Raw genomic sequence first — 94,918 nt, 5'->3', positions numbered from 1 at the left:
CCCGAGCAGTGCTCGGGCGGGGCCGCTGCCAGGCCCTGGTTCACCGGGCGGCCGGCGACCTCGTGCCGGTGCGGGGCGCGGCCGGCAGGCCGGCGGCGAAGAGCACCACCAGTTCGTGGAAACGGTAGAAGGGCCGCCCCATCAGATCGACGCCGCACAGGTCGAGCAGTGCACCGTCCACGAGCTGCTCCAGCCACTGTTCCGCGGTCGCCTCCGTCGTGCCCAGCACCCCGGCCGCCCGATGCGCGGGGAAGGGCTCGGCGCCCATGTCGGCCAGCCTCACCAGGACCGACCGCGCGGACGACGGCAGGGCGTACAGCGACGCCAGCAGGGCCGCGCCGACGTCCATGCCGCCGTAGGAGAGTTCCCGCAGCCGGTTCTCCGGGGCCGCCATGCGCTGGGCGAGGCGGGCCACGGGCCAGAACGGGCGGGCGAGGAGACGGCTCCCGGCGATGCGCAGCGCCAGCGGCAGTCCGCCGCAGTGGCCGAGCAGTTCCTGCGTGGCGTCGGGCTCCGCGGCCAGCCGGGCCCGGCCCGTGACGTCGGCCAGCAGGTCGAGGGAGGCGGAGGCGGCGAGCGGCGCGAGTGCCGTGGTGCGGGCGTCGATGACCTGGGTGAGTCTGGTCCGGCCGGTGATCAGCACCGCGACGCCCTGGAGGCCCGCCAGCAACGGGGCGAGCAGCCTGCCCTCGGCCGCGCCGTCCAGCACCACCAGCAGTTGACGGCCCGCGGTGCGGGCGCGGAGCAGCCGCACGAGGTCCTCGCACCGCCTGCTTCCGCCCGGCCCGCCCGGGTCCGGTGCCGGCGCGTCACTCTCCTCGAGCGGCTCCCCGAGGTCGCGCAGCAGCGCGGCGAGGACGTCATCCGGCCGGCGGGGACGGCCGTTCGCCTCCGACAGCTCGGCCAGGAGCCGGCCGTCGGGGAAGTCCCCGGCCGCCGCGTGCGCGACGTGCACGGCCAGGGCGGTCTTGCCGACGCCGGCCATGCCGGTGATCAGGAGGCGGCGCGGGCCCCGTCCGGCGACCGACTCCGCCAGCTGGGTGCGCAGCGTCCGGATCTCCGCGTCCCGGCCGGCGAGCTGCCCGGCCGACGGCGGCAGCGTGCAGGGGGCGACGGGATCGGCCGGCTCTTCCCGCGCGGGCCGGGTGTCGCCGCCGGGGCCCGGCCCCCGGGTGCCCTTGAGGACGGCCGCGTAGGTCGCGCCGAGCGCCTCGCCGGGGTCGATGCCGAGCTGGTCGGCGAGGAGGCCGCGGCCCTCGTAGTAGCTCTGCAGGGCGTCGCTCTGTCGGCCGCTGCGGTAGAGGGCGGTCATCAGCTGGGTCCGGAGCTTCTCGCGCAGCGGGTGCTGGGCGACGAGGCCGGTGAGTTCGGCGGTGAGCTGCTCGTGCCGGCCCAGCGCGAGGTCGGCCTCGATGCGGTTCTCCAGGGTGTGCATCCGGGCCTCCTCCAGCTGCGGCAGCTCCGCGTCGGCGAGGTGCTCGGTGACGTTGGCGAGGGCGGTGCCGCGCCAGTGCCCGAGGGCCTCGGCGAGCAACGCCCCCGCCTCCTGGTGGCGGCGCTGCGCCAGCGCCGCCCGACCGAGCCGGTCCAGCCGCTCGAACTCCAGCAGGTCCACGGCGCTGTTGGGGGCCTGGAGCCGATAGCCGGGCGGTCTGCGCTCGATGCGCACCTCGTCGCCGAGGAGCTTGCGCAGCCGCGACATGTACGTGTAGATCTGGGCGCCGGACGTGGCCGGCGGTTCCCAGCCCCACAGCAGGAAGTTGAGTCTGCTGTCCGACACGACACGGCCCTTTGCGAGCAGCAGGGCCGCCAGTACTGTGTGCACCTTGGATCCGGAGAGCGGAATGTGTAGTCCGCCCCTGTGTGCTTCCACTGGGCCGAGGACTCGGAAGTCCATGCGACATCCCCCGTCTTGCATGTGCGGTCGATGTATCGCCACGAAGCTATGCGGGAGCCCTATTCTCGTGTTATCCGTTCGGTAACACCACGGCACGCGACCGGAAAGTCCGGGAACGGACGGTCGCCACCGGTCAGTCGTCGTCGACCGTCAGCTCACGGCCCAGCGACGCGGCGACCGCCTTGTGCACGTGTTTGCCGCCCTCGCCGTTGGTCAGCACGACGCAGCCGCTGCCGGAGCGCAGCCGCAGCGAGACCAGCGCGCGGAACCCGGCGGTCTGCCCGCCGTGGCCGAACTCCGCCTCTCCCAGGGACCCGTCGACGACCGTGCCCAGGCCGTAGAAGCTGCCGGGGAACGCCTCGGTGAGCATCTGCGTGGCGAGCGCGGCCGGCAGCAGGTCGGAGCAGCCCAGGTGGGCCTGGCGGATCTCCGCGGCCAGCTGGGCGAGGTCGGCGGCGGTGGACCACAGCCCGCTGCCGGCCCGTACCGGCCGCACCCGGAAGCCGTCGAGCAGCGGCCGGCCGTGCTGGTCGTGCCCCGCCGCCCAGTCGTCCCGGGCGGAGAGCCCGTCGGCGGGCGGCGCGAAAGAGCTGTCCGCCATGGCGAGCGGTGCGAAGACCAGCTCCTCCGCCAGGTCGGCGAAGTCCTGCCCGGTGATGTCGGACAGGAGCCGTTCGGCCAGCGCCCAGTGGCTGCCGGCCTTGCGGAACAGCGTGCCCGGTTCGTGCTCGGCGCTCACCTCGTCGAGCACGGTGTCGAGCTTCGGCATCGGCTCGCCGGGCCGCCACCAGGTGGCCGCTGCGCTGGAGAAGCCCGCCGTGTTCGACAGCAGGTGGCGCAGGGTCACGGTGGCTCCGCCGACGGTGCGGGGCACTCGCCGCCCGCTCAGATACCGGTCCAGGTCCGTGTCGAGATCGAGTTCGCCGCGGGCGACGAGACGCAGGGCGGCGAACGCGGTGACCTGCTTGCTGACGGACCCTGCCTGGAAGCGGGTGCGCAGCGTCACCGGGAGCCCGGTCTCCGCGGACCGCTCCCCGTACACCTGCACACCCACCAGGTGCCCGTCCCGCAGCAGGGCCACAGCGGCGCCCGGCACCCGGTGCGCGGCCATGGTCCGGGTCAGGTCGACGGGCCCGCCCGCCGTGGCCGGCGACGTCATGGACGACTCCTCGCCTTCTCGTGTCTCGTCCGCCCCGGACCCCTCGGCCGGAGCGCCGTCCAGGGCCCGCGCCAGGTCCTCCACGGTCTCGCTGTCCAGCAGCATCCGCAGGGTCAGGCCGAGCCCGGCCCGCCGCGCGTCGGCCATCACGTGCACGATCCGCATGGAGTCGGCGCCCAGGTCCTGCAGCCGGTCCCGTACGCCGACGTCGGTCACGCCCAGCACCCGCGCGCAGATCTCCACCAGGTGCCGCTCGGTGGCGTTGCGGGGCGCCACGTAGGCGCGGTCCCCGGCGAGCGCGGCACGGCCGGGGACGGGCAGTGCTGCCCGGTCGACCTTGCCGGCCGGATTCAGCGGCAGCGCCGGCAGGGGGACCACGGCCGCGGGCACCATGTACGCGGGCAGGGCGGCGGCCAGCCGGTCCCGCAGCACCGCCGGGTCCGGCTCCGCGCCGTCCGTCCCGACCACGTACGCCGCCAGCCACTTCTCGCCCTGGTCGTCGTCGCGGGCCACCACGGCGGCGTCGTGTACGTCCGGTCCGTCGCGCAGCACCTCCTCGATCTCGCCGAGCTCGATGCGGAAACCACGGATCTTGACCTGGGTGTCGACGCGCCCGAGACACTCCAGTTGCCCGTCGGACCGGAACCTGGCCAGGTCCCCGGTGCGGTACATGCGGGAGCCGGGCGGACCGCCGTACGGCTCCGGCAGGAACCGTTCCGCCGTGAGTCCCGGTCGGCTCACGTAGCCGCGGGCCACCCCGGCGCCCGCGATGTACAGCTCGCCGGTCACCCCGATGGGCACCGGCCGCAGCCCCGAGTCGAGCACGTAGGCCCGGTAGTTGGGCAGCGGCCGGCCGATCGGAACCGACTCCGCGTCCGGCGCCAGGTCGGTGCCGGTGCACCAGACAGTGGCCTCCGTGGGCCCGTACAGGTTGCTCAGCCGGTCGACACGGCCCACGAGCTGCCGTGCAAGCCCGGGCGGGCACTCCTCTCCGGTGGTGACCGCGACGACCGGCAGCCGGTCCATCCCCGCGGCCAGCAGCAGTTTCCAGCCGGCCGGGGTGGCCTGCACATGGGTGATCCCCGCGCTCTCCACCAGCCGCAGCTGCGCCACCGGGTCGTGGGCCTGCGTGTCGTCGGCGAGCACCACCCGGCCGCCGGTGACCAGGGGGAGGTACAGCTCGGCGGTCGACACGTCGAAGGCGAGCGAGGTGATGGCCAGCCAGCGGTGCTCCGGCCCCGAACGGTGCCATCGCCGCATCGAGAACAACATGTTCAGCAGCGCGTACTGGCCGACCTGCACGCCCTTGGGGCGCCCCGTGGAGCCGGAGGTGAACAGGGTGTACGCCAGCCGGTGGGTGCGCGCGGGATCGTCCGGATCGCGGTCGGCGGACCGGTCGGGCGGCGTTGCGGGACAGGCCGCGATCCGCTCGCGCTCCGCGTCCAGGTCGACGGTCCCGCCCTCCTGCCCGGGGCCGAGCAGTGCGGCGCTCCCGCCGTGCGTCACCGTCAGCCGCGCTCCCGCCGTCTCGCGCATGTAGCGCAGCCGCTCGGCGGGGAGCGCGATGTCCAAAGGCAGATGCGATCCGCCCGCCTTCCAGATGCCGAGCAGTGCCGGCAGGGTGTCGGGGCTCCGCCGCAGCAGCACCCCGACCACCGACTCGGGTCCCACCCCGGCCTCCCGCAGCCGGTGGGCGATCCGGTTGGCCCGCTCGTCGAGCTGCCGGTAGGTGACGGTGTGCCCGCCCACCTGAACGGCGACGGCATCGGGGGTGGCCGTGGCCTGCTCCTCGATCACCTCGTGGACGTAGCGTCTCATCCCCACTCCACCTCGGTGTCGTTGAAGTCGTCCAGTACCTGGGCCAGTTCCGTGACGGACAGCAGCGAGGCGCGCACGTCGCCGTCCGGGTCGGTGGCCATGGCGTCCAGTACCGCCCGGTACATCCCCGCCACTCGCTCGGCGTTCGCCCGGTCGAGACCGGTGCTCACCGCGCGCAGCACCAGCCGGCCGGGCACATTGGCCACGGACAGCGTGAACTCGTTCGAGCTGTCGCCCGCGCCGGCCTGCACGTCGACCGCGCTGCCGGCGGTCTGGTGGAAGTCCTGGTAGCGGTACATCACGTCGAACAACCGCCTCCCGCCAGCCAGTTGCTGCACGGCGGGCAGCGGATACCGCCGGTGCGGATACACCTCGGCCTCCCGGTCGAAGACCTGGCGCACCAGCTCCCGCCAGGTGCGTGCGGACCGGTCGTGCGCGAAGGGCAGCGTGTTCAGGTACATGCCGAACACCCGTTCGCTGCCTGGCGCCTCGGGGCGGGCGCTGTAGACCACCCCGGTGTGGAAGGCGTCCTCGCCGGTGACGGTGGCGAGCACCCTCAGATGGGTGGCGAGCAGGACCGCCTTGAACGAGGTGTCGGTGGACCGGGCCAGCTCGCGCAGCGCCGGCTCGATGTCGCGGAAGTCCACGGACAGCTTGAAGTCCTCCCGCGCAGCGCCGTTCCCCGCGCCCCACTCCTGCGGCAGTCGGCACGGCGCGTACTCGTCGACCACGCCCTGCCAGTACGAGCGGTCCTCGTCGGAGGCGAGGGACCACTGCTCGGCGGCGACGAAGTCGGCGTAACGTACGGCCACCGGCTCCGGTTCACCGGGCGCTTCGCCGGCCGCGTACGCCTGGTACAGGTCGAGGACCTCCCGCAGCAGCGACTGCTGGCTCCAGCCCTCCGTGATGGCGTGGCAGTGGGTGAAGCCCAGGTGCCACGCCTCGTCCGACTCGACCAACGCGGCGAACCGCAGCAGTGGCGGCCGGTCCAGGTCGAACAGCGCGGCCCGCTCGGCGGCGATGTGCTCCTGCCGTGCCGCGGTGAACCCCTCGGCGTCCGTGCCGCGCAGGTCCCGCACCACGATCCGCGGTTCGGCGACCGGATGCACCAGCTGCAACGGCACCGAGAAGCCCTCCAGATCGAAGGAGGTCCGCAGCATCTCGTGCCGCTCCACAACGGTACGCGCCGCGTGACGCAGGGCCTCGGCGTCGAAGGGACGGCCGTCGTTGATCCGGAAGGTCGCCGTGTTGTGGTACTTGTGCAGGCCGTCGTCGGCGAGCATTTCGACCAGCATGCCGAGCTGCACCTTGGCGACCGGGTAGGCGTCGACGGTTCCGTCGGGGAGGCGTTCGCGGTCTTCGTCGGCGATGAGGGCGAACGGTTCTACCGGCTGGTGGGTGTCGGTGGTGTCGCCGTTGTTGGTGAGGGTGGCGGCGAGGTTGGCGACCGTGCGGTGTTGGAAGACGTCGCGTACGGCGGCTTCGAAGCCTTCGGTGCGTAGGGCGCCGACCAGGGCGATGGCCTTGATGGAGTGTCCGCCGAGGTCGAAGAAGTTGTCCTCGACACCGATCCGTTCGACGCCGAGTACCTTGCTCCAGATGGCGGCGATGCGTTCTTCGGCGGGGGTGCGGGGGGCGACGTAGGTGTCGGTCGTGGTGTCGTCGGGTTCGGGGAGGGCGCGGCGGTCGAGTTTGCCGTTGGGGGTGAGGGGGATCGCGTCCATCTGTATGTAGAGGGACGGGATCATGTATTCGGGGAGGGCGTCGGTCAGGTCGGGGGTTTCGCCGACGATGTAGGCGATCAGCTTCTGGTCGCCCTCGGAGACGGTGACTGCGGCGTCGGTGATGCCGGGCTGGGTGATGAGGGCGGCTCGTACTTCGCCGAGTTCGATGCGGTAGCCGCGTATTTTGACCTGGTCGTCGATGCGGCCGAGGAATTCGACGGCTCCATCCGTACGCCAGCGGGTGAGGTCTCCGGTGCGGTATATCCGGCTGCCTGCCGGGCCGTGCGGGTCGGGCAGGAAGCGGCTCGCGGTGCGGGCCGGGTCTCCGGCATAGCCGCGGGCCACGCCCTTGCCGCCTACGAACAGCTCGCCGACCGCGCCCACCGGCACTGGGCGGAGGTGGGTGTCCAGGATGTGCATGGTCATGTTGGGCAGGGGGCGGCCGATGGGTACGACGCCGTCGAAGGTGTCCGTGAGTGGGAAGACGCAGGTGCCGACGGTGGTTTCGGTGGGCCCGTATTCGTTGAGGACCTTGCCGTCGCCGAGGCTCTGGCGCCAGCGTTCGACGAGGGCGCCGGGGAGTGCTTCGCCGGCGACGACGATCTTGCCGGCGAGTGTGGTGATCTCGTCGTCCGTGAGTTGGCTCGAGAGGATTTCGAGGTGGCCGGGGGTGAGCTTGATGAAGGAGAAGGGTGCCGTCTTGGTCAAGGCTGAGCCGAGGTCGGTGAGTTCGCCGTTGTGGAGCCAGGTGCGTTGTCCGGTGGCGAGGGGTGCCCACAGGTTGGGGACGACGAGGTCGAAGGCGACGGACGAGAAGACGGGGGCGCCTCCGGTGCCGGCCGGGGTCAGTTCGCGTACGGCCCAGTCGATGTGGTTGAGCAGGTTGCGGTGGGTGACCTGGACGCCCTTGGGGCGGCCCGTCGAGCCGGAGGTGAACACGGTGTAGGCGACCGTGTCCAGGTCCATGGCGGTTGCGGGTGCGGTGTCCGGCAGGTGGGTCAGGTCCTCGTCCGCTCGTACGACGGGTACGTCGAAGCGGTCGGCGTAGGCGGCGGAGGTGACGGCCGTCTGCACGCCGGCGTCTGCGACCATGTCGGCGATCCGGCCGGTCGGGAGTACGGGGTCCATGGGGACGTAGCCGGCTCCCGCGCGCCAGACCGCCAGCAGTGCCACGATCAGGTCGGTCGACCGGTCCAGCAGGACCGCCACCGACGACTCGGGTCCCACGCCGGCTTCACGCAGCCGGTGGGCGAGACGATTCGCGCGGGCGTCCAGCTCCGCGTACGACACCGTCTCACCGTCCGACTCGACGGCCACCGCGTCCGGGTGCCGCTCGACCTGCTCGGCGATCAACTCCGGCACGGACCGCTGCGGTACCGGCAGCGTGGAGTCGTTCCAGGCGGTCAGTACTCGTTCGCGTTCGCCGGCCGGCAGGAAGGTCTCGCGGGCGTCGCCGTCCACGTCGGCGGCCATGGACTCCAGCACCGCCCGGTACATCGCCGCCAGCCGGTCCACCGCCGCCCGGCCGAGTACGGCCGGGTCCGCGGTGAGCAGCAGTCCGCTACCTCGGGCGGCGACGGCCAGGCCGAACTCGGTGGCGCCCTCGCCGTCTCCGGAGTCCGCGTCGACGAGCTCGCTGTCGGCCTGGGCGTCGGAGAGATCGAGGTAGCTGAAGCGGACGTCGAGAAGGCGCGTACCGTCGCCCAGCTCCCGCTGCATCACCGGCATGGGGAAGCGGCGGTGCGGCCACAGCTCGGTCTCCCGGTCGAAGACCTGGTGGATGAGTTCGGCCCAGGTGCGGGCACCGCGCCGGTGGGCGAAGGGCACCGTGTTGAGGTACATGCCGTAGACCCGCTCGGCGCCCTCGATCTCGGGCCGGCCGCTGGAGACGAGGCCGGTGCAGAAGGAGTCCTCGGCCGTGAGCTGGCTCATCACCTTGAGGTGCGCCGCGTGCAGGACCGCCTTGAGCGAGGTGCTCGTGGTACGTGCGGCGGACTGCAGCGCCGTGGTGAGGTCGGCGAGCGGCACCTTCACGGTCACCGCCCGGTCGGCGGGCTCGGCGTCGCCCCAGCCGGCCGGCAGCTCGAACTTGGCGTGGTCGGCGAGGAGGCCCCGCCAGTAGGAGCGGTCCTCCTCGGAGTCGAGGGACGCCTGCTCCGCCGCGACGAAGTCCGCGTACCGGACGCCGGGCACCGTGACCTCGCGCAATTCCTCGCCGACGCGCAGGCGCAGGTAGCCCTCGACGATGTCGCTGAGGAGGGTGCGGTGGCTCCAGCCCTCCGTGATCGGGTGGCAGACGCTGACCGACAGCCACCATGCCTCGTCGGACTCGACCAGTGCCGAGACGCGGAGCAGCGGGGCCCGGTCGAGCTGGAAGGCGGTGGCCCGCTCGGTGATTATGTGGGCCCGGCGCGCCTCGGCCTGCTGCTCGAAGCTCTTGCCACGTAGGTCGAGCACGGTGACGGGGAGTTCCGCCGTCGCATGGATCAGCTGCAGGGGAACCGAGAAAGCGTCGAGGTCGAAGGACGCCCTCAGCATCTCGTGCCGCTCCACAACGGAACGTCCGGCGCGGCGGAGGGCGTCCACGTCGAACGGACGGCCGTCCTTGATCCGGAACGTCGTCGTGTTGTGGTACTTGTTCCGCCCGTCGTCGGCGAGCATTTCGACCAGCATGCCGAGCTGCACCTGTGCCAACGGGTAGGCGTCGATGATTCCGTCGGGGAGGCGTTCGCGGTCTTCGTCGGCGATGAGGGCGAACGGTTCTACCGGCTGGTGGGTGTCGGTGGTGTCGCCGTTGTTGGTGAGGGTGGCGGCGAGGTTGGCGACCGTGCGGTGTTGGAAGACGTCGCGTACGGCGGCTTCGAAGCCTTCGGTGCGTAGGGCGCCGACCAGGGCGATGGCCTTGATGGAGTGTCCGCCGAGGTCGAAGAAGTTGTCCTCGACACCGATCCGTTCGACGCCGAGTACCTTGCTCCAGATGGCGGCGATGCGTTCTTCGGCGGGGGTGCGGGGGGCGACGTAGGTGTCGGTGGCGGTGTCGTCGGGGGTGGGCAGGGCGCGGCGGTCGAGTTTGCCGTTGGCGGTCAGCGGGATCGCGTCCATTTGTACGAAGACGGACGGGATCATGTACTCGGGCAGGGCGTCGGTCAGGTCGGGAACCTCGCCGACGATGTAGGCGATCAGCTTCTGGTCGGCCTCGGAGACGATGACTGCGGCGTCGGTGATGCCGGGCTGGGCGACGAGTGCGGCTCGTACTTCGCCGAGTTCGATGCGGTAGCCGCGGATCTTGACCTGGTCGTCGATGCGGCCGAGGAACTCGACGGCTCCGTCGTGGCGCCAGCGGGCGAGGTCTCCGGTGCGGTACATCCGGCTGCCCGCCGGACCGTAGACGTCCGGGACGAACTTGGCGGCGGTGCGAGCCGGGTCTCCCACGTAGCCGCGGGCCACGCCGGCCCCACCGACGAAGAGTTCGCCCACCGCGCCGACGGGGACGGGCTGGAGGTGGGCGTCCAGGACGCGCATAGTCATGTTGGGCAGCGGGCGGCCGATGGGTACGACGCCGTCGAATGCCTCTAGGAGTGGGTAGACGCAGGTGCCGACGGTGGTCTCGGTGGGCCCGTACTCGTTGAGGACCGCTCCGTCGCCGAGGCTCTGGCGCCAGCGTTCGACGAGGGCGCCGGGGAGTGCTTCACCGGCCACGACGACCTTGCCGGCCAGCGTGGAGATCTCGTCGTCACTGACCTGACCCGAGAGGACTTCGAGGTGGCCGGGCGTGAGCTTCATGAAGGAGAAGGGTCCGGCGCCCGTCAGTGCGGAGCCCAGTTCGGTGAGGTCGCCGTCGTAGAGCCAGGTGCGCTGTCCGGCTGCGAGGGGGGCCCACAGGTTGGGGACGACCAGGTCGAAGGCCACCGACGAGAAGACGGGGGCGCCGCCGGTGCCGGCCGAGGTCAGTTCGCGTACGGCCCAGTCGATGTGGTTGAGCAGGTTGCGGTGGGTGACCTGGACGCCCTTGGGGCGGCCTGTCGAGCCGGAGGTGAACACGGTGTAGGCGACCGTGTCCAGGTCCACCGGCACCTCGGGAGACGACTGGGGCAGATGCGAGTTGTCGTCCTCGACCCGCACCACCGGCACCTCGAAGCGGTCGGCGTAGGCGGCGGAGGTGACGGCCGTCTGCACGCCGGCGTCTGCGACCATGTCGGCGATCCGGCCGGTCGGGAGTACGGGGTCCATGGGGACGTAGCCGGCTCCCGCGCGCCAGACCGCCAGCAGTGCCACGATCAGGTCGGTCGACCGGTCCAGCAGGACCGCCACCGACGACTCGGGTCCCACGCCGGCTTCACGCAGCCGGTGGGCGAGACGATTCGCGCGGGCGTCCAGCTCCGCGTACGACATCGCCGTACCGTCCGACTCGACGGCCACCGCGTCCGGGTGCCGCTCGACCTGCTCGGCGATCAACTCCGGCACGGACCGCTGCGGTACCGGCAGCGTGGAGTCGTTCCAGGCGGTCAGTACTCGTTCGCGTTCGCCGGCCGGCAGGAAGGTCTCGCGGGCGTCGCCGTCCACGTCGGCGGCCATGGACTCCAGCACCGCCCGGTACATCGCCGCCAGCCGGTCCACCGCCGCCCGGCCGAAGTGGTGCCGGTGGCCGGTGATCACCATGAAGCCTGCGCGGGTGGAGACGCCGAGCGGGAACTCGGTGGGGCTGTCGTCGATCGTGGCCGGGTAGTCGACGAGGTCCTGGTCGACCTGGCGGAAGTTCTGGTAGCTGAAGCGGACGTTGACGAGACGTTCGCCGCCCGCGAGTTCGCGCTGCATGGCGCCGAGGGGGTAGCGGCGGTGCGGCCAGACCTCGATCTCCTGGTCGAAGACCTCACGCACCAGTTCCCGCCAGGTGCGGGCGCCGCGCCGGTGGGCGAACGGCAGCGGGTTGAGGTACACGCCGTAGACGCGTTCCGCGCCGGCCGCCTCCGGGCGGGCGTTGGTGACGAGGCCGGTGAAGAACGCCTCTTCGGGGGTGAGCTGGCTCATCACCTTGAGGTGCGCGGCGTGCAGGACGCTCTTGATCGGCACCTTGGCCTGCTTGGCGAGGGTGCGCAGGCCTGCCTCCAGGTCGTGGTAGGGGACCCAGGAGCGGTTGAGGCCGCGGGGTGTGGTGGCCGGATCGTCGCCGAGGCCGGAGGGGAGCTCGAAGGGCGTGTGCTCGTCGAGGATGCCCTTCCAGTAGGCGCGGTCCTCCTCGGCGGCGAGGGATTCCAGTTCGGCGGCGACGAAGTCCGCGTACCGGACGTCGGGGGTGTCCGGGTCCGGAACAGGCTCGTCGGCGCGCAGCGCGTGGTAGGTGGTGACGAGTTCCATCAGGAGGGAGTGGTGGCTCCATCCTTCGAGGACGGCGTGGCATTCGGTGAGGGTCAGCCACCAGGAGCCGTCGTCGCAGGCGTGCCCGGTGAAGCGGATCAGCGGGGCGCGGGTGAGGTCGAAGAGCTGGGTGCGCTCCTGGGCCATGTAGGCGCGCAGTGACGCTTCGACGGCGTCGGCGTCCAGTCCGGTGAGGTCCCGTGCGGCGACGGGGGAGGTCACGTCGGCGGCGGGGTGCACGAGCTGGAGCGGGACGGAGTAGCCCTCGACGGCGAAACTGGACCGGAGGATCTCGTGGCGGGCCAGGACGGTGTCGACGGTCCGCTGGAGGACGTCCGGGTCGAGGGGGCGTTCGTCGAGGATCCGGAAGCAGGTGGAATTGTGGTAGTGGTTGCGGCCGTCGTCGGCGAGCATCTCCACGACCATGCCGAGCTGCACCTGGGCCAGCGGGTAGGCGTCCACGAGACCCTCGGGGAGGCGGCCGAGGTCGTCCTCGCCGAGCAGGGCGAAGGGCGCGACGGGTTGCCGGGGGGCGGCGGGCGCGGGGCGGCCGGTGGCGAAGGCGACGAGTTCGCCGGGCGTACGGTGCTCGAAGACGTCGCGGACGGTGACGTCGTACTCGCTGCCCCGCAGGGCGCCGACCAGGGCGACGGCGCGCAGGGAGTCGCCGCCCAGGTCGAAGAAGTTGTCCTCGACGCCTACGGTCTCCACTCCGAGGACGTCACGCCAGACGGCGACCATCTCCTCCTCGGCGGGTGTGCGCGGCGCCACGTGCACGGCGTCGACGCCGAGGGCACTGCGCTCGGGGGCCGGCAGGGCGGCCTGGTCGAGCTTGCCGTTGACGGTGAGCGGGATGCGGCCGACGACGAGGAACGCGGCCGGGATCATGTAGTCGGGCAGCGTGCGGGCGAGCAGGGCGCGCAGCTCGCTGGGCGCGGCGACGGCGTCGCCGGTGGGCACGACGTAGGCGATGAGGCGGCGGTCGCCGGGGGTGTCCTCGCGGGCGACGACCACGGCGTCGCGGACCCGCGGATGCGTGGTGAGCGCGGCCTTGATCTCGCCGAGTTCGATGCGATGACCGCGGATCTTGACCTGGTGGTCGATGCGGCCCAGGTAGTCGAGGCTGCCGTCGGGACGCCGGGAGGCGAGGTCGCCGCTGCGGTAGAGGCGGGTGCCGGGGATGCCGTAGGGGTCGGGCACGAAACGTTCGGCGGTGAGGGCGGGGCGGCCGAGGTACATGAGGGCGACGCCGGGGCCGCCGACGTGGATCTCGCCGGGTACGCCGACGGGCACGAGTTCGCCGTGCGGGCCGAGCAGGTGGACCTGGAGGTCGCGCAGCGGCACGCCGACCGGGTTGCCGGTCTCGGCGTCCAGGTCGGCCTCGGTGACGAGGTGGAACGTGGTGTGGACGCAGGTCTCGGTGATGCCGTACAGGTTGGCGATGGCGGTGACGTCGAGGCCGCGGCGCTCCACCCAGGGGCGCAGGGCGGGGATGTCGAGCCGCTCGCCGCCGAACGAGACCACGCGGACGGCGAGTTCGCCGATCAGGGGGTGGTACTCGGCGGCCAGGGAGACCAGGCTGCGGAAGGCGGACGGGGTCTGGTTGAGGACGGTGACCTTCTGCTCGGCGAGCAGGCGCAGGAAGTCCTCCGGGGACCGGGAGACGTCCGGCGGTACGACGACGAGCCGGCCGCCGTGGGCGAGGGCGCCCCAGATCTCCCACACCGACATGTCGAAGGCGTACGAGTGGAACAGCGTCCACACGTCGTGCTCGTCGAAGCCGAAGTGTTCCTCGGTGGCGGTGAACAGGCGCAGCACGTTGGTGTGGCTGAGGCCGACGCCCTTGGGCCGGCCGGTGGAGCCGGAGGTGTAGATCGTGTAGATCAGGTCGCCGGGGGTGACGCCGGAGTCCGGGTCGTGGCCGGGGGCGGCGGCCAGCGCGGCGGCCTCGGCGGGGTCGTCGAGGACGACGAGCCGGCCCTCGGCGGCGTCGCGCAGGTGGGCGGTGTGCCCGGTGGAGGTGACGACGAGGTCGGCGCCCGCGTCGCGGAGGGTGTAGGCGATGCGGTCGGTGGGGTGCTCGGGGTCCAGCGGCAGGTAGCCGGCACCGGACTTGAGGACGCCGAGCAGGGCGGGCACCAGGTGCGGGCCGCGGTCGAGGGCGACGGCGACGAGGCGGCCGGGGGCGGCGCCGAGGGAGCGCAGGCGGTGGGCGACTCGGTTGGCGCGGGTGTTCAGCTCGGCGTAGGTGAGGCTTTCGGTGCCGCAGACCACGGCGACGGCGTCGGGGGTGGCGGCGGCGTGTTCCTCGACGAGCTGGTGGACGCAGCGGGTGGGCGCGTCGAAGGTGTGGACCTCGGGCAGCAGCACGGCGAGGTCGGCCTCGTCGAGCATGTCCAGGCGGGACAGGGGCCGGTCGGGGTCGGCCGCGGCGGACGACAGGAGCCGTCGCAGGTGCCGGGCGATGCGCTCGACGGTGGCCCGGTCGTAGAGGGCGGTGCTGTACTCCAGGGTGCCGGTGACGGAGCCGTCGTCGGCCTCGCGGAGCTGGAGGGTGAGGTCGAAGCGGGAGACCCGTGAGGTGGCGGTCAGGGGCTCGGTGTCGACGCCGGGCAGGGTGAAGCCGGTGGTGCGTTCGCGGTGCATGGTGAAAGCGACCTGGCACAGCGGGGTGCGGGACATGTCCCGTGCCGGGGCCAGCTCGTCGACGAGCCGGGCGAAGGGGTACTCCTGGTGGTCGAAGGCGTCCAGGACGGTCTCCCGGGCGCCGGTGAGGAGCTGCCGGAAGGTCGGGTCGCCCTGCCACCGGCCGCGCAGGACCAGGGTGTTGATCCCGTAGCCGATGAGCCCTTCCAGCTCGGGCCGGTCGCGGCCGGAGACCACGGTGCCCACGGCGATGTCGTCGCGGCCGGTGTAGCGGGAGAGCAGGCCCTGGTAGCCGGCGAGGAGGGTGTGGAAGAGGGTGGCTCCGTGCTCGGCGCCCAGGTCGCGCAGCGTGCCGGCCAGCGGGGCCGGGAGGTGGACGGGGACCGCGTCCCCGGCGTAGGACCGGGTGGAGGGCCGCCGGCGGTCGGTCGGCACCTCCAGCGGGGTGAGGCCGGCGAGCCGGTCCCGCCAGTGGTCGAGCTGCCGGTCGAGTTCCCCGGAGCCGAGGCGGCGGCGCTGCCAGGCCGCGTAGTCGGCGTACTGCACGGGCAGCGGGGCGAGAGGTGAGGGCTCGTCGCGGCCGAACGCCTCGTAGAGCGCGGCCAGTTCGCCGAGGAACAGCCCCACGGACCACTCGTCGCAGGCCACGTGGTGGAAGACGACGACCAGCAGATGGTCGTCCTCCGCGACGCGGATCAGCCGCGCCCGCAGCGGGGCGCCGTCGGCCAGGTCGAACGGGCGGCCCGGTTCGGCCTCGGCCAGCCGGCGGGCCCGCTCCTCGCGCTCGGCGGGGGTGCCGGTGCCGGTGAGGTCGTCGACGGGGAGGTCGAACCGGCCGGGAGGGTCGATCAGCTGGACCGGATCGGTGCCGTCGAGGGCGTAGCGGGTGCGCAGGATCTCGTGGCGGGCCACCAGCTCCTCGAAGCCCCGGCGCAGCGGCTCGGTGGAGAGCCGGCCGCGCAGCCGCAGCACCACGGGGACGCTGTACTCCCAGCTGTCCGGGTCGAGCCGGCTGAGGAACCACATCTGCTGCTGCCCGTGGGAGAGGGCGAGCGGGCCGTCACGGTCGACGGGGGTGACGGCGGCTCGCCGGCCGCCGCGGCCCCCGGCGAGCCTGGCCCGCACCAGCTCCTCACGCCTGCTGTCCACCGATCCGCCGCCTTCGACCGATCCGCCGCCGTCGGCCGTTCCTCTGCTGTCGACCTGTCCGCCCGTGCGGACTTCGCCCGTGGTCATGCTGAGCGCCCCTCCCGACCTTCGTTCCGTACGACGTGTCTCGTGTGGTGCCTGCGCGGTCAGGCGCCGGCCTGCTCCATGCGCCGGCGCAGACTGGCCGGGCGCAGGTCCGTCCAGACCTCCTCGATCCGCTCCAGGCAGTCCTGCCTGGAGCCCTCGGTGCCCTCGGCCTGCCAGCCGTCCGGCAGTTCCCGGCCCGCGTCCCAGATCGAGTACTGCTCCTCGTCGTTCAGGACGACCCGGTAGGTGCGGTGGTCGGTCTGCTCGTCAGCCATGACGGTGTCCCTTCGGTGGTCGGATGCTCGCCCAGCGTCCGACGCCGACCTATACCGGGGCTCTTATCGGCTCTCTTTTGTCCCGGCGGGCGGAACGGCCAGCCGCGGGAGACAGCACACGGCCCGGTCCCGACGGGGGTTCGGGACCGGGCCGCGTGGTCCGGGACGGTGCGGGGGGAGTACCCGTTCACACCGGCGTGCAAGGTGTGTGCCGGGACGTACGGGTGGCCTACTCGCGGGCCCCGATCAGCTGCACCGCGCGGGCCCGCAGCGCCGCACCGACCGGCAGGACGGTGCCGAGGAGCGCCAGCAGGGTGGAGACCACCGCGACGCCGGTGACGACTGCGTACGGAACGACTATCGGGGCGGTGCCGAAGAGCTGGAACAGGGCTCCCCACAGGCCGGCCAGGTTGACGACGGTCGCGGCCAGCGCCAGCACCACACCGATCGCCGACACGAGGAGGGACTCGGCGACGAAGAACCGCAGCACCTGCCTCGGCGTGGCGCCGGCGGTCCGCAGGACCGCGAGGTCGCGCCGACGGTCCGCGGTGGCCATCAGCAGCGTGTTGAGGATCGCGATGAAGCAGAACATCATGATGATCACCGCGGTGGAGCGCTGCCGGACCTCGTTCAGGTGCCGGGCGTAGGCGGCCTCGGAGGCGACCAGTTCGTCCCGCGTCATGAAGGTCGCGCCGCTGCCCTCGACCGCCTCGCGGACGGCGGCGGTCGCGGCCGCCCGGTCGGTGCCCTCGTCCAGCGTGATGTACGCCCGGCGGGCCAGGCCGTCGCGTGCGAACAGCGCGGTGTCGGCGAACCGTTGAGGCAGGTAGGCCACGTCCTCGCCGCGCAGCGCCTCGTACACGGCGGCCACCTTCAGCTTCTGGGTGCTGCCGTCGGCCATCAGCACGGTCTGGGTGGAGCCGACGTCCATGTGCCACAGGTCGGCGACGGCCATGCTGTTCTCGTCGAGGTCGTCGAGGGAGCCCTCGACGACCTTGAGGTCCATGGTCCGCTTCAGCGCCTCCGGGTCGACGACCAGGCCGTCGTTCTCGTCGTAGCGGTCCTCGTCCTTCCAGTAGACCGTGGTGAGCAGCGGCGCGGCGATCTTCACGCCGGGCACCTCGGCGACCCTGTCGACCACCTCGGTGCTGATGCCGGGGGTGTCGTCGGGGGCGAGGGCGTAGTCGGAGACGATCCGGTTCTGCAGGCCGCTGTCCCGGGCCGCGCCCAGCGAGTCGGTGGCGGCTAGCAGGGAGAACGCGAGTCCGACGGTGAGCAGCACCGGCGCGGCCGTCGCCGCGGTCCGGCGGCGGGCGGTCAGCGCGCTCTCCCGGACCAGCATCGCCGTGGGGCCGTTCGAGCGCCGCCACGGCCACATCAGCAGCCGGGCCAGTGGACCGACGGCGAGCGGGGCGAGGACGGCCGCCGCCAGTACCGGCACCATCAGCGAGACCACGTACACCGTGGGCGAGAGGACCGTCACCGGGGAGCCGGTGGCGATCCAGGCCGTCCAGCCGACGCCGCCGAGCAGGGCCACGGCACCGAGCAGGGCGCGGCCGGGGGTGACGCCCGTGTCGTCCACGGCGGCCTCCCGCAGCGCTTCGACGGGCTGGACGGAGCCGGCCCGGCGGGCCGCCGCGGCCGCACCGCCGACCGACACCAGCAGCCCCACCAGGAAGGCCGCGGTGAGCGGCGCGAGCACGGTCCAGTGCAGGGACGGGGTGACGGTGAACCAGTCCGGCGACACCCCCATGGAGATCAGCATGTCGGCGAGGAGCTGCGCCCCGAACAGGCCGAGGACCGTGCCCGCCGCGGCGGCGAGGCAGCCGATCAGGAGGGCTTCGTTGCGGACCATCTTCCGCACCTGCTTGGGGGTGGCGCCGACCGCGCGGAGCAGGGCGACCTCCCTGCGGCGCTGGACGACCGCGAAGGCGAAGGTGGACGCGACCACGAAGACGGCGGTGGTCCCGGCGACGCTCGCCATCACCGGCACCAGCGTGATCGTGTTGTCCAGGGTCTCGCGGTCCTCGGCCTCGCTGGCGTCTGCCTTGTGCCGGTCCTGGCCGGTGAGGACGTCGGCCCGCTCGCCGACGGCGTCCCGGACCGCGTCCGCGGGGCCGAGTGCCACCAGCGAGTCGATCCGCGGGGAGAGCCGCGCGGCCTCCGCCTCGGAGAAGAAGACGGCGTCCTCGTAGCCGACGGGGTCGACGGTGCCGCTGACGGTGTACGTCCGCACGGTGGACGCCGTCAGCACGGTCACCTCGTCGCCGGTGCGGGCCTGGTCGGAGGGGACCACGATCTGCCCGTCCGACGTCGGCGCGGCACCGTCGGTGAGGCGGTAGCCGCCGAAGCGGGCCACCGGCCAGGGGTGCCCGACCTGGTCCTCGGGGCCGCCGCGCAGCTGCGCGTAGAAGGCGCGGTCGACCACGGTTTCGCCGGTCGCGGCGACGCGGTCGAGCAGTTCGGCGCTCAGGCCGCGGGCCGCCTCGGGGGAGCGGACGCCCAGGTCGTGGTGGGCCGGGTTCCAGCCGTCCGACTGCGGGCGTACGACGGTGCCGGCGCCGGCGAAGCGCTCCACCGGACGGTCGGGCAGGTCGAACGCCGTCGTCACCAGCAGCCCCATGGCCGCGACCTGCGCCACGCCGAGGACCAGGGCGACCACCGTGCCGAGGAAGGAGACCCAGCGCGCCCGCAGGGTCTGGAAGGCCACCCGGATCACGACGACACCCCCAGGTGCGTCATGCGCGCGGCGACGTCCTCGGCGGTCGGCTGGAACAGCTCTCCGACGAGACCGCCGTCGGCGAGGAACAGCACGCGGTCCGCGTAGGCGGCGACGTTCGGGTCGTGGGTGACCATCACGATGGTGGTGGTCACCGGGTGCGCGGTGCCGGGGTCGCCGGGGATGCCCGGGATGCCGGGAGCGCCGTTGCTCGGCCCCGTCAGCGCGCGCAGCATGTCGAGGAGTTCACGTCCCGTGGTCAGGTCGAGGGCCCCGGTCGGTTCGTCCGCGAAGAGCACGGCGGGACGGGCCACCAGGGCGCGCGCGATGGCCACCCGCTGCTGCTGTCCGCCGGACATCTGGCTGGGCCGGCTGCCGGCCTTCTTCTCCAGGCCGACCTGGGCGAGCGCCTGCCGTACCGCGCCGCGCGGGGGCCTGCGTCCCGCCAGCCGCATCGGCAGCGCCACGTTCTGCTCGGCCGTCAGCGAGGGCAGCAGGTTGAAGGACTGGAAGATGAACCCGGTGGAGGCGCGGCGGAGTTCGGTGAGCCGGGTCTCGTTCAGACCCGAGGTGTCCTGCCCGTCGATGAACACCCGGCCCGAGGTGGGCCGGTCGAGCCCGGCCGCGCACTGGAGCAGGGTGGACTTGCCGGACCCCGAGGGCCCCATGATCGCGGTGAAGCTGCCCCGGGGGAAGGACAGACTGGTGTCGCGCAAGGCGCTCACGGCACTGTCGCCGGACCCGTAGGTCTTGGTGAGCGACTCCAGCCGCACTGCGTCATCCATCGGTTCTCCGCGCTTCGTGGTTGAGGGGGTCGGCCGGCGTCCCGTCCGGGACGGAGGCCGGCGCGGGCGCGTCCGGGGCCGGCAGCGCCGCCGGCTCCGGCGGGGAGTGGCCCGCGTCGAGTGGTTCCATGCTGTCCGCGCGGTCCTCGCGGGCCGCGCCGGCCCTGCTGAACACGACGGCGGCCACCAGGGCCAGCACCGCCATCACCGCCGACAGCGCCACGACGGTGTGTCGGCTGCCGACAGCCTCCAGCAGGTACCCCGTACCGAGCGCGCCGAGCGAACTCGCCCCGGACACCAGGAGCATGACGACACTGCCGACCCGCCCCTGCATGTCGTTGGGGGTGATGCGCACCTGGTAAGACATGCCGGAGACCGTAACAGTGGCTCCTATAAACGACGTTATGAAGAACAATGCGCCAAGTGCCGGTGCTTGCCGGAAAAACACCGCTGTGGGCATGACCACGGCCCAGGCGGTGTGCGCGAGGATCATGATCTGCCGCATGGCCAGGCGCCGGTTCAGCCAGCCGCCGGACAGCGCCCCGCACAGCCCGCCCATGCCGCCCGCCGCCATGATCAGGCCGATGGTGCCGGCGGCTCCGCCGTCCTCCCTGATCACCACGGCCACGGTCAGGATCAGCCCCTGGAACACCAGGTTGCTGACCGAGATGATCAACAGCGCGGTCCTGAAGTAGGCCCGCCCCCACACCCACTTGAGCCCTGCCGCGACCTCGGAACGCATCCGGCGCCCGGCACCCGGCCGGCGGGGCGGTTGCCGCTCGCCCCGCAGCTTCACCAGCGTCACCAGCGAACCCACGTAGAGCGCCACGCTGGTCAGGAACGGCACCCACGCCGACAGACCGAACATCGCCCCGCTCGTGGGGTGCCCGACGAAGTTTACGCCGCGGGAGCGGGCCTCGTTGGTGGCCATCGCCGCGCCCAGCTGCCGCGAGGGCACCACGTTGCGCACCATGGCCCGTTCCGACAGCTGGTAGAAGACGGTCATGCTGCTCTGTACGAACGCCACGAGGGCGATGTGCCACACCCACACCGTGTCCCCCAGCAGGGAGACGGCGACCGTCGCCACCGCGACCATCCGCACCACGACGCACGTCATCATGACGCGCCGCCGGTTCAGCCGGTCCACCAGGACCCCGGCCGGCAGCTGCACGAGCAGCGCCGGCAGGAGCCCCGCGAACCCGACGATGCCGGCGGCGCTCTCCGACCTGGTGTGCCAGAGCACCAGCAGCGTGAAGGCCATCCCGGAGCACCGCTCCGCCATCACCGACATCGCCGAGCCGGTCCACAGCAGCCGGAAGTCCCGGTAGCTGCGCAGCGACGGCAGCTTGTGCCTGCCCCCTCCGCCGGGGCGGGCTCCGCGCTTTCGTCTCATGAACGGACGGCCCGGCACCATTCGAGGACCGCCATGGCGCTGTGCAGCTTGTGCGTGGCCTGGGTGAACGCCAGGCTGGCCGGGCCGTCCAGCACCTCCGCGGTGACCTCCTCGCCCCGGTGCGCGGGCAGGTCGTGGAGGAACACCGCGTCCGGGCTGGTCTCCCACAGCGCCCCGGACACCTGGAACGGGGCGAACACGGTCCGCCAGTCCGCGTCCGGCTTGCTGGTGCCGGTGGTCTGCCAGCGGGTGGTGTACACGACGTCGAACCCGGTGGGCAGGGCCGTCATGTCGTGCTGCTCGGACAGTTTCGCCCCGCTGCGCGCCGCTTGCTCGCCGGCGGTGACCAGGACGTCCGCCGCCAGGCCGTACCCGGGCGGGGTGCGCAGTTCCAGCTCGGTGCCCGGGAAGCGGGTCAGGGCAAGCGCCAGCGCGGCGGCACTGTTGTTGCCCTCGCCCACGTACAGCACCCGCAGGCCCTCGACGCGGCCGAAGTGGCAGTGCAGGGTGGTGAGATCGGTGAGCCCCTGCGTCGGGTGCTCCTCCGCGGTCATCGCGTTCACCACCGACATCGGCCCGGCCGCGGCCCAGGAGCGCAGTTCCACCGTCGCGTCCGACGTCCGGGCCACCAGCATGTCCAGCATGCCGGAGAGCACCCGGCCGGTGTCCTCGGTGGTCTCCCCGGTGTTCAGCTGGAGGTCGTCGGGCCCGAAGGTCACCGTCTGCGCGCCGAGCCGCAGCGCCCCCGTGGTGAAGGCGGTACGGGTACGGGTCGAGGTGCGCCGGAAGTAGACGCCGACCACCTCGCCCCGCAGCGGTTCGGTGACCGCCCCGGCGGCGAACTCCGCCCCGCGGGCGACCAGCGTGCGCAGATCGTCGTCGGTCAGATCGGTCAGTGAGATGAGGTGACGCATGCGGACGTCCTTCGCTCTTCGGTCAGTGGGATTCGGCGAGCTGCGCGTCGATCTCGGCCCGGACGCGGTCCTCGATCTCCACGGCGATCTGCGCGATGGTGGGCCGCTCGAAGACGACCCGGATCGGCAGGTCGAGGTCGAAGTCCTGCTGCAACCGCGAGACCAGGCGTACGGCGAGGATGGAATGCCCGCCGATGTCGAAGAAGCCGTCGTGAACGCCGGCGCTCTTGCCGAGCAGATCGGTCCAGATGGCGGCGATGCGTTCTTCGGCGGGGGTGCGGGGGGCGACGTAGGTGTCGGTCGTGGTGTCGTCGGGGTCGGGCAGGGCTCGGCGGTCGAGTTTGCCGTTGGGGGTGAGGGGGATCGCGTCCATCTGTACGTAGAGGGACGGGATCATGTAGTCCGGCAGGGCGTCGGTAAGGTCGGGGGTTTCGCCGACGATGTAGGCGATCAGCTTCTGGTCGCCCTCGGAGACGGTGACTGCGGCGTCGGTGATGCCGGGCTGGGTGATGAGTGCGGCGCGTACTTCGCCGAGTTCGATGCGGTAGCCGCGAACCTTGACCTGGTCGTCGATGCGGCCGAGGAATTCGACGGCTCCATCCGTACGCCAGCGGGCGAGGTCTCCGGTGCGGTACATCCGGCTGCCCGCCGGACCGTACGGGTCGGGAAGGAAGCGGCTCGCGGTGCGGGCCGGGTCTCCGGCATAACCCCGGGCCACACCCGCGCCGCCCACGAAGAGTTCACCGACCGCGCCCACCGGCACCGGGCGGAGGTGGGTGTCCAGGATGTGCATGGTCATGTTGGGCAGGGGGCGGCCGATGGGTACTACGCCGTCGAAGGTGTCCGTGAGTGGGAAGACGCAGGTGCCGACGGTGGTCTCGGTGGGCCCGTATTCGTTGAGGACCGCTCCGTCGCCGAGGCTCTGGCGCCAGCGTTCGACGAGGGCGCCGGGGAGTGCTTCGCCGGCGACGACGATCTTGCCGGCGAGTGTGGTGATCTCGTCGTCCGTGAGTTGGCTCGAGAGGATTTCGAGGTGGCCGGGGGTGAGCTTGATGAAGGAGAAGGGTCCCGTCTTGGTCAAGGCTGAACCGAGGTCGGTGAGTTCGCCGTTGTGGAGCCAGGTGCGTTGTCCGGTGGCGAGGGGGGCCCACAGGTTGGGGACGACGAGGTCGAAGGCGACGGACGAGAAGACGGGTGCGCCGCCGGTGCCGGCCGGGGTCAGTTCGCGTACGGCCCAGTCGATGTGGTTGAGCAGGTTGCGGTGGGTGACCTGGACGCCCTTGGGGCGGCCCGTCGAGCCGGAGGTGAACACGGTGTAGGCGACCGTGTCCAGGTCGACCGGCACTTCGGGGGCCGACTGGGGCAGGTGCGAGTTGTCGTCCTCGACCCGCACCACCGGCACCTCGAAGCGGTCGGCGTAGGCGGCGGAGGTGACCGCCGTCTGCACCTGGGCGTCCGTGACCATGCCGGCGATCCGGCCGGCGGGCAGTACGGGGTCCATGGGGACGTAGCCGGCTCCCGCGCGCCAGACCGCCAGCAGTGCCACGATCAGGTCGGTCGACCGGTCCAGGAGCACCGCCACCGACGACTCGGGTCCCACGCCGGCTTCACGCAGCCGGTGGGCGAGACGATTGGCGCGGACGTCCAGCTCCGCGTACGACATCGCCGTACCGTCCGACTCGACGGCCACCGCGTCCGGGTGCCGCTCGACCTGCTCGGCGATCAACTCCGGCACGGACCGCTGCGCCACCGCCACCCCGGAGTCGTTCCAGAGGCGGAGCAGCCGGTGTTCGTGGACGGTGGTGAGGTCGATCGCGGAGAGCGGGGTGCCGGGGGCGTCGACGACGGCCTGGACGAGACGGACGAAGTGGTCGGCCATGCGCTCCACCGTCGTGTGCTCGAAGAGCGAGGTCGCGTACTCGAAGGCCCCGGTGAGGGACCCGTCCGCGTGTCGCCAGACGAACAGGGTGAGGTCGGTCTTGGCCACCCGCCAGGCTCCCTGGAAGGCGTCCATGAGGACACCGTCGGCGGCCACCATGGTCGCGCCCTCGTCCTGGAGGTCGAAGGCCACCTGGTAGAGCGGGGTGCGGGACAGGTCGCGGACCGGCTGGAGCTCGTCCACCAGCCGCTCGAAGGGCAGCTCCTGGTGGGCGAAGCCGGAGAGCACGGTGTCCTTGGTGCGGGCGAGCAGTTCGGCGAAGGTCGGGTCGCCGGTCAGGTCGCAGCGCAGCACGAGGGAGTTCAGGAAGAAGCCCACGGTGTCCTGGGTCTCCGGGCGCAGCCGGCCGGTCACCGGGCTGCCGACGCCGAAGTCCTCCTGACCGCTGTAGCGGGCGAGCAGCGCCGCGAAGGCGGTGAGCAGGGCGGCGTACGGTGTGGCCCCGTGCTGTCGGCCGATGCCGCTGAGGGCGTCCGCGAGACCGGCGGGCACGGAGAACCGTACGCCCTGGCCGTGTCCGTCGCGGTGGGCCGGGCGGGGCCGGTCCGTGCGCAGCTGGAGTTCGGGCATGCCGCGCAGCGCGGACTTCCAGTAGTCGAGCTCGCGGTCCAGGAGGGTGTCGTCGGAGCGGGCCGCCTGCCAGGCCGCGTAGTCGCCGTATTGCGCGACGGGCGCGGGCAGTTCGTGCGGGCGGTTCTCCGCGGCCGCCGCGCACAGCTCGCGGATCTCCCGCTCCAGTACGACCGTCGACCAGCCGTCGCTGGCGATGTGGTGGACGGTGACGAGCAGGACGGGGCCGCCGAGCGGGACCCGCACCAGCATGGCACGCCACAACGGGCCCCCGGTCAGGTCGAAACCGCGGCGGAACTGTTCGTCGAAGAGCCGTTCCAGCCGAGCCTCGCCGGCGTCCTCGACGCGGAGTTCGACGGGCTGTGCGTCGACGACGACCTGGCGAGGTTCCTCGCCCTGGAGGACGTAGCGGGTGCGCAGGGCCTCGTGGCGCTGCTCCAGGGTGTCGAGGACGGTGCGGACGGTGGCCTCGGTGGTTCCGGCGGGCAGCCGCAGGAACAGCGGCGCGACCCATTCGGGGCTGCCGGGGTGCATGCGGTCCAGGAACCACAGGCGGTGCTGGCCGAAGGAGAGAGGCAGCGGCACGCCGCGGTCGACCGGCACCACCTCGGGCACGGACGGCCGGGACTCCTCGATGAGCCGGGCCTGCGCCTCCACGGTGGACGCGCCGAACAGGCCGCGCAGCTGGACGTCGTCGCCGGACGCCTTGGTGAGGGCGACGGCCAGGCGGGTCAGGACGAGGGAGGATCCGCCCAGGGCGAAGAAGTCGTCGTGCACGCCGACGTTCTCCACTTGGAGGAGCTGCTCCCACACGTCGGCGACGAGCCGTTCCGCGGGGGTGCGGGGTGCCACCGACGCGGCCGTGTCACCGGGCGCGGCGCTCTCGCGGGCCGCCGGGTCGGGCAGGGCGGACCGGTCGACCTTGCCGTTGGCCGTCAGCGGGAAGGCGTCCATGGGCACGAACTGGGCGGGGATCATCGACTCGGGCAGCCGGCGCCGCAGGAAGCCGCGCAGTTCGTCGCGCGGGATGCGGCGGCCCGCCACCAGGTGGGCCACGAGCCGGGTGCCCGTGGCGGCGGTGTACGCCCCGACGACGGCCCCGCGCACGTCGGGGTGGGCGTGGAGGGCGGCCTCGACCTCGGCCGGTTCGATGCGGACGCCGTTGACCTTCACCTGGTGGTCGACGCGGCCCAGATAGGCGAGGCTGCCGTCGGAGCGCCAGCGGGCCAGGTCGCCGGTACGGTACATGCGGCCGCCGTCGCCGCTGTGCGGGTCGGGCAGGAAGCGCTCCGCGGTCTGTGCCGGGCGCCCGGCGTAGCCGCGGGCGAGGCCGGTGCCCGCGGCGTACACCTCGCCGACGACGCCGATGGGCACGGGGTCGAGCTCCTCGTCCAGCACGTAGACGCGCAGTCCGTCGAGGGGACGGCCGATGGGCACGGCCTCCGTGTGGAGCGCCGGGTCGAACTCCTGGGCGGTGACGTCGACGGAGCACTCGGTGGGCCCGTACGTGTTCCACACCGTGGCGCCGGTCGGTTCGCTCAGGCGGCGGCACAGCTCGGCGTCCAGGGCCTCGCCGGCCGAGAACACCATCCGCAGCCCGGTGCACTGGGCCCAGCCGGGTTCCCCGGTGAGCAGCCGCAGCACCGACGGGACGCCCTGCAGCACGGTGACCCGCTGCTCGGCGAGGGTGCGCACCAGCAGCGCCGGGTCGGACTCGGCACCCGGCGGCGCCATCACCACGGTGCCGCCCGCGACGAGCGGCGCGAACAGCTCCAGGGCGGCGGCGTCGAAGGTGAGGACCGTCTTCATGACCATCCGGTCGTCCGCTCCGAGGCCCTGCCGCGTCACCGTCCAGGACACCCGGTTGGCGATGCCGGCGTGCTCCACCAGCACCCCCTTGGGGCGGCCGGTGGAGCCGGACGTGTAGGCGAGGTAGGCGGCGTTCGCGGGGTCGGCGGCGGGCGGTTCGGGGGCGGTGTCCGGCTGGGCGTCGAGGCCGGTCTCCGGGGCGTCCAGGAGCAGTACGACACCTTCGTCCAGCCCTTCGGGTGCCGTGCCGCGTGCCGCCAGGACCAGCCGGGCGCCGCTGTCCTCGACCATCCACGCGGTCCGCTCCGCGGGGTGGGCGGCGTCCAGCGGGACGTACGCGGCGCCCGACTTCCACACACCGAGGAGCACGGCGGGCAGGTCCCGTCGGCGGGGAAGACTGACCGCGACCCGATCCTCCGGGGCGACGCCCCGGTCCCGGAGCAGCCGCGCGACGCGGTTCGCGTGCCGGTCCAGCTGCTCGTACGTCATCTTCCCCTGGGCGTCGTCGACCGCGATGGCGTGGGGGGTACGGGCGGCTTGACGGGAGATCAGTTCGTGCAGCGGGACAGACATCTCTTCTCCAGAGGTGTTGATCAGGTGCGGGTCTGCGGTGCGGGGACGGCCCCTCCGTCAGGACCGTCCCTACGGCGTACGGCGCCCTACGGCGTACGACCGGGCAGGAAGCCCTCGACGGAGGTGCCGATGCCGCGCGCGCGTGCCTCGTCGCGGACGAAGCGGGCCAGCGCCAGGTCCAGCACGCCCAGGCCGAACGGGGAGAACACCACCGGCCTGCCGTCCCGGGGCACGGGTGCGGCGGTGCCCTTCAGCAGCGCGCCGATGGAGGCGTGGATGAAGTCCCGGCCGCCGGTGTGCTCCTGCGCCAGGTGCGGTGAGGTCTTCTCGCGGCACACGTGGTCGGGATCGTCGACGACGTTGTGGGAGCCGAGGATCGCGGGCACGGTCAGGTCCCGCAGCGAGACGTGCAGGACGACGGTGCCGGGCGGGCAGGCGTCGAGGCCGGTGTGCGGGGTGGCGGCGGTGGTCGCGAAGGACACCAGGTCGTGTGCGGCGAGCGCCTCGTCGAGGCTGCCGCAGTGCCGTACCCGGGCGCCGGGCAGCAGCCGGGCGTGGTCGGCGGTGAAGCGGGCGGCGCGCTCCGGGTCCGTGTCGTACACGGCGAGCGAGTCGAGGTGCGGGTGGACGACCGCGAGGAAGCGCAGCACCTCGCGGTTGATGACGCCGGTGCCGACGAGGGTGACGCCGGTGGGCCGGCGCCCGTCGAGCAGGAGCCGGGAGGCGAGCGCGGCGGACGCGGCGGTGCGCCGGGCGGAGATGAGGGAACCCTCGACCAGGGCCTCGGGGTGCCCGGTCTCCAGGGAGTTCAGCAGGATCGCGGCGCTGGCGCGTTCGTGGCCGCCCGCGACGTTGCCCGGGAAGGAAGAGATCCACTTCATGCCGGCGACCTCACCGCCCGGTGCCCCGTCGCCGGCCGCCGTGCCGAGGTAGCCGGGGAGGCCGATGATGCGGTCGCGGGGCCGGTCGGGAAAGCGCAGGAAGACGGAGTGCGGCAGTACGGTGCGCCCCTCGTCGTGGCGCTCGTAGGCGTCGGCGACCAGGTCGACGATCTCCTTCTCGCGTCCGGTCAGGAGCCCGTCCACCTGTCCGTGTTTGATGATCAGCATGCGCCCACCGCCATGTAGAGATCGGGTTCCCGCCACAGATGGGAGACCTCTCCGAAGTGGGCGCGCACCCAGTCGTCGGAGTAGATCGAGTCGAGGTACCGGTCGCCCCGGTCGGGGAAGACCAGTACGACGTTGCGGCCGGCCGGGATGCGGGCCGCGAACTTGCCGAGCGCGGCGGTGACCGCGCCCGAGGAGCCGCCGGCGAGGATGGCCTCGCGGTCGGTGAGGGTGCGGCAGCCGACCACGCAGTCCAGGTCGGAGACGTGCACCACCTCGTCGGCCAGCGTCGGGTCGAAGAGGGCGGGCCGCACGGCCGCCCCGTGCCCGGGCAGCAGCCGCGGCCCGGACGCCCCGCCGAACAGCACGCTGCCCAGTGCGTCCACGCCCACCAGGGTGGTGGGCAGCCGGTGTTCGCGGATGTAGCGGGCGCAGCCGGTGAGGGTGCCGCCGGTGCCCGTGGAGCAGAAGAGGTAGTCGACGCGGCCGTCCAGGGCCTCGGCGATCTCCCGCATGGTCCGCTCGTGCGCCAGCGGGTTGAGCGGATTGGCGTACTGGTTGGGCCAGTAGGCGCCGGGGACGGTCGCGACGAGTTCGCGTACCCGCTTGATGCGCGTCGGCAGGTAGGCGCGCGTCTCGGGGTCGACCTCGGTGACCAGGTCGACGGTGACGCCGTAGGCCCGCAGGATCGCCAGGTTCTGTTCGGTGGTCTTCGGGTCGACGACGCAGATGAAGTCGATGCCGAAGTACCGGCAGATCTGCGCCATGCCGATGGCGAGGTTGCCGGAGCTGGACTCCACCACCGTGGAGCGGCCCGGCACCAGGTCACCGCCGCGGATGCGGCCCAGCAGCATGGAGAGCGCGGACCGGTCCTTGACGCTACCTCCCGGGTTGAACGCCTCCAGCTTGGCGAAGACGCGGGAGCCGAACCGGGGCAGCAGGCCGGTGAGTTCCACCAGCGGCGTGTCGCCGACACCGTCGAGGATGCCGTTGAGGACGGGAGCGCTCATGAGACGGCGCCGGGGTGTCCGCCGAGGGCGAGCAGGGCCCGCTTGTCGTCGCCGTCGGTGAGCCGGACGCGGCCCAGGGGGCGGTCCGCGTCGTCGACGGCGGCCGTGAGGAACCGCACGTACTGGTCGAACAGCCGCTCCATGGTGGTCCGTTCGAACAGTGCCGTGTCGTAGCGCAGGGCGATCGTGAGGCCCTGGGCGTCACGGGTGACCTCCAGGGACACGTCGCACTGGCCCTCCAAGTGCGGGATCTCCAGGTAGGTGGCGGTGAGGCCGCCCACCCGCATCGGCACCCCGGCGGCGGCGACCTCCATGCCGCCGTCGAAGCGCTCGGTGGAGACCATCGTCATGGCGATCCGGTACAGCGGCCCGCCGTCCCCCGCGTCCTGGGCGACCAGCGGGAACGGGTAGGAGGCGCGTGCGGTGGCCTGCCGGATCCGCTCCGCGGCACGGTCGACGACCTCGCCCAGCGTGGCGTCCCTGGTGATCTCCGCGCGCACCAGCACCGGGTTGACGTAGTAGCCGACGACCTCGCGGGCCGCGGAGCGGCGCACGGACGCCGGGCAGGCGACGAGGAAGTCCCGCATGCCCGTCCAGCGGTTCACCAGGCCCTGCAGCGCGCCGAGCGCCACCGCGAACTGGGAGACCTCACGGTCGGCCGCGGCGCGCCGGATGCCCTCCGAGAGCGCGTCGGGCAGCCTGCGTACCAGGCTCGTGCCCTTGCTCGCCGGTACGGCCGGACGGGGCCGGTCGGTGGGCAGTTCGGCGGCCTGCGAGCCGGCGCGCTGCGCCCGCCAGAAGTCGGCCTGGCGGGCGCCGCGCGAGGATTCCAGCAGGGTGCGCTCGGCCGCCACGAAGTGGTCGAAGTCGGTGGCCGGCGGCTCCAGTCGCGGCTCCCGGCCCTCGGCGAGGTCCGCGTAGGCGGCGAGCAGGTCGCGCCAGAGCAGCCACTGGGACAGGGCGTCGGTGGCGATGTGGTGGGTGACGACGAGGGCCACGGCATCCTCCGCACGCCGCAGCAGCACGGCCCGGAACGGGCCTTCGTCGGTCAGGCGGAACGGCGCGGCGACCTCCGCGTCCACCATCCGGCGCAGCTCCTCGTCGTCGGCTCCGCGCACCTCGCGGACCGTGAGGCGGCCGGTCTCGCCGGGCGGCAGAACCCGGCGGCGCGGGCCGTGCTCGGTGTCCGCGTACACCGAGCGGAGCATGGGGTGCCGCTCGGTGACCGCGTCGACGGCCCGTGCCAGGATCTCGGGGTCGGGCGCCGGCTCCATGCGGACACCGCCCGCGAGGTGGTAGGTGGAGCTGTCGGGGGCCAGGCTGTGCAGCAGCCAGAGTCCTTCCTGGCCCACCGAGAGGGGCAGCGTCCCGTCCCCGGGGTCCGTGTGGGTCATGGCTCAGACTCCCGCCTTGTGCGCCATGAGGAAGTCCGCGACGTCACTGACCCTCAGCAGGTCGCCGACCTTCTCGTCGGGGACCGACAGACCGAAGTTTTTTTCGACGGCCGCCAGTAGGTCGATGCGGGTCAGGGAGTCCAGGCCGAGGTTCTCGAAGCTGGCGTCGGCGGTGACCTCGCCCTCCAGGTCGGGGGCGGTGCGCAGGGTGAGGTTGATGATCTCGACGATGATTTCGTCTCTGGTCATGGTCGTTCCGTCTCTGTGTGGAGTGGGCTTGCGGAAGGGCGGGTCGCAGAACGCCGGGCGGGACGGCGTCGTGCGGGGCGGCGGGGCCGCCGTCAGGGCAGGTCGACGACCTGGCCGGCGTAGGTCAGGCCGGCGCCGAAACCGAGCAGCAGGACCTTGTCGCCGGGGGTGGCACGGCCGCTCTCCTTGAGGCGGCTGAGCGCCAGCGGCACGCTGGCCGCCGAGGTGTTGCCGGTGTCGACGACGTCGTTGACGACGCGGTCCTGTGGCAGGCCCAGGTTGGCCGTCAGGGTGCGGATGATCCGGTTGTTGGCCTGGTGCGGCACGAACCAGGCGATGTCCTCCAGGGCGACACCGGCCGCGGCGCACGCCCGGTGGGCCACGTCCGGCATGGTGGCCGTCGACCACTTGTAGACCAGGGGGCCGTTCATGGTGACGTACTCGCGGCCGTCGGCCTTCTCCGTGATGCCGAGCACCTCGTGCCGCGCCCCGTCGCTGCCCCACACCGCCGGGCCGATGCCGGCCGTCTCGGAGCGGGACACCACGGCCGCGCCGGCGCCGTCACCGAAGATGACGAAGGTGTCCGGGTCGTTCGGGTCGATCCACTCGCTGGTCCGCTCGGCGCCGATGACCAGCGCGTGCCGCGCCTCGCCGAGCCGCACCGCGTTGGAGGCCATGGCCAGGGAGTAGGTGAAGCCGGCGCAGACCGCGTTCAGGTCGTAGGCACCGGAGTTGGGCAGGCCGATGCGGCTGGCGACCTCGGGTGCCACGCCGGGCATGCGGACGCGGCGGGTGGCGCTGGCCACGATGGTGAGGTCCACCTCGGCCGGGTCGATGTCGGCCTCGACCACCGCCTTCTCCCCGGCCGCCGTGGCCATCGCGGCGATGGTCTCCTGCTCGTCCGCGTGGTGGCGGGTGCTGATGCCGGTGCGGCTCTCGATCCACTCCGGGGAGACGGTGGTCCGCCGCGACAGTTCCTCGTTGGACACGAGGCGGGCGGGCCGGTAGACCGCGAGGGCGGCTATGCGTGATCCGTGTGTGGTGAGCATCTCTCTTCCCAACTGCGGGTCAGATGGACGGACTTGTGCGATGCGGACCGCGACGTGCGTGCCTGCGTCAGGCCGCTCAGGTGTCGGACGGCTCCGCCATGGCCACGGCGATCCGCCGGGGTCCGGTGAACGGCTCGCGGGCGTGCGCGGCGAGCATGTTGTCGACGATCAGTACGTCGTCGCGCTGCCAGTCGAAGCGGACGGACGCCCCGCGGTAGCAGCCGCGCAGGTGGTCAAGGACGTCGTCGGGGATGGTGCCGCCGTCGCCGTAGAACGTGTGTGTCGGCAGGTCCTCGTCGTCGAAGATCGCGCGCAGTCCCGCACCGACCTCCTCGGGCAGCGTGCCGGTGTGGAAGAACGTGGCGTGGTTGAACCACACCTCCTCGCCGCTCGCCGGGTGCCGGTGCACCGCGCGGCGGACCGCCGTGGTGCGCAGCCCTCCGTCGGGCCGCCACTCGGCCCGGATGCGCCGCTCCGCGCAGTACGCGACCACCGCGTCCCTGTCGGACGTGGCGAAGGCCTCCTGCCAGGGCACGCCGAAGCCGGTGTGGAAGTTGCGCACCACCTGCCAGCCGCGCGCCTCGAACTCGGCCCGCACCTGCGGGTCGACCGCCGCGAGGACCCGCCGGATGTCGGCGATCGGCGTCGCGCCCATGGTGGTGGGCGGCTCCACGCAGTAGAAGTACAGCGTGCGCGGCCACACCGCCTGGTACGAGTTCTCGTTGTGCAGGAAGATCTCCTCCGCCGGCGGGTAGTCCGTCGACGTGTAGACCTGTCCCTTGATGGTGGAGCGGGGCGAGGAGCGTTCGGCGTAGGCCAGCGGGGGCGTGCCGGAGAAGGCGCGGACGGTCTGGTCGAAGCCGTCGACACCGCCCACGTCGAAGCCGCGCAGGAGCAGCGCCCCGCGCTGGGCGAGCAGTGCGCGCAGTTCGGCGCGGTGCTCGGTGAGGTAGGCGTGGATGCCGGTGCCGGGGGCGTCCGGTCGGCACAGGCCGGGCACGGTTCCGGTGCCCAGCCAGCCGGCAGGGGTCTCGTCCGAGGTGATGGTCATGGTCAACTCGCTTGGTCGTCGCGGAGTCCGGGACCGGGAGGCCCGGGATCGGGACCGTGGGCGGTCAGTCGGACATCGCGACCAGCACCCGGCGGTCGCCCGTGTAGGGGCGCCGGCCGTGCGCCAGCAGCAGGTTGTCGATGAGCAGCAGGTCGCCGGCGCGCCAGTCGACGTCGACCGCGTGGTCCAGGCCCCGGTCGCGGATCTGCGCCACGTACTCGGCGGGGATCGGGCTGCCGTCGGCGAAGGTCACCGACTGCGGCAGCTCGTCCTCGGGGAGGATCTGCGCGAGTTCCTTCGCGGTGTCGTCGCCGAGGCCGGCCGGGTGCCACTGGTCGGCCTGGTTGAACCACACCTCCGTGCCGGTCACCGGGTGGAAGGTGGTGGCGGGGCGCAGCGACTCGACGCGCAGGCTGCCGTCGCGCCGCCAGGTCCACTCGGCGCCCGCGCCCTTCAGGAACGCCTCCACCTCGGCCCGGTCGGACGTCTCGAAGGTGTCCTGCCAGCTCTTGCCGAGGCCGTAGCCGTCGTGCAGGTTCTGGAGGTAGCGCACCCCGCCCGCGAAGGCGTCCCGGACCTCCGCGTCCAGCGACCGGAGCCACAGCGCCGCGTCGAGCACGGGGGTGGCGCCGCCCGAACCGGGGGTGATCTGGCAGAAGAACGCAAGCCGGGCGGGCCAGGCGTGCGCGTAGCTCATCTCGTTGTGCATCGAGATGGTGTACTCCTGCGGGTACTCCGTCGAGGTGTACACGTTGCCCCCGACCTTGGTGCGCGGAGAGTTGCCGTGCACGTAGGCCAGCCGGTTCGGCAGCAGCCGGTCCAGCACCGGGTCCAGAGTGTCGGGCGTGATGCCGAAGCCGCGGAACACCAGCGCCTTCTCCCGCGTCAGCGCACCGGTCAGCCCCCCTTCCAGGGCGTCCACCCGCCGCAGCAGCTCCTCGGGGCCGCCGCCCTCGGCCGCTTTGATCTCCGTTGGTGCCCAGGCCGCGGTACTCGCCATGTCACCTCTCCTCTCACTGTCGTGTCGGTGCGGTGTGTACGGGCGCCGGCTCAGGCCGGCCGGGCCACCGGGAGACGGGCCAGCCGCTCCGCGATGTCCGCGGTCAGCTCCGCCTCCCGGGGCGCGAGGTAGAAGTGGTCGCCGGGGAAGGAGCGCACGGTGAAGTCGCCGCCGGTCAGCTCCGACCAGGCCTCCACGCCGTGCCGGGTGACCCCCGGGTCGCGGTCGCCGAGGTAGGCCACCATCGGGGCCCGCAGCACGGGCGGCCGCTTCCTGTCGTACGTCTCGATGAGCCGGTAGTCCGCCCGCAGCACCGGCAGCAGCAGCTCCCGCAGCTCGGGTACGGCGTAGGCGTCACCGCCGAGGGTGCCCAGCCGGGTCACCCCGGCCACCAGTACGTCGTCCGCCGCCCGGTGCAGCGCGGTGGACCTGGTGACGTGCGGTGCGGCCCGGCCGGAGAGCAGCAACAGGGCCGGGCCCGGGCCGTCGGCCGCGGGGCCTTCCAGGCGTACCGCGACCTCGTAGGCCACCGCCGCGCCCATGCTGTGGCCGAAGAGGGCCAGCGGCAGGTCGCGGTCGGGGGCGAGCGCCTCGGAGATCCGGTCGGCCAGTTCGTCCATCGTCTCGACGCAGGGCTCGTCCATCCGCTCCTGGCGGCCCGGGTAGCGCACCGCGAGGAGTTCGACGTCGGCGGGCAGCCGGGACGCCCAGCCGTGGAAGAGCCGGGCGTTGCCCCCGGCGTGCGGCAAGCACACCAGGCGCACACGCGGCGCGAGAGCCCCCCGGTAGCGGCGGAACCAGATCTCCGGCCCGGTCACAGCGCCATGCCGCCGTCGATCCGCACCACCTGGCCGGTGATGTACGCGGCCTGCGGCGAGACCAGGTAGGAGACGAGGGAGGCGACCTCGTCGGGGGTGCCGAAGCGGGCCAGCGGGATGCGGCCCATGGCGTCCTTGGCGACCGACTCGGGGACCCCGGCGACCATCTCGGTGTCGATGAATCCCGGGGCGACCGCGTTCGCCCGGACGCCGTACCGGCCGAACTCCTTGGCCAGCGCCTGGGTGAGGCCGATGATGCCGGCCTTCGACGCCGAGTAGTTGGTCTGCCCGGCATTGCCGACCACGCCGGCCACCGAGGACAGCGTGACCACGGTCCCCTCGCGGCGGCGGATCATCGACCTGACCACGGAGCGCAGCAGGTTGTAGGTTCCGTCGAGGTTGGTGCGCAGCACGGAGTCCCACTCGTCGTCCTGCATCAGCGCCAGCGGACGGTCGCGGGTGATGCCGGCGGACGTCACGACGGCCGTCACCGGGCCGAGGCCCGACTCGACGTCGGCGACGAAGGCCCGCACCCCGACCCGGTCGGCGACGTCCACGCGGCGGGTCAGCACGCGGCGGCCCGCGGCGCGGATCTCCTTGGCGACCTGCTCGGCCGCGCTCTCGTCGGACCGGTAGCAGATCGCGACGTCGAAACCGTCGTTCGCGAGCCGGGTGGCCACCGCCCGCCCGATCCCCCGCGATCCTCCGGTCACCAGCGCGATCTGCCCGGACTGCTCCGGCATCTGTTCCCCAAGCTCCGGCATCTTTCCCCCATCCGTTCGGATGTGTCGAGCGTGTGTTCGCGGGCTATATCTGGCCTATACGGCACCCTGCATCCGGCGCCCCGCCCCACGCCCCGCGTACGCCGGCCGCTCTCCGGCGAGCGCACGCGCCCCGCACTCGACGGCGACGCGGTCGACGGCGACCTCTCATCCCGGACCGGTGCCGGGTGAGAGCAACGTTCCCTTCCGGTCATCCACAGCCCCACCGGCCCGAAACGCGTTCTCCCTACCTTCGGTGCGACCGAGATGTGGAGCACCGTGGAGGCGTCATGAGAGTCCCTGGCGGCCGCTGGATCCAGCACTGGGATCCGGAGGACGAGACCTTCTGGAAGGAGACGGGGGAGCGGGTCGCGCGGCGGAACCTGTTCTTCTCCGTCCTCTCCGAGCACATCGGGTTCTCGGTCTGGACGCTGTGGTCCGTGCTGGTGCTCTTCATGGGGCCGGAGTACGGGCTGACACCGGCCGACAAGTTCCTGCTGACGTCCGTGGTGACGCTGGTCGGGGCCGTCGTGCGGGTGCCCTACACCTTTGCCGTCGCGATCTTCGGCGGGCGGAACTGGACGATCGTCTCCGCCGGGCTGCTGCTCGTGCCGACCGTGGCGGCGTTCACGGTCATGGAACCCGGCACGTCCTTCTCGACCTTCCTCCTCGTCGGGCTGCTGGCAGGCATCGGCGGCGGCAACTTCGCCTCCTCCATGACCAACATCAACGCCTTCTTCCCGCTCAGGAAGAAGGGCTGGGCGCTCGGCCTCAACGCCGGGGGCGGGAACATCGGCGTGCCGGTCATCCAGCTCACCGCGCTCGCGATCATCGGGGCGAGCGGCGGGCCGCGGGTGCTGCTCGGCATCTACATCCCGCTGATCCTGGTGGCCGCCGTCCTCGCCGCCTGCTTCATGGACAACCTCGCCTCGGTGAAGAACGACACCGGGGCCGCCAAGGACGCCGCCCGTGAGGCCCACACCTGGATCATGGCCGTGCTGTACATCGGGACGTTCGGGTCGTTCATCGGGTACAGCTTCGCCTTCGGGCAGGTGCTGCAGACCCAGTTCGGGCGGAGCCCGCTGCAGGCGGCGTACCTCACCTTCATCGGCCCGCTGCTCGGTTCCCTGATCCGGCCGCTGGGCGGCAGGCTCGCCGACCGGTACGGCGGCGCGCGGATCACGCTGTGGAACTTCGTCGCGATGGCCGCCGCCACCGCCGTACTCGTCGCGGCCAGCATGGCGAAGTCGCTCGGGCTGTTCGTCGCCGTGTTCGTGGTGTTGTTCGTGCTCAGCGGGCTCGGCAACGGCTCGACGTTCAAGATGATCCCCGGCATCTTCCAGAACCAGGCCCTCGCCGAGGGACTGAGGGGGGAGGAGGCCGTGGCGTACGGGCGGCGGCTCTCCGGTGCCTCCATGGGGCTGATCGGCGCGGTGGGCGCGCTCGGCGGCGTCGCCATCAACCTCGCCTTCCGGCAGTCCTTCCTCTCCCTCGGCTCGGGCACCGGCGCCTTCGTGGCCTTCCTCGCCTTCTACGCCGTCTGCTTCGCCGTCACGTGGGCGGTATACCTTCGCCGCCCGGCCGTACGGCCGCCGGACGGCTCGGCGGACCCGGCGGAGACGAAGGACCGGCTCAGCTACGCCCAGGTATGACGTAACACTGGTGACATGAAGCCGAACCGAGCCTGTCACGCACCGTTGACAGGCTCGGTCGCCACGTGAGGATGCACGTGGATGTGAGTGTGGGTGTGAGCGTGGGTGTGAACGATCGGAGCGCGGCGAGCCATGGACGACGAACAGCAGCGGCCTGACCACGGCCCCCTGGCCGGATTCACCGTGGGCGTGACCGCCGCCCGCCGGGCCGACGAACTGGGCGCGCTGCTCCAGCGGCGCGGCGCCGCCGTCCTGCACGCCCCGGCGCTCAGGATCGTGCCGCTCGCCGACGACAGCGAGCTGCTGGCCGCGACCAAGCAGCTCATCGACCAGGCGCCGGACATCGTCGTGGCCACCACCGCCATCGGCTTCCGGGGGTGGGTCGAGGCCGCCGACGGCTGGGGGCTCGGCGACGCCCTGCTGGAGCGGCTGCGCGCGGTGGAACTGCTCGCGCGCGGGCCCAAGGTCAAGGGCGCGGTCCGGGCCGCCGGGCTGACGGAGGAGTGGTCGCCGGCCTCCGAGTCCATGGCCGAGGTACTGGACCGGCTGCTGGCGGAGGGCGTCGACGGCCGCCGGATCGCCCTACAGCTGCACGGTGAGCCGCTGCCGGGGTTCGTGGAGGCGCTGCGGGCGGGCGGTGCGGAGGTCGTCGGCGTACCCGTCTACCGGTGGCTGCCGCCGGAGGACCTCGGGCCCGTGGACCGTCTGCTGGACGCCGCCGTCTCGCGCGGGGTGGACGCGGTGACGTTCACCAGCGCGCCCGCCGCCGCCTCCCTCCTGTCCCGCGCCGAGGAGCGCGGCATGCTGCCCGAGCTGCTCGCCGCCCTCGGACACGACGTGCTGCCCGCCTGCGTCGGACCGGTCACCGCGGTGCCGCTCCAGGCGCACGGCCTCGACACGGTCCAGCCCGAACGCTTCCGGCTGGGCCCCCTCGTACAGCTGCTCTGCCAGGAGCTGCCGATCCGTGCCCGTGCTCTGCCCGTCGCCGGGCACCGGCTGGAGATCCGCGGGCACGCGGTGCTGATCGACGGGGAGCTGAGGACCGTGCCGCCCGCCGGCATGTCCCTGCTGCGGGCGCTGTCCCGGCGGCCGGGCTGGGTCGTGCCCCGGGCGGAACTGCTGCGGGCACTGCCGGGCACCGGCCGCGACGAACACGCGGTCGAGACGGCGATGGCCCGCCTGCGTACGTCCCTCGGCACCCCCAAGCTGATCCAGACGGTGGTGAAACGCGGCTACCGCCTGGCCCTGGACCCGGCGACGGACGCCAAGTACACGGACGGGTGAGGCGGGAGGCGCCAGGAGGCACCGCCAGGCCGCGCGGGCGCGTGCGCAGGCGTCCAGGCGGAGGCGGTACGAGGGGTTCCGGGCACGGGAGCGGGCAGGCACTGTAGAAGGAGCGATCCACCTGCTCCCCTTCTCGGCCCGCCCCACCGGGCAACCCCTAGGCGGTGACAGGAACATGGCACTGGGTACGGCCACCGACCCGTACGAGCTGCGCTTCGACACCGGGCGGATCTGCCTGGACCTCATCGCCACCACCCATCCCATGGAACGGCTCGACTGCGTCGAGGTGCTGCGCGCCTGGATCACCGGCTCCGGGCTCGTCCCGCCCGGCACCCCACTGGCCCACGCCGACGCGGCCTGGCTGACCGGCTTCCGTGAACTGCGCGGCCAGACCACCCGCCTGATCCGCTCCAGGTCCGCGCCCGGCACCCACCCGTACGACCTCGCGCTGGCCCGCGTCAACGACCTCGCCGTCGCCGCGCCCCCGGCCCCGCGCGCGGTCCACGGCGAGGACGGCGCGCTGGTCAGGGAGTTGACCGGGCCGCCCGAGTGCGCGGCGCTGCTCGGCGCCCTCGCCCGGGACGCCGTGGAGCTGCTCACCGACCCGGTCGCGCGGGCGAGCCTGAGGCAGTGCGAGGGCGACAACTGCCCGATCGTGTACGTGGACACCTCCCGCGGACGCCGCCGGCGCTGGTGCTCCAGTGAGATCTGCGGCAACCGCGAGCGCGTCGCCCGGCACCGCCGCCGCGCCGCCCTCGCCCGATAAGTGCAGCGGTAAGTACGGCGGTAAGTACGGCTACGCCCCCGTTCGTCGCGCCACCTTCGAGAAAACTGTCATCTCACTTTGAACACGCCGCACTTCGCGTCCGTACCGAATGGGCGAGCGACCGACTGGGGGAACCCCCGGACATCGGAGGTGGGCGTGCGCAAGGATTCCGTCGTGGCCAATGAACGTGGTGCGAGGGCCCGACATCGCATGTCCCAGGCGTCCTCGGAACCCGACGAGGAGCTGATGCGCGCGCTGTACCGGGAGCACGCCGGCCCCTTGCTGGCCTACGTGCTCCGCCTGGTCGCGGGGGACCGGCAGCGCGCCGAGGACGTCGTCCAGGAGACGCTCATCCGTGCCTGGAAGAACGCCGGTCAGCTCAACCGTGCGACCGGATCGGTACGCCCCTGGCTGGTGACGGTCGCCCGGCGCATCGTCATCGACGGCCACCGCAGCCGGCAGGCCCGGCCGCAGGAGGTCGATCCGTCGCCGCTGGAGGTCATCCCCGCGGAGGACGAGATCGACAAGGCGCTGTGGCTGATGACGCTGTCGGACGCGCTCGACGACCTGACCCCGGCTCACCGGGAGGTCCTCGTCGAGACGTACTTCAAGGGGCGTACCGTCAATGAGGCGGCGCAGACACTGGGCATACCCAGCGGCACCGTTCGCTCCCGGGTGTTCTACGCCCTGCGTTCGATGAAGCTGGCACTGGAGGAGCGGGGGGTGACGGCGTGATGAGCGGGTACGGGGGAGTTCAGGGTTTCGGCGGGGGATTCGGCCCGGGTGACACGGGTAATCCTGTCCCCATGGAGGGATCACCGGCGCCGAACGAGCACGAGACCGTCGGCGCCTACGCCCTCGGCATCCTCGACGACGCGGAGGCCACCGCCTTCGAGGCGCACCTCGCCACCTGCGAATGGTGCGCCCAGCAGCTCGACGAGCTGGCCGGGATGGAGCCGATGATGGCCGCGCTCGCCGACCTGCCGGGTACCGGTACGCCCGCGATCGCCGAGTCACTGACCGCGAAGCCCGGCCCACGGCTGGCGGAGAGGCTCGTCGACGAGGTCGCCGAGCGCCGCGCGAGCAAACGCCGCCGCAACTTCTACCTGGTGGGCACCGCCGCCGCGCTGATCATCGGCGGCCCGTTCGCCGCCGTGGCGACGACGGGCGGCGGCGGGGACGACGGCGGCGGGAAGAAGACCGAGGCCACCCGGCAGGCCGCGAGCCCCGCCGAGTCCGCCTTCGCCGCCATGCCCGACCGGGTCACGGCGACCGACCCGACCACCGAGGTCAGCGCGACCGTGGCCCTGCAGAAGAAGGCCTGGGGCACCGACGCGGTCCTGGAGCTGAAGAACGTCAAGGGCCCCGAGAAGTGCTCCCTGATCGCCGTCGGCAAGAACGGCGAACGCGAGACGGTCACCTCCTGGTCCGTCCCCGACTGGGGATACGGCCTCCCGGACGCCACCACCGACAAGGGCAGGAAGCCCCTCTACGTGCAGGGCGGCGCCGCCTTCGAACCCAACCAGATCGACCGCTTCGAGGTCATGACCTTCGACGGCGAGCGGCTGGTGGAGGTGGACGCGTAGGCCTGGCCGGCGGCTCGGACGGCGGCGGCCTGCCGGATCGGCCGCCGCGGCCCAGCAGCCCACCCCGTGATCGGCCCGGACGAGCGGTGCCGGCCCGGGTGTCGGCGCGGGACGGCGACACCGCCGGCCCCGCATCCCGCGCCCCGAGGCGGCGGGAGCGGCGGCCCAGCCGGGGCCCGTGGCGTGATCCGTCGACCCGCCCCCGGCCGCGCCGTGGCTTCCGGCGCCCCCTTCGCGTACCTTTGACGGCTGCCCAGCACGTCAGAAGGGGGCCCGGTGGCCGCACAGGCGCAACAGGACTCAGCGGTCGACTCGGTTCACGCCTCCGTACGGGAGGACTCCGTACGAGAGGACTCCGTACGGGACCGAGAGATCAGCGTGGAACAGGCACACCTGGACCGGGTGTACCGCCGCCTCGAGGAGAAGATCCACGAGGCCGAGTTCCTCATGCACGACGCCGCGCAGCGCGGCCACGTCGGCACGCCCGGCGCGCTGGCCGAGCGCGACGCGCAGGTCTTCCGGGCCGGCATCCACCTCAGCCGCCTGAACAACGAGTTCGAGGACTTCCTCTTCGGCCGTATCGACCTGCTCCTCGGCAAGGACGGCAAGAAGGGCCCGGACGGCGCGTACACGGCCGTCGAGCCCGCCGAGGGCGCCCTCGGGCCCGACAACACCGCCGACATCGCCGAGACCCTGCACATCGGCCGCATCGGCGTCCTGGACGAGGACTACGCCCCGCTGGTCATCGACTGGCGGGCGCCCGCCGCCGCCCCCTTCTACCGGTCCACGCCGGTCGACCCGGGCCGGGTCGTGCGCCGCCGGGTGATCCGCTCCAAGGGGCGGCGCGTCCTCGGTGTCGAGGACGACCTCATGCGGCCCGAGATCAGCGCCCGCCTGGACGGCGACGAGCTGGCCGTCGTCGGCGACGGCGCCCTGATGGCCGCCCTCGGCCAGGCCCGTACGCACTCCATGCGGGACATCGTGGCCTCCATCCAGGCCGAGCAGGACCTGGTGATCCGCGCCCCCGCCGCCTCCGTGACGTACGTCGAGGGCGGCCCCGGCACCGGCAAGACCGCCGTCGCCCTGCACCGGGCGGCGTACCTGCTCTACCAGGACCGGCGCCGGTACGCGGGCGGCATCCTGATCGTCTCGCCGACCCCGCTCCTGGTGGCGTACACCGAGGGCGTGCTGCCCTCCCTCGGCGAGGAGGGGCAGGTCGCCATCCGCGCGATCGGCTCGCTGACCGAGGGCGCCGAGGCCACCCTGTACGACTCCCCGGCCACCGCCCGCGCCAAGGGCTCCTCCCGCATGCTCCGGGTGCTGCGCCGGGCCGCGCGCGGGGCGCTGGAGCCGAGCGACTCGCCGACCCTGCTGCGGGTCGTCGCCTTCGGCCGCCGTCTCGAACTGGAGGCGGAGGAGCTGGCCGGCATCCGCCGCACCGTCCTCGGCGGCACCGCGCCCGTCAACCTGCTGCGCCCCCGCGCCCGCCGGCTGCTCCTGGACGCCCTGTACGCCAAGTCGGGCGCCGGTACCCGGCACAGCGACCCCGAGCTCGCCGCCGAGCTGCGTTCCTCCTTCGACGAGGACGTCAGCTCCGAGGACTCCTTCACCGCCTTCCTGGACGCCTGGTGGCCGGAGCTGACCCCGGGCGCCGTGCTGGCGGCCATGGCGGACGAACGGCGCCTGGGCCGCTGGGCCCGGCGCGTGCTCAACCCGGGCGAGGTCCGCAAGGTGGCCCGTTCGCTGCGCCGCGAGGGTCACTCCGTGCACGACGTCGCCCTGCTCGACGAGCTCCAGGCGATCGTCGGCACCCCGGCCCGCCCCCGCAAGCGGCGCGAGCTGGACCCGCTGGACCAGCTCACCGGCCTGGACGAGCTGATGCCGCAGCGCGAGGAGACCCAGTGGGAGCGCGCCGAGCGCCTCGCCCAGGAGCGCACCGAGTACGCGCACGTCATCGTCGACGAGGCCCAGGACCTCACCCCCATGCAGTGGCGCTTGGTGGGCCGCCGCGGCCGGCACGCCACGTGGACGGTCGTCGGTGACCCGGCCCAGTCCTCCTGGTCCGACCCCGACGAGGCGGCCGCGGCCCGCGACGAGGCCCTGGGCACCCGCCCGCGCCGCCGCTTCGAACTGACCGTCAACTACCGCAACCCGGCGGAGATCGCCGAGCTGGCGGCCAAGGTGCTGGCCCTCGCCATGCCGGGCTCCGAGTCCCCGACGGCGGTGCGCTCGACGGGCGTGGAACCGCGTTTCGCGGTGGTGGAAGACACCCTCGCGGAGTCGGTCCGGGCGGAGGCGGCCCGGCTGCTGGACCTCGTCGACGGCACCGTCGGCGTCGTGGTCGCCATGAACCGCCGCGAGGAGGCCAGGCGCTGGCTGGCCGGGCTCGGCGACCGCGTGGTGGCGCTCGGCAGCCTGGAGGCCAAGGGCCTGGAGTACGACGCCACGGTCGTCGTCTCGCCCGCCGAGATCGCCGACGAGTCGCCCGCCGGGCTGCGCGTGCTGTACGTCGCCCTGACCCGGGCCACCCAGCAGTTGACGGTTGTCTCCGGTGAGCGGGACCAGCCGGACGCGGCGGGGGTGCCGGACCTGCTGCGGGACTGAGCGGCTCAGGAGAGAGACCGGGACGTGCGAGAGGCCCGCGCCGTGGGACGGCGCGGGCCTCTCGTCTTCATCTTCTTCGTTTAAGTGGCACCGACCCGCCATGCTCGCCTCGCGGCAAGTGGTCGCTCTGAGCGACGAAGGTTGGGCCCGGGGGCTTGGATCGAGCCGGTGCCACGTCCAAGGTAACAAACGATCCCCGCAAGACAATTCCCGTCCCCCGGCTTCTTTCCCGGGCCGGTCCCCCTCTTCCGTCCACCCGCCACTTCTCGTATGGTGGAAGTCGTTTTCCGAAACGGTGCGCGAACATAAAGTTCGCAATCCGGGGTGGCTACCACGTACTCAGTGGTAGGTGCGACGATCGGACGGCACAACGCAGTTACACGGTGAAAGCAGAGGAAGTCGGCCATGGCAACGGCGCCCAGCGTCTCCTACTCGATGACGGTCCGACTGGAGGTGCCCGCGGGCGGGACAGCGGTCTCGCAGCTCACCACCGCGGTGGAGTCCGCCGGGGGCTCCGTCACCGGTCTCGACGTCACGGCCTCCGGCCACGACAAGCTCCGGATCGACGTCACCATCGCCGCCGGCTCGACCTCCCACGCCGACGAGATCGTGGAGCAGCTGCGCGGCATCGAGGGTGTCAGCCTGGGCAAGGTCTCCGACCGTACCTTCCTCATGCACCTCGGCGGCAAGATCGAGATGGCGTCGAAGCACCCCATCCGCAACCGTGACGACCTGTCCATGATCTACACGCCGGGCGTGGCCCGCGTCTGCATGGCGATTGCCGAGAACCCCGAGGACGCCCGCCGCCTCACCATCAAGCGCAACTCCGTTGCGGTCGTGACGGACGGTTCGGCGGTGCTGGGCCTCGGCAACATCGGCCCGAAGGCCGCGCTGCCGGTCATGGAGGGCAAGGCGGCCCTGTTCAAGCGGTTCGCCGGCATCGACGCCTGGCCGCTCTGCCTGGACACCCAGGACACCGACGCGATCGTCGAGATCGTCAAGGCCATCGCCCCGGGCTTCGCCGGCATCAACCTGGAGGACATCTCCGCGCCGCGCTGCTTCGAGATCGAGGCCCGGCTGCGTGAGGCCCTCGACATCCCCGTCTTCCACGACGACCAGCACGGCACCGCCATCGTCGTCCTCGCCGCCCTGACCAACGCCCTGCGCGTCGTCGACAAGCCCATCGAGAACGTACGGGTCGTCATGTCCGGCGCCGGCGCGGCCGGTACGGCCATCCTCAAGCTGCTGATCGCCGCCGGTGTGAAGAACGCCGTCGTCGCCGACATCCACGGCGTCGTGCACGCCGGCCGCGCGGACCTGGTCGACGCCGCGCCCGAGTCGGCGCTGCGCTGGATCGCCGACAACACCAACCCCGAGGGCCTCACCGGCACCCTGAAGGAGGCCGTGCACGGCGCGGACGTCTTCATCGGGGTCTCCGCCCCCAACGTCCTGGACGGCGACGACGTGGCCGCCATGGCGGACGGCGCGATCGTGTTCGCGCTCGCGAACCCCGACCCCGAGGTGGACCCGGCGATCGCCCGCCAGACCGCGGCGGTCGTCGCCACCGGCCGCTCCGACTTCCCGAACCAGATCAACAACGTGCTGGTCTTCCCGGGCGTGTTCCGGGGCCTGCTGGACGCGCAGTCCCGCACGGTCAACACCGAGATGATGCTGGCCGCCGCGCACGCCCTGGCGGACGTGGTGACCGAGGACGAGATCAACCCGAACTACATCATTCCCAGCGTCTTCAACGACAAGGTCGCCGGTGCCGTAGCGGGCGCCGTGCGGGACGCGGCGAAGGCCGCCGGAGTGGTGGCGTAGTTTCCTCCGGCGGGGGAAGGCGGCCTGTGGCGTGGTGGTGAGGATCACCACGGCGGGCCGCCCCACCGGCGCGTCGCGGGATGTCGGGCCTCGGATCGCCCTCTAGGGTGGCGCAAGGCTCAGGCCCTCTCGGCGTGTGACTCCCAAGGGTGTTCTCACGACTCCTGGGGGTGCCGGATTGGCTTTACCGCCGCAGGTGGAGGCAGGATGCCTCCCTGGGCGCGAGGGTCTGACGACCGACCCGGGTCCGGGGAGTGTCCGAGGACCCTGGCAGCATCGGCATCGCTGTGCCCAACATGCGGCTCCGCCGCGTGGCACGCCTCAACGGCAAGTAGAACACGGGAGTAACAACATGAACCGCAGTGAGCTGGTGGCCGCGCTGGCCGACCGCGCCGAGGTGACCCGCAAGGACGCCGACGCCGTGCTGGCCGCGTTCGCCGAGGTTGTCGGCGACATCGTCTCCAAGGGCGACGAGAAGGTCACCATCCCCGGCTTCCTGACCTTCGAGCGCACCCACCGTGCCGCTCGCACCGCCCGCAACCCGCAGACCGGCGAGCCGATCCAGATCCCGGCCGGCTACAGCGTCAAGGTCTCGGCGGGCTCGAAGCTCAAGGAAGCCGCCAAGGGCAAGTAAGCGCTCCGCTTGGAGTGCCGGGGACTGCGCGGGCCGTTCGTTCGGGCTGCGGTCGTGTGCGGCCGCGGGCCGTTCGTGGCTGGTCGCGCAGTTCCCCGCGCCCCTTTCAGGGGCGTTCCACTCAACGCCGATGGGGCGGTCACCCGGGTTCGGGTGACCGCCCCATCGGCGTACGTGCTGCCGTCAGCCGAGGGCCTTGCCCGGCAGTTCCACCTTCGCGCCGAGCTCCACGAGCTTCTCCATGAAGTTCTCGTAGCCCCGGTTGATCAGGTCGATGCCGTGGACCCGGGAGGTGCCCTGGGCCGCGAGGGCGGCGATGAGGTAGGAGAAGCCGCCGCGCAGGTCGGGGATGACCAGGTCGGCGCCCTCCAGCTTGGTCGGCCCGGACACCACGGCCGAGTGCAGGAAGTTGCGCTGGCCGAAGCGGCAGTGGGAGCCGCCGAGGCACTCGCGGTAGAGCTGGATGTGGGCGCCCATCTGGTTGAGCGCGGAGGTGAAGCCGAGCCGCGACTCGTAGACCGTCTCGTGGACGATGGACAGGCCCGTGGCCTGCGTCAGGGCGACCACCAGGGGCTGCTGCCAGTCCGTCTGGAAGCCGGGGTGCACGTCCGTCTCCAGGGCGATGGACTTCAGCCGGCCGCCCGGGTGCCAGAAGCGGATGCCCTCGTCGTCGATCTCGAAGGCGCCGCCCACCTTCCGGTAGGTGTTCAGGAACGTCATCATCGAGCGCTGCTGGGCGCCGCGGACGTAGACGTTCCCCTCGGTCGCCAGCGCCGCCGAGGCCCACGAGGCGGCCTCCAGACGGTCCGAGAGGGCACGGTGGGTGTAGCCGCCCAGCTCGTCCACACCGGTGATGCGGATCGTGCGGTCGGTGTCCATCGCGATGATCGCGCCCATTTTCTGCAGTACGCAGATCAGGTCCTCGATCTCCGGCTCCACGGCCGCGTTGGACAGCTCCGTGACACCCTCGGCCAGCACGGCCGTCAGCAGCACCTGCTCGGTCGCGCCGACGGACGGGTACGGCAGGTTGATCTTCGTACCGCGCAGCCGCTGCGGGGCCTCCAGGTACTGGCCGTCCGCGCGCTTCTCGATCTTCGCGCCGAACTGCCGCAGCACCTCGAAGTGGAAGTCGATGGGCCGGCCGCCGATGTCGCAGCCGCCCAGGCCCGGGATGAAGGCGTGCCCGAGGCGGTGCAGCAGCGGGCCGCAGAACAGGATCGGGATGCGCGACGAGCCCGCGTGGGCGTCGATGTCGGCGACGTTCGCGCTCTCCACGTGGGAGGGGTCGAGCACCAGCTCGCCGGGCTCCTCACCCGGACGGACGGTGACCCCGTGCAGTTGCAGCAGTCCGCGTACGACCCGCACGTCGCGGATGTCCGGCACGTTGCGCAGCCGGCTCGGCGCACTGCCCAGCAGGGCGGCCACCATGGCCTTCGGCACGAGGTTCTTCGCACCGCGGACCCGGAGCTCGCCCTCCAGCGGGGTTCCGCCGTGGACAAGCAGTACGTCATCAGCGCCGTTGACGGTCATGAATCTCGCGTTCCGTGGGGTTGGGCAGGGGCCAGAAGGGAAAGGGTAATCGCCTTGTACCCCCCTTCAGTAAGCCTGTGCACGGTCCGGCGATGTCATGGGTTTGTCACAACACGAACGGTTCTGCGGCGGGCACGGGCGGTCACGGTGGCGGGCGCGGGTGTCACGGTGGCGGCGCGCGCTCGGCGGACGTGTTCACCCCCGTGCCCCCGATTGCCTCCCCACGGGAGGGGAACATGCGGGATCATGTCAGGCATGACCGAGGTGTCCTCGCTCACGGGGCGGCTGCTCGTGGCAACGCCCGCCCTGGCGGACCCGAACTTCGAGCGCGCGGTGGTGCTCCTTCTCGACCACGACGAGGAGGGTTCCCTCGGCGTCGTCCTCAACCGTCCCACGCCGGTCGACGTGGTCGACATCCTGGAGGGCTGGGCGGACCTGACCGGCGAACCCGGCGTCGTCTTCCAGGGCGGCCCGGTCTCGCTCGACTCGGCCCTCGGCGTGGCCGTCGTCCCGGGCGGGGCGTCCGGCGAGCGGGCGCCGCTGGGCTGGCGCCGGGTGCACGGCGCGATCGGGCTGGTGGACCTGGAGGCGCCGCCGGAGTTGCTGGCCCCCGCCGTGGGCGCCCTGCGGATCTTCGCCGGGTATGCGGGCTGGGGCCCCGGTCAGCTGGAGGACGAGCTGACGGAGGGCGCCTGGTACGTGGTGGAGTCCGAGCCCGGCGACGTGTCCTGCCCGGTGCCGGAGAGGCTCTGGCGCGAGGTGCTGCGCCGCCAGCGGGGCGACCTGGCGATGGTGGCGACGTATCCGGACGACCCCTCGCTCAACTGATCTCCCCGGCCGAAGCGTGTGAGCTTCAATACCCCGGCTTTCAGTACCCTGGCATGCATGAGCACTCTCGAGCCCGAGCGCGGGACTGGTACGGGGACCCTCGTTGAGCCGACACCGCAGACCTCCCACGGTGACGGTGACCACGAGCGCTTCGCCCATTACGTCCAGAAGGACAAGATCATGGCGAGCGCTCTCGACGGCACCCCCGTCGTGGCGCTGTGCGGCAAGGTCTGGGTACCGGGCCGCGACCCGAAGAAGTACCCGGTCTGCCCCATGTGCAAGGAGATCTACGAGTCCATGAGCGGCGGCGGAGACGAGGGCAAGGGCGGTAAGGGCGGCGACAAGAAGTAGCAGCCTTCCCGGCCGGGTTCTTCGAAGGCCCCCGGAGTGCGCCCGCGCGCACTCCGGGGGCCTTCGCGTTGTCACGAAGTGGTTGAGACCTCTTGTGGACATGTTCATGTACTCCATAACCTCCTGGGTGTTGTGCAGAGCGAAACCGTCATTGCATATGTTGCAACGCACGCCCGGAGGAACACTCCATGAAGCTCGCCCCCCGCCTGGCCGTACTGCTGGCCGCCGCCGTCGTCACCGCGACCGCCTGCGCCCCCCAGACGTCCGACAACTCCTCCTCCGGCAAGGACGAGAAGAGCGGAACGCTACGGATCTGGCTCTTCCAGGAGGTCAACACCAAGCCGAAGGAAAAGGTCGTCGACGCGGTCCTCGCCGACTTCGAGAAGGCGCACGAGGGCACGAAGGTCGACGTCGAGTACATCCCCGTCGAGACCCGCGCCCAGCGCATCAAGGCCGCCTTCAACGACCCCGCCAGCGCCCCCGACGTCATCGAGTACGGCAACACCGACACCGCCGGCTACGTCAAGGACGGCGGACTCCTGGACATCACCGAGGAGTTCGGCGCCTGGGACGAGGCCAAGGACGCCGACCCCACCGCCCGGCAGTCCGTCACCGTGGACGGCAAGGTCTACGGCGCCCCCTACTTCGTCGGCGTCCGCGCCCTGTACTACCGGACCGACGTCTTCGACGAACTCGGCCTGAAGGCCCCCAAGTCGCTGGACGAACTGGCGTCCACCGCGAAGAAGGTCCGCGCCGCGAAGCCCGACCTCTACGGCATCGCCGTCGGCGGCGCCTACACCTACGGCGCGATGCCCTTCATCTGGGCGAACGGCGGCGAACTCGCCACCGGCAAGGGCGGCTCGTACGCCTCGTCGATCGACAGCGCCGCCGCCCAGAAGGGCATCAAGGCGTACACGTCCCTCTTCGGTGACGACAATTGCCCCGCCGCCAAGTGCGCCGGCATGGGCGGCAACGACACCGTCACCGCGTTCGCCTCCGGCAAGGCGGCCATGGCGATCGGCGGCGACTTCAGCCGCCAGGCCGTGGACGCCGGGAAGGCGAAGGGCAAGTACGCGGTCGTGCCGCTGCCGGGCGTCGAGCCCGGCTCGATCGCCCCGGCCTTCGCGGGCGGCAACAACATCGGCGTCCTCAAGAGCACGTCGCACCGCACCCTCGCCGTCGACCTGATGAAGCGGCTCGCGTCGAAGGAGACGCAGGCCGAGATGTTCGACGCGATGGGCTTCCTGCCCACCTTCACGGACGTACGGCAGCAGGTCGCGGCCGAGGAGCCGTTCGTGAAGCCGTTCGTGGACACCCTCGCCGCGGGCACGAAGTTCGTGCCGGCCTCGCCCGCGTGGGCGACGATCGACTCGTCGCAGGTGCTGCCGACGATGTTCCAGGAGGTGGTCAGCGGCAAGAAGGACGTGGGCGCTGCCGCTGGGGGCGCGGCTCGGAAGATGGACGACGCGTTTGGCTCCGCCGGGTGACGGGGGTGCCTAGTAGCTCGGGGGGTGCGGTGCGTTCGCGGCCGCTGGTGCGTCGTGGTTCTTCGCGCCGTTCCCCGCGCCCCTTCGGGGGCGCTGCCTATACCCCCTGGATCTACCTCGCGCCCGCTCTTGTCGTCCTTGGTGGGTTGCTCGTCTACCCCGTTTATCAGCTTGGGCTGATCTCCTTTCTGGAGTACACCCAGGCTCAGGTCAGTGGTGGGGAACCGACCACCTTCCAGGGGTTCGGGAACTACGCCGAGTTGTTCGGGGACGGTGAGTTCTGGCGGGTGCTGCTCGCCACCGTCGTGTTCGCGGCGGCCTGTGTCGTGTCGACGCTGGCCGTCGGGTGTGCGCTCGCCGTGCTGCTCACGCGGGTGCGTGCCCTGCCCCGGCTCGCGCTGATGATGGCCGCCCTCGGAGCCTGGGCGACCCCGGCGGTCACCGGGTCGACGGTGTGGCTGCTGCTGTTCGACCCGGACTTCGGGCCGGTCAACCGGATGCTGGGCCTCGGCGACCACTCCTGGACGTACGGACGCTTCAGCGCCTTCGCCCTCGTCCTCCTCGAAGTGGTCTGGTGCTCCTTCCCGTTCGTCATGGTCACCGTCTACGCCGGGATCCGCGCCGTGCCGGCCGAGGTGCTGGAGGCCGCCGCCCTGGACGGCGCCTCGCAGTGGCGCATCTGGCGGTCGGTGCTCGCCCCGATGCTCCGGCCGATCCTGGTGGTCGTCACCATCCAGTCGGTCATCTGGGACTTCAAGGTCTTCACCCAGATCTACGTCATGACCAACGGGGGCGGCATCGCCGGCCAGAACCTCGTCCTCAACGTCTACGCCTACCAGAAGGCGTTCGCGTCCTCGCAGTACAGCCTCGGCTCGGCGATCGGCGTCGTGATGCTGCTGATCCTGCTCGCCGTGACGCTGGTCTACCTGCGGCTGCTGCGCCGCCAGGGGGAGGAACTGTGAATCTTCCGCTGCGTCTTCCGCGCGCGCGTGTGCGCCGTCCGTGGCGGCTGGCGGCCGAGGCCTCGGCGCTGCTGATCTCGGTCGTGGTGGCCTTCCCGCTGTACTGGATGGTGCTGAGCGCCTTCAAACCGGCCGGGGAGATCGAGTCGAGCGAGCCGCGTCCGTGGACCCTGGCGCCGTCGCTCGATTCCTTCCGGCGGGTGTTCGGGCAGCAGGAATTCGGCCGTTACTTTCTCAACAGTCTGCTCGTGGCGGGCACCGTCGTGATCGCCTCGGCGCTGATCGCGTTCCTCGCGGCGACCGCGGTGACGCGTTTCCGGTTCCGTTTCCGGACCACCCTGCTGATCATGTTCCTGGTGGCCCAGATGGTGCCCGTGGAGGCGCTCACCATCCCGCTGTTCTTCCTCATGCGGGACTTCGGCCAGCTGAACACGCTGGGGTCGCTGATCCTGCCCCACATCGCCTTCTCGCTGCCGTTCGCGATCTGGATGCTGCGAGGCTTTGTGAAAGCCGTGCCGGAGGCCCTGGAGGAGGCCGCCTACATCGACGGGGCGAGCCGGGCGCGATTCCTGTGGCAGATCCTTTTCCCGCTGGTCTTCCCGGGGCTGGTGGCCACCAGCGTCTTCTCCTTCATCTCGACCTGGAACGACTTCCTGTTCGCCAAGTCGTTCATCATCAGCGACACCTCCCAGTCGACGCTGCCGATGGCGCTGCTGGTCTTCTACAAGCCGGACGACCCCGACTGGGGCGGTGTGATGGCCGCGTCCACGGTGATGACGATTCCGGTGCTGGTCTTCTTCGTACTCGTGCAACGACGACTCGTCTCCGGCCTCGGCGGAGCGGTAAAGGACTGACTTGAATCCTCCCCTCCCTGAAGGGGGAGGGGATTTCTGGCTCAGGCCGCCTCCTGGAGCAGCGCTCCAGGAGGTCTTCCGCCGTCGGCACCAGCCGGGTTGAGACCAGCCCGGAGGAGCATGACGCGTGCGGAGTTCTTGTCTCTGGGGGAGACGGTCCCGCAGGCGGTGCAGGTGTAGGTACGTTCCGAGAGGGGGAGTGCGTGCTTGGTTCTCGCTCCGCACTGGGCGCAGTCCTTGGTGGTGTGCGCGGGGTGTACGAGGCGGATGTCCCGCCCGTGTTTGCGGCCCATCTCGGTCAGGGCGGCCTTGGTGGCGCCGATGGCGGCGTCAGCGGCCGTGCGGGCCATGGCCGACTTGGCCAGGAACTTCGGACGGAAGTCCTCGACCGCGATCGTGTCGTGGTCGCGGACGATCTTCTTGGCCCACTTGCGGCCGGTGTCCGCACGCTGCCTCGCGACCTTCTTGTGGGCCTTCGCCCGCAGTTTCCGCGCCTCGCGGTATCCCTTCGTCCCGGGTTGGCCCTTTTTCGGCTTGCGGCGGGCCGTCATCCGGTCGTACCGGGCCAGCTTCGCCCGAGCCTCCCCACCATGCCCGGGGTGCGGCAGGTCGTGCGCGTCGGACGTGGTGGTCGCGGTCTCCCTCACGCCCCAGTCGACACCGAGGACGCGGCCGGTCTTCGGCAGGGGCTGGAGTTGGGCGGGAACGACGAACGAGCAGTACCAGTGCCCGAGACTGTCCTGGTGCACGCGGACCGAGGATGGCTCACCCGGCAGTTCCCGCGACCACACCACCGTCAGGACGATGCACCCCGCCAGGTGCAGCCGGCCGTCCTTCAGCCGGAACCCGCGCCGGGTGTAGTTGAGAGTCGGCAGTGCTTCACGCTTGGTCTTCCACTTCGGCATCCCGGCCCGGCGCGCCATCGGCAGGCGCTCTGTGATGTCCTTGTGCGCCTTGGCGCGGGAGCGGCCGAAGTCGCGGATGACCTGCTGCTGGGGAACCGACGAACCCTCACGCAGCCATGGCGTGCGGGCGCGGGCCTCGGTGAGCATCCTGTCGAGCTGCGCCGGGCCGCACGTGGTCTTCTCGCCGGTGGACGTGTTGTGCAGGTGCGCGGCCCTGGACTTGGCGACGCACTCGTTCCACACCCAGCGGCACCGGTCCCACTCCGCCGTCAGAGTGGTGCGGGCGGCGGACGACACCCGCAACCGGTACGTGTACCGGGCACGTCCGGCCCCCACACCCGCCCCCACCAGTGCCATCTCGCCCCCTCTCGGCCCCGACCAGGACACTGTGCTGTCCCGGACCCTGCGAAGGACCATACGTACGACAGCCGTACAAACACCCCCCGAATGCACAGCCGCCACTCCGACCAGCGACCACAGGCACACGCGTTCGTAGCACCTCAGCAAAAGCGCAGCGGTTCGGGCGCTCCGCGCCCGAACCGGATACGGCGACGCTCCGCGCCGCGACACCCGGATGCGATTCCCTCCCCCGGCGCGGGCGCTGGGGTCTCCTCGCAAGGAACAGGTGACTGACGTGACAGACGTAATTCCCCAGCCGCAGCAAGTGACGTGCCGCGAGCGCGACTTCTTCGGTCTCGGCCCGGACACCAAGGTGGTGGCGGACGCCGGGACGGAGCACACCGAGCGCTGGCTGCGCGCCACGCTGGGCGCCGCGACCGGCCTGCCGCTCGCACCCGGGTCGGGGGGCGACGACGTCGTCCGCCTGTCCCTCGACGGTGAGCTGGGCGCCGAGGGCTACCGCCTCGTCGTCGAACCGACGGGCGTGCACCTGACGGGCGGTGATCCGGACGGCCTCTTCTGGGGCGCTCAGACGCTCCGGCAACTGCTCGGCCCGGACGCCTTCCGGCGCGCCCCGCTGCCCGACCGCCGGTGGCGGCTGCCGCTGGTCCGGATCGAGGACGCGCCCCGATTCCGCTGGCGCGGCCTCATGCTGGACGTAGCCCGGCACTTCATGCCCAAGGAAGGCGTCCTGCGTTACCTGGACCTGATGGCCGCCCACAAACTCAACGTCCTGCACTTCCATCTGACGGACGACCAGGGCTGGCGCGTGGAGATCAAACGCCATCCGAAGCTCACCGAGACCGGCTCCTGGCGGGCGCGCACCAAATACGGCCACCGTGCCTCGCCGCTCTGGGAGGACAAACCCCACGGCGGTTTCTACACCCAGGACGACATCCGGGAGATCGTCGCCTACGCCGCCGAGCGGCACATCACCGTCGTCCCCGAAATCGACGTACCCGGACACTCGCAGGCCGCCATCGCCGCGTATCCGGAACTCGGCAACACGGACGTGATCGACACCACCGCCCTCTCCGTGTGGGACACCTGGGGTGTCTCCCCGAACGTACTCGCCCCCACCGAGAACACCCTGCGCTTCTACGAGGGCGTGTTCGAGGAACTCCTGGAGCTTTTTCCCTCGGAGTTCATCCACATCGGCGGCGACGAATGCCCCAAGGACCAGTGGCGGCGCTCGGCCACCGCGCAGGCACGCATCGAGGAACTCGCCCTCGCCGACGAGGACGAACTCCAGGCCTGGTTCATCCAGCACTTCGACACCTGGCTCGCCGAACGCGGACGCCGGCTCATCGGCTGGGACGAGATCCTGGAGGGCGGGCTGGCCAAGGGCGCGGCCGTGTCCTCCTGGCGCGGGTACGCCGGCGGGGTCGCCGCCGCGCGCGCGGGACACGACGTCGTCATGTGCCCCGAGCAGCAGGTGTACCTGGACCACCGGCAGCACGCGGGCGAGGACGAACCCGTGCCGATCGGCTTCGTGCGCACCCTGGAGGACGTCTACCGGTTCGACCCGGTTCCGGCGGAGCTGACGCCGGACGAGGCCGGACATGTGCTCGGCACCCAGGCGAACGTGTGGACCGAGGTGATGGAGAACCAGGCGCGCGTGGACTACCAGACGTTCCCGAGGCTCGCCGCGTTCGCCGAGGTCGCCTGGAGTGCCCTGCCGGCCCCGGCCGACCGGGACTTCGCCGGCTTCGAGCGTCGGATGGCCGCCCACTACCGGCGACTTGACGCCCTGGGCGTCGGCTACCGGCCGCCCGGCGGTCCGCTGCCCTGGCAGCGGCGGCCCGGCGTGCTCGGCCGACCGATCGACGGACCGCCGCCGAACAAGTAAGGCGAGCAGGCAAGACGCACAAGTAAGGCGCACAAGTAAGGCGCACAAGTAAGGAGAAAGCCCCGAAACGCCACAGAGTAGTGGCAACTCTCGCTCATCGTGCTCACTTCTGATTGTCGGCCGATTGCCGGGGATTGCCGGAGATCCCGTGCGAAATCGGACCATCTCGCCGACGAGGTGGGCGAATGCCTCCTAGCGGACCCCCGCGTTCGGGCCCTGCAAAGATGTGCCAGAGTTGCCACGTCCGCCCTGTCAGGTCGTACCGTACGGCCACATGGGCGGGACCAGGTGGGACAGCGGGAAGGGGCAGTCGGTTTGACCACGCACGCACCGCAGGCGGCGCAGGCCGTCACGCTGCCCACGACACTGGACGAGGCCGTGGCGGCACTGGCCGCCATGCCCGCCGCCGTTCCGGTCGCGGGCGGCACCGACCTGATGACCGCCGTCAACTCCGGCCAGCTCAGGCCCGCCGCGCTGGTCGGCCTCGGCCGGATCAGCGAGATCCGCGGCTGGCAGTACCAGGACGGTCACGCGCTGCTGGGCGCGGGACTCACCCACGCCCGCATGGGCCGCCCCGACTTCGCCGCGCTCATCCCGGCCCTCGCCGCCGCCGCGCGCGCCGCCGGACCCCCGCAGATCCGCAACGCGGGCACCCTGGGCGGCAACATCGCCTCGGCCGCCCCCACCGGCGACGCGCTGCCGGTGCTGGCCGCGCTGGAGGCGACGCTGATCATCGCGGGCCAGGACGGGGCCCGCCGGGAGATGCCGGTGTCGCACCTGCTGGCCGGCATGGAGATGCTCCGCGCGGGCGAGCTGATCGGCTACGTGCGCGTGCCGCTGCTGCACGCGCCGCAGGTCTTCCTCAAGGCGACCGGCCGGACCGGCCCGGGCCGCGCGATGGCCTCCGTGGCGCTGGTCCTCGACCCCGCCCGGCGCGGGGTGCGGTGCGCCGTCGGCGCCATCGCGCCGATGCCGCTGCGCCCCCTGGAGGCCGAGCAGTGGGTGGCCTCCCTCATCGACTGGGACAACGGCCGCGCGATCGTCCCGGAGGCGCTGAGCGCCTTCGGCGAGTACGTCGCCGCCGCCTGCATCCCCGAAGCGGCCCCGGCCGAGGACGGCTCCGTACCGCAGCTCCCGCCGGCCGTACTGCACCTGCGGCGCACCGTCGCCGCGCTGGCCCGACGAGCACTGGGGAGGGCGCTGTCGTGACCGACGACCAGCACGGCGACCGGCACGGCGATCAGCACGCAGGGGGCACGCCCCCGAGCGGCGGACGCTGGGACCCCCTGCCCCAGGGCGACTACGACGACGGCGCCACCGCCTTCGTGAAGCTCCCCGAGGGCGGCGTGGACGCGCTCCTGGCCTCCGCCGACAGCCCGCTCGCCGCACCCGGGCACGGCTACGTGCCGCCGCAGATCACGGTCGCGCCCGCCACCACCGCCGGCACCGACCCGGCGGCCACCGGCACCTGGGCGATGCCGGCCGCACCCGTGGACGGCACGCAATGGCACGTCCCGGACGCGGGGCAGGAGCCCGCCGCTCACCAGGAATACGCCGAGTACCCGCGGCAGGACCCGTACGGCGGGAGCGCGCCGTACGACACGAACGCGCCGTACGACGTGCACGCCGGGCAGAGCGACCGGTTCACGTACCGGCCCGGGGCCACCGGTCAGTGGGACTTCTCCGAGGCCGCGGCCGCGGACGGCACCGTGCGCGAGCCCGATGCCGCGTCCGGCCAGGACATGACCGGCCAGGACATGACCGGGCAGGACGTGACCGGCCAGTGGTCCATCCCCGTCGCCGACGGCGACCTGCCGGACGAGTCGGGCGAGTTCACCCAGTCGTCCCTGGCCGAGCAGTGGGGCGGCACCGCACCGGCCACCCTGCCCGGCGGCGCCCCCGCGCCCTGGGCGACCCAGCCGGCCGGACAGCCGTGGGACGACCGCGCGGCCGAGGCCGCACCTGGCGGCGAGGAACGGCCGTCCGCCGCGGCCACCTCCGCACCCGGGGCGCCCGAGCCGGCGACCGGTCCGTACGCCGAAGCGCCCGCGGAACCCACCACGGAGACCGGCCCCTCGGCGTCTGCTGCCGCCGACGGGACGGTGACCGACGAGCCCCAGGGGGCCGAGGAGGCCTTCGAGGGGTCCGCAGAGCCCCCCGCGGACACCGGCGAGAACGTGGCGGCGAAATCCGTCCCGGAGGCCGCGGAGGAGCCCGTGACGGGCCCGGCACCGGCCGCCTCGCAGGAGCGCGAGCCGGTGCGGGAGCCGGAGCCGGAGGCCGGGCATGAGCGGGACCGGCACCGGGATGCGGAGCCCCGCACCGCCCCCCGCACCGAATCCGAACCTGCCGCCTCCGGGGCCGGCCCTGCCGCCTCCGAGACCGACCCGACCGCCTCCGGGGCCGATGCCGCCCCGGCCGCCCCCCAGGAGCGGACCCCCGCCGGTCCGAACGAGGAGCACCCCCTCGCCTCGTACGTGCTGCGCGTCAACGGCGCCGACCGGCCCGTCACCGACGCCTGGATCGGCGAGTCGCTGCTGTACGTGCTGCGTGAGCGGCTCGGCCTCGCGGGCGCCAAGGACGGCTGCTCGCAGGGCGAGTGCGGCGCCTGCAACGTGCAGGTCGACGGACGGCTGGTCGCCTCTTGCCTGGTCCCGGCCGTCACCAGCGCCGGCAGCGAGGTGCGTACGGTCGAGGGCCTCGCCGCCGACGGGCGGCCGTCGGACGTGCAGCGGGCGCTCGCCCGGCGCGGTGCGGTGCAGTGCGGCTTCTGCGTGCCCGGCATGGCGATGACCGTGCACAACCTCCTGGAGGGCAACCCGGCGCCGACCGAGCTGGAGGCCCGGCAGGCCCTGTGCGGCAACCTCTGCCGCTGCTCCGGCTACCGGGGCGTCCTGGAGGCGGTCAAGGAGGTCGTCGCCGAGCGCGAGGCGCACGCCGCCGCCGACGCGGCGGAGACGGACACCGACGAGCCCCGTATCCCGCACCAGGCGGGTCCGGGCGCGGGCGGCGTCAACCCGTCGGCGTTCGAGTCCCAGGGACCGCCGGGGGCGCCGGACACACCGGGACCGCACGACCAGCCCTACGGTGAGAACGGCCAGGACGGAGGCCACGCGTGAGCAACGACGCCGTGACTGCGGAGGCCGCGGGAACCGATGAGGCGACCCCCGTCCCCGAGCCGATCCCGCACGGCCTCGGCGCGTCCCTGCCGCCCGCCGACGCCCGCGCCAAGACGGAGGGCACCTTCCCCTACGCCGCCGACCTGTGGGCCGAGGGCCTGCTGTGGGCGGCCGTCCTGCGCTCGCCGCACCCGCACGCGCGCATCGTGTCCATCGACACCACCCACGCGCGCGAGATGCCCGGCGTACGGGCGGTCGTCACGCACGAGGACGTACCCGGCGCCCCGCTGCACGGACGCGGCGGCCGGGCCGACCGCCCGGTGTTCGCCTCCGAGGTCGTACGCCACCACGGCGAGCCCATCGCCGCTGTCGCCGCCGACCACCCGGACACCGCGCGGATGGCCGCCGCCGCCGTCATCGTCGAGTACGAGGCGCTCGACCCGGTGACCGACCCGGAGCAGGCCTTCGAGGCCGAACCGCTGCACCCCGACGGCAACCTGATCCGGCACATCCCGCTGCGCCACGGCGACCCGGACGCGGCCGGCGAGGTCGTCGTCGAGGGCCTGTACCGCATCGGCCGCCAGGACCCGGCGCCCATCGGCGCCGAGGCGGGCCTCGCGGTGCCGCGCCCGGACGGCGGCGTGGAGCTGTACCTGGCCTCCACCGATCCGCACGCCGACCGCGACACGGCCGCGTCCTGCTACGGCCTGACACCCGAACAGGTGAAGATCGTCGTCACCGGGGTGCCCGGTGCCACCGCGGACCGCGAGGACCAGGGCTTCCAGCTGCCGCTCGGCCTGCTGGCGCTGAAGACCGGCTGCCCGGTGAAACTGACCGCCACGCGCGAGGAGTCCTTCCTCGGCCACGTCCACCGGCACCCCACCCTCCTGCGCTACCGCCACCACGCGGACGCCGAGGGCCGGGTGGTGAAGGTCGAGGCGCAGATCCTGCTCGACGCGGGCGCCTACGCCGACACCTCCTCCGACGCCCTGGCCGCCGCGGTGGCGTTCGCCTGCGGCCCGTACGTCGTCCCCAACGCCTTCATCGAGGGCTGGGCCGTGCGCACCAACAACCCGCCCTCCGGCCATGTGCGCGGCGAGGGCGCCATGCAGGTGTGCGCCGCGTACGAGGCGCAGATGGACAAGGTCGCCAAGAAGCTCGGCCTGGACCCGGCCGAGGTGCGGCTGCGCAACGTCCTGGCCACGGGCGACGTGCTCCCCACCGGCCAGACGGTCACGTGTCCCGCCCCCGTCGCCGAACTCCTCCAGACGGTCCGCGACTTCCCGCTCCCCGCGCTGCCCAAGGACACGCCCGAGGACGAGTGGCTGCTGCCCGGCGGCCCCGAGGGCGCGGGCGAGCCGGGCGCGGTGCGCCGGGGCGTGGGCTACGGCATCGGCATGGTGCACATGCTGGGTGCCGAGGGCGCCGACGAGGTCTCCACGGCCACCGTGAAGGTCCAGGACGGCGTGGCGACGGTGCTGTGCGCGGCGGTCGAGACCGGCCAGGGCTTCACCACCCTGGCCCGGCAGATCGTCCAGGACACCCTCGGCGTCGACGAGGTGCAGGTGGCGCCCGTCGACACCGACCAGCCCCCGGCCGGCGCGGGCTGCCGGGGCCGCCACACCTGGGTGTCGGGCGGCGCGGTGGAACGGGCGGCCAAGATGGTCCGCACCCAGCTCCTCCAGCCCCTGGCGCACCAGTTCGGGATGTCGACCGAGCTGCTCCAGATCGCCGACGGCAAGATCACCTCGTACGACGGCGTGCTGTCGACGACGGTCGCCGAGGCGCTGGACGGCAAGGAACTGTGGGCCACCGCCCAGTGCCGCCCGCACCCGACCGAGCCGCTGGACGAGGCGGGGCAGGGCGACGCCTTCGTCGGCATGGCCTTCTGCGCGATCCGCGCGGTGGTGGACGTCGACATCGAGATCGGCTCGGTACGGGTCGTGGAGCTGGCCGTCGCGCAGGACGTGGGCCGGGTGCTGAACCCGGCCCAGCTGACCGCCCGGATCGAGGCGGGCGTGACCCAGGGCGTCGGCATCGCGCTGACGGAGAACCTCCGCACCCCGCGCGGCCTGATCCGCCACCCCGACCTGACCGGCTACGCCCTCCCGACCGCGCTCGACGCCCCGGACATCCGGATCGTGAAGCTCGTCGAGGAACGTGACGTGGTCGCCCCCTTCGGCGCGAAGGCGGTCAGCGCGGCCCCGGTGGTGGCCTCCCCGGCGGCCGTCGCCTCCGCCGTACGCGCGGCCACGGGACGCCCGGTGAACCGGCTCCCGATCCGCCCGCAGGCCGCGGTGGTCACCGGCAACTGAGCCGCCCGCGCGTGTGAGGCAACGGGTGAGGCGTCCGGGGCGTCCTACCGGGCGAACGGCTCCCGCACGCGGGCGCGTTGTCAGTGGCGGCGCGTAGTCTCCGCAGGAGTGGGAACGGCAGCCGCCGGCGCACGGGCGGACACACATTCTCGGGGGAGACGATGCACGCGGTCACCAGTGGGACGACGACCATGCCCGGCCCGGCGGCGGACGCCCGTGCGGTGCCGTCGCTGGTGACGCGGGTCCGCCTCGCGACGTCGGTGGAGGACCCGCGGTGGACGCGTGGCGCCGCACGGCGGGCCCAGGGAGGCGCCGAAAGACCGTCCCTGTGGAACACGTCCACCCTGATGAGCTGCCTGCTCCTGACGGCGGGTCACCGCGCCGCGTCGGGCTCCCTCCAGGACCTGCCGACGCGGTTCCTGGACCGCGAGTTCGGCCGCGGCCGGGTCACGCGTTTCGAGGACGTCGACTTCCCGGGGACCCTCCGGCACGAGCCCACCCGCCGCTTCCTGCGGGAGACGGGCCTGCCCGAGGACGCCCACCCCTTCCGGCTGGACCGGGACGCGGACGGCCCACCGCTGCCGACACTGGCCGAGTACTGCGAGGAGTTCCCCGGTCACCGGGTCCCCGACCGCGCGGACCACCTCGTACGCCTGGGCCGGCTGGCGGACGGGGATCACGTGGTCGTCGACGGCACGACGGGCGCCGTCCTGACCTGGCGGACGCCCGACGGCACCTTCCGCCCACTGGTGTCGGACGTCTCCGCCCTGGCCCTCACCCTCTGGGCCCTGCGCCGCGCGGCGCTGCTGGAGGCCGTGGCGGGGATCGAATCCGCGTAACGCGAACGGGCGGTCGTACGACCAAGGTCCCGGTCCCGCACCGCCTCCCGACAGGGGTCAAAGCGGTCTGCGGCCCTTACTCTGGCGACCATGACCGTCCCTGAGCCCCGCGACACCGATGTCGCCGTCCCCGCCGTCGGCCCCACCGCGCCCGACGAGACCGTGCTGAGCCGCGCCTACCGGGCGCTCAGCATCGGCATCGTCTCCGTGATCGTGCTGATCGCCTTCGAGGCGACGGCGGTCGGCACGGCGATGCCGGTGGCGGCGCGGGAGCTGGACGGGGTGTCGCTGTACGCGTTCGCGTTCTCGGGGTACTTCACGACGAGTCTGTTCGGGATGGTGCTCTCGGGTCAGTGGTCGGACCGGCGGGGGCCGCTGGCGTCGCTGACCGCCGGCATCACCGCCTTCGCGGCCGGGCTGGTGCTGTCCGGGACGGCCGGGGCGATGTGGCTGTTCATCCTCGGGCGGGCCGTGCAGGGGCTCGGCGGCGGACTGGTGATCGTCGCCCTGTACGTCGTCGTCGGGCGGGCCTACCCCGAGCGGCTGCGGCCCGCGATCATGGCGGCGTTCGCGGCGGGCTGGGTCGTCCCGTCGATCGTCGGCCCGCTGGCGTCCGGCGCGGTGACCGAGCACCTCGGCTGGCGCTGGGTGTTCGTCGGCATCCCGGTGCTGGTCGTCTTCCCGCTGGCGCTCGCGCTGCCGCAGATACGCAGCCGCGCGTCCGGCGCCGTAGGGGGAGGGGACGCGGCGCCGGCCTCCTTCGACGGCCGCCGCATCCGCCTAGCCCTCGCCATCTCGCTGGGCGCGGGCCTGCTCCAGTACGCCGCCCAGGACCTGCGCCCGGCCTCGCTGCTGCCCGGTGCGGTGGGCGTGGCGCTGCTCGTCCCGGCCGTCCTCGGGCTGCTGCCGCGCGGCACCTACCGGGCGGTGCGCGGACTGCCCTCCGTCGTGCTGCTGCGCGGCGTCGCCGCGGGCGCCTTCATCGCCGCGGAGTCCTTCGTCCCGCTGATGCTGGTCACGCAGCGCGGGCTCAGCCCCACGATGGCCGGGCTCTCGCTGGCCGCGGGCGGGGCCACCTGGGCCCTGGGCTCCTGGTTCCAGTCCCGGCCGCGCCTCGAACCCCACCGCGAGCGCCTGATGGCCCTCGGCATGGCCCTGGTCGCGGCGGCCATCGCCACGGCACCGAGCGTGCTGATCGACGCCGTGCCCGCCTGGACGGTGGCCGTCGCCTGGGGCTTCGGCTGCTTCGGGATGGGCCTGGTGATCTCCTCCACCAGCGTCCTTCTGCTCAAGCTCTCCGCCCCCGAGGAGGCCGGCACCAACTCCGCCGCCCTCCAGATCTCCGACGGCCTCTCCAACGTCATCCTGCTGTCGGTCGGGGGAGCGGCCTTCGCCGCCCTCGGTGGCGGCACGGTCAGCCACGCGGCCACGGAGGCCTCCGGCGGTTCACATCCGGCGGCCTTCGCGGCGGTGTTCCTGCCGATGGCGGGGGTGGCGCTGGTGGGGGCGTGGGTGGCCACGCGCGTGCGGGGGCGGTGAGCGCCGCGACAGCGAAGTCGCGAGGACCGTGTGTCGGCTGCGACGGCTGTGACCTCCGTCCCACCCGGGGGTGACCCGCCCCGGTGGGCGCGTTGATCGCGTCCGGGCGCCGGTAGGGTGGCCCGGTTGTCATACGTGGCCGACCGCTCTACCCCCTCGGAGACCGTGACTACCACCGCCAGCTCCAGCACCTCGCACCACCTGTCCCCGGCCTTCCCCGGCCGCGCCCCGTGGGGCACCGCCAGCAAGCTGCGGGCCTGGCAGGAAGGGGCGATGGAGAAGTACCTCCAGGAGCAGCCCCGGGACTTCCTGGCGGTCGCGACCCCGGGCGCCGGAAAGACGACCTTCGCCCTGACGCTCGCGTCCTGGCTGCTGCACCACCACGTCGTGCAGCAGGTGACCGTCGTCGCGCCGACCGAGCACCTGAAGAAGCAGTGGGCGGAGGCCGCGGCCCGGATAGGGATCAAGCTCGACCCGGAGTACAGCGCGGGCCCGCTCAGCCGCGAGTACCACGGCATCGCCATCACCTACGCGGGCGTCGGCGTCCGCCCCATGCTGCACCGCAACCGCGTCGAGCAGCGCAAGACCCTCGTCATCCTCGACGAGATCCACCACGCCGGTGACTCCAAGTCCTGGGGCGAGGCCTGCCTGGAGGCGTTCGAGCCGGCCACCCGACGGCTCGCCCTGACCGGTACGCCGTTCCGCTCCGACACCAACCCGATCCCCTTCGTGGCGTACGAGGAGGGCAACGACGGCATCCGGCGCTCCGCCGCCGACTACACCTACGGGTACGGCTCCGCGCTCTCCGACGGCGTCGTGCGTCCGGTCATCTTCATGAGCTACAGCGGCAACATGCGCTGGCGGACGAAGGCCGGCGACGAGATCGCCGCCCGGCTGGGCGAGCCCATGACCAAGGACGCGGTCAGCCAGGCCTGGCGCACCGCCCTCGACCCGCGCGGTGAGTGGATGCCCGCCGTGCTGCGCGCCGCCGACCAGCGGCTGACCGAGGTCAGGAAGGCCATCCCGGACGCCGGCGCCCTCGTCATCGCCGCCGACCAGGACTCCGCCCGCGCCTACGCCAAGCTGATCCGCGAGATCACCGGCGACAAGGCCACCGTCGTACTCTCCGACGACACCGGCGCGTCCAAGAACATCGACGACTTCAGCGCGAGCACCGACCGGTGGATGGTCGCCGTCCGCATGGTGTCCGAGGGCGTCGACGTGCCCCGCCTCGCCGTCGGCGTCTACGCCACCACCATCTCCACCCCACTCTTCTTCGCCCAGGCCGTAGGCCGCTTCGTCCGCTCCCGGCGCCGCGGCGAGACCGCCTCCGTCTTCCTCCCCACCGTGCCCGACCTGCTCACCTTCGCCAACGAGATGGAGCGCGAGCGCGACCACGTCCTCGACAAGCCCAAGAAGGAGGGCGAGGAGGACCCGTACGCCGAGTCCGAGAAGGAGATGGACGAGGCGAACCGGGAGCAGGACGAGGACACTGGCGAGCAGGAGCAGTTCTCCTTCGAGGCGCTGGAGTCCGAGGCCACCTTCGACCGGGTCATGTACAACGGCGCCGAGTTCGGCATGCAGGCCCACCCGGGCAGTGAGGAGGAGCAGGACTACCTCGGCATCCCCGGGCTCCTCGAACCCGATCAGGTGCAGCTGCTGCTCCAGAAGCGGCAGGCCCGGCAGATCGCGCACAGCCGCAAGAAGCCCGACGAAGAGGCCGACCTGATCGAACTGCCCGCCGAACGCCGCCCGGTCGTCTCGCACAAGGAGCTGATGGAGCTGCGCAAGCAGCTCAACACCATGGTCGGCGCCTACGTCCACCAGAGCGGCAAGCCGCACGGCGTGATCCACACCGAACTGCGCCGCGTGTGCGGCGGCCCGCCCAGCGCCGAGGCCACCGGCGGACAGCTGCGCCAGCGCATCGCCAAGGTGCAGGAGTGGGCCACCCGCATGAAGTGACGGGTGGGGCGTGGGCGCTGCCCGCGTGCGCTGTACGTATCAGGACAAACACAGGTAGTCCACACCGGCCATCGCCCGGATTCTGGACGGAGCCTTCCGCTGAGCGAACCAGGTCGCTACTGTCCCGCTACGCACACGCCCCGTGGCAGCGCCGCCGCGGAGCGCAGCCGTGAAGCGACTGGGCCCGGGCACAAGGCCGGGCCGTCAGCCGATCGGCGGCCTCTGAAGCGCGTCACTGACGGGACTCGGTGACGCAATCCCGCTTGGAGGGCCGCCGACCTCACCACTAAGGAGTGGGCGTCGTGACCGCGGAGACCTCTCAGACGCTCGACCGGGGACTGCGCGTCCTCAAGCTGCTGGCCGATACGGACCACGGGCTGACCGTCACCGAGCTATCCCACAAACTGGGCGTGAACCGGACCGTCGTCTACCGGTTGCTCGCCACGCTGGAACAGCACGCGCTCGTACGCCGTGACCTGGGCGGCCGCGCCCGAGTCGGACTCGGGGTACTGGGCCTGGGCCGCCAGGTGCACCCACTCGTCCGCGAGGCGGCCATGCCGGCCCTGCGCTCACTGGCCGAGGACATCGGGGCGACGGCACACCTGACGCTGGTGGACGGCGCGGAGGCCTTGGCCGTGGCCGTCGTCGAACCCACCTGGACCGACTACCACGTCGCCTACCGCGCGGGCTTCCGGCATCCGCTGGAGCGGGGGGCCGCCGGCAAGGCGATCCTCTCCGCGCGGCAACAGGTACAGCCGCAGCCGCAGCCTGCCGGTGACGTGGTGGAGGGGCCCGGGTACACCCTGACCCACGGCGAGCTGGAGGCCGGCGCCTGCGGGGCCGCCGCGCCGCTGCTCGGGGTGACGGGGGTGGAGGGCAGCGTCGGCGTGGTGATGCTGGCCGACGTGGTGCCGGAGCGGGTGGGGACGCGGGTGATGGAAGCGGCCCGGGAGGTGGCGGAGGCGTTGCGGTGACGTCCCCGCGCCGCTGCGGGCAGTCGTGCCGCTGGGGCGGCACGGGTGGGCGCAGCGGCGCCCCGTCACGCCGGGCCGCGCGACCCACCCGGCCCGAGCACCGACGCGGAGTACCCACAGCCGGGGCGCAGCCCTGTCGCGTTAGATTGACCCCGTGCTCTCTCGTCTCACGCGCCCCCAGGCCCTCGCCGTTTGCGGTCTCCCCGTCGTGGCGCTGCTCGCCACCGCCGTGTTCGCGCCGTTGCCTTTCTCCGTGGCGCAGCCGGGGCTGACGGCCGACGTGCTGGGGCAGAACCAGGGCGCCCCGGTGATCACGATCAAGGGTGCGCCCACGCACGAGACGAGCGGGCAGCTGCGGATGACGACCATCGAGGCGACCGGCCCCGACGCGAGCGTGAAGCTCGGGGACGTGCTCGGCAGCTGGTTCGACACCGACCGGGCGGTCATGCCGCGCGACGCCGTCTACCCGAGCGGCGACGACGTCAAGGAGATCGAGGAGTACAACGAGGAGCAGATGCGGGAGTCCCAGGACGCGGCGACCACCGCCGCGCTGGCCCACCTGGACCTCGACGAGGCGGACGTCGACGTCGACCTGCGCCTGGAGGACGTCGGCGGCCCCAGCGCCGGACTCCTCTTCTCCCTCGGCATCGTCGACAAGCTGGGTGCCGGCGACCTCACCGGCGGCAGGGTCGTCGCCGGTACCGGCACCATCAGCACCGGCGGCAAGGTCGGCGCCGTCGGCGGTGTGCCGTTGAAGACCCAGGCCGCCCGGCGGGACGGGGCCACCGTCTTCCTGGTGCCGAAGGCGGAGTGCTCGGACGCGCGGGCGGAGCTGCCGAAGGGGCTCAGGCTGATCCCGGTCACCACCCTGAAGGGCGCGGTCGACTCGCTGGAAGCCCTGGAGACGGGCGAGGGCAAGGTCCCCGCCTGCTGAGGTGAGGGTGGGCCACCGAGGTCAGCCCTCCGTCACGAAGCCCTTCTCGATCATCCAGTCCAGTGCCACCTGGTGCGGGTCCTCGCCGTCGACGTCGACCTTCGCGTTCAGCGTCCGCGCCACGTCGTTGTTCAGTGCCTTGGTGACCGGAGCGAGGACGTCGGCGATCGCCGGCCACTCCTTCAGGACGTCCGTGCGGACCATCGGCGCCGCGTTGTAGTTCGGGAAGAAGTTCCTGTCGTCCTCCATCAACACCAGGTTCATCGACTTGATCCGCCCGTCGGTGGTGTACACCTCGCCGTAGGTGCACGCGCCGTCGGCCGTCTGCGTGTAGATGATCCCGGTGTCCATCTCCGTGACGTTCCCGGCCGGGATGTCCATCCCGTACGCCTTCTCCATGCCCGGCAGCCCGTCCGCCCGGTTGGCGAACTCGACCTCCACGCACAGCGTCACCGCGGCCGGGTCGGACTTCGACAGCTCGGCCACCTCCGACAGGGTCTTCGTGCGGTACTTCTTGTAGTTGGCCTGATTCATCGCGAGCGCGTACGTGTTGTTCAGCTCGGCCGGCAGCAGCCAGGTCAGTCCCTTCTTCAGGTCCTCCTCGCGCACGGCCTCCCACTGCTCGCGCGGGTCGGCGATCGGCTCGGCGTGCCCCAGGTACGTGATCCAGGCGGTGCCCGTGTACTCGTACGTGGCGTCCGCGTCGCCGTTCTCCACCGCAGCCCGGGTGCCGACGGAGCCCTGGATGCCGGTGCGGTCGAGCACCTCCGCGCCGGCCGCCTGGAAGGCGATGCCCATGATCGCGCCGAGGATCAGCTGCTCCGTGAACTGCTTGGACACGACGGTCAGGTCGGCGCCCTCCAGCGGCCGGCCCTTCCCGATCGTGCCGGGCCCGACGTCGTCGACCATCGGGGAGCCGCTGGTCAGCCCGCAGCCGGAGGCCGCCACCAGCAGCGCCGCCGTCACCAGCCACGTACGGCGTCGCCCGCCTCCCGTACCGGGGCGCGTGCTCATGTCCTCACCTCCAGGCCGCGCGGCCGCAGCAGCATTTCGGCGAGTGAGGCCAGCCAGTCCACCAGCAGCGCGAGGGCCACGGTGAGGATCGAGCCGAGCACCAGCACCGGCATCCGCTGGCTGGTGATCCCGGTGGTGATCAGCACGCCCAGCCCGCCGCCCCCGCCGAAGACGGCCAGCGTCGCCGTACCGACGTTGAGGACGAGGGCCGTGCGCACGCCGGCCAGGATCAGCGGGACGGCCAGCGGCAGCTCCACGCGCGTGAGCACGCCCAGTGGGGACATGCCGATGCCGCGGGCCGCCTCCAACAGGGTCGGGTCGTTGGCCTTCAGACCGGCGATGGTGTTGGAGAGCACCGGCAGGACGGCGTAGATGATGATGCCGATCAGGGCGGCCCGGCGGCCGATGCCCAGCCAGATCACCAGCAGCGCCAGCAGGCCGATCGCCGGGGTCGCCTGGCCCATGTTGGCGAACGCCATCGCCACCGGCGTGGCCTTCCGGAACATCCCGCGAGTGAGCAGGATGCCCAGCGGGATCGCGATGATCAGCACGAAGAAGGTGGAGATCACGGTCAGCTGGACGTGCTGCCACAGCGCCTGGGTGACCTGCCCGTCCGACAGGGCGTTCCGGCTCAACGCGTCCAGGTCGGCCTGCCGGAACCACAGCCAGGTCGCCAGCAGTACGGCGACCAGGACCGCGGGCAGGAAGGTCAGCTTCCGCCAGCCGACCCGCCGCCTCGTCGCCGCCGGGGACGGCGGGCGCGGCTCCTGCTCCACCTCGTCCTCGTCGTCGTAGGCGGTCCCCCCGGTCTCGCGCTCGCCCTCGGGCTGCCGACCGGATGAAGAGCCGGACGACGGACCGGATGAGGAGCCGGAAGAGCCGGATGGCGGCCCGGAAGTGCTGCTCACGCCTTCGCCTCCCCTCCGAAGCCCTCCTGCTCGGCATGGGTCTGCTCCGCCCGGGCCTCCGCCAGGTCGTGCTGGTGCTCCAGCGCGTCCAGCCGGTCGGCCTCCAGCAGTTCGTGCACGGAGTTCAGCAGCGTCTCCATGTCGACGACGCCCTCGTACTCGCCGCGCCGCCCGGTGACCGCGACCCGCCCCGTGTTGTCCGTGAGCACCGCCTCCAGCGCGTCCCGCAGGGTCGCGTCCCGGGTCACCGTGTCGTGGACCAGCGTCCCGGCGCGCGCCAGCGAGCCCTTGGCCCGCATCAGGTCGCCGCGCCTGAGCCACTTGTAGGGGCGGCGGCGCCGGTCGAGGAGCAGGATCTCATTGGTGCCGGCCGCCCGCAGCGCGTTGAAGATGTGCTGGAGCGGGTCCTCCACGGTCACCGTCGGGTAGTCGGTGATCCCCACGTCCCGTACGCGGGTCAGGTTCAGCCGCTTCAACGCCGCCCCGGCGCCCACGAAGCCGGAGACGAAGTCGTCCGCCGGGTTGGTGAGGATGGCCTCCGGGGTGTCGAACTGGGCGATGTGGGAGCGCTCGCGCAGCACGGCGATCCGGTCGCCCAGCTTGATCGCCTCGTCGAAGTCGTGGGTGACGAAGACGATCGTCTTGTGCAGCTCGTGCTGGAGCCGGATCAGCTCGTCCTGGAGGTGGTCCCGGGTGATCGGGTCGACCGCGCCGAACGGCTCGTCCATCAGGAGTACGGGAGGGTCGGCGGCCAGCGCCCGCGCCACGCCCACCCGCTGCTGCTGGCCGCCGGACAGCTGGCGCGGATAGCGGCCGTGGAACTCCCCGGCGTCGAGACCGACCAGGTCGAGCATCTCCTCCACCCGCGACCGGATCCGCGCCTTCGACCAGCCGATCATCTTCGGTACCAGCGCGATGTTCTGGGCGACGGTCATGTGCGGGAAGAGGCCGGAGGCCTGGATCGCGTAGCCGACCTTGCGGCGCAGCTTCACCGGGTCGATGTCGGTGACGTCCTCGCCGTTGATGCGGATGCGTCCGCCGGTGGGCTCGATCAGCCGGTTGATCATCTTCAGGGTGGTCGACTTCCCGCAGCCCGAGGGGCCGACGAAGATGACCGTCTCGCCGGCCTTGATCTCCATCGACACGTTCTCGACGGCCGGCTGCGGATTGCCGGGGTAGCGCTTGGTGAGGCAGTCCAGTTCGATGGTCGCTCCGGTGGCGGCACTGCGGCCGGTCGTCCCGGTGGTCTCAGACACGGATCCCCCTCGGAATGGTCAGCCGTCCGAGCAGGACGTACGCGGCGTCGAACAGCAGCGCCAGGACGATGATGCCGAGCGTGCCCGCGAGGACCTGGTTCAGCGCGTTCTTGCTGCCCAGCGAGGCGATCCCGCGGAAGATCTCGTTGCCGAGCCCCGGCCCGGAGGCGTAGGCGGCGATCGCGGCGATGCCCATCAGCATCTGCGTCGAGACCCGGATGCCGGTGAGGATCGGCGGCCAGGCCAGCGGCAGCTCCACCCTCAGCAGCCGGGCCACCCGCGACATCCCGATGCCCGTCGCGGCGTCCACCAGCGCCGGGTCCACCCCGCGCAGGCCGACGATCGCGTTGCGCACGATCGGCAGCAGCCCGTACAGGACCAGCGCGGTCACCGTCGGCGGCACGCCCAGCCCCACGATCGGGATGAGCAGGCCGATCATGGCCAGCGACGGGATGGTCAGGATCGTCGACGTGGTCAGCGTCGCCAGGTTCCCCGCCCACTCGCTGCGGTAGGTGACGACGCCGATCAGGACCCCGATCAGCGTCGCCACGACCATGCACTGGAAGACGGCGCTGGCGTGCTGGTAGGCGTCGGTGAGCAACTGCTGGTGGCGGCTGCCCAGGAACTCCCAGAAGTTCACCGCCGCTCACCTCCGGGTCGGGCCGGCCGGGAGGCCGGTCTCAGTCGCGTCCGCCGCTGTCCTCGCTGTCCGCGGCCGCCTGCTCCACCAGCGGGATGATCCGCAGCGGAACGGGGTTCTCCATGACGATCGCCGTGGAGGCCCGGACGATGCCATCAAAACCGACAACCAGGTCGATCACACGCTGGAGATCGGCGTTCGAGCGGGCCACCAGCCGGCACATCATGTCGCCGGTGCCGGTGGTGGTGTGCAGCTCCAGCACCTCCGGCACGGTCGCCAAGTGCGCCCGTACGTCGGCACCTTGGCCCTGCCGGATCTGGAGCGTGGCGAACGCGGTCACCGGGTAGCCGAGCGCCGCCGGGTCCACCTCGGGGCCGAAGCCGCGGATGACTCCGTTCGACTGAAGCCGGTCCAGCCGAGCCTGCACGGTGCCGCGCGCGACGCCGAGGCGCCGGGACATCTCCAGCACGCCGATCCGCGGCTCCCGGGCCAGCAGCCCGATGATCCGCCCGTCCAGTCGATCGATCGCCATGCCCGTGCCCTCCCGGCCGGTAACCCTGGTCATCCTGTACAGATCGCCCGCCCCTACCGCCGTATCACTGGTCAGGTTGCCCAGTGAAGACGCAAACTATTGCGCACCTTGCAGACGCGGGAGACCCTGCGGCTATGACGCAGACCACACACCACACTCCCGACACCGCCCGGCAGGCCGACCCCTTCCCGGTCAAGGGAATGGACGCGGTCGTCTTCGCCGTGGGCAACGCCAAGCAGGCGGCGCACTACTACTCCACCGCCTTCGGCATGCGGCTGGTCGCCTACTCCGGACCGGAGAACGGCAGCCGGGAGACCGCGAGCTACGTCCTGGAGAACGGCTCCGCCCGCTTCGTCCTCACCTCGGTGATCAAGCCCGCCACCGAATGGGGCGACTTCCTCACCCGGCACGTGGCCGAGCACGGCGACGGCGTCGTCGACCTCGCCATCGAGGTCCCCGACGCGCGCGCCGCCCACGCCTACGCCGTCGAGCACGGCGCCCGCTCGATCGCCGAGCCGTACGAGGTCAAGGACGAGCACGGCACCGTCGTCCTCGCCGCCATCGCCACGTACGGCGAGACCCGCCACACCCTCGTCGAGCGCACCGGCTACGACGGCCCCTACCTGCCCGGCTACGCCGCCGCCGAGCCGATGGTCGAGCCGCCCTCCCCCACTGCTAAAGGCGTGGGAGGTACCCCCATGCGCACCTTCCAGGCCGTCGACCACTGTGTCGGCAACGTCGAACTCGGCCGCATGAACGAGTGGGTCGGCTTCTACAACAAGGTCATGGGCTTCACGAACATGAAGGAGTTCGTGGGCGACGACATCGCCACCGAGTACAGCGCGCTGATGTCCAAGGTGGTCGCGGACGGCACCCTCAAGGTGAAGTTCCCGATCAACGAGCCCGCGGTCGCCAAGAAGAAGTCCCAGATCGACGAGTACCTGGAGTTCTACGGCGGCGCGGGCGTCCAGCACATCGCGCTGAACACCAACGACATCGTGGCCACCGTACGCACGATGCGGGCGGCCGGCGTCCAGTTCCTGAGCACCCCCGACTCGTACTACGACACGCTCGGCGAGTGGGCGGGCGAGACCCGGGTGCCCGTGGAGACGCTGCGCGAGCTGAAGATCCTCGTCGACCGCGACGAGGACGGCTACCTGCTGCAGATCTTCACCAAGCCGGTCCAGGACCGCCCGACCGTCTTCTTCGAGATGATCGAACGGCACGGCTCGATGGGCTTCGGCAAGGGCAACTTCAAGGCCCTGTTCGAGGCGATCGAGCGCGAGCAGGAGAAGCGCGGCAACCTCTGAGAACCGCCAGGGGCGACGGAGGCGGGGCGCCGCCGAGGGCTTCGGAGGCGGGGCACCGCCAGGGGCTACCGGGGCGGGTCCTCCACGGAGGGCTCGCCCAGCTCCGCCAGCGCCCGCTCCGCCTCCGGCGCCCGCAGCGGCGAGAAGTGCGGGTTGATCATCAGCGCCTCCCGCAGATGCCGCCGCGCGGGCCCGTACCGCCCCAGTTCCTTCTCGATCACGCCCCGGTGGAATACGTTCAGCGCGCTGCGCACCCCGCCGCCCTCGTCGCCGTCGGTCGCGATCGTCGCGAACTCCAGCGCCTCCTCGTCCTCACCGGCCCGGTGCAGCGCCCAGCCCAGCGCGTCGGCCACCGCGATCCCCGGCTGCCGCCCCCACTCGGTCCGCAGCCGCCGCACCGCCGACGCGGGGTCCCCGTGGTCCGCCTCGAACCGCCCCAGCACCAGCTCCTCGTCGGCCCCGGCCGCCTCCGCGCCCCGCACCCGCGCCCGCAGCAGGTCGTACTGCACCCGCGCGGCCTGGTCCAGCCCCAGCGACTCGTACAACTCACCCAGCTCCAGCGCGTACTCCGGGCTCGGCCGCTTGGCCAGCGCCGCCTGGTACGCGGTCAGCGCGTCCGTCGTCCGGCCCAGCGCCGCCAGCGCACGCGCCTGCCCGGCCTGCGCGGCCCGCTGGTCGGGATCGGTGCGCAGCGCCTCCTGGAAGAACCGCAGCGCCTCCCGACGGTCCCCGCGCTCGAACGCCAGCCGCCCGGCCTGCTCCAGATACGCCGCCCGCTCGGCCGGCGCCTCGGCGGCCGCCGCCGCGTCGGAGATCTGCGCCGCCGCGTCCTCCCGCCAGCCCCGGTCCCGGTAGACGGCCGCGGCCCGCGCCCGGACCGCCGGGGTTCCCGGGCGCAGCTCCATCACCTTGTCCAGGGCCCGCCCCACGCCCTCGTGGTCGCCGAGACCGGTGTAGGCGTCGATCAGCACCGCGTGCGCCGTCCACCGCTTCGGCGCCGCCTTCGCCGCGCTCTCGCCCCACTTCTTCGCAGCGGGGAAGTCCCGCCGCGCCACCGCCAGCGCCGCCAGCCCCTCCAGGGCCTGCGGGTTGCGCTCCGCCCCGACCTTCAGCGAGGTGCGCAGCGCCTTCTCGGCCTTCGGCCAGTTCGCGGTGTCCGCCGTACGCCGGCCCTGCTCGACGTACGCCGCCCCCAGCACCGCCCACGACACGCCGTCCAGCGGATGCGCCCGCAGGTGGGTCTCGCGGTCGCCGATCAGCACGGCCAGGTCGGGCAGCGCGGCCGGCACGCCCGTGGTGACCGCCCCGCGCGCCAGCGCCGCCGGCCCCGGCGCGGGCGGGGGAGCGTCGCCGCCGTCCCAGGGCAGCAGCACCAGCACCCCGCCGAGCGCGACGGTCCCGGCGACGGAGGCGATCAGCACCCGGCGCCCGCGGCGTGAGCGCCACCCGTGTTCGGTAACCCTCTTCATGACCTCCATGGCGCTTACTGTGCGCCAATACGACGAGCACACCGGGGCTTGCGCCGGGTGCCGTCGACGGGGTTCACACCGATGGCCCCCGGGTGCGAACCTCCGATCATGAGCCGTATCGAAGCGCCTCGCGACAATGACGACGCAGCCCACGAAGCCGGAGCGGTCACGGCGGCCTCCGGCACCCTCGTCGACCGGCTGCTCGCCGGCCTGCCGGCCGAGTCCGTCCTCACCGACCCCGACGTCACCATCTCCTACGCCAACGACATGGCGAGCTTCTGCCCGGCCGGCGCCCCCGCCGCGGTCGTCCTGCCGCGCACCGTGGAGGAGGTCCAGCACGTGATGCGCACCGCCACCGCGCTGCGCGTCCCCGTCGTCCCGCAAGGCGCCCGCACCGGCCTGTCCGGCGCGGCCAACGCCACCGACGGCTGCGTGGTCCTCTCCCTGACGAAGATGGACCGCATCCTGGAGATCAACCCGGTCGACCGCGTCGCCGTCGTCGAACCGGGCGTCATCAACGCCACGCTCTCCCGCGCGGTGAACGAACACGGCCTGTACTACCCTCCCGACCCCTCCAGCTGGGAGATGTGCACCATCGGCGGCAACATCGGCACCGCCTCCGGCGGCCTGTGCTGCGTCAAGTACGGGGTGACCGCCGAGTACGTCCTCGGCCTCGACGTCGTCCTCGCCGACGGCCGCCTGATGTCCACCGGCCGCCGCACCGCGAAGGGCGTCGCCGGGTACGACCTCACTCGCCTCTTCGTCGGCTCCGAGGGCTCCCTCGGCATCGTCGTACGGGCCGTCCTGGCCCTGCGCCCCAAGCCGCCCGAGCAGCTCGTGCTGGCCGCCGAGTTCGCCTCCGCGACCGCCGCCTGCGACGCGATCTGCCGGATCATGGAGGGCGGGCACGTGCCGTCCCTCCTCGAACTGATGGACCGTACGACCGTCAAGGCGGTCAACGACCTCGCCCACATGGGTCTGCCGGAGACCACGGAGGCCTTGCTGCTGGCCGCCTTCGACACCGCCGACCCGGCCGCCGACCTCGCCGCCGTCGGTGCGCTGTGCGAGGCCGCGGGCGCCACGCAGGTGGTCCCGGCCGACGACGCGGCCGAGTCCGAACTCCTCCTCCAGGCCCGCCGCCTGTCCCTCACCGCCCTCGAAGCGGTCAAGGGCACGACGATGATCGACGACGTGTGCGTGCCCCGGTCCCGGCTCGGCGACATGCTGGAGGGCATCGAGCGCGTCGCCGCGAAGTACGACCTCACGATCGGCGTCTGCGCCCACGCGGGCGACGGCAACACCCATCCCACCGTCTGCTTCGACGCCCAGGACCCGGACGAGTCCCGGCGGGCCCGCGAGTCCTTCGACGAGATCATGGCCCTCGGCCTGGAACTCGGCGGCACCATCACCGGCGAGCACGGCGTGGGCGTCCTGAAGAAGGAGTGGCTGGCGCGGGAGATCGGCCCGGTGGGCCTGGAGATGCAGCGGGCGATCAAGCAGGCCTTCGACCCGCTGGACATCCTCAACCCGGGCAAACTCTTCTGACCGCTTCTTCCCGTCACCGGGCGAGCAGCTCGGCCAGCCCGTCGTCGATGCCGAGCTGCCCGCCCTCGGTGCCGGGCGGCACCGCGCGCAGCGTCCGCTCCAGCCAGGCCGACACCTGCGCCGTCGGCGCCTCCAGGAGGGCGTCACCGTCCGGGCTGCTCAGCGCCATCAGCACGACGCTGCGGCCCTCCGCCTTCGACGGCCACACCCGCACGTCCCCGTGCCCGCACGGCCGGAACACCCCCTCCACCAGCAGATCGCGGGCGAACGTCCAGTGCACCGGGTGGCCGGAGTCGATGTGGAAGGTGATGGGGACGGCGTAAGGGTCGTCGGCGTGGTAGCCGAGCAGGGCCGGTACCGGGATGCCGCGCTCGGGCGACAGGATGAGCCTCAGCTCCAGTTCGCGTTCCACGACGGTGGTGTTGGGGTGCATGGCGGGGTTGTCCTCTCTCGTACGGGTCCGCACGGGCCGCCTGGAACGGGCCCGCACGAGTGAGAGCGGCCGGGGCCGCGAGCGTTACGCGGGTTCGCGGAACTTTTTCCCCACCTCTGTCCCGGGTGTGAAGGTCCATGCACGAGGTTGCCCGGAAAGGGGTGGGTCCGGCGGGACCGGCGGTGCGGATTGCGCCCGTCTGATAGATGTTGAGCCCCCATATCAACCCCCGAGCAGATACGGGACGACGGACATGAGCGCCCCAACCCCGGCCCCCGGCGACGACAGGCCCCGCGAAGGGTATTACCCGGACCCGTCCATTCCTGGATATGTCCGGTACTGGAACGGCGCCTCCTGGGTGCCGGGCACCAGCCGGCCCGCCCCCAAGGACGGCGAGTCGCTCGCGCCGCCGCCCGGCGCGCGGCCCTCCGTCGAGGAGACCGGCCCGCACTTCTTCGACGAGGACCCGGTCGAGGAGCCGCCCGGCGCCGCCTCCCAGCACGGCAGCCGCCCGGAACCCGCGACCGCCTGGGGCGCCGACCGCTCCCGCCAGTCCGGCTTCGCCGACGATCCGAACCACCGCGTCGCCTGGCCGGGCACCGCCCAGGGCGCGGACCCGAGGGTCCCGCACGCCCAGGGCGCGCGGCCGGCCGGGGGAGCGGCGGCCGAGTCCGGCCCCGCCGACGCGGGCAGCGGCTCGGCCCGGCCGGGTTCCGGCGCGGGCGGGGTGGGCGGTGGCGCCCAGGCCGGGCATGCCCCTGGCGGTCCCGCTGGTGCTGGTGCTGGCGCGGTGGGCGGTGCTCATGCCGGGCATGCTTCTGGCGGACCTGCTGGTGCTGGTGCTGGCGCGGTGGGTGGTGCTCATGCCGGGCATGCTTCTGGCGGACCTGCTGGTGCTGGTGCGGGCGCGGTGGGTGGTGCTCATGCCGGGCATGCTTCTGGCGGTCCCGCTGGTGCTGGTGCTGGTGCGGGCGCGGTGGGTGGTGCTCATGCCGGGCATGCTTCTGGCGGTCCCGCTGGTGCTGGTGCTGGTGCGGGGGCGGCGAGTGGCGCCCCGGCCGGGGCCACCGGTGGCGGCTCCGTACCCGGGGGCACCGCGGGCGGCGGCCGGTCCGCCGACGCCCGGTCCGCGCAGGCCGACGACGCCCGCTCCGGGCGGTCGGGCGCCTCGGAGGGGACCGCGTCCGGCGAGGCGGAGGCCGGGTCGGGCAACACCTTCGTCTTCCGGCGCCCGACGGCCGGGTCCCAGGGCGCCCAGGGCGCCCAGGGCGCCCAGGCCTCGGGTGCCTCGGACGGCGGTGCCGCCGCCGACGAGGGCACCATGACCTTCCGCGCGATCTCCCCGCGCGCCGGCGGCCCCGGCTTCAACGCCGGGAAGGCCGCCGCCGCCCGAGCGGCGGCCACGCAGGCCCCCGCGCCCGCCGCCCCTGCCGGTCCGCAGCAGACGGGCGGCCCAGCCGTCCCCCACCAGGCCGCCGCCCCGCAGCCCGCCACCCCGCAGCCCGCCGCCCCCCTGCCTGCCGCCTCGCCGCAGCAGCCCGCCGCCTCGGCCCCGCTCGCGCCCGGCCCCGGCGGCGGTCAGTCCTCGTGGGCGCAGCAGGTGCACCGGCTCGCCGGTGCCGGCGGGGACGAGCAGCCCGTCGCGCCCTGGAAGCCGCCGGTCGAGGACGTGTTCCAGGCCGCCGCCCGGCGCCAGGCGGCGGCCCGCCCCGCCGGGCTCGGCAAGCGGCTGGCCGCCCGGCTGATCGACACCGTGGTCCTCGCGGGCGTCACCGCCGTGGCCGCCGTACCCCTCGGCGGCAAGGCGCTCGACCACGTCAACGGAAAGATCGACGAGGCCAAGCTCTCCGGCGAGACCGTCACGGTATGGCTGCTCGACGGCACGACGTCCACGTACCTCGGCATCGTCCTGGCCGTCCTGCTGCTCTTCGGCGTCGTCTACGAGGCGCTGCCCACCGCCAAGTGGGGCCGCACCCTGGGCAAGAAGCTGCTCGGCCTGGAGGTGCGGGACATCGAGGCCCACGAGCCCCCGTCCTTCGGCGCGGCCCTGCGCCGCTGGCTGGTGTACAGCGTCCCCGGCCTGTTGGTCGTGGGCGTGGTCGGCGTCGCGTGGTGCCTGTTCGACCGCCCGTGGCACCAGTGCTGGCACGACAAGGCGTCCCGCACGTTCGTCGCGGGCTAGCTCGGCGGGAGGCGGGGCGCCCCTTGAGGCGCGTGCAGTGGACGCGCCCCATAAGGGGCGCGGGGAACTGCGCGACCAGCCCCCACCCACCCGCAGCCGACCGCGACGAACCCTCGGCCCCGCCGCCGGAGGCCCCCGTACTCCGGACGGCGGCTCGCCGGATGCGCCGTCGGGAGGTTCGCGGTCGACTCGGGCCATGAGCAGTGAACCGCCCCCCGGCTCCGGCGGGCAGCCGCCGGAAGACGACCCGTTCAGGAAGCGTCCCTCGTCCCCTGGGCCGGGCCCGGAACCCGGCCCCGGCGAGGGCGGCACGGGCTCGCCGTACGACAACCCGCCCCCGCCTCCCGGTGGCGGAGGCTCCCACGGCGTCCCGCCTCCCGGTGGCGGCGGCCCCTACGGTGCTCCGCCTCCCGGTGGCGGCGGACCTTACGGCGCCCCGCCCCCCGGCGGAGGCGGACCCTACGGCGGTGATCCGTACGGCGGCGCCCCCGATCCGCTCGCCGGCATGCCGCCGCTCGCCGACAGCGGACGCCGCACGCTCGCGCGGATCATCGACATGATCCTCGTGGGTATCGTGGTCTGGCTGCTCAGCTGGGCCTTCAACGTCCAGGAGTACCAAGTGGACGGCGACGAGGTCGAGATCGGCAAGTCGTTCGGGCAGTCGCTGATCGCCGCCGTGCTCTACATCGCCTACGACACCTACATGACCGCCAAGACGGGCCAGACCCTGGGCAAGAAATGGCTCGGCCTGCGCGTGGCCAACCTGGACAACGGCGCCACGCCCTCGGTGCAGACGTCGCTCATCCGCGCCCTGGTGCTGTGGATCCCGTTCGCCTTCTGCTGCGCCTGTGTCTGGACGATCATCGCGGGCGGCTGGAGCTTCTTCGACCGGCCCTACAAGCAGGGCCTGCACGACAAGGCCGCCAAGACGGTGGTGGTCAGCGCCCGCTGAGACCGCTGAGCCCCTGGAAGACGAGTGTCAGGCGGCGCGGCCGCGGGCCGGTTCGCGAGCCCCCGCGGAGACCCGGGCCGCCGGCACCGGCTCCTGGGCCGCGGTCGGCCTGCGGGCCGGCTCGGCGGTCACCGTGCGCGTCCTGGGCAGGGGGACCGTCATGGCGACCAGCAGCCCGAGAGCGAGCGCCGCGACGACGATGACGGTGATTCCGGGGCCCGAACTCGTCTGTGACAGCAGCAGCATGGCGAGCGTCGAGAAGATCACGGTGCACGAACCGTAGGCGAACTGTGCGGCAGTCGGACGGGGCATGGCCATCGTGTCCTCGGAAGACAATCTGGGGGTGAGACCGGCTGTCGGCCTGGCTTTCCGCCGGCTTCCGGGCGTTCCGCCAAGCGACTCTAACCCGCTGTGTGCCCGAGTGGAACCAGCAGTAAGCATGACCTAACCGACACGACCGATGCACGGGGGGCGCACGGATTCATGACGTCCGGGAAGTGGACGGTCCCGCGCGCCCGTCGGAGGGCGCCACGGCGGCCACCGCGACCACAACGGTCACGATTCGGTGTCCGCAAAGCGAACCTCGGCTCCGCATAGTGCACTTGTTCTGCTCAAGTCAAGGTCTGTCTTTTCCGGTGAACCTCTAGTCAAATGTCGTCACTTGACTACACGCGTTGAACACGTGTGCGCGGACTTTGCCATGTCCTTGTCCCCCCATCCGCGCGCGTGGACGCGGGGGAGGAACTCAAGTGACCAGCAGATCCTGGAAGTTCAGAACGGCGGCGACCACCGTCGCACTAGCCGCCGCCACCGCCACGCTCTCCGCGGCCGGCGTGGCGCAGGCGGACTCGCCGGCCCGGCCGGAAGCCGTGGACCGGCACGACCCGCACCCCGAGAAGGGCATGGACTCCCATGACCTCAAGGGCCCCATGAGCGACACTCAGGAGGCCCAGCGGGAGGAAGCCCTCAACCAGGTCATATCCGGCAAGGCCTCGGTGAAGAAGAAGGACGGCTCCAACGTCGTTCAGCTCAAGAGCAAGAAGGGCGACGCCAAGTACGTCGAGCTGGGCCGGGAGAAGACCGACAAGATCTTCACCATCCTGGTCGAGTTCGGGGACAAGATCGACAGCCGTTACGGCGGCGACGCGGGCCCGCTGCACAACCAGATAGCCAAGCCCAACCGGAAGACCGACAACTCCACGGCCTGGAAGGAGGACTACGACCAGCAGCACTTCGAGGACCTGTACTTCGGTTCCGGCAAGGGCGTCAACTCGGTCAAGACGTACTACGAGAAGCAGTCCTCCGGCCGCTACTCGGTCGAGGGCGAGGTCTCCGACTGGGTCAAGGTCGACTACAACGAGGCCCGGTACGGCAACAACGCCTGCGGCGACACCAACTGCCCGAGCGTGTGGAACGTCGTCAGCGACGGCCTGAACGCCTGGGTCGAGCAGCAGAAGGCGGCCGGCCGCACCGACGCCCAGATCAAGGCCGACGCCGCCCGCTTCGACGAGTGGGACCGCTACGACTTCGACGGCGACGGCGACTTCAACGAGCCCGACGGCTACATCGACCACTTCCAGATCGTGCACGCGGGCGAGGACGAGTCCGCGGGCGGCGGCGCCCAGGGCACCGACGCGATCTGGGCCCACCGCTGGTACGCCTTCGGCACCGACGCCGGCGCCACCGGCCCCGAGCAGAACAAGCTCGGCGGCTCGCAGATCGGCTCCACCGGTGTCTGGGTCGGCGACTACACCATCCAGCCGGAGAACGGCGGCCTCGGCGTCTACGCCCACGAGTACGGCCACGACCTCGGTCTGCCGGACCACTACGACACCGCGGGCGGCGACAACTCCACCGGCTTCTGGACGCTGATGTCGTCCGGCTCCTGGCTCGGCACCGGTCGAGGCGAGATCGGCGACCTGCCCGGCGACATGACCGCCTGGGACAAGCTCCAGCTCGGCTGGCTGAACTACGACACCGCCAAGGCCGGGGTCAACTCCTGGCACAAGCTGGGCCTGGCGGAGTACAACACCAAGCACAAGCAGGGCCTCGTCGTCGAGCTGCCGAAGAAGGCGGTCACCACCGAGATCACCACCCCGGCCGAGGGCAAGACCCAGTGGTGGAGCGGCAGCGGTGACAACCTCAAGAACACGCTGAGCCGTTCGGTCGACCTCACCGGCAGGTCGAAGGCCGAGCTGACCTTCGACGGCTGGTACGACATCGAGGCCAACTACGACTACCTCTACACCGAGGTCTCCACCGACGGCGGCGCCAACTGGACCGCGGTCGACGGCACGGTGGACGGTCAGCCGATCCCGCGCGACGCCGCCGACAAGCCGGCCCTGCACGGCACGCTCGACGCGTACACGAAGTTCGCGTACAACCTCGACGCCTACGCCGGCAAGAAGATCGACCTCCGCTTCCGCTACCAGACCGACGGCGGCGTGGCCCAGAAGGGCTTCACGGCCGACGCCATCAAGGTCACCGCGGACGGCGAGGCGCTCTTCACCGACAACGCCGAGACCGCGGACGCCGCTTGGACGGCCACCGGCTTCTCCCGCGTCGGCGCCTCCTTCACCAAGGACTACGCGCAGTACTACATCGCCGAGAACCGGCAGTACGTGTCGTACGACAAGACGCTGAAGACCGGCCCGTACAACTTCGGCTTCACGGAGCGCCCGAACTGGGTGGAGCACTACGCGTACCAGAACGGCCTGCTGATCTGGAAGTGGGACACCTCCCAGGCGGACAACAACACCAGCCAGCACCCCGGCACCGGTCTCGTCCTGCCCGTCGACTCGCACCCGACCGCGATGAAGTGGAAGGACGGCACCCTGCTGCGCAACCGCGTCCAGTCGTACGACTCGCCGTTCAGCCGCTACCGCACGGACGCCGTCACGCTGCACAAGGCGGACGTGGCGAAGTACTTCCCGGGCTCGAAGGGCGTCTCGGTCTTCAACGACCGCAAGAACGACTACTACGACGAGTCGAACCCGACCGGCGGCGTCAAGATCACTGACACCAACACGAAGATCAAGATTCTCAAGGAGGCCAGGAACGGCTCGACGATCGAGCTGGAGGTCGGCTCCGCGGGCAGGTAAATAGCATCTGCCCAGGTCAGAGCATGATCGGCGGTGACCCCCTGGCGGGTCGCCGCCGATCCGTGTTTAGGTGCGTCCTGTGGTTCTCTTATTGACACCTGGTCCGACACCCGGACCTATGCCGGCTGACACGGGGGTATGAGCGCATGGCCGCAGGAGGCTTCTGCAAGCTGCCGAACGGCACGGTGGTCGTGGCACTGAACCTGCCCAGCCCCGCCGCTCCGGAGGGCAGCGTGCGCTTCCTCGTCCACGCCCAGAACCGGGCGCGCGCCCTGACCAGGCTGCGCAACCTGGGACTGCGCGCGGTCTACCTGCGGGGCAACGCCGCCCCGCCGACCCCGGACGAGATCACGGCGGTCCTGCACCACCCGGACGGCCTCATATGGCGCACGGCACCGGTGGCCGGCGCCGTGGGCGGCCCGGACCTCGTCCAGGAGCTGTGGCACCCGATCCGGGCGCTGCTCAGACGCCCGACGGCACAGACGTGACCGGCTCCCGGGGCTACTGGACGACCGGTTCCCGGAGCTACTGGACGACCGGTTCCCGGGCCTACTGGACGACCGGCTCCCGGAGCTACTGGACGACCGACTCCCGGGCCTACTGGACGACCGGCTCCCGGAGCTACTGGACGACCGACTCCCGGAGCTACTGCACGACCGGCTTCCCGGACAGCTCCACGCCCGCCTCCCGCAGCTCCTCCAGTGCCCGCTCGGTGGTCTCCGCGGCCACCCCGGCGGTCAGGTCGAGCAGCACCTGCGTACGGAAGCCCTCGCGGGCGGCGTCCAGGGCGGTGGCCCGCACGCAGTGGTCGGTGGCGATGCCCACGACGTCGACCTCGTCGATCTCCCGGGCCCGCAGCCAGTCGGCGAGGGCCGTGCCGTTCTCGTCGGCGCCCTCGAAGCCGCTGTAGGCCGCCGAGTAGGCCCCCTTGTCGAAGACGGCGTCTATCGCGCCGGACGCGACGGCGGGGGCGAAGTTCGGGTGGAAGCCGACGCCCTCCGTGCCGGCGACGCAGTGCGCGGGCCAGGAGTGGACGTAGTCGGGGTTGTCGGCGAAGTGGCCGCCCGGCGCGACGTGGTGGTCGCGGGTGGCCACGACGTGGCGGTAGCCGGCGGGCGCCTGCCCGATCAGCTCGGTGATGGCGGCGGCCACGTCGGCACCGCCGGACACCGCGAGGCTGCCCCCCTCGCAGAAGTCGTTCTGCACGTCTACGACGATCAAGGCGCGGCGCATGGTCGGTGTCCTTCGACTGGGTCCGATGTGAGGTTGAGGGGCACCAGCTTTAGCTACCCGAGCCCCCGTGCACGTACTCCGTCGGAATGACGGGTTCCCCTCGGGAGAGCTGCGTGGCGGACAGCGGGAGGTTGGCGCGGGCGGCCGCGTGGCGGTCCCGGGCGGCGTCCAGCGGCTCGCGGGCGACGACCGCACCGCCCTTGACCAGCTCGACCAGGAGCTGCCGGTCGGTGAGGTCCTCGGGCACCGGCCCGGTGCCGACCACCTCGGCCTCGGCGTAGCCGTAGCCGTCCAGCCGCCGGGCGGCCCACTTGCGTCCGCCGATCGACGTCTTGCCGCCACTGGACTTCTTCGCCACCGGCACCAGCGGCGCCCCGTCCGCACCGGACTGCGCGCGGGCGACCAGCTTGTAGACCATCGAGGCCGTCGGGTGCCCGGACCCGGTCACCAGCTGCGTTCCGACGCCGTACGCGTCCACGGGCGCCGCCGCCAGCGAGGCGATGGCGTACTCGTCCAGGTCCGAGGTCACGACGATCTTCGTCTCCGTGGCGCCCAGCTCGTCCAGCTGCTGCCGCACCCGGTGGGCGACCAGCAGCAGGTCGCCGGAGTCGATGCGCACGGCGCCCAGCTCAGGACCGGCGATCTCCACGGCCGTACGGACGGCCTCGGCGACGTCGTAGGTGTCCACGAGGAGCGTGGTGTCCCGGCCGAGCGCGTCCACCTGGGCCCGGAAGGCGTCCCGCTCGTTGTCGTGCAGCAGGGTGAAGGCGTGGGCCGAGGTGCCGACGGTGGGGATGTTGTAGCGGAAGCCCGCGGCCAGATCGGAGGTGGTCGCGAAGCCGCCGACGTAGGCGGAGCGGGCGGCGGCGACGGCGGCCAGCTCGTGGGTGCGGCGGGCGCCCATCTCGATCAGCGGACGGTCCCCGGCGGCGGAGGCCATCCGGGAGGCGGCGGCGGCGATCGCCGAGTCGTGGTTGAGGATGGAGAGGATCACCGTCTCCAGCAGCACGCACTCGCCGAAGGACCCCTCGACCCGCATGATCGGCGAGCCCGGGAAGTACACCTCGCCCTCGGGGTAGCCCCAGATGTCGCCGCCGAAGCGGTACTCGGCGAGCCAGTCGAGGGTCTCCTCGTCGACGATGTCCTTCTCGCGCAGGAAGCGCAGGACGTCCGCGTCGAAGCGGAAGTTCTCCACCGCGTCCAGCACCCGCCCGGTGCCCGCCACGACGCCGTAGCGGCGCCCGTTGGGCAGTCGGCGCGTGAAGACCTCGAACACGCTCCGCCGCCCGGCCGTGCCCGCCTTCAGGGCGGCTCGGAGCATGGTCAGCTCGTACTGGTCCGTGAAGAGCGCCGTCGAGGGAACGTCCACCGGCAGCCCAAGGTCCGCTGTGTTCATGACGAGGATGCTACCCCCATTTCGTCAGTCTGACGATTTGTGGTTCCGTGGCATGGCCCACAGGCCCGTTTGTGCGAGTGCCCCCCTGTGGTGGCAGCATGGGCCATGTGACGGCAGCCGCACCCATGGAGATCGAGAAGACCGAATCGGCGGAGGAGGTCTTCGCCGTACCCGAGCCCGACGTGCCCTGGCTGACGATCGTCCACAACGACCCCGTCAACCTCATGAGCTACGTGACGTACGTCTTCCAGTCGTACTTCGGCTACTCGAAGGAGAAGGCCACCAAGCTCATGAAGGACGTCCACCACAAGGGCCGGGCGGTCGTCTCCAGCGGCTCGCGCGAGGAGATGGAACGGGATGTCCAGGCCATGCACGGCTACGGTCTGTGGGCCACCCTCCAGCAGGACCGGAAATGACCCACGCCCGCCCGCAGGACGGAAGTAGCTGAATCGCCTTCATGCCCGGACAATTCGAACCACTCCCCGGCGGCGGTGCGGCCGTCGCCCTCGACGACGTCGAGATCTCCATCATCCGGTCCCTGGCCGTGCAGCTCCTGGAGCTGATCGGTCCCGGCCCCGCCGAGGACGCCTCCGACGACCCGCTCGCCGAGCTCTTCGCCGACGGCCCGAGCGAACCGCCCTCGGACCCGGTGCTGCGGCGCCTCTTCCCGGACGCCTACGGCGACCCCGAGGGCACACCGCAGGCCAAGGAGGCCGAGGAGCAGCGGGCGCACTCCGCCGAGTTCCGCCGCTACACCGAGAACGACCTGCGCGCCGGCAAGCGCGACAACGCGCTCGCGGTGATCCGCACCCTGGACACGCTCACCTCCGCGGCCGCGGGCGAGGACGGGGCGGTGCTGAAGCTGTCGGTGGAGGAGTCCCGGCAGTGGCTGAGCGCCCTGAACGACCTGCGCCTGGCGATCGGTTCCCGGCTGGAGATCGCCGACGAGGACGACACCGACCTGCTCTACCGGCTCCCGGACGAGGACCCGCGCAAGCCGATGGTGATGGCGTACCTGTGGCTCGGCGGGCTCCAGGAGTCGCTCGTCGCGACCCTTATGCCCTGAACGAGGCGGTACGACCACCCTTCGTGTCCGCTCAGCGGAGCCTCAAATCCGGGTAATGATCCCGTCAAGGAGTTACCCCCCTTCGCCCATCTCGGGCGCCTTCTGTCCGGGTATGTCTGTGCCGTGCGTCACATGACCGCCCTGTGATCCACCTCGCCGTCGTGGTAAATCTTCACGACCGCCCGCCGAACACCACCCGAATGTTCGGCCGGGTGCGCCACCGAGCCGGCGGACCGCCGGCCAGGCACCGAGCGGGATGTGAGGCCTGCTCACTCCATCATCCGGGGGGATCGAGACCCGATCCGAGGCCGACGCAAGGCCCGGGTCGGCATGGAGAAAGGCGCATCACACATGACCTCTGCGCAGGTCGACACGGACAAGGCCCCCGAAGAGGGCTACGAGCGCGGGCTCAACAGCCGCCAGGTCCAGATGATCGCGATCGGCGGCGCCATCGGCGTCGGGCTCTTCCTGGGCGCCGGGGCCAACATCGCCAAGGCCGGCCCCAGCATCATCCTCATGTACGCCCTCGCGGGCGTGATCATCTTCTTCATCATGCGGGCGCTCGGCGAACTCCTGCTCTACCGACCGGTCTCCGGCTCCTTCGCCGAGTACTCGCGCGAGTTCCTCGGCCCCTTCTTCGGCTACTTCACCGGCTGGACGTACTGGCTGATGTGGGTGGTCACCGGCATGGCGGAACTCACCGCCGCCGCCATCTACATCCACTACTGGTTCCCGGACATCCCGCAATGGGTCTCCGCCCTGGTCTTCCTGGTCCTGCTGTTCGTGGCCAACCTGATCTCGGTGAAGCTGTTCGGCGAGATCGAGTTCTGGTTCTCGATGGTCAAGGTCACCGCCATCATCGGCATGATCGTGATCGGCATCGGCGTCCTCACCCTCGGCTTCAGCCAGGCCGGCGACACCGCCGCCGTCTCCAACCTGTGGGCCTTCGACGGCTTCTTCCCCAAGGGCATCGGCTCGTCCCTGATGACCCTCCAGGGCGTCATGTTCGCCTACCTCGCCGTCGAACTGGTCGGCGTCACCGCCGGCGAGTCGGAGAACCCCGAGAAGACCCTCCCCAAGGCGATCAACACCCTGCCCTGGCGCATCGCCCTCTTCTATGTCGGCGCCCTCACCGTCATCCTGGCCGTGGTGAAGTGGACGGAGTTCGCCGAGGGCGTCAGCCCCTTCGTGGAGGCCTTCACGGTCATCGGCATCCCGGCCGGCGCCGGCATCGTCAACTTCGTCGTGCTCACCGCCGCCCTGTCGTCCTGTAACTCCGGCATGTACTCCACGGGCCGCATGCTGCGCACCCTCGCGGACAACGGCGAGGCGCCCAGGGTCTTCAACCGGCTGTCGTCGACCAAGACCCCGGCCATCGGCATCGGCATCTCGGTGATCTTCATGGGCATCGGCGTGGTCCTGAACTACGTCGTCCCGGAGAAGGCCTTCGGCTACGTCACCTCCATCGCCACCGCCGCCGGCATCTGGACGTGGCTGATGATCCTGATCAGCCACGTCCGCTACCGCCGCAAGGTCGTCGCGGGCCGCCTGCCCGCCTCCTCCTTCCCGGCGCCGGGCGGCTCGGTGTGCTCCTACATCGCCATCGCCTTCCTGCTCTTCGTCACCTGCCTGATCGCCTACGACGCCGACGCCCGCGTCTGTCTGTACGTGATGGCCGGCTGGGCCGCCGCGCTCGGCATCGGCTGGGCCGTGCTCAAGAGCCGCAACCCGGACATCACCGAGCGGCGCGGCGAGCCGGAGCTGGAGAAGATCGTCTGACCTGCGCGTTCTCGCGCATTCGGGACGTCCGGTCACCGGGGATGCTCGTGGCATCCTCACCGGCCACCGCTCAGGGCGTCCAGCATGTGGGCCGCCTCGTACCACCCACCGGTACGGGGTGGCCCCCTGCTTATGCTGGGCCGCATGCTGACCATCACCCAGGCCCTGTACGACCAGATCGTCGCCCACGCGCGCGAGGACCACCCCGACGAGGCGTGCGGCGTGGTGGCCGGCCCCGTGGGCGAGGGCCGCCCCGAGCGGTTCATCCCGATGCTGAACGCCGCCCGCTCGCCGACCTTCTACGAGTTCGACTCGCAGGACCTGCTCAAGCTCTACCGGGAGATGGACGACCGCGACGAGGAGCCGGCGGTCATCTACCACTCCCACACGGCCACCGAGGCGTACCCCTCCCGCACCGACCTCACCTACGCCAACGAGCCCGGCGCCCACTACGTCCTGGTCTCCACGGCGGACACCGACGGCGCCGGCGACTTCCAGTTCCGGTCGTTCCGGATCGTGGAGGGAGAGGTGACCGAGGAGGAGGTCAAGGTCGTGGAGGCGTACTGATACCACAGGGCGGACGGGAAACGTCCAGCAGGTGAGATCACACTCCGAATGCCGGACCGGGAATCGATACGATGACCCCATGGTTCTTCTCGACGTGAGCGAAAAGGCGCCGGGCACGCTGCTCGTGGCGCGCCTGCACGTCGACCTGTGCAGGCTGAACAGCGCCATCTGTTGATCCTCCGCTGCCGCCGTACGGCCGTGTGCCGCGGCGGGCTGCCGCGTGCCGCCGCGCGCCCCACCGAACCCACGACACCTTCCGACAGGAGCCCTCAGCCATGGCCATCGAGGTCCGCATCCCGACCATCCTCCGCCAGTACACCGACGGCCAGAAGGCGGTGGAGGGCACCGGGGACACCCTCGCCGAGCTCTTCACCGACCTCGAGACCCGGCACACGGGCATCCAGGCCCGCATTGTGGACGGCGACCAGCTGCGCCGCTTCGTCAACGTCTACCTGAACGACGAGGACGTCCGCTTCCTGGACGGCATCGACACCAAGCTCACCGACGGCGACAGCATCACGATCCTGCCGGCCGTCGCCGGCGGTATGGCCTGATCGGCGATGCGCTACGACTCCCCGCTGGCCGCGGTGGGCAACACCCCCCTGGTGCGCCTGCCGCGGCTCTCGCCGTCCGACGACGTCCGCGTCTGGGCCAAGCTGGAGGACCGCAACCCGACCGGCTCGATCAAGGACCGCCCCGCGCTCCACATGGTCGAGCAGGCGGAGAAGGACGGCCGCCTCACCCCGGGCTGCACCATCCTGGAGCCCACCTCCGGCAACACCGGCATCTCGCTCGCCATGGCCGCCAAGCTCAAGGGCTACCGCATCGTCTGCGTGATGCCCGAGAACACCTCCCAGGAGCGCCGGGACCTGCTCGCGATGTGGGGCGCGGAGATCATCTCCTCCCCGGCCGCGGGCGGCTCCAACACCGCCGTACGGGTCGCCAAGGAGCTCTCCGCCGAGCACCCGGACTGGGTGATGCTCTACCAGTACGGCAACCCGGACAACGCCGGCGCCCACTACGCCGGCACCGGCCCGGAGATCCTCGCCGACCTGCCCTCCATCACCCACTTCGTGGCCGGCCTCGGCACCACGGGCACTCTCATGGGCGTCGGCCGCTTCCTGCGCGAGAACAAGCCCGACGTGAAGATCGTCGCCGCCGAACCGCGCTACGACGACCTGGTATACGGCCTGCGCAACCTCGACGAGGGCTTCGTACCCGAGCTGTACGACGCCTCCGTGCTCACCACCCGCTTCTCGGTGGGCTCCGCCGACGCGGTCACCCGCACCCGTGAGCTCCTCCAGCAGGAGGGCATCTTCGCGGGCGTCTCCACCGGCGCCGCCCTGCACGCCGCGATCGGTGTCGGGAAGAAGGCGGTGAAGGTCGGCGAGAGCGCGGACATCGTCTTCGTCGTCGCCGACGGCGGCTGGAAGTACCTCTCCACCGGCGTCTACACGGCGGCCACCACCGAGGAGGCCATCGACACCCTCCAGGGCCAGCTCTGGGCCTGACCGCTCACTCGGCGAGGTGACGGACCTGGTCCCACAGGACCGGGTCCACCACACCCACCCGCCGCCGGAAGTCCCGCACGGGCACCTCCCGCAACTCGTCGGTCTCCAGGAAACTCGTCCGCCCCCGCGCGTCCCCGACCGAGCCCGGCGGCAACGTGATCACCCCGGCCCGTCCGTCCCGGTACCGGCTGGTGATCTTCGCCACCAGCACCCGCCGCCCGCGCACCGAGATCACCAGACACGGCCGGTCCTTCGCGCCGCCGGAGTCCTCGTACGGCACGTTCGCCCACCAGATCTCCGCGGGCCGCGGCCGGTCCGCCCGCCCCCTCGGCCCCGTGGGCCGACCCGGCGGACGCCGGATGCCGCCCGGCCGCGGAGGCCGCCGCCCCCGGCCCCAGCCGTCGACGACCGTGGCGACGAGCGCGAGCAGTACCACCGCCGCGAGGGCGAGCCACCAGGACGTGTTCATGCCGACGACCGTACCGGCGCGCACTGCCCCCGCGCGCCCCCTCCATGGCCCCGAGCGCCCCACTTCCAGCCGAACCGGTGACACCGCAGGTGAGTTCGCCCACAACGGCCCCTGGTGGAGGAGCGACCTCAGGTTTTGCGCCTTACGCTCGACAAACCGCACGACCCCCGTCTCTCCACACGCGCCAGCGGAGGTTTCTGCTTCATGAAGCTCACCGTCGTCGGCTGCTCGGGGTCGTTCCCGTCCGCGGAATCGGCCTGCTCGAGCTACCTCGTCGAGGCCGACGGCTTCCGGCTGCTCCTCGACATGGGCAACGGTGCCCTCGGCGAGTTGCAGCGCCACTGCGGTCTCTACGACCTCGACGCGATCTTCCTCAGCCACCTGCACGCCGACCACTGCATCGACATGTGCGCCTACTTCGTGGCGCGCTACTACCGGCACGAAGGCGGCCGCTGCGACCCCCTCCCGGTCTACGGACCCGAGGGCACCGAGCACCGGCTCACCACCGCCTATGCCGACACCCCCTCCGCCTCCTCCATGAGCGAGGTCTTCGACTTCCACACGGTCAAGCCGTCCACCTTCGAGGTCGGACCGCTCACCGTGCACACCGAACGCGTCGCCCACCCCGTGGAGGCCTACGCCATCCGCGTCGAGCACGGCGGCAGGTCGCTGACCTACTCCGGCGACACGGGCGTCACCGCCACACTGGACGAACTCGCCCGCGACACCGACCTGTTCCTGTGCGAGGCCGCCTTCACGCACGGCAAGGAGAACATCCCCGACCTGCACCTCAACGGCCGCGAGGCGGGCGAGAGCGCCACCCGCGCCGGCGCCCGCCGCCTGGTCCTCACCCACATCCCCCCGTGGACCGACCCCCGGGTCAACCTCGCCGACGCGCGCGAGGTCTACGACGGACCGGTGGAGGTCGCCGCGGCGGGCGCGGTGTACGAGGTCTAGCCCCCCCGCACAGACACATGACGAGTGCCCCGGAACCTTCCCGGTTCCGGGGCACTCGTCATGCCTGCCTGCGGCGGGGACTCACGCCTTCGTGAGGTCCTCGACCTCCTCCTCGGGCTCGCGGCCCGGGGTCTTCAGGTTGAACTTGATGATCGCGAAGCGGAACGTCACGTAGTAGATCGCCGCGAACACCAGACCGATCGGAATGATCAGCCATGGCTTGGTGGCGAGATGCCAGTTCAGGGCGTAGTCGATGGCACCGGCCGAGAAGTTGAAGCCGGCGTGCACACCCAGGCCCCAGGTGATCGCCATCGAGGCGGCGGTGAGCAACGCGTGCAGCACGTACAGGACCGGCGCGATGAACATGAACGAGAACTCGATCGGCTCGGTCACACCGGTGACGAACGAGGTCGCGGCCAGGGAGACCATCATGCCCATCACGGCCTTGCGGCGCTCCGGGCGGGCGCAGTGCGCGATGGCGATCGCGGCGGCCGGCAGACCGAACATCATGATCGGGAAGAAGCCCGACTGGAAGATGCCCGCGGACGGGTCACCGGCCAGGAAGCGGGTGATGTCGCCGTGCACGACCTCACCGGCGGCGTTCGTGAAGTCGCCGAGCTGGAACCAGGCCACGGTGTTGACGAACTGGTGCATGCCGACCGGGATCAGCGCGCGGTTCACGCCGCCGAACAGGGCCGCGCCACCGGCGCCGAGGCCGGTCATCCACTCACCGAAGTTGGAGATGCCGGTGCCGATGGGCTCCCAGACCAGACCGAAGAAGACACCGACCACGATGCCGACGAAGGCCATGATGATCGGCACCAGGCGACGGCCGTTGAAGAAGCCGAGCCAGTCCACCAGCCTGGTGCGGTGGAACCGCTGCCACAGTACGGCGGAGAGCAGACCCATGATGATGCCGCCGAGGACACCCGGGTCGTTGTACGTCGCGGCGACGTCCTCGCCCTGCTTGACCACCGCCTCGGTGACCGGGAAGGCCTCCAGGACCTTGCTGTACACGAGGAAGCCGACCACCGCGGCCAGAGCGGTCGAGCCGTCCGCCTTCTTGGCGAAGCCGATGGCCACGCCTATGCAGAACAGGATCGGCAGCGAGCCGGTCAGAGCGCCGCCCGCGTTGTTGAAGACGGCGGCGACGCGGTCCCAGCCCAGGCCGTCCTTGCCGAAGATGTCGTCCTGGCCGAGCCGGACCATGATGCCGGCCGCCGGCAGCACGGCGATCGGAAGCTGCAGGCTGCGGCCGACCTTCTGCAAACCCTGGAAAAGACCAGATCCCCGCTTCTTTGCGGGGGCCGCCTTGTCGGTGGCGGTGCTCATACTTCCTCCATCGGGTGGTGGTCTACACCACTCAGTGGTGTAGACCTGTTGTAGCACGATGAAGGCCGCGTAAGGAACCCGTGATTCCGCGACGGAGGCACTACGCGCAGTACCCGATCAAGCTCCCAGGCCAGGGCCCCGCGAGGGCGTGCCGAAGGCCCCCGGACGGTCGGTCCGGGGGCCTTCGCGAGACCACGGTCAAAGCGTACGTGAGGGTGCGTGAGGTCTACACCTTCGTGACGTCCTCCACCTCGTCCTCCGGCTCCCGACCCGGCGTCTTCAGGTCGAACTTCGTGATCGCGAACCGGAAGACCACGTAGTACACCACCGCGAACACCAGACCGATCGGAATGATCAGCCACGGTCTGGTCGCCAGGTTCCAGTTGATGACGTAGTCGATCAGCCCCGCCGAGAAACTGAACCCGTCCTTCACGCCCAGCGCCCACGTCACCGCCATCGACACACCCGTCAGCACCGCGTGCACCGCGTACAGCACCGGAGCGATGAACAGGAACGAGTACTCCAGCGGCTCCGTGATCCCCGTCACGAACGACGTCAGCGCCACCGACAGCATCAGACCGCCGACCTCCTTGCGCCGGTGCGGCTTCGCGCAGTGGGTGATCGCCAACGCCGCCGCCGGCAGCGCGAACATCATGATCGGGAAGAAGCCCGAGGTGAACTGACCCGCATTCGGATCGCCCGCCAGGAACATGTTGATGTCGCCGTGCACCACCGTGCCGTCCGGCTTCGTGTACGAACCGAACTGGAACCACATCGGCACGTTCAGGAACTGATGCAGGCCGATCACCAGCAACGCCCGGTTCGCCAGCCCGAACACACCCGCACCCCACGCGCCCAGCCCCGTCAGCCAGTCGCTGAAGCTCTCCAGCGCGTCACCGATCGGCGGCCACACCCACAGGCACAGCGCCGCGAAGGCGATCGCCACGAACGCCATGATGATCGGCACCAGCCGGCGCCCGTTGAAGAACCCGAGCCAGTCCACCAGCTTCGTCCGATGGAACCGCTGCCAGAAATAGGCCGTCAGCAGCCCCATCACGATGCCGCCGAACACCCCCGGGTTCTGGAACGTGAACGCCGTCACCGTCCCCGACCCGTCCGTCAACTGGCACCCGATCTGCGGCACCGCCTCCGAACCCTCCGGGCAGTCCTCCGGAAACTGCCGCAGCACATTGAAGTAGACGAGGAACCCCGCCACCGCCGCCAGCGCCGTCGAACCGTCCGCCTTCTTCGCCATCCCGATGGCCACGCCCACACAGAACAGCAGCGGCAGCCCCAGCGAACCGTCCAGCAGCGCGCCACCCGCGCCGATCATCACCTTCGAGACGTTCGACCAACCAAGACCGTCGTCCCCGAAGACATCCGGCTGCCCGAGCCGATTGAGAATGCCCGCGGCGGGCAGGACCGCGATGGGCAACTGAAGACTGCGACCCATCTTCTGCAACCCCTGGAACGCCGTGTTCCAGCGGGCACGAGCAGGGCTGACCCCGCTGTCGGCACTCATCCGGTCTCCATCCGGTCGCCGGTACACTGGTGTAGACCAGTTGACAGACGGCTCCGCCGCCGTGACGCCATCATTCGACACAGGCCCCACGATGGCTCGCGAAGATGGGCCAACTGTGGGTTACTGCCACAAAGCGGCTCGGATCAGGGAGAAAGAACATGGCCAGCAAGGCTGAGAAGATCGTCGCCGGCCTCGGCGGCATCGACAACATCGACGAGATCGAGGGCTGCATCACCCGCCTCCGCACCGAGGTCAACGACCCCGCGCTGGTCAACGAAGCCGCCCTCAAGGCCGCCGGCGCCCACGGCGTCGTCAAGATGGGCACCGCCATCCAGGTCGTCATCGGCACCGACGCCGACCCGATCGCCGCCGAGATCGAAGACATGATGTAAAGACGCCGAGTGCGTCCAGGGGCCCCTCCCCCACGGGACGGGCCCCTACCCGTGCGCCCGCTAGGCTCACCCGCATGTCACGAATCGACGGCCGCACCCCCCAGCAGCTCCGCCCCGTCACCATCGAACGCGGCTGGAGCAAGCACGCCGAAGGCTCCGTCCTCGTCTCCTTCGGCGACACCAAAGTCCTCTGCAACGCCTCCGTCACCGAAGGCGTCCCCCGCTGGCGCAAGGGCAGCGGCGAAGGCTGGGTCACCGCCGAATACGCCATGCTCCCCCGCGCCACCAACACCCGCGGCGACCGCGAGTCCGTCAAGGGCCGCATCGGCGGCCGCACCCACGAGATCAGCCGCCTCATCGGCCGCTCCCTGCGCGCGGTCATCGACTACAAGGCACTGGGTGAAACCACCATCGTCCTGGACTGCGATGTCCTCCAGGCCGACGGCGGCACCCGCACGGCAGCGATCACCGGTGCCTACGTCGCACTGGCCGACGCCATTACGTGGGGCCAGGCCAACAAGCTGATCCGCCCCAGCCGCAAGCCCCTCACCGGCACCGTCTCCGCCGTCTCCGTCGGCATCGTCGACGGCACCCCCCTCCTCGACCTCCGCTACGAGGAAGACGTCCGCGCCGACACCGACATGAACGTCGTCTGCACCGGCGACGGCCGCTTCGTCGAGGTCCAGGGCACCGCCGAGGCCGAACCCTTCGACCGCGACGAACTCAACGCCCTCCTCGACCTCGCCGCCGCCGGCTGCACGGAACTCGCCGAACTCCAGCGCAAGGCCCTTGATACGGTCCTGGAAAAGTAAAGAGATTCCCAATCATGGTGTCAAGCCGGGGTGGTGACGCCTTGTGACCAGGTCATGCCGCTGCGGCAACAGCGGGTTGAGGCGTGACGGCTTCGA

At 71.8% G+C, this 94,918-nt stretch carries 71 protein-coding genes and 1 pseudogene; 39 read left to right on the top strand and 33 right to left on the bottom strand.

Annotated features, from left to right (window positions below; genetic code table 11):
- Positions 1-40: 40 nt before the first annotated feature.
- The 18 genes from ACFCZF_RS25950 to fabG form a co-directional block, all read right to left on the bottom strand.
- On the bottom strand, positions 41-1,825 hold the full coding sequence (locus tag ACFCZF_RS25950; protein ID WP_376673687.1) for a BTAD domain-containing putative transcriptional regulator: 1,785 nt from the start codon (positions 1,823-1,825) through the stop codon (positions 41-43).
- Positions 1,826-2,030: 205 nt separating this feature from the next.
- Positions 2,031-4,874: an amino acid adenylation domain-containing protein gene (locus tag ACFCZF_RS25945; RefSeq protein WP_376673686.1), complete on the bottom strand. Its 2,844-nt coding sequence runs from the start codon at positions 4,872-4,874 to the stop codon at positions 2,031-2,033.
- Positions 4,871-15,835 (bottom strand): amino acid adenylation domain-containing protein, encoded by a 10,965-nt coding sequence (locus ACFCZF_RS25940; protein ID WP_376673685.1) that lies wholly within the window; start codon positions 15,833-15,835, stop codon positions 4,871-4,873. Before ACFCZF_RS25940 ends, ACFCZF_RS25945 begins: the two co-directional genes overlap by 4 nt.
- Before the next feature lie 59 nt (positions 15,836-15,894).
- Positions 15,895-16,110 (bottom strand): MbtH family protein, encoded by a 216-nt coding sequence (locus tag ACFCZF_RS25935; protein WP_375924818.1) that lies wholly within the window; start codon positions 16,108-16,110, stop codon positions 15,895-15,897.
- A 229-nt stretch (positions 16,111-16,339) separates the two neighbouring features.
- Complete coding sequence (locus ACFCZF_RS25930; protein WP_376673684.1) at positions 16,340-18,829, bottom strand: ABC transporter permease; 2,490 nt, start codon at positions 18,827-18,829, stop codon at positions 16,340-16,342.
- Positions 18,826-19,614 (bottom strand): ABC transporter ATP-binding protein, encoded by a 789-nt coding sequence (locus ACFCZF_RS25925; RefSeq protein WP_376673683.1) that lies wholly within the window; start codon positions 19,612-19,614, stop codon positions 18,826-18,828. The genes ACFCZF_RS25930 and ACFCZF_RS25925 overlap by 4 nt, the downstream gene beginning before the upstream one ends.
- Positions 19,607-21,007, bottom strand: a complete 1,401-nt coding sequence (locus ACFCZF_RS25920) for an MFS transporter (RefSeq protein WP_219189042.1) — start codon at positions 21,005-21,007, stop codon at positions 19,607-19,609. Before ACFCZF_RS25920 ends, ACFCZF_RS25925 begins: the two co-directional genes overlap by 8 nt.
- Positions 21,004-21,921, bottom strand: a complete 918-nt coding sequence (locus tag ACFCZF_RS25915) for an ornithine carbamoyltransferase (RefSeq protein ID WP_376673682.1) — start codon at positions 21,919-21,921, stop codon at positions 21,004-21,006. The genes ACFCZF_RS25920 and ACFCZF_RS25915 overlap by 4 nt, the downstream gene beginning before the upstream one ends.
- A gap of 22 nt (positions 21,922-21,943) precedes the next feature.
- Entirely contained in the window at positions 21,944-26,812 is a 4,869-nt protein-coding gene (locus tag ACFCZF_RS25910) for an amino acid adenylation domain-containing protein (protein ID WP_376673681.1), read from the bottom strand.
- Between the two features lie 86 nt (positions 26,813-26,898).
- Complete coding sequence (sbnB, locus tag ACFCZF_RS25905) at positions 26,899-27,921, bottom strand: 2,3-diaminopropionate biosynthesis protein SbnB (RefSeq protein ID WP_376673680.1); 1,023 nt, start codon at positions 27,919-27,921, stop codon at positions 26,899-26,901.
- Positions 27,915-28,928: a 2,3-diaminopropionate biosynthesis protein SbnA gene (sbnA, locus tag ACFCZF_RS25900; protein WP_100045638.1), complete on the bottom strand. Its 1,014-nt coding sequence runs from the start codon at positions 28,926-28,928 to the stop codon at positions 27,915-27,917. Before sbnA ends, sbnB begins: the two co-directional genes overlap by 7 nt.
- A complete protein-coding gene (locus ACFCZF_RS25895; RefSeq protein ID WP_376673679.1) occupies positions 28,925-30,322 on the bottom strand; it encodes a condensation domain-containing protein in 1,398 nt (465 codons plus the stop codon). Before ACFCZF_RS25895 ends, sbnA begins: the two co-directional genes overlap by 4 nt.
- A gap of 3 nt (positions 30,323-30,325) precedes the next feature.
- Entirely contained in the window at positions 30,326-30,571 is a 246-nt protein-coding gene (locus tag ACFCZF_RS25890; protein WP_356558735.1) for a phosphopantetheine-binding protein, read from the bottom strand.
- 92 nt (positions 30,572-30,663) lie between these two features.
- A complete protein-coding gene (locus ACFCZF_RS25885; RefSeq protein WP_376673678.1) occupies positions 30,664-31,620 on the bottom strand; it encodes a beta-ketoacyl-ACP synthase III in 957 nt (318 codons plus the stop codon).
- A 76-nt stretch (positions 31,621-31,696) separates the two neighbouring features.
- Complete coding sequence (locus tag ACFCZF_RS25880; RefSeq protein WP_376673677.1) at positions 31,697-32,671, bottom strand: TauD/TfdA family dioxygenase; 975 nt, start codon at positions 32,669-32,671, stop codon at positions 31,697-31,699.
- A gap of 64 nt (positions 32,672-32,735) precedes the next feature.
- Entirely contained in the window at positions 32,736-33,671 is a 936-nt protein-coding gene (locus ACFCZF_RS25875) for a TauD/TfdA family dioxygenase (RefSeq protein ID WP_219176595.1), read from the bottom strand.
- Positions 33,672-33,721: 50 nt separating this feature from the next.
- Positions 33,722-34,489: a thioesterase II family protein gene (locus tag ACFCZF_RS25870; protein WP_376673676.1), complete on the bottom strand. Its 768-nt coding sequence runs from the start codon at positions 34,487-34,489 to the stop codon at positions 33,722-33,724.
- Positions 34,486-35,232 (bottom strand): 3-oxoacyl-[acyl-carrier-protein] reductase, encoded by a 747-nt coding sequence (gene fabG, locus ACFCZF_RS25865; RefSeq protein WP_219178211.1) that lies wholly within the window; start codon positions 35,230-35,232, stop codon positions 34,486-34,488. The genes ACFCZF_RS25870 and fabG overlap by 4 nt, the downstream gene beginning before the upstream one ends.
- A gap of 308 nt (positions 35,233-35,540) precedes the next feature.
- On the opposite strand from fabG, the gene ACFCZF_RS25860 reads away from it, so the two are divergent.
- The 8 genes from ACFCZF_RS25860 to ACFCZF_RS25825 all read left to right on the top strand — a co-directional run bounded on the left by ACFCZF_RS25860 (position 35,541) and on the right by ACFCZF_RS25825 (position 45,597).
- A complete protein-coding gene (locus ACFCZF_RS25860) occupies positions 35,541-36,902 on the top strand; it encodes a nitrate/nitrite transporter (RefSeq protein ID WP_376673675.1) in 1,362 nt (453 codons plus the stop codon).
- A gap of 132 nt (positions 36,903-37,034) precedes the next feature.
- A complete protein-coding gene (locus ACFCZF_RS25855; protein WP_376673674.1) occupies positions 37,035-38,186 on the top strand; it encodes a uroporphyrinogen-III synthase in 1,152 nt (383 codons plus the stop codon).
- A gap of 175 nt (positions 38,187-38,361) precedes the next feature.
- Positions 38,362-38,952, top strand: a complete 591-nt coding sequence (locus ACFCZF_RS25850) for a CGNR zinc finger domain-containing protein (RefSeq protein ID WP_376673673.1) — start codon at positions 38,362-38,364, stop codon at positions 38,950-38,952.
- Between the two features lie 210 nt (positions 38,953-39,162).
- On the top strand, positions 39,163-39,687 hold the full coding sequence (locus ACFCZF_RS25845; RefSeq protein ID WP_279559696.1) for a sigma-70 family RNA polymerase sigma factor: 525 nt from the start codon (positions 39,163-39,165) through the stop codon (positions 39,685-39,687).
- 71 nt (positions 39,688-39,758) lie between these two features.
- Positions 39,759-40,538, top strand: a complete 780-nt coding sequence (locus tag ACFCZF_RS25840; protein ID WP_376673672.1) for a zf-HC2 domain-containing protein — start codon at positions 39,759-39,761, stop codon at positions 40,536-40,538.
- A gap of 276 nt (positions 40,539-40,814) precedes the next feature.
- Positions 40,815-43,142 carry a HelD family protein gene (locus tag ACFCZF_RS25835; RefSeq protein WP_376673671.1) on the top strand — a complete coding sequence of 776 codons (2,328 nt, stop codon included), beginning with the start codon at positions 40,815-40,817 and terminating at the stop codon, positions 43,140-43,142.
- Positions 43,143-43,547: 405 nt separating this feature from the next.
- Positions 43,548-44,963: an NAD-dependent malic enzyme gene (locus tag ACFCZF_RS25830; RefSeq protein ID WP_310873112.1), complete on the top strand. Its 1,416-nt coding sequence runs from the start codon at positions 43,548-43,550 to the stop codon at positions 44,961-44,963.
- Positions 44,964-45,315: 352 nt separating this feature from the next.
- Positions 45,316-45,597: an HU family DNA-binding protein gene (locus ACFCZF_RS25825; protein ID WP_003950507.1), complete on the top strand. Its 282-nt coding sequence runs from the start codon at positions 45,316-45,318 to the stop codon at positions 45,595-45,597.
- A 183-nt stretch (positions 45,598-45,780) separates the two neighbouring features.
- Here the strand turns inward: ACFCZF_RS25825 and murA are convergent, their stop codons facing one another.
- Positions 45,781-47,127, bottom strand: a complete 1,347-nt coding sequence (gene murA / locus ACFCZF_RS25820; RefSeq protein WP_376673670.1) for a UDP-N-acetylglucosamine 1-carboxyvinyltransferase — start codon at positions 47,125-47,127, stop codon at positions 45,781-45,783.
- A 255-nt stretch (positions 47,128-47,382) separates the two neighbouring features.
- Between murA and ACFCZF_RS25815 the strand changes: the two genes are divergently transcribed.
- From ACFCZF_RS25815 to ACFCZF_RS25795, 5 genes are all read left to right on the top strand, one after another.
- Entirely contained in the window at positions 47,383-47,955 is a 573-nt protein-coding gene (locus ACFCZF_RS25815; protein WP_376673669.1) for a YqgE/AlgH family protein, read from the top strand.
- 57 nt (positions 47,956-48,012) lie between these two features.
- Entirely contained in the window at positions 48,013-48,306 is a 294-nt protein-coding gene (locus ACFCZF_RS25810; RefSeq protein ID WP_055417189.1) for a DUF3039 domain-containing protein, read from the top strand.
- Positions 48,307-48,494: 188 nt separating this feature from the next.
- Positions 48,495-49,793 (top strand): extracellular solute-binding protein, encoded by a 1,299-nt coding sequence (locus ACFCZF_RS25805; RefSeq protein WP_376673668.1) that lies wholly within the window; start codon positions 48,495-48,497, stop codon positions 49,791-49,793.
- Positions 49,790-50,755: a carbohydrate ABC transporter permease gene (locus ACFCZF_RS25800; RefSeq protein WP_376673667.1), complete on the top strand. Its 966-nt coding sequence runs from the start codon at positions 49,790-49,792 to the stop codon at positions 50,753-50,755. Before ACFCZF_RS25805 ends, ACFCZF_RS25800 begins: the two co-directional genes overlap by 4 nt.
- Positions 50,752-51,609, top strand: coding sequence for a carbohydrate ABC transporter permease (locus tag ACFCZF_RS25795; protein ID WP_376673666.1), 858 nt, complete (start codon positions 50,752-50,754; stop codon positions 51,607-51,609). Before ACFCZF_RS25800 ends, ACFCZF_RS25795 begins: the two co-directional genes overlap by 4 nt.
- A 41-nt stretch (positions 51,610-51,650) precedes the next feature.
- Here the strand turns inward: ACFCZF_RS25795 and ACFCZF_RS25790 are convergent, their stop codons facing one another.
- Entirely contained in the window at positions 51,651-52,871 is a 1,221-nt protein-coding gene (locus tag ACFCZF_RS25790) for an RNA-guided endonuclease InsQ/TnpB family protein (RefSeq protein WP_376673665.1), read from the bottom strand.
- Between the two features lie 268 nt (positions 52,872-53,139).
- Between ACFCZF_RS25790 and ACFCZF_RS25785 the strand changes: the two genes are divergently transcribed.
- The 9 genes from ACFCZF_RS25785 to ACFCZF_RS25745 all read left to right on the top strand — a co-directional run bounded on the left by ACFCZF_RS25785 (position 53,140) and on the right by ACFCZF_RS25745 (position 66,444).
- Positions 53,140-54,762: a beta-N-acetylhexosaminidase gene (locus ACFCZF_RS25785; protein WP_376673664.1), complete on the top strand. Its 1,623-nt coding sequence runs from the start codon at positions 53,140-53,142 to the stop codon at positions 54,760-54,762.
- 315 nt (positions 54,763-55,077) lie between these two features.
- The gene (locus tag ACFCZF_RS25780) at positions 55,078-55,971 is read left to right on the top strand and encodes an FAD binding domain-containing protein (protein ID WP_376673663.1); all 894 of its coding nucleotides are present in this window, start codon (positions 55,078-55,080) and stop codon (positions 55,969-55,971) included.
- Positions 55,968-57,881, top strand: a complete 1,914-nt coding sequence (locus tag ACFCZF_RS25775; RefSeq protein WP_376673662.1) for a 2Fe-2S iron-sulfur cluster-binding protein — start codon at positions 55,968-55,970, stop codon at positions 57,879-57,881. Before ACFCZF_RS25780 ends, ACFCZF_RS25775 begins: the two co-directional genes overlap by 4 nt.
- Positions 57,878-60,196 carry a xanthine dehydrogenase family protein molybdopterin-binding subunit gene (locus ACFCZF_RS25770; RefSeq protein WP_376673661.1) on the top strand — a complete coding sequence of 773 codons (2,319 nt, stop codon included), beginning with the start codon at positions 57,878-57,880 and terminating at the stop codon, positions 60,194-60,196. The genes ACFCZF_RS25775 and ACFCZF_RS25770 overlap by 4 nt, the downstream gene beginning before the upstream one ends.
- 161 nt (positions 60,197-60,357) lie before the next feature.
- Positions 60,358-61,035 carry an SUKH-4 family immunity protein gene (locus ACFCZF_RS25765; RefSeq protein WP_376673660.1) on the top strand — a complete coding sequence of 226 codons (678 nt, stop codon included), beginning with the start codon at positions 60,358-60,360 and terminating at the stop codon, positions 61,033-61,035.
- Positions 61,036-61,125: 90 nt separating this feature from the next.
- Positions 61,126-62,574, top strand: a complete 1,449-nt coding sequence (locus tag ACFCZF_RS25760) for an MFS transporter (RefSeq protein ID WP_376673659.1) — start codon at positions 61,126-61,128, stop codon at positions 62,572-62,574.
- A gap of 165 nt (positions 62,575-62,739) precedes the next feature.
- Complete coding sequence (locus ACFCZF_RS25755) at positions 62,740-64,536, top strand: DEAD/DEAH box helicase (protein WP_376673658.1); 1,797 nt, start codon at positions 62,740-62,742, stop codon at positions 64,534-64,536.
- Positions 64,537-64,838: 302 nt separating this feature from the next.
- Positions 64,839-65,510, top strand: coding sequence for an IclR family transcriptional regulator (locus ACFCZF_RS25750; protein WP_375914595.1), 672 nt, complete (start codon positions 64,839-64,841; stop codon positions 65,508-65,510).
- A 154-nt stretch (positions 65,511-65,664) separates the two neighbouring features.
- Positions 65,665-66,444: a S16 family serine protease gene (locus ACFCZF_RS25745; RefSeq protein ID WP_376673657.1), complete on the top strand. Its 780-nt coding sequence runs from the start codon at positions 65,665-65,667 to the stop codon at positions 66,442-66,444.
- Positions 66,445-66,465: 21 nt separating this feature from the next.
- Here the strand turns inward: ACFCZF_RS25745 and ACFCZF_RS25740 are convergent, their stop codons facing one another.
- Genes ACFCZF_RS25740 through ACFCZF_RS25720 form a run of 5 tightly spaced genes read right to left on the bottom strand, consistent with a single transcriptional unit; the run spans position 66,466 to position 70,794 of the window.
- Entirely contained in the window at positions 66,466-67,458 is a 993-nt protein-coding gene (locus ACFCZF_RS25740) for a glycine betaine ABC transporter substrate-binding protein (protein ID WP_376673656.1), read from the bottom strand.
- Complete coding sequence (locus ACFCZF_RS25735; RefSeq protein ID WP_376673655.1) at positions 67,455-68,366, bottom strand: ABC transporter permease; 912 nt, start codon at positions 68,364-68,366, stop codon at positions 67,455-67,457. The genes ACFCZF_RS25740 and ACFCZF_RS25735 overlap by 4 nt, the downstream gene beginning before the upstream one ends.
- The gene (locus ACFCZF_RS25730) at positions 68,363-69,622 is read right to left on the bottom strand and encodes a betaine/proline/choline family ABC transporter ATP-binding protein (protein ID WP_376673654.1); all 1,260 of its coding nucleotides are present in this window, start codon (positions 69,620-69,622) and stop codon (positions 68,363-68,365) included. The genes ACFCZF_RS25735 and ACFCZF_RS25730 overlap by 4 nt, the downstream gene beginning before the upstream one ends.
- A complete protein-coding gene (locus ACFCZF_RS25725; protein ID WP_375914607.1) occupies positions 69,615-70,262 on the bottom strand; it encodes an ABC transporter permease in 648 nt (215 codons plus the stop codon). Before ACFCZF_RS25725 ends, ACFCZF_RS25730 begins: the two co-directional genes overlap by 8 nt.
- A gap of 40 nt (positions 70,263-70,302) precedes the next feature.
- Positions 70,303-70,794, bottom strand: coding sequence for an Lrp/AsnC family transcriptional regulator (locus ACFCZF_RS25720; RefSeq protein WP_375914610.1), 492 nt, complete (start codon positions 70,792-70,794; stop codon positions 70,303-70,305).
- 134 nt (positions 70,795-70,928) lie between these two features.
- Here ACFCZF_RS25720 and hppD point away from each other — a divergent pair, with 134 nt between their 5' ends.
- Entirely contained in the window at positions 70,929-72,104 is a 1,176-nt protein-coding gene (gene hppD / locus ACFCZF_RS25715; RefSeq protein WP_376673653.1) for a 4-hydroxyphenylpyruvate dioxygenase, read from the top strand.
- A gap of 65 nt (positions 72,105-72,169) precedes the next feature.
- Here the strand turns inward: hppD and ACFCZF_RS25710 are convergent, their stop codons facing one another.
- Positions 72,170-73,582: a tetratricopeptide repeat protein gene (locus tag ACFCZF_RS25710; protein WP_376673652.1), complete on the bottom strand. Its 1,413-nt coding sequence runs from the start codon at positions 73,580-73,582 to the stop codon at positions 72,170-72,172.
- 99 nt (positions 73,583-73,681) lie between these two features.
- Here ACFCZF_RS25710 and ACFCZF_RS25705 point away from each other — a divergent pair, with 99 nt between their 5' ends.
- The gene (locus ACFCZF_RS25705; RefSeq protein WP_376673651.1) at positions 73,682-75,118 is read left to right on the top strand and encodes an FAD-binding oxidoreductase; all 1,437 of its coding nucleotides are present in this window, start codon (positions 73,682-73,684) and stop codon (positions 75,116-75,118) included.
- 13 nt (positions 75,119-75,131) lie between these two features.
- Here the strand turns inward: ACFCZF_RS25705 and ACFCZF_RS25700 are convergent, their stop codons facing one another.
- On the bottom strand, positions 75,132-75,551 hold the full coding sequence (locus ACFCZF_RS25700; protein WP_376673650.1) for an SsgA family sporulation/cell division regulator: 420 nt from the start codon (positions 75,549-75,551) through the stop codon (positions 75,132-75,134).
- Here ACFCZF_RS25700 and ACFCZF_RS25695 point away from each other — a divergent pair.
- The 3 genes and pseudogenes from ACFCZF_RS25695 to ACFCZF_RS25685 form a co-directional block, all read left to right on the top strand.
- A pseudogene (locus ACFCZF_RS25695) lies at positions 75,481-75,927 on the top strand (DUF2510 domain-containing protein); the annotation flags it as partial. The gene ACFCZF_RS25700 and the pseudogene ACFCZF_RS25695 sit on opposite strands and share 71 nt — an antisense overlap.
- A gap of 474 nt (positions 75,928-76,401) precedes the next feature.
- Positions 76,402-77,733, top strand: a complete 1,332-nt coding sequence (locus ACFCZF_RS25690; protein WP_376673689.1) for an RDD family protein — start codon at positions 76,402-76,404, stop codon at positions 77,731-77,733.
- A 196-nt stretch (positions 77,734-77,929) separates the two neighbouring features.
- Positions 77,930-78,685: an RDD family protein gene (locus ACFCZF_RS25685; RefSeq protein WP_376673649.1), complete on the top strand. Its 756-nt coding sequence runs from the start codon at positions 77,930-77,932 to the stop codon at positions 78,683-78,685.
- A gap of 27 nt (positions 78,686-78,712) precedes the next feature.
- On the opposite strand, the gene ACFCZF_RS25680 is transcribed toward ACFCZF_RS25685, so the two are convergent.
- The gene (locus ACFCZF_RS25680) at positions 78,713-78,997 is read right to left on the bottom strand and encodes a hypothetical protein (protein WP_375914630.1); all 285 of its coding nucleotides are present in this window, start codon (positions 78,995-78,997) and stop codon (positions 78,713-78,715) included.
- A gap of 437 nt (positions 78,998-79,434) precedes the next feature.
- On the opposite strand from ACFCZF_RS25680, the gene ACFCZF_RS25675 reads away from it, so the two are divergent.
- On the top strand, positions 79,435-81,786 hold the full coding sequence (locus ACFCZF_RS25675; RefSeq protein ID WP_376673648.1) for an immune inhibitor A domain-containing protein: 2,352 nt from the start codon (positions 79,435-79,437) through the stop codon (positions 81,784-81,786).
- Between the two features lie 146 nt (positions 81,787-81,932).
- On the top strand, positions 81,933-82,274 hold the full coding sequence (locus ACFCZF_RS25670; RefSeq protein WP_121747220.1) for a hypothetical protein: 342 nt from the start codon (positions 81,933-81,935) through the stop codon (positions 82,272-82,274).
- Positions 82,275-82,431: 157 nt separating this feature from the next.
- On the opposite strand, the gene ACFCZF_RS25665 is transcribed toward ACFCZF_RS25670, so the two are convergent.
- Together ACFCZF_RS25665 and ACFCZF_RS25660 are read right to left on the bottom strand one after the other, a co-directional pair.
- Positions 82,432-83,019: a nicotinamidase gene (locus ACFCZF_RS25665; RefSeq protein WP_376673647.1), complete on the bottom strand. Its 588-nt coding sequence runs from the start codon at positions 83,017-83,019 to the stop codon at positions 82,432-82,434.
- 49 nt (positions 83,020-83,068) lie between these two features.
- Entirely contained in the window at positions 83,069-84,415 is a 1,347-nt protein-coding gene (locus ACFCZF_RS25660; protein WP_376673646.1) for a nicotinate phosphoribosyltransferase, read from the bottom strand.
- Positions 84,416-84,513: 98 nt separating this feature from the next.
- Between ACFCZF_RS25660 and clpS the strand changes: the two genes are divergently transcribed.
- From clpS to ACFCZF_RS25625, 7 genes are all read left to right on the top strand, one after another.
- Positions 84,514-84,831 (top strand): ATP-dependent Clp protease adapter ClpS, encoded by a 318-nt coding sequence (gene clpS, locus ACFCZF_RS25655; protein WP_375914641.1) that lies wholly within the window; start codon positions 84,514-84,516, stop codon positions 84,829-84,831.
- 41 nt (positions 84,832-84,872) lie between these two features.
- On the top strand, positions 84,873-85,481 hold the full coding sequence (locus ACFCZF_RS25650; RefSeq protein WP_376673645.1) for a DUF2017 domain-containing protein: 609 nt from the start codon (positions 84,873-84,875) through the stop codon (positions 85,479-85,481).
- A 351-nt stretch (positions 85,482-85,832) separates the two neighbouring features.
- Entirely contained in the window at positions 85,833-87,260 is a 1,428-nt protein-coding gene (locus ACFCZF_RS25645; RefSeq protein ID WP_376673644.1) for an amino acid permease, read from the top strand.
- A 144-nt stretch (positions 87,261-87,404) separates the two neighbouring features.
- Positions 87,405-87,827, top strand: coding sequence for a Mov34/MPN/PAD-1 family protein (locus ACFCZF_RS25640; protein WP_376673643.1), 423 nt, complete (start codon positions 87,405-87,407; stop codon positions 87,825-87,827).
- A gap of 79 nt (positions 87,828-87,906) precedes the next feature.
- Complete coding sequence (locus ACFCZF_RS25635; protein WP_310873142.1) at positions 87,907-88,002, top strand: putative leader peptide; 96 nt, start codon at positions 87,907-87,909, stop codon at positions 88,000-88,002.
- A 100-nt stretch (positions 88,003-88,102) separates the two neighbouring features.
- On the top strand, positions 88,103-88,381 hold the full coding sequence (locus ACFCZF_RS25630; protein ID WP_375914649.1) for a MoaD/ThiS family protein: 279 nt from the start codon (positions 88,103-88,105) through the stop codon (positions 88,379-88,381).
- Between the two features lie 6 nt (positions 88,382-88,387).
- Entirely contained in the window at positions 88,388-89,338 is a 951-nt protein-coding gene (locus tag ACFCZF_RS25625; protein WP_376673642.1) for a PLP-dependent cysteine synthase family protein, read from the top strand.
- A gap of 4 nt (positions 89,339-89,342) precedes the next feature.
- Here ACFCZF_RS25625 and ACFCZF_RS25620 read toward each other — a convergent pair whose 3' ends face one another.
- On the bottom strand, positions 89,343-89,807 hold the full coding sequence (locus tag ACFCZF_RS25620; protein ID WP_376673641.1) for a type II toxin-antitoxin system PemK/MazF family toxin: 465 nt from the start codon (positions 89,805-89,807) through the stop codon (positions 89,343-89,345).
- A gap of 204 nt (positions 89,808-90,011) precedes the next feature.
- Between ACFCZF_RS25620 and ACFCZF_RS25615 the strand changes: the two genes are divergently transcribed.
- Positions 90,012-90,764, top strand: a complete 753-nt coding sequence (locus tag ACFCZF_RS25615) for an MBL fold metallo-hydrolase (protein WP_376673640.1) — start codon at positions 90,012-90,014, stop codon at positions 90,762-90,764.
- Positions 90,765-90,845: 81 nt separating this feature from the next.
- Here ACFCZF_RS25615 and ACFCZF_RS25610 read toward each other — a convergent pair whose 3' ends face one another.
- Both ACFCZF_RS25610 and ACFCZF_RS25605 read right to left on the bottom strand, forming a co-directional pair.
- Complete coding sequence (locus ACFCZF_RS25610) at positions 90,846-92,096, bottom strand: PTS transporter subunit EIIC (protein WP_375914660.1); 1,251 nt, start codon at positions 92,094-92,096, stop codon at positions 90,846-90,848.
- Between the two features lie 226 nt (positions 92,097-92,322).
- Positions 92,323-93,618 carry a PTS transporter subunit EIIC gene (locus ACFCZF_RS25605; RefSeq protein WP_376673688.1) on the bottom strand — a complete coding sequence of 432 codons (1,296 nt, stop codon included), beginning with the start codon at positions 93,616-93,618 and terminating at the stop codon, positions 92,323-92,325.
- Between the two features lie 158 nt (positions 93,619-93,776).
- Between ACFCZF_RS25605 and ACFCZF_RS25600 the strand changes: the two genes are divergently transcribed.
- Together ACFCZF_RS25600 and rph are read left to right on the top strand one after the other, a co-directional pair.
- Entirely contained in the window at positions 93,777-94,010 is a 234-nt protein-coding gene (locus ACFCZF_RS25600) for a glucose PTS transporter subunit EIIB (protein ID WP_003975905.1), read from the top strand.
- 74 nt (positions 94,011-94,084) lie between these two features.
- Positions 94,085-94,822 carry a ribonuclease PH gene (gene rph, locus ACFCZF_RS25595; RefSeq protein WP_375914663.1) on the top strand — a complete coding sequence of 246 codons (738 nt, stop codon included), beginning with the start codon at positions 94,085-94,087 and terminating at the stop codon, positions 94,820-94,822.
- Positions 94,823-94,918: the final 96 nt, after the last annotated feature.

It is taken from the genome of Streptomyces sp. NPDC056296 (assembly GCF_042268605.1).
In the GTDB taxonomy this organism is placed as follows: domain Bacteria; phylum Actinomycetota; class Actinomycetes; order Streptomycetales; family Streptomycetaceae; genus Streptomyces.
The sequence above is the reverse complement of the archived record's forward strand: the minus strand, read 5'-3'. Positions and strand labels throughout refer to the sequence as shown.

What these genes read in the sequence shown, in the direction of transcription:
- ACFCZF_RS25640 (WP_376673643.1), top strand. Translation starts at nt 87,405, where the DNA reads ATGCTGACCATCACCCAGGCCCTGTACGACCAGATCGTCGCCCACGCG.
- ACFCZF_RS25825 (WP_003950507.1), top strand. Translation starts at nt 45,316, where the DNA reads ATGAACCGCAGTGAGCTGGTGGCCGCGCTGGCCGACCGCGCCGAGGTG.
- ACFCZF_RS25880 (WP_376673677.1), bottom strand. Translation starts at nt 32,671, where the DNA reads ATGACCATCACCTCGGACGAGACCCCTGCCGGCTGGCTGGGCACCGGA.
- fabG (WP_219178211.1), bottom strand. Translation starts at nt 35,232, where the DNA reads ATGCCGGAGCAGTCCGGGCAGATCGCGCTGGTGACCGGAGGATCGCGG.
- ACFCZF_RS25920 (WP_219189042.1), bottom strand. Translation starts at nt 21,007, where the DNA reads ATGAGACGAAAGCGCGGAGCCCGCCCCGGCGGAGGGGGCAGGCACAAG.
- ACFCZF_RS25760 (WP_376673659.1), top strand. Translation starts at nt 61,126, where the DNA reads ATGACCGTCCCTGAGCCCCGCGACACCGATGTCGCCGTCCCCGCCGTC.
- ACFCZF_RS25840 (WP_376673672.1), top strand. Translation starts at nt 39,759, where the DNA reads ATGGAGGGATCACCGGCGCCGAACGAGCACGAGACCGTCGGCGCCTAC.
- ACFCZF_RS25925 (WP_376673683.1), bottom strand. Translation starts at nt 19,614, where the DNA reads ATGGATGACGCAGTGCGGCTGGAGTCGCTCACCAAGACCTACGGGTCC.
- ACFCZF_RS25885 (WP_376673678.1), bottom strand. Translation starts at nt 31,620, where the DNA reads ATGCTCACCACACACGGATCACGCATAGCCGCCCTCGCGGTCTACCGG.
- ACFCZF_RS25625 (WP_376673642.1), top strand. Translation starts at nt 88,388, where the DNA reads ATGCGCTACGACTCCCCGCTGGCCGCGGTGGGCAACACCCCCCTGGTG.
- ACFCZF_RS25790 (WP_376673665.1), bottom strand. Translation starts at nt 52,871, where the DNA reads ATGGCACTGGTGGGGGCGGGTGTGGGGGCCGGACGTGCCCGGTACACG.
- ACFCZF_RS25765 (WP_376673660.1), top strand. Translation starts at nt 60,358, where the DNA reads ATGCACGCGGTCACCAGTGGGACGACGACCATGCCCGGCCCGGCGGCG.
- ACFCZF_RS25670 (WP_121747220.1), top strand. Translation starts at nt 81,933, where the DNA reads ATGGCCGCAGGAGGCTTCTGCAAGCTGCCGAACGGCACGGTGGTCGTG.
- ACFCZF_RS25910 (WP_376673681.1), bottom strand. Translation starts at nt 26,812, where the DNA reads ATGTCTGTCCCGCTGCACGAACTGATCTCCCGTCAAGCCGCCCGTACC.
- ACFCZF_RS25665 (WP_376673647.1), bottom strand. Translation starts at nt 83,019, where the DNA reads ATGCGCCGCGCCTTGATCGTCGTAGACGTGCAGAACGACTTCTGCGAG.
- ACFCZF_RS25845 (WP_279559696.1), top strand. Translation starts at nt 39,163, where the DNA reads ATGTCCCAGGCGTCCTCGGAACCCGACGAGGAGCTGATGCGCGCGCTG.
- ACFCZF_RS25805 (WP_376673668.1), top strand. Translation starts at nt 48,495, where the DNA reads ATGAAGCTCGCCCCCCGCCTGGCCGTACTGCTGGCCGCCGCCGTCGTC.
- ACFCZF_RS25650 (WP_376673645.1), top strand. Translation starts at nt 84,873, where the DNA reads ATGCCCGGACAATTCGAACCACTCCCCGGCGGCGGTGCGGCCGTCGCC.
- ACFCZF_RS25605 (WP_376673688.1), bottom strand. Translation starts at nt 93,618, where the DNA reads ATGAGTGCCGACAGCGGGGTCAGCCCTGCTCGTGCCCGCTGGAACACG.
- ACFCZF_RS25660 (WP_376673646.1), bottom strand. Translation starts at nt 84,415, where the DNA reads ATGAACACAGCGGACCTTGGGCTGCCGGTGGACGTTCCCTCGACGGCG.
- ACFCZF_RS25740 (WP_376673656.1), bottom strand. Translation starts at nt 67,458, where the DNA reads ATGAGCACGCGCCCCGGTACGGGAGGCGGGCGACGCCGTACGTGGCTG.
- ACFCZF_RS25700 (WP_376673650.1), bottom strand. Translation starts at nt 75,551, where the DNA reads ATGCACCCCAACACCACCGTCGTGGAACGCGAACTGGAGCTGAGGCTC.
- ACFCZF_RS25940 (WP_376673685.1), bottom strand. Translation starts at nt 15,835, where the DNA reads ATGACCACGGGCGAAGTCCGCACGGGCGGACAGGTCGACAGCAGAGGA.
- rph (WP_375914663.1), top strand. Translation starts at nt 94,085, where the DNA reads ATGTCACGAATCGACGGCCGCACCCCCCAGCAGCTCCGCCCCGTCACC.
- ACFCZF_RS25935 (WP_375924818.1), bottom strand. Translation starts at nt 16,110, where the DNA reads ATGGCTGACGAGCAGACCGACCACCGCACCTACCGGGTCGTCCTGAAC.
- ACFCZF_RS25635 (WP_310873142.1), top strand. Translation starts at nt 87,907, where the DNA reads ATGGTTCTTCTCGACGTGAGCGAAAAGGCGCCGGGCACGCTGCTCGTG.
- ACFCZF_RS25710 (WP_376673652.1), bottom strand. Translation starts at nt 73,582, where the DNA reads ATGGAGGTCATGAAGAGGGTTACCGAACACGGGTGGCGCTCACGCCGC.
- ACFCZF_RS25630 (WP_375914649.1), top strand. Translation starts at nt 88,103, where the DNA reads ATGGCCATCGAGGTCCGCATCCCGACCATCCTCCGCCAGTACACCGAC.
- clpS (WP_375914641.1), top strand. Translation starts at nt 84,514, where the DNA reads ATGGGCCATGTGACGGCAGCCGCACCCATGGAGATCGAGAAGACCGAA.
- ACFCZF_RS25895 (WP_376673679.1), bottom strand. Translation starts at nt 30,322, where the DNA reads ATGACCCACACGGACCCCGGGGACGGGACGCTGCCCCTCTCGGTGGGC.
- ACFCZF_RS25875 (WP_219176595.1), bottom strand. Translation starts at nt 33,671, where the DNA reads ATGGCGAGTACCGCGGCCTGGGCACCAACGGAGATCAAAGCGGCCGAG.
- murA (WP_376673670.1), bottom strand. Translation starts at nt 47,127, where the DNA reads ATGACCGTCAACGGCGCTGATGACGTACTGCTTGTCCACGGCGGAACC.
- sbnB (WP_376673680.1), bottom strand. Translation starts at nt 27,921, where the DNA reads ATGCTGATCATCAAACACGGACAGGTGGACGGGCTCCTGACCGGACGC.
- ACFCZF_RS25645 (WP_376673644.1), top strand. Translation starts at nt 85,833, where the DNA reads ATGACCTCTGCGCAGGTCGACACGGACAAGGCCCCCGAAGAGGGCTAC.
- hppD (WP_376673653.1), top strand. Translation starts at nt 70,929, where the DNA reads ATGACGCAGACCACACACCACACTCCCGACACCGCCCGGCAGGCCGAC.
- ACFCZF_RS25720 (WP_375914610.1), bottom strand. Translation starts at nt 70,794, where the DNA reads ATGGCGATCGATCGACTGGACGGGCGGATCATCGGGCTGCTGGCCCGG.
- ACFCZF_RS25815 (WP_376673669.1), top strand. Translation starts at nt 47,383, where the DNA reads ATGACCGAGGTGTCCTCGCTCACGGGGCGGCTGCTCGTGGCAACGCCC.
- ACFCZF_RS25890 (WP_356558735.1), bottom strand. Translation starts at nt 30,571, where the DNA reads ATGACCAGAGACGAAATCATCGTCGAGATCATCAACCTCACCCTGCGC.
- ACFCZF_RS25810 (WP_055417189.1), top strand. Translation starts at nt 48,013, where the DNA reads ATGAGCACTCTCGAGCCCGAGCGCGGGACTGGTACGGGGACCCTCGTT.
- ACFCZF_RS25830 (WP_310873112.1), top strand. Translation starts at nt 43,548, where the DNA reads ATGGCAACGGCGCCCAGCGTCTCCTACTCGATGACGGTCCGACTGGAG.
- ACFCZF_RS25600 (WP_003975905.1), top strand. Translation starts at nt 93,777, where the DNA reads ATGGCCAGCAAGGCTGAGAAGATCGTCGCCGGCCTCGGCGGCATCGAC.
- ACFCZF_RS25685 (WP_376673649.1), top strand. Translation starts at nt 77,930, where the DNA reads ATGAGCAGTGAACCGCCCCCCGGCTCCGGCGGGCAGCCGCCGGAAGAC.
- ACFCZF_RS25860 (WP_376673675.1), top strand. Translation starts at nt 35,541, where the DNA reads ATGAGAGTCCCTGGCGGCCGCTGGATCCAGCACTGGGATCCGGAGGAC.
- ACFCZF_RS25915 (WP_376673682.1), bottom strand. Translation starts at nt 21,921, where the DNA reads ATGCGTCACCTCATCTCACTGACCGATCTGACCGACGACGATCTGCGC.
- sbnA (WP_100045638.1), bottom strand. Translation starts at nt 28,928, where the DNA reads ATGAGCGCTCCCGTCCTCAACGGCATCCTCGACGGTGTCGGCGACACG.
- ACFCZF_RS25620 (WP_376673641.1), bottom strand. Translation starts at nt 89,807, where the DNA reads ATGAACACGTCCTGGTGGCTCGCCCTCGCGGCGGTGGTACTGCTCGCG.
- ACFCZF_RS25855 (WP_376673674.1), top strand. Translation starts at nt 37,035, where the DNA reads ATGGACGACGAACAGCAGCGGCCTGACCACGGCCCCCTGGCCGGATTC.
- ACFCZF_RS25850 (WP_376673673.1), top strand. Translation starts at nt 38,362, where the DNA reads ATGGCACTGGGTACGGCCACCGACCCGTACGAGCTGCGCTTCGACACC.
- ACFCZF_RS25945 (WP_376673686.1), bottom strand. Translation starts at nt 4,874, where the DNA reads ATGAGACGCTACGTCCACGAGGTGATCGAGGAGCAGGCCACGGCCACC.
- ACFCZF_RS25615 (WP_376673640.1), top strand. Translation starts at nt 90,012, where the DNA reads ATGAAGCTCACCGTCGTCGGCTGCTCGGGGTCGTTCCCGTCCGCGGAA.
- ACFCZF_RS25680 (WP_375914630.1), bottom strand. Translation starts at nt 78,997, where the DNA reads ATGCCCCGTCCGACTGCCGCACAGTTCGCCTACGGTTCGTGCACCGTG.
- ACFCZF_RS25705 (WP_376673651.1), top strand. Translation starts at nt 73,682, where the DNA reads ATGAGCCGTATCGAAGCGCCTCGCGACAATGACGACGCAGCCCACGAA.
- ACFCZF_RS25610 (WP_375914660.1), bottom strand. Translation starts at nt 92,096, where the DNA reads ATGAGCACCGCCACCGACAAGGCGGCCCCCGCAAAGAAGCGGGGATCT.